Consider the following 114,412-nt stretch of genomic DNA (forward strand, 5'->3'; position numbering starts at 1 on the left):
GCCACCGGAGATGCTGCTCAAGGCCTTGCTGCTGCAGATCCTGTTCTCCATCCGCAGCGAGCGCCAGTTGGTCGAAGCGATCAACTACAACCTGCTGTACCGCTGGTTCGTGGGCCTGAACATCGAAGACAAGGTCTGGGACCACTCCACTTTCAGCGCCAACCGCGAACGTCTGTTCAACGAAGACCTCGCCCGCGCCTTCTTCGAGCGCGTCAAGCTCAGTGCCCAGTGGGGCAAGCTCGCCAGCGACGAGCACTTCAGCGTGGACGGCACGCTCATTGACGCCTGGGCCTCGCACAAGAGCTTCAAGCGCAAAGACGACGACAGCGGCACGCCGCCTGGGCGCAACCCCGAGGTGGACTTCAAGGGGCAGGAGCGCTGCAACGACACCCACGAGAGCACCACGGACGCCGATGCCCGGCTGTTCAAGAAGAGCCAGGGCGACAAATCCCGCCTGTGCCACATGGGGCACATCCTCATGGAGAACCGCAACGGGCTGATCGTGGATGTCGAGATCACCCACGCCAGCGGCACGGCCGAGCGCGAGGCGGCGCTGGCCATGTTGGAGCGTCGGGGCAACAGGAACAAACGGGCCACGGTCGGTGCCGACAAGGGCTACGACAGCAAGGCCTTCATCAAAGGCTGCAGAAAGCTCAAAGTCACGCCCCACGTGGCGGCCAAGGACAAACACTCGGCGGTGGATGCGCGAGTGACACGGCACGAGGGCTACAAGACCAGCCTGAAGGTGCGCAAGCGCATCGAAGAGGCCTTTGGCTGGATCAAGACCGTCGGTGGTCTGGCAAAGACCAAGCTGATCGGTCAGGCCAAGCTCACGGGCCAGGCGCTGCTGTGCTTTGCCACCTACAACCTTGTGCGAATGGGCAGCATCGGCGGCTGGTGGGACGCGCATCATGCGTGAGCCCAGGGATACGTGCGCCCGAAATGGGCGGGAGGGCCTGCAAACCGGCCAGATGGGCCGTTGCAATCGCTGCGCAGACGCGTCTGGGCAGCTCGTGTCTTCGCACTCAGCGTCCCTGATGCGTTCGAAAAGCACTTTTTCAACGGCCTGTTAAGCAAAAACAGGCGCTAGCGCTTATTTGACAAGCGCTAGCAGCTATCAATAAAGAAGCAGTCAGCCCTGCAGACTGCGCCGCATGGTGATGTGGGCAATGCCCGCCTCCTCATACGGTTGGCCTACGGCCTCAAAACCTGCGCGGCGGTAGAACGCCTCGGCGCTGCACTGGGCATGCAGCGTGACCTGCGCGTCGCCGCGCGCGCGCGCCGCCTGCACCAATGCGTCCAGCACCATGCGGCCCCAACGCTGGCCGCGCAACACGCGGTCCACTGCCATGCGGCCAATGCGCGCCTCGCCCGGCGCATCCTGCAGCAGTCGGCCCGTCGCCACGGGCAGACCCAGGCGGTTGTAGGCGACGGCGTGCACGGCGGTGGCGTCCAGCGCGTCCAGCTCGATCTCGGGCGCAATCCCCTGCTCCTGCACGAACACCGCCGTGCGCAGCGCCGTGGCGTCGCGCCCCAGCGTGGCCCAGTCGCCCATGCGCAGCTCCACCATCTCGCCGCCGGCCTCGAAGTGCTCGATCATCGCGCGCAGCGCGGGCGGCACCGCGCGCTTGGTCTGCGTAGCGGGGTCGGCAAACACATAGACCAGTTCCACGGTCACCAGCAGCCGATCGCCAGCGAACATGCTGGCCTCGAACACCAGCGACGTGGTGCCCACGCGCGCGCAGCGCATGCCCACGTCCAGCAGGTCGTCGAGCCGGGCCGAGGCGTGGTACTCGACGCTGGCTTTCTTGAGGTACACCTCGCCGCCCAGCGCCTGCATGCCGGTTTCGTACGGCAACGCCAGCGCGCGCCAGTATTCGGTCATGGCGCAATCAGCGTAGGTGAGGTAGTGGGCATTGAAGACGATCTTCTGGATGTCCACCTCTGACCAGCGCACGCGCAGGCGGTGAAAACAGCGAAAGTCAGAGCGTTGCATGGCGTGTTTCCGTCGAAGGGATCAGTCGAGTTGAAAGGCGCTGCGCAGCGCGGCGGCAGCATCGGCATGGGCCTGGCGCGCCTCGGGAAGGGCGCGGCCCATCTTGATGAATTCGTGCGTCACGCCGCGGTAGATCTCGAGCTGCACCGGCACGCCCGCGGCACGCAGCTTGTCCGCGTACTCCACGCCCTCGTCCACCAGCGGGTCGTACTCGGCCAGACCGATCCAGGCCGGCGCCACGCCCTCGGCGTCGGGCGCGAGCAAGGGGGCGAAGCGCCAGTCCTCGCGCTCGGCGCGGCTGGGGATGTACTGGTCGAAAAACCAGCCAATGGCCGCGCGTTCGAGCACCAGGCCGTGCGCGAACTCGGTGTGCGAGGGCGTGTCCTGGTGCGCCGTGGTGCCGGGGTAGATGAGCAACTGCAGCGCCAGGGGCAGCCCGGCATCGCGCGCCTGAAGAGCGCACACCGCGGCCAACGTGCCGCCTGCGCTGTCGCCGCCCACCGCCAGGCGCGACGGGTCGGCGCCCAGCGTGGTGGCGTGCTGCGCCAGCCAGGCCAGCGCGTCCCACGCATCGTCGCTGGCCGTGGGGAACGGATGCTCGGGCGCGAGCCGGTATTCCAGCGACACCACCATGCAGCCGGCCAGCCGCGCCAACTCGCGGCACAGCACGTCGTGGGTGGCAATGCTGCCGATGGTGAAGCCGCCACCGTGCAGGTACAGCAGCAACGGCAGCGCCTGCGCGTCAGAGGCCGTGGGTGCATACAGGCGCGCGGGCAGCGGGGTGCTGTCGCGTGCGGGGATGCGTAGGTCTTCCACGCGCGGCAAGGCCGCCTTGGGCAGCTCCAGCACCCCGGCACCCAGTTCATAGGCAGCGCGGGCCTGTGCAGGGCTCAGGGTGTGCAGTGGGGGGCGCCCGGCGCGCGCCATGCCGTCGATGACGTTGCGCATCTGCGGCGTGAGCCGCGCGTGGTGGGGGGAAGGCACATGGGAAGCGGAACCGGGCGTCGTCAACGGAAAAGTCCTTGGGTTATTGGAAGTGCACCTGCACCGGCTGCGCGCCGGGCAGGCCCAGATAGGTTGCCGTGACGCTCAGGCCGGCGCGCGGGGGCAGCAGCGGAGAAAACGACCCCAGGCTCACCAGGTCGCCGGGCTGCAGCGTGATCTCCTCCTGCTGCAGCGCCTGGGCCAGCCAGACCACGGCGTTGAGCGGATGCCCGAGGATATCGCTGCCCTTGCCGCTGGCGAGCAGCGCGCCGGAATGGTCCGTGAGCTGCACGGTCATGCGCTCCAGCGCGTCCAGCAGCGCATAGCGCTCGCCGCGCGTCGCCGGCACGGCGATAGGCTGCCCGGCGATGCCCAGGCGCGCGCCCACGTTGATCGCGCCCACGCCGGCGCCGTTGAGCTGGGGCGGCGCCTGCACCACCAGGTCGGGCAGCTCGATGAAGGGGATCACCTGGTCGATGTGCTGCAGCACCTCCTCGGGCGTACGCGCGTGGTTGATGGCCGCATCCTTCACGCGTACCAGCAGGTCGGCCTCGTACAGCGGGCGCGCCCCAAACGCGGCGGGCACGGTGCTGCCGCCGGGGCGCACCATACCCTCGTACAGCTTGCCCCACACCGGCTTGTCGGTGTTGAAGCGCTTTTGCACCGCGGGGTTGGTGAGGCCGGCCTTGTAGCCCACCACCTTGCCCAGGCGGGCGCCCAGCAGCGCATTGAACTTGGCGCGGGTGCAGGCGCCGTCGGCGTCTGACAGTGCCGGGAAGTTGGGCGCGGGGGTCTTGGCGGCGTAGTGCGAGGCCATCGCCCCCACCGCAGCGTCGCTGAGGCACTCGGCCTGGGCGCCCAGGCCGGTCGCCAAGGCGACCCCCGCGCCCAGGGCGATGAGGGTTTGCTTCATGGTCATGCGTGTCTCCTGGTTGTAGTGTGTCGGGCGATCCTACTGGCACTCCCTCTCTTTCGCACACCATGGCTTTCATCTACTACGTCACCCAGATCCAGTTCGAATTCGGCGCCGTGCGCCTGCTCAAAGCAGAATGCGAGCGCATCGGCATCACCCGCCCCCTGGTGGTCACCGACCCCGGCGTGAAGGCCGCCGGCGTGCTGCAGCAGGCGCTGGACGCCCTGCCCGGCCTGAACGTCGCCGTGTTCGACCAGACGCCCTCCAACCCCACCGAGGCGGCCGTGCGCGCGGCCGTGGAAATCTACAAGGCCCAGGGCTGCGACGGCCTGATCGCCGTGGGCGGTGGCAGCGCCATCGACTGCGCCAAGGGCATTGCCATCGCCGCCACGCACGACGGCCCGCTCACGCACTACGCCACCATCGAGGGGGGCTCGCCGCGCATCACCGAGCGCGCCGCGCCGCTGATCGCCGTGCCCACCACCAGCGGCACGGGCAGCGAGGTGGCGCGCGGCGCCATCATCATCGTGGATGACCACCGCAAGCTGGGCTTTCACTCCTGGCACCTGGTGCCCAAGGCCGCCATCTGCGACCCCGGCCTCACACTGGGCCTGCCGCCCCTGCTGACGGCCGCCACGGGCATGGACGCCATCGCGCACTGCATGGAGACCTTTATGTCTGCCGCGTTCAACCCGCCGGCGGACGGTATTGCGCTCGATGGTCTGGAGCGCGGCTGGCACCATATCGAGACCGCCACGCGCGACGGCCAGGACCGCGACGCGCGCCTGGCCATGATGAGCGCCAGCATGCAGGGCGCCATGGCTTTCCAGAAGGGCCTGGGCTGCGTGCACTCCCTGAGCCACAGCCTGGGCGGGCTGAACCCGCGCCTGCACCACGGCACGCTGAACGCCGTGTTCCTGCCCGCCGTGGTGCGTTTCAACGCGCAAGCCGAATCGGTGCGCAAGGAGCGCCGCCTGGAGCGCATGGCCCATGCCATGGGCCTGGCCTCTGCCAGCGACATCCCCGATGCCATCCGCGACATGAGCGCACGCCTGGGCCTGCCCACGGGCCTGGCGGCCATGGGCGTGACCGAGGCGGTGTTCGACGACGTGATCAAGGGCGCCCTGGCCGACCACTGCCACAAGACCAATCCCCGCCTGGCCACGCCGGACGACTACCGGGAGATGCTGGTCCAGTCGCTCTGACCCGCGGCAGCGTCCGCCGAGCAGGCGCCCGGCGGCCTCGCTACACTGGTGCGCTTAACATTTATTAACACGCATTCCGCCCGTTCGGCGGGGCCGCGTACCGCATGCGCACACACCCGCTTTCCAAATGGCTGACGCAAGGCACCTACCCGCGCCTGTACGTTCCCATTGTGCTGATCATGGTGGCGGTCACGCTGGTGCGCTACCACGCGCTGGTGGGCGCCGAGCGTGAGGAGGCGCAGCTGCGCATGCGCGCGGAGCTGCAGGCAGCCTCGTACGCCGTGCTACAGGTGCTGGACGAGCCTGCCGGCAATGCCGCAGCGCAGGAGCGCCTGCGCCAGGCCGCGCAGGTCGCGGACGCACCGGTCCAGTCCATCCGCTGGGAACTGCCCTCCCTCCCGGCCGTCGACCTGCGCAACGCCATGCCGCCCACCAAGGCGCCGCCGTGGTTCGTGCAGCTGCTGGACCTGCCCACCCCGCGCCACACGGTGGCGCACCGGCTGGCGGACGGCCGCACGGGGCAGCTGGCGCTGGCGCTGTGGCCCCAGCACTACGTGGACCGCGCCTGGAGCGCCATGGCCACGCAGTTGCGCATCACGGCGCTGAACATCTTCACCATCCTGCTCCTGCTGACCCTGATCCTGCGCGCGAACGACCGCATGCTGGACCGCATGCGGCACGCGGCGGAGCGCTTCAAGCAAGGCCACCTGGACGCGCGCATACGCCGCACGGGCACGCTGGAGGCGCGCGAGATCGCCGACACCTTCAACGACATGGCGGGCAAGGTCCAGTCCTTGGTGCTGTCCCTGCAGGAAACCCAGCGGCAGCAGAACGAGCAGCTGCACTTTCGCCGCCAGCTGGTGAACGCCCTGCCCCTGCCTTTGTTCGTGCTGGGCGCGGATGGCGCGCACCTGGAGACCAACAAAGCCTGGCGCGAACTGCTCAATGCCTCCCGCCCTTCCACCGTCGCGGGCACGCTGGACCAGCTCTGGGCCGACGGCGTGGACTCCTCCATCGTCCTGGCCCAGCGGCTGTCCGACCGGCCCTCGGGATGGCAGGCCACCGTCCGCCCCTTGCAGGGCGTGCCGCACGAGATGGCCTGCTACCACGCCACCTTCACCGCGCCCGACGGCGTACCCGCCGGCACCATCGGCGTGCTGGTGGACATGACGGAGCACACCCAGGCACTGCAGGCAGAGCGCGCCGACCGTGCGTGTGCGGAGGCCGCGCTGGACGCCGTGGCCGATGGCGTCATCACCATCGACGCGCAGGGCCTCGTGCGCACGATCAACGGCGCGGCCCAGCGGGTCATCGGGCTCGCGCAGGGGCAGACGGTCGGCCGCCACGTCGATGAGGTCTTTCGCCTGGAGCCACCGCACTCCGTGCTCGCCGCCTCGGGAACGCAGGGGCATGCTGCGCACGGCGCGGGCGCCGCGGCCACCGCGATCCTCGCCTGCCATTCGGGTGCGCCGCGCACGGTGGACTACTCCGTGGCGGCCGTGCACGCGCCCGACGGCACCGCCGCGGGCCACGTACTGGTCTTTCGCCCCCGGTGACGTTGCCGCGGCACGCCGCGGCGGACACGCTCACAGCGGCTGGACGCGAGCGGGATCGGGCCGCCGCAGCCACTGCGCCCACTCGTCCGCCAGCTGCTGCGCCGCCGCCGTCGCGGTGCTCCAGGCACGGGCGCGCGCGGCCGTATCGGTGCCGTAGCGGGTGAAATCGGTGCGGTCCGGCAGTTTGCCGCCGGGCAGGCTGCGCACCCAGTCGGGATGGGGCGACAGCAACACCATGCGGTCCAGCGCCGGCGTGGCGCGGTGGCGCCAGGGCAACCCCTTGTCCAGCCAGCCGGGTACCACGCGGTGCTGGAAGTGCGGGTACAGCACGATCCCCGGTGCACTTTCCAAGCCGTTTTGGCCTGCAACACCCGCGGGTAAAGCGGTATCAGCTATATTTTTAATAGCAATTGGCGCCTGATAACGCAGGTGCAGGTGGTAGTCGGTGATGCCCCCATCCCAGTAGGCGCCGCGCGGTGCGCCGGCGATGTCGTGCACGGCGCGCAGCACGAAGGGAATGGAGCAACTGGCCTGCAGCGCGGGCATGAAGTTCTGCGCGGTCAAGGCCACCTGGTGGGTGCGGAAGTCGCGCACGTCAAACGGCAGTGCGCCCGGCGCAGCGGTGGAGAACACCACGCGGTCCAGCCACAGCGCCAGCGCGCGGCGGTGCAGCGCATTACTGGCGAAAGCGCCCAGGTAGCCCAGCGGCGTGCCCCAGCGGTGCTCGCGCGCCAGCAGGTGGCGCCCGCGCGCGGCGACGATGTGCAACCGGTAGCGCGCATGGCCCAGCACCGTGTCCACACGGCCGCCAAAAAAGGCCTGCAGGTTCTGCCCGAACTGCGCGCTCACCGCGTCCGCCGTCGGGCGGCGCGCGCCGGGGGGCAGCTCGTACTCCTGGTGGATGTAGTCGTGCTCCAGGCGCACGAAGGCGGCCAGGCTGTGGTCCAGGCAAGCCGTGGCCATGCGCCACGCGCCGATCGACGCACCTATCAGGTCCACCGGCTGCGCCGACTGCGGCAGCCATTCACCAAAAACAAACCGGTCCAGCGGGCCGAGGATGAGTCCCTTCGGGCCGCCCGCGGCCGCGGGAATCACGGCCACGTCGCTCGGCGCCAGGCCATGGCGCCCGATGTGCTGCAGCGCCTGCGGACCGGCATGGATGCACAGCGCCTTCATCACGCCCCCGCCCCACGCATGCGCCGGCTCACACGTAATCGCCCGCGTCGGGGCGGACCTTCCAGTCAATCGGGTCCTGCTGCAGCACCATGTCGATGTCCAACCCCAGCGCGATACCGACTTCGCCGGGGAAAGACCCCGCCAGCTCGCGCGCATCCAGCCCTGCCTCGCGCGCGCGGGCGCGCCACGCAGCCAGGTGCAGCACGCCCGCCAGCGGCTCGTACACATCGTTGTCGAACGGCGCATGGTGGTGGCGCAGCGCGTCCACCACGGTCTCGGGCAACTGCCAGCGCCAGGCCAGCCCTGCGCTCACATGGGCGTAGCAGTAGCCGCACAGGTGCTGCTCCAGCCGGGCGCGGCGCAGGTCCAGCGGGCCCACCAGGCTGTTGAGGGTCTGCATGCGGCCCGCGTCGGCCAGGTGCATGGCCAGCTCGCCCACCCCGTGCAGCAGGCCGGCCGTGTAGGCGGCGATCTGGTTGTGGTGCACCAGCCCGGCGAGCGCGCGTGCCACTTTGGCCGTGTGCAGGCTGTAGCGCCAGAAGTGCTGCAGGTTCATACCCGGCACCGAGCGCGACGTGGTCCCCAGCGGCGCGGACGCCACCAGCGCGCGCAGTTGGGACACACCCAGGAGCGCCAGCGCCTCAGGAATACCGCCGATCTGGCGCTGCGCGGCGAATGGAGGCGTGTTCGCCTCTTCCAGCAGGCGTGCGGCCAGTGCAGGGTCGGTGCCGAAGAGCTGGTTCAGGCGCCGCAGGTTGGGCTCGACCGCGCTCAGCTCGTTCATCAGCAGCGCCACCGCGCGTGGCAGGCTGGGCAGCGTGATGGGCTGCTCCAGCAGTGCGTTCAACTCCATGGATCGGATCGCCCAGACAGGAAAGTCGGGCCATTATCCATGCAACTCTTACGGTTGTTTACGGGCAGCGCTTCAGCGCTTGCCCTGCTGCAGCTTGGCGAAGGCCGAGGCCATGGCCGAGGGCTGCGCCGGCTCGGCCGCGCGGCGCGGCGCGGCGTAGCCGCGGCCCGCGCCTTCGAAGCGGTTGTCGCGCGGGCCGTCGCGGCGCGCGGGTGCGGCGTCCAGCTTCATGCTGAGGCTGATGCGCTTGCGCGCCGCATCCACCTCCAGCACCTTCACTTTGACGATGTCGCCGGTCTTGACCACCTCGCGCGCATCCTGAACGAACTTGTGGCTGAGCTGGCTCACATGCACCAGCCCGTCCTGGTGCACGCCCAGGTCCACGAAGGCGCCGAACTGGGCCACGTTGCTCACCGTGCCCTCCAGCACCATGCCCTCGCGCAGGTCGGCAATGTCTTCCACGCCCTCGTTGAAGCGCGCCACCTTGAAGTCGGGGCGCGGGTCGCGGCCGGGCTTTTCCAGCTCGCCCAGGATGTCGCGTACGGTGATCACGCCGAACTTCTCGTTGGCGAACAGCTCGGGCTTGAGCGTCTTGAGCATCTCGGCGCGGCCCATGAGCTCGGCCACCGGCTTACCGGTCTTTTCCATGATCTGCTCGACCACGGGGTAGGTCTCGGGGTGCACGCCGGTCATGTCCAGCGGGTTGTCGCCATCGCGGATGCGCAAGAAGCCCGCCGCCTGCTCGAAGGTCTTGGCGCCCAGGCCGCTGACTTCCATGAGCTGCTTGCGGTTCCTGAAGGCGCCGTGCTGCTCGCGCCAGCGCACCACGGCCTTGGCCACGCTGCCCGACAGGCCCGACACGCGCGCCAGCAGCGGCGCGCTGGCGGTGTTCAGGTCGACGCCCACGGAGTTCACGCAGTCCTCGACCACCGCGTCCAGCGTGCGCGCCAGCTCGCTCTGGTTCACGTCGTGCTGGTACTGGCCCACGCCGATGCTCTTGGGCTCGATCTTCACCAGCTCGGCCAGCGGGTCCTGCAGGCGGCGCGCAATGCTGGCGGCGCCGCGCAGGCTCACGTCCACGTCGGGCATTTCCTGGCTGGCGTACTCGCTGGCGGAATACACCGAGGCGCCGGCCTCGCTCACCACTATCTTTTCAATAGCTGGCAGCGCTTGCCCCGCCTGGTCTACGGCCTGTTTTTGCATTAATTTGATCAGCTCGGCCGCCAGCTTGTCGGTTTCGCGGCTGGCGGTGCCGTTGCCGATGGCGATGAGCTGCACGCCGTGCTTCATGCACAGGCGGCCCAGCGTGGCCAGGCTGCCGTCCCAGTCGCGGCGCGGCTCGTGCGGGTAGACGGTGGCGGTCTCCACCAGCTTGCCGGTGCGGTCCACCACGGCCACCTTCACGCCGGTGCGGATGCCCGGGTCCAGCCCCATCACGGCGCGCGGGCCGGCGGGCGCGGCCAGCAGCAGGTCGCGCAGGTTGTCGGCAAACACCTTGATGGCGACCTTCTCGGCCTCCTCGCGCAGGCGCGAGAACAGGTCGCGCTCGGTGGAGAGGCTGAGCTTCACGCGCCAGGTCCAGGCCACGCACTTGCGCAGCAGGTCGTCGCTCTTGCGGCCCTGGTGGCTCCAGCCCAGGTGCAGGGCGATCTTGCCCTCGGCGAGGCTGGGCTGGCCCGGCTCGGGCTTGAACGTGGAATTCACCTGCGGCTCAGGCAGCACCAGCTTGGCCTCCAGAATCTCCAGCGCGCGGCCGCGGAACACCGCCAGCGCGCGGTGCGAGGGCACGCGGCCAATCGGTTCGTCGTAGTCGAAGTAGTCACGGAACTTGGCCACCTCGGGGTCGTTCTCGTTCTTGCCCTCCACCTTCTTGCTGCGCAAGAGCCCCTCGGCCCACAGCCATTCGCGCAGCGACTGCACCAGCACGGCGTCCTCAGCCCAGCGCTCGGACAGGATGTCGCGCACGCCGTCGAGCACGGCGAAGGTGGTCGAGAAGTCGGGCCCCGGCTTGCCGTCATCGAGCGTGGTGGCGGGCTGGCAGAAGGCCTGGGCCTCGGCGTGCGGGTCCAGCGTGGGGTCGGCCAGCAGCTTGTCGGCCAGGGGCTCGATGCCGAACTCGCGGGCAATCTGGCCCTTGGTGCGGCGCTTTTGCTTGAACGGCAGGTAGATGTCTTCCAACTCCTGCTTCGTTGGAGCAGCAGCAATGGCAGCGCGCAATGCGTCGGTCAGCTTGCCCTGCTCGTCGATGCTTTTCAACACGGCCACGCGGCGGTCTTCCAGTTCGCGCAGGTAGGCCAGGCGCGCTTCGAGCTCGCGCAGTTGCACATCGTCCAGGCCGCCGGTCACCTCCTTGCGGTAGCGTGCGATGAAGGGCACGGTGGCCCCGCCATCGAGCAGCTCCACCGCTGCGCGGACCTGGGATTCGGTGACTTTGATTTCTGCGGCCAACTGCCGAACGATCTGCTGCATGTGCCTTCTGAGACGGGTCAAAACACGAAGCGCGCAGTTTGCCACAGGGCCATGGGCCAAAATGGCCGCGTCCAACTCGTTGTCCCACGCATGAAAAGCGCCCTGTTCGTCGATTTCGACAATGTTTTCTCCGGCCTGCGCCGGCTGGATCCCATAGCGGCCGACCATTTCGCCTCCCAACCACAGTCATGGATGCACTGGATTGCCCAATCGCTAGAGCCTCCACCACACGCAACAGCAGGCGCGCGGCGCCTGCTGGTGCGCCGCTGCTACTTGAACCCGCAGGTGTACCAACGTTTTCGCCCCGCGTTCAACCGCGCCGGCTTTGAGATCATCGACTGCCCCGCAATGACCAGCGGCGGCAAGACCAGCACCGACATCCACATGGTGCTGGATATCGTGGATCTGCTGCAGCACCAGGTGCACTACGACGAGTTCATCGTGCTGTCAGCGGACGCCGACTTCACGCCCGTGCTGCGCAAGCTGCGCCGCTGGGACAGGCGCACGACTGTGCTGGCAATCGGATTTCCCTCGGCGGCATACCAGGCCAGTGCTGACCTGCTGATCGATCAAGATGCCTTTTTGCGCGAAGCGCTGCGCCGCGAGGAGACCGAAACACCCGCCGCCGTATCAGCGCCACCCATGTCACCCGCTCCATCGCAGGCCAGCCTCATCCAGGCTGCGGCCCGTTTCATCAGCCAGTCCGTGGCCCATTCGGACAGGCCTGTCGCCCTGCCATGGCTGGCCAGCAAGGCGCCAATCCAAGTGGTCGGGCTGGATGCTGTTACCTGGGCTGGGCTGGGCAGTTTTCGTAAGCTGGTGGATTCACTGCGCCTGGCCCCACTCGTTGTGGACTGGGAATCAGGCGTGGTGCTCGACCCCGCACGCCACACCCCTTCTGTACCCACGGGCGCCCTACCCGTCCCGGACCAAAACACCCTGGCCGCCATCGCCCAACTGGTGCGCGCCGAAGTGGTCAAGGCGAAGGCGCCCGTGCCCTGCGGGCGGCTGGCCCAGGCGATCATCGACCAGTATGGAGTGGCTGCATCCGACTGGTGCGGCAAGGGATCGTTTCGCAAGCTGCTGGAGGCGCTCTCGCTGGCACCATTGCGTGTCGACTGGACCAATGGCGGCGGCCACGTTCTGCACCCGCAACACCAGAACAATGGGCTGGTGGAGTGGGGCCGCGATGGCGATCTATTGCCACTGCTGAGGCAGGTCAACGCCGCCACCGGCATGCCGCTTCTGCCACCGCCCGCCTTCCAGGCCCTGCTGGCCCAGATTGCCGCCGACGCCACCCACCACCCCTTTTCCCTCACCGAAACCGGCAAGCGTGTGCGCGACCGCTGCCGAGATGCTGGACTGCCCATCAACCGCAGCACAGTGAGCTTCGTGCTCAAGGGCATCTTGCTCGGAGGCCACATGTTCGGAGAACACACTAATGATGCGCATGCGCTGGGCACACGGTTCGTGAACAGCATTCTCGATCTGTGCCAGACCGAGCAGCTGACCCTGGGCGACGCACAGAAAGAGCAATTGCGTGACTGGGCCACGCGTGGCGCACCACCGCAGTGACTCCCGCCCCGCCCTTCCCCCTCCGCACCGAATGCCCGCCCGGCGCCTGCGTGTGCGAGCGCGACACGCTGATGCGCACGCCCGGCGGTGATGTGCGCATCCTGCGCCTCACGCGCGAGGAGGAAAATCGCCTCGTGCAGCGCCTGGAGAGCCTCACCAGCCTGGCCGACCTGCGCCACATGGAGCAGCGCCTGTTCGAGCAGCTCGGCGTGCGCCTGACCATCGGCACCAGCCCCAACGAGGTGCGCAGCCTGCGTGGCATCACCGTGCTGGTCCAGGAGCAGCCGGGCCTGTGCCGCAAGACGCGCCAGGCCATCCCTGCGGCCATCAAGAAAAGCATGGACCGGCACCCCGAGATCGTCTACGCCCTGCTCAACGCGGGCGGCCTGTTCGAGGGCCTGTGATCCATGCAGGACGATCTGTTTGGCGGTGCGCCGCCATCGCCCTCAGCATCGCCCTCAGCACCGCCACGACCACCGGAAGACACCCCCGCCCGCCCACGGGAAAAGTCGCCCACCCGCCGCACCGGTGTGCATCCCGCCGCCTGGGGCGACGATCTGCGCGCACTCGCCAACCGGCTGCCGCCCACGCTGCGCCTGGGCACATCCTCCTGGAGCTACCCTGGCTGGCAGGGCCTGGTGTGGGAGGGGGCGCATTCCGAACAGCTGCTGGCCCGCAAAGGCCTGCCCGTGCTGGCCCAGCATCCGCTGATGCGCACCGTGAGCATCGACCGGAGCTTCTACCGCCCGCTCACGGCCAGCGACTATGCGCGCTACGCGGCCCAGGTGCCGGCGGACTTCCGCTTTGTGGTCAAGGCGCCCAGCCTGGTCACCGACGCGCTGGTGCGCAGCGAGGACGGCCGTGGACGCGAGCCCAACCCGGCCTTCCTGGATGCGCAGTTGGCCGCCCAGGAGTTCGTGGCGCCCGCACTGGAGGGGCTGGGCCAGCGCACCGGCGCGCTGGTGTTCCAGCTAAGCCCGCTGCCCTGGAACCTGCTGGACCGCCTGCGCGAGGTGTTGGAGCGACTGCGCACGCTCTTGCAGGCCCAACCGGCGCTATGCCCCACGGCGCCCGACGCCGTGCTGGCCGTCGAGGTGCGCGACCCCGAATGGCTGGCGCCCGCGCACCTGCACCACTTCGCCGACGTACTGCGCAGCAGCGGTGCCACCTACTGCCTGGGCCTGCACGCGCGCCTGCCGCCCCTGGCCGAGCAACTACCGCTGCTGCGCCTGCTCTGGCCCGGCCCACTGGTCTGCCGGTGGAACCTGAACCCCGTGCACGGCCCGCAGGGGTATGAAGCCGCTGAAAAGGGCTACGCGCCCTACGACCGCATTCACGACCCCGATCCCGACAACCTGGCGCTGCTGGCGCGCACGGTGGCGGGCATCTGCGGACGGGGCCAAAACGCCTTCGTGACCATCAGCAACCACGCGGAAGGCTGTGCGCCGCTGACAGTGCAGCGGCTGGCGGAACAGGTGGTTCTTTATGATCAAAAACAGCTCTAACGCTTGTCTGGCATGCGCTGGCAGCTATCTTTTCTGACGATCTGACGATCTGACGATCACGGACTGCCGCACCCGCACGACGTTCTTCTTGCGCCAAAAGGAGGCCAAGAACACCGCCCCCATGGGGCGCACAAGCGCCACGGCTCTGCCTCTGTTACCGCTGCCTCACCCGCAGCGAGCTGCACACCCCCGCCACGACCGCGCACGCCCCTGCCACCAGCAGTGCCAGCGACTCCGCGCTTCCATCGTGCCCCGGCCGCAGGGCGAAGATGGCCGCGAGCGACACGGCGCCCAGTGTCTGGCCCGTCAGGCGCGCGGTGCCCAGCATGCCGCTGGCCGCGCCGCTGCGGTGCAGCGGGGCCGAGGTGACGATGGTGTGGTTGTTGGGCGACTGGAACAGCGCAAAGCCGGCACCGCACAGCGCCATGCGCCAGGCCACGTTCCAGTCCGCGGGCTGCGCGGGCATCAGGCCCAGCGAGACCAGTCCGGCAGCAAACACCGCCATGCCAATGCCGCCGAGCAGGCCGTCCGGGTAGCGGCCAATCAACCGGCCCGCCAGCGGCGCCACCACGGCGGTGGCCAGGGGCCAGGCCGTGATGAGCAGCCCGGCCTCCAGGTGGGTGCGGCCCTGCGCCTCCAACAGCAGGAAGGGCAGCGACAGAAAGCCCAGCATCTGCGCGCAGAACGCCCCCACGGACGAGCCCATCGACAGGGCGAACACCGGAATGCGCAGCAGGTCCACCGGAAACAGCGGCGCCGCCAGGCCGCGCTGGCGCCACAGGAACACCGCCCCCACGGCCACACCCACGGCCAGCAGGATCGCACCCGTGGCCGCGCTGCCGCCCTGCGCCGCGCTGCGCACGCCCAGTTGCTCCCCGCCGAGGAACAGCAGCGTGAACATGGCGCCGTTGAGTAGCACGTCGATGGCGGAAAAGCGCGGCGCACGGTTGGCGGATGGAGGATTGACCGGCAGCGCGCGCCGCCCCAGCCACCAGACTCCGACGCCCAAGGGCAGGTTCATGGCAAACAGCCAGGGCCACGACGCCACCGACAGGATGGCCGCCGCCACCGACGGCCCCGCCATGGACGCGGTGGCCACCACCAGCGAATTGATGGCCATGCCGTGGCCTAGCTGCGCGCGCGGGTAGATCAGGCGCACCAGCGCCGCGTTCACGGCCATCACGCCCGCGGCGCCCAGGCCCTGCAACGCCCGCGCGGCAATCAAGGCGGGCATGCTGGCCGCCAGCATGGCGCCCACCGACGCCAGCGCGAACAGCGCCATGCCCACCAAGTACACGCGCCGGTAGCCCACGCGCTCGCCCAGGGCGGCCAGCGGCAGCAGCACGACCAGCGTGGCGAGCTGGTAGGCGTTGACCACCCACACGCTCTGCGCCGCGCCCGACTGCAACTGGCGTGCGATGTCGGGCAGCGCCAGGTTGACGATGCTGCTGTCGAGCACCGCCAGCGTGAGCCCGAGAACGATGACCAGCATCGCCTGGCGGCGTGCGGGCTGCGGCAGGCCGTCGGCCAGGGGCGGCGCACCCACGGGTAAGCCGCTCATGGCCGGCGCTCCGGGGCGATGTCTTTCGCGGCGCCGTGCGCGATGCGCTGCGCGCCCGCCGGCCCCAGCGTGATCCAGGTCAGCGCCACCCCCGTCAGCGCCCCCGTGGCCATGCCCACCACCATGGGCAGGGGCGCGTCGCTGGCAAACAGGCCCACCGCCGCCATGGCGAGGGTGCCGATCAGCATCTGCAGCGTGCCCATGAGGGCGGACGCCGTCCCCGCAATGGTGCCGTGCTCCTCCAGCGCCAGCACGGAGGTGGTGGGGATCACCAGCCCCATCAGCGCGCTGGCGACGAAGTACAGCACCAGCAGCACGGCCAGCCGGTCGCCGCCCAGCAGGTAATGCGCCAGCAGGGCCAGCATGACCGCGCCCGCGCCGCTGGCGGCCGCCTTCACCACCGGCGCCATGCCGTAGCGCCGCCCCAGCCGCGCCGTGAGCTGCGCGCTGGCGAAGAAGGCCGCCGCGTTGACCGAAAACGCCACGCTGTACTGCACGGGCGACAACCCGTAGTGGTTGATCAGCACGAAAGGCGAGCCCGCCAGGTAAACGAAGAAACCCGCCATGGAGCAGCCGCCGATGCCCACCAGCCCCAGGTAGTGCCAGTCGCGCAGCAGCGTCGTGTAGGCCGCGGCCGCGCTGCCCACGGAGCTGCGCACCCGCTGGCCGGCGGGCCGTGTCTCGTGCAGCGCCCGCTGGACCAACACCAGCCCGGCCAGCGCCGCCACCGCCACCACCCAGAACACGCCGCGCCAGCCGGCCAGCGCGATCACGCCGCTGCCCACCAATGGCGCCAACAAGGGCGACACGCTGAACACCAGCATCAGCAGCGACATGAGCCGGGCCGCCTCGGTGCCCGTGTGCAGGTCGCGCACCACCGCGCGCGGAATCACCATGCCCGCCGCCGCGCCCAGCCCCTGCACAAAGCGCAGCAGCACCAGCGTGTGCACGTCGGTCGCCAGCGCGCAGCCCACGCTGGCCAGCGTGAACAGGCCCAGCCCGAAGAACAGCGGCGGCCTGCGCCCGACCATGTCGGACACCGGGCCGTAGACCAACTGGCCCACGCCCAGTGCGAGGAAGAAGGCCGTCAGGCTCCACTGCACCGCCCCCACATCGGCCCGCAGCGCCGAGCCGATGGCCGGCAGCGCCGGCAGGTACATGTCGATGGCAAATGGGCCGATGGCGGAGAGCAGGCCCAGGATCAGGGCCATGCGGAAGAACGGGGAAAAGGGCATTCGGGCGATTGTCGCCACACTGGCCGGATCGTGCTGGCGCGCTGCGCGAAGGCCCACATCGCCTCCCATGCAGCGCCGCGGCCGGCACCCGCGTGCGTTCGATGGTCGCAAAAGCCGCCCTTCCTGCCCGCTGTTCACGGGTTGCCTGGCCTTGCCGCCGCCCGACAATCGCGTGCGCGGCTCGGCCGCACTGTTCCTGCCGTCCTGTACTGCCTCGCCCGGAGACACCGCATGCCCCTGCCCCCGATCGCCCCCGCCCTGCGCGGCTGGGCCGCCACCCTGGCCCTGTGCGCTGGCGCCCTGCTCCTGGCCGCGCCCGCCCTCGCCGCCGCGGACCGTGAGGACGAGGCCGACGACGCCCCGCCCGTTCCGGTCGCGCCCGCCCAGCCGGTGCTGGTGCCGTCGCCCGACGGCGCGCTGGTGATCGATACGCAGGCGCGGCTGGCCTGGCCGCGCTGCGCGCAGGGCATGCAATGGACAGGCGCCACCTGCACCGGCGTGGCCCTGCGCTACACCTACGGCGAGGCCCAGGCGCTGGTGCGCCAGCGCTGGAAGGACGAGGGCGTGCGCTGGCGCCTGCCGCGCGTGCCCGAGCTGCGCCGCCTGGTCAACCGCAACGCGCAGCCGCCCTCGGTCGACCCCCAACTCTTTCCCAATGCGCCCCTGGAATGGCACTGGACCGGCACCGCCAGCGTCAACACCCTCAGCGTGAACCCCTACGCCTACGGCAATGTGGCGCGCGGCGGCGCGGGCGAGAGCAGCCTGTCGGTGCAGCAGGGCTGGGCCGTGGACATGACCAGCGGCGAGGCCCGCGGCGACGTGGGCCGCAGCACGCGCCTGCCCATACGGCTGGTGCGCCCGGCGCCCTGAGCGGACGCTCTGCGCACCCTGCACCTGGGTGGACGCGCAAACGCTACATTTTCAATAGCTGCTAGCACTTATCCAGCAAGCGCCAGAAGCCATTTCAATTCAAAAGCCGGTCACTGCGCGCGCAACGCCGCCCGCAGTTGCGCCCCCAGCTCGGGTTTGTCCGCGAACGGGTCGGTGGGGTTGCGTGCCTGCACCACGTCTTCCATGCGCGTGCGCACGGCCCCCAGCGCCTGCGGGTGGCTGTAGATGTAGAACTGCCCCGCCGCCACGGCGTCGAAGACCTTCTGCGCCACCTCGGCGGCCGTCACCTTGCCGCTGGTGACGGCCTTGCCGATCATGGCCTGGCCGATGAGCTGGCTCTTGGTGGGCCGCTCGTCCGCCAGCACCTGCGGGCGGTTGCGCTCGCTCTGGCTGATGCCCGTGGGCACGAAATACGGACACAGCACGCTGGCGCCCACCTGGTCGGTGACCAGCGCCAGGTCCTGGTACAGCGTCTCGCTCAGTGCCACCACGGCGTGCTTGCTGACGTTGTAGATGCCCATGTTGGGCGGGGCCAGCAGGCCGGCCATGCTGGCGGTGTTGACGATGTGCCCGCGCCAGGCAGGGTCGTCCTTGGCGGCCTGCAGCATCAGCGGGGTGAACAGGCGCACGCCGTGCACCACGCCCATGAGGTTCACGCCCAGCACCCATTCCCAGTCGCGGGCCGAGTTCTCCCACACCAGCCCGCCCGATCCCACGCCCGCGTTGTTGAACACCAGGTGCGGCGCGCCGAAGTGCTGCACCACGTCCTGTGCCAGCTGCTCCATCTGCGCGGCGTTGGACACGTCCACCCGGCGCGCCAGCACGGGGGCGCCAGCGGCGGCCAGCTCCACGGCGGCGCGCTCCAGCGCGTCCTGCTGCACGTCCACCAGGACCAGGTTCATGCCCAGGCGCGCGCCGATGCGGGCGCACTCCAGGCCAAAGCCCGAGCCCGCCCCCGTGAGCACGGCGGTCTTGCCGGCGAAGTTGTCGATCATGCTGTGTGTCTCCTGCGGTCTATGAATGGAAATCTCATGCGGCGCGGCGCAGCACATAGCCCACGCGTGGGAAGTGCACATGCACGTCGCCCGCGCGCGGATCGGTGCGCGCCAGCGTGTAGCGCGTGCGCGTGGCAGCGATCAGCGTGCCTTCGGTGGGCTCGGGCCCAAAGCTCTCGGCGGTGATCGTCACGCGGCTGCCCAGGGGGATGCCATGCTCGTCCTGGAAGGCCTCGGCGGGCAGCGGCTGGGGTAGCGCGCCTGCGGCAACGGTGACGGCGTCCTGGGCGCTGAACTTCTCCGCACGGCCCTGGCCCTGCGCGGCCATGCGATCCATCCACTCCAGCACCGCCGGCGTGGCCGAGAGAATGTCGGCCATCACCGGCACGCATTCGCGCGTGAACCACAGCGGGTGGTACGCGGCAAAGTCGGCCACGCAGGGCTCGGCGCCGAAGAGAAAGTCGTGCTCTTCCACCATGTTGGCGATGCGCCGCAGGTACGAGCGGTAGGCCGCCGTGGCGTCCGCCGGGTGGGTGCGCGCCGTGCCCATGGCGCGGCGGTCGTTGCGAAAGGCCTCGGCCGCACCATCGGGCAGGCCGGCGAACAGCGCCTGTGCGCCGCGCGGCTGCAGGCAGTAAGCCATGGCGGCCCCGAACAGCACCATGTCCGCCCACTGCGCGAACACGCGCGAGACGCCTTTGAGGTGCGGCGGGTACAGCACGGGCTCGGGCTGCAGATGCTCCAGCACATCGCAGATCAGCGCCGTGTCGCAATAGATGTCAGCCCCGATCTGCAGGAAGGGCGTGCGCCGGTAGCCGCCGGTGAGTGCCACCACGTCGGGTTTGGGCATGACGCTGGGCACGATCACCGACTTCCACGCCAGTTGCTTGAAGCCGAGCACGCAGCGCACCTTGTGTGCGAACGGCGAGGCGGGATAGTGGTGCAGGATGAGTTCGGTCATGCGCTCTCCGGTGCGGTGCGAAAGACGGCCCCTGCCTTGCGCCCTTTCAGGCCTGTGGCGGCGGGCTCCACAGCATCTCGACATGCGGGATGTCGTCTTCCAGATAGGGATCGGACACCGTAGCAAAGCCCAGGCTGCCATACAAGCGCTGCAGGTGCGCCTGCGCGCTGATGCGCACCGGGCGCCCCGGCCATACCCGCTGGCACTGCGCCAGCCCTTCAGCCACCAGCGCGCGGCCCAGGCCGCTGCCGCGCGCCTCGGGCGCGCAGACCACGCGGCCGATCGAGGGCTCGGCGTAGTTCACGCCGGGGTCCACCACGCGCAGCGTGGCCAGCAGCGGCCCCTGCGGCTGCGCGCGGCCCAGCAGGTGCCAGGCGTGCTTGTCCGCACCGTCCGGGTCCTGGTAGGGGCCCTGCTCCAGGATGAACACCCGGCAGCGCAGGGCCAGCGCATCGTGCAGCGCGTGCACGCCCAGGTCGTCAAACCGCGCCCAGCTCCACTGCACCGTCAAACCAGCTTCACCAGTTGCTTGCCGAAGTTCTTGCCCTTGAGCAGGCCCAGGAACGCCTCGGGCGCCGCGGCCAGGCCCTGGGCGATGGTCTCGCGCGGGCGCAGCTTGCCTTGCGCGACGAGGCCTCCCAGTTCCTTGAGCGCCTCGGGCCACACCTCCATGTGTTCGCTGACGATGAAGCCCTCGACCCTCATGCGGTTGATGAGAATGAGCGCGGGGTTCTGCAGCGGCAGCGGCTGGCCGTCGTAGCCGGCGATCATGCCGCACATGGCCACGCGGGCGAACGCGTTGGCGCGCAGCAGCACGGCGTCCAGGATGTAGCCGCCCACGTTCTCGAAGTAGCCGTCGATGCCGTCCGGGCAGGCTTCCTTGAGCGCGCGGGCCATGCTCTTCAAATCGCCGTTCGCACGGTGGTCGATGCAGGCGTCAAAGCCCAGCTCGTCGGTCACATAACGGCACTTGTCAGGCCCGCCAGCGATACCCACCACGCGGCAGCCGCGCGCCTTGGCCAGCGCGCCGAAGGCGCTGCCCACCGCCCCCGAAGCGGCGCTGACCACCAGGGTCTGTCCCGGCTGGGGGTCGATGATCTTCACCAGCCCGTACCACGCTGTCACGCCCGGCATGCCTACGGCGCCCAGGTAGTAGGACAGCGGCACATGGGTGGTATCCACCTTGCGCAGCATGCCGGGCGCGTTGCCGTCGGCCACGCTGTACTCTTGCCAGCCGCCCATGCCGACCACCTTGTCGCCCACGGCATAGGCCGGGTGGCGGCTCTCGACGACCTCGCCCACCGTCCCGCCGATCATCACCTCGCCCAGCGGCTGGCTGGCGGCGTAGCTCTTGCTGTCGTTCATGCGCCCGCGCATGTAGGGGTCCAGGCTCAGGTAATGGTGGCGCACCAGCACCTGGCCGTCCTGCAGTGCAGGCGTATCGGTGGTGACCAGGCGGAAGTTGTCCACCGTGGCTTCACCCTGAGGGCGGTTGTCGAGGAGGATCTGTTGGTTGCGTGGCATGCGAAATCTCCAGGTTAAATTTTGCTATTATTTCAATAGCTTCTGGCGCTTTATACATAAGCGCTAGAGCCACTTTTCATTTAAAACTCAGTCGGTGGACACGCCGCCGGGCACGGCCTTGGGCACGTATTTGAAAGTGCCCGTGGCATGGCTGCAAACGCGCCCTTCGGCGTCGTACACCGCCCCTTCGACGAAGGCCAGCGAGCGCGTGCGGTGCAGCAGCCGCCCCTTGGCCACCAGCGGGCCGCGCGCCGGGTGCATGAAGCTGGTCTTCATCTCGATGGTGACCACGCCCATGTCCGGCGTATCGCTGCGCGCGGCCGTGGCCAGGGTCACGTCCAGCAGCGTCATGGTGGCGCCGCCATGGGTGACGGCGTAGGAATTCATGTGCTCGGGCCGCGCCTCAAAGTGCAGTTCGGACGTTCCGCCTTGCATGTGATGCAGGGTGAAGCCCAGCTCTTTGACGAAGGGAATGTCGGCACCAAAATCCAGCACGGGAAGCTCCTTGCTCAAGGTAAAAAAAGACCGAAAGGATAGTGCCCCTGGCGCGGTGGTTCGCCCTTGCCGTCAGCCGCCGATGACCGCGCTCACGCCCCCGTCCACGGCCAGCCACTGGCCGGTGATGTGCTTGCCCGCCTCGCTGGCGTACAGCAGCGTGATGCCCTTGAGGTCTTCGTCGTCGCCCAGGCGGCGCAGCGGCGCGTGCGCGGCCATCTTTTCCTCGCCCAGCGTCTCGATGAGCACGGTGGCCATCTTGGTCTTGAAGAAACCCGGGCAGATCGCGTTCACGCCGATGCCGTGCACGCCCCACTCGCAGGCCAGGGCGCGCGTGAAGTTGATCACCGCACCCTTGGAGGTGTTGTAGGCAATGGTCTTCATCTCGATCGGGTTGCCCGCCAGCCCCGCGATAGATGCCACGTTGATGATGCGGCCGCTCTTGCGCGGGATCATGCTGTGCTTGCCGATCGCCTGCGATAGCAGGAAGTAGCCGCGCACGTTCAGGTTCATGACCTTGTCCCATGCGGCCACGGGGTGGTCCTCGGCCGGCGCGCCCCAGCTCGCGCCGGCGTTGTTGATCAGGATGTCCACGTCGCCCATGCGCTGCAGCGTCTCGCTGGCCAGGCGGTGGATGTCTTCCTCGCGCGCGCAGTCGGCGGCGACCCAGCGCGCGTCGATGCCGGCGGCCTGCAACTCGGCGGCGGCCTGCTCCAGGTCTTCGGCCTTGCGCGAGCTGAGCATGATGCGCGCGCCCGCCTCGCCCAGTGCGTGCGCCATCTGCAGCCCCAAGCCGCGCGAGCCGCCGGTGACGAGGGCAGTCTTGCCCGAGAGGTCGAAGAGTTGTTGCGCGGTACGGGCCATGAAGGTGTCTCCCCAAGAGTCTGTGGTACGCCGTGCCATCGCCCACAGTGGGCAACGGAGGCGCGGCGGCAGGATTTTGAGCGGCTATTGTGGCGAGCGGCCCGCGCCGCACATGTCACATGCGTGATTCGCGGGCAAGGTTTTTGTGTCCAAAGGACAATCCGGGCGCGGAGCCCGCGGGGAAAGCGGGGGCCGCTCATTTTTCAGGAGTTCCCATGTCCACCGATACCGCCCTGCTGCGCCGGGCCGTGCACCTGGCCCATGACAACCGGGCCCGCGGGGGCCGGCCCTTCGGCGCGGTGATCGCGCGCGGCGGCGAGGTGATCGCCACCGGCGTGAACGACATCGTGCACAGCCACGACCCCAGTACCCACGCCGAGATGCAGGCCCTGCGCGCCGCAACACGCCAGCGGGCGAACCCCAGCCTGGCGGGCTGCACGGTCTACGCCAGCGGCCACCCCTGCCCCATGTGCCTGGCGGCGCTGGTCATGGCCGGCGCGGACAGGGTGTTCTACGCCTTCGACAACCGCGACGCCGCGCCCTACGGCCTGTCCAGCGAAGGCGCCTACCAGCGCCTGCGGCTGCCGCTGGACCCGCCGCCCCTGCCGCTGCAACGCCTGGCCACGGGCATTGGCGTGGAGCAGCTCTACGGCGACGCGCCCTGGCCCACGGACGGCCCCTGACACCCCCGACCACAGCGCCGCTGAAGCCGGTGCCGGCCCCTGCGTATTGGAATGCCTGGCGACGGTGGCGCTGGCCACGCTGAACCGGGGGCACTTCCTCACGGCCATGGGATCGCCGGGCCGGCATGGGGGTTCTCGGCGCCTGCATGCCCCACCCTGCGGCCCATGGCGCTGATGGGCGCGGGGCATGGTTGTGGCCCCCGCAGCGCTACGGCGCCTGGGCGCGCGCGCCACGGCCACGGCCACCGGCGCGCCGGCATGCGTCGCCGGGCTGCGCGCGCCGCCGTGCAGGCGCGCCCGTTGCCCCTGGCCACCGCCGCAGGTTATCGCGCCGTGCGGCTGGCAGCATCGGCGGCGCCGGGCTGGCTCGACAACGGTAGGTGCGTGATGCGGGGATGTGCGTTCCGGTATGTGACCTTTCTGGCGCGGCACGCGCACCACGTACGCCGGCCGTGCCACATCGCGGTCACAATATGCACCTTTTGAGGGACTGCAGCCACCCGCTGCCAGTGCGAAACCACAGCCCATGCACCCACTTGGTGCAACGCGGGCACAGGGAGGAACCATGAACCAGAAACCCCATGGGCGCCTGCGCGCCTGGCAAGCCGCCTGCCTGCTGGCGGGCGCCCTGAGCGGCGGCGCCGCCTCGGCCGACATCCCGATCGGGCAGACCACGGCCGTCAGCGGCCCAGTGGCGGCCAGCGTGGGCGAGACCCTCGCGGGCGTGCACCTGTATCTGGACCACGTCAATGCCAAGGGTGGCGTGCATGGCGAGCGCATCAAGCTGATCACGCTGGACGACAAGTTCGAGCCCAAGCTCGCCGGCGAGAACGCGCGCCGCCTGATCGAAGACGACAACGTGGCCGCGCTGTTCATGAGCCGCGCCACGCCGCACACCGAAGCCATCCTGCCGCACCTGGCCAAGCACGGCGTGGCGCTGGTGGCGCCCTCCACGGGTGCGATGACCTTCCACAAGCCCGCCAACCCGCTGGTGTTCAACGTGCGCTCCAGCTACCAGGCCGAGACCGAGAAGGCCGTGGAGCACCTGCACACCATCATGGTCCAGCGCATCGCCGTGGTGCACGTGGACGACAGCTTTGGCGAGGACTGCCTGGCCGGTGCCCAGAAGGGCTTTGCCAACGTGGGCAGCAAGCCCGTGGCCGTGATCAAGGCCGACCGCGCCAAGCCGGACTACGCCACCATCGTGCCGCAGCTCATCCAGGCGCAGGCCCAGGCGGTCATCTGGATCGGCTCCAGCGTGGCGGTGAGCGACGGCGTGAAAGCGCTGCGCAAGGCCGGCTCGTCCATGCAGGTGGTCACGGTGTCGAACAACGCATCCCGCGGCTTCGTCGCCCAGCTGGGCGACTCGGTGCGCGGCGTGATCGTCACGCAGGTGTTCCCCAACGTGCGCTCCATGGGCTACGCCATCAACCGCGAGGCCGCCGCCCTGGCCAAGGCCAAGGGCAACCTGACGCTGTCGCCCTCGGTGATGGAGGGCTTCACCTCCGCCAAGGTGCTGGTGGAAGGCCTGCGCCGCGCCGGCCCCAAGCCCACGCGCGAGAAGATCGTCACCGCGCTGGGCGGCATGAGCCACTACGACCTGGGCGGGCTGGAGCTGGGCTACGGCCCCGGCGACCGCACGGGCCTGAGCTACGTGGAGCTGTCCATCATCGACGCGGACGGACTGTTCCGCCGCTGACGCCGTCGCTGCCGCGCCGCGGGGCCACCGGGCCACCGGGCTACCGGGTCACCGCCCCTCGCGCGCCGCGGCAGCCCCCATCGCCAATCGCGATGCGCCGCCGGCCGCAGCCGGCGCACACGGCCCACGGCAGCCGTTACAACCAAGGGTCGCATTCAACCGGCCCCACGCCCGTCGCCCCCATGTCCTCTCAAGATTCCTCACCGGCCCGCTGGTACTTCGGCTGGAACATCGTGGCCGCGGCCACCGTGCTCACCGCCCTCACCGTGGGCCTGCGCCTGGGGCTGGGCCCGCTGTTCCTGCCCATGGCCGAGGATCTGGGCTTTTCGCGCAGCCTGCTGTCGTCCATCGTCGCCGTGGGCATGCTGTGCTACGGCGCGGCCATGCCGCTGGCGGGCTGGCTGGTGGCGCGCCGGGGCACGCGCTTCGTGCTGCTGGCGGGCACGGTCCTGCTGGTGGTGTCGACACTCTGGGCAGTGAACACGCGCACGCCGCTGGGGCTGCTGCTGAGCTTCGGCATCCTCATGTCCGTGGGCGCGGGATTCACCAGCCCGGTGGCGCTCACGCCGGTCATCAGCCGCTGGTTCAACCGCCGCCGGGGCATGGCGCTGTTCTTCTTGTCCACGGGCTCCATGGCCGGCATCGCCATCATGACGCCCGCGCTGGGCATGGCGCTGCAGCATCTGAGCTGGCAGGCCACGCTGCTGGGCTTTGCCGCGCTGTTCACCGCCGTCACCGTGCCCACGGCGTTGTGGGTGATCCGCGACGAGGCGCCTGCCGATGGCGATGCCCCGCTGCCCGGCAGCCCCATTCGTGCGGCGAACCCGGTGGCTCCCGCAGGGCAGCACTACACGGTGCTGCAGGCCATGCGCACCGGCACCTTCCTCAAGATCACGCTGGGCCTGTTCGCCTGCGGCTTCAGCATGAACCTGCTGGGCACGCACGGCATGCCCATGCTGATGGACCATGGCTTTGACGCCACCACCAGCGCCTTCGGCATCGGCCTGATCGGGCTGGTGGCCATTCCCAGCACCATGGTGCTGGGGCGCCTGGCCGACCGGCTGCCGCGGCGCAAGCTGCTGGCCGCCATCTATTGCGTGCGCGGCGTGGGGTTCTTCGCGCTGCTGCTGGCGGGCAATACCCTGGAGCTGTACGGCACCTCGGTGATCGGCGGCATTGCCTGGGCGGGCAGCATCGCGCTGTCGTCCGCCATCCTGGCCGACATGTTCGGCGTGCGGCTGGTGGGCGTGCTCTACGGCTGGGCCTACCTGGGGCATCAGGTGGGGGCCATGATCAGCGCCTGGCTGGGCGGCTGGGGCTATGAGCATTTCGGCACGCACTGGATCGCCTTCGGCCTGTCGGGCGCGCTGCTGATGGTGGCCGCGGGGGTGGCGCTGCTGCTGCCGGGGCGGCGCCCCCCGGCGCTGCCCACGCCCCAGGCGGCGGGCTGAGCGTTCACCGCCGGCCGCGCGCCCCCCGGGCAGCCGGCGCCACCTTGGGCGACAATGGCGGCCCTCGCGCACACCCCGCAGGCCCTTGGCTTGCAGCGCGCTCGATTCAACTTTCCCGCACCGCCATGACCTCTTCAACGACCGCACGCCGTGCGGCGCTGCGCCGCTTTGCCGCAGCCGCCGCCGCTGTCGCCAGCTTCTCTCCCTTCCTTTCCACCCAGGCCGCCGAGCCGCAGGTGCTGCGCGTATCCGCCATCCCCGACGAAGCGCCTACCGAACTGCAACGCAAGTTCAAGCCGCTGGGCGAATACCTGTCGCAGGCCACCGGCATGAAGGTGGTGTTCACCCCGGTAACCGACTACGCCGCCGTGGTCGAATCCCTGGCCACGCGCAAGCTGGACCTGGCCTGGCTGGGCGGCTTCACCTATGTGCAGGCGCGCATCCGCACGGGTGGTACGGCCATTCCGCTGGTGCAGCGGGAGGAGGACGCACGCTTTACCTCGCGCTTCATCACCGCCGACCCCACCATCCAGGGCCTGGCCGACCTCAAGGGCAAGACCTTTGCCTTTGGCGCTCCCTCGTCCACCTCGGGCAGCCTGATGCCGCGCTACTTCCTGCAGCAAGCCGGCGTCCAGCCCGAGCGGGACTTCAAGACCGTGGCCTATTCCGGCGCGCATGACGCCACCGTCGCCTTCGTGGCCGCCGGCAAGGCACAGGCCGGCGTGCTCAACGCCTCCGTCTGGGACAAGCTGGTCGAGACCAAGAAGGTGGACCCGTCCAAGGTACGGGTGTTCGCCACCACCCCACCCTACTTCGACTACAACTGGACCGTGCGCGGCGATCTCGATCCCGCCGTGGTGCAGAAGATCAAGGCCGCCTTCCTGGCGCTTGACCCGGCCAAGCCCGAGCACAAGGCCATCCTGGAACTGCAGCGCGCCTCACGCTTCATCGCCACCGAGCCGCGCAACTACGACGGCATCGAAGACGCCGCCAAGACGGCCGGCCTGCTGAAGTAAGCGCGCCGGCGCGCGCGGGCCTGGCCCAGGTAGCCCGCGCGTGCGCCATTGGCGTTTTTGATCAAATCAGCCCCTGGCGCTTGCTGGATAAGCGCTAGCAGCTATTGAAACAAGAGCAACCATGAGCTTCGAGCTGGACGGCGTGGATCTATGCCACCCCGGCGGCCATGTGGCGCTGCGCGGCATTACCCTGGCCGCGCGCCAGGGCGAGAGCCTGGCGCTGATCGGCCCCTCGGGGGCGGGTAAGACCACCCTGCTGAACCTGCTGGGCACAGCCCTGCCCGCCAGCGCCGGCCGCGTGCACGTGCTGGGCTCCGCCCTGGGCGCGTCGTCGCCCGACACGCCCCATGCTTCGTGGCCTCCGCCGCGTGCGCTGCGCGCGCGCATCGGCACCGTGCACCAGGCCCCGCCCCTGCCACCGCGCCAGCGCGTGGTGACCGCCGTGCTGGCCGGGCGCCTGGGCCAATGGCCCGCATGGAAGGCGCTGGCCTCGCTGCTGTACCCGGCCGACCTGCCCGGTGCGCACGCCGCGCTGCAGCGCGTGCAGTTGCAGGACAAGCTGTTCGCGCGCTGCGACCAGCTCTCGGGCGGGCAGCTGCAGCGCGTGGGCATTGCCCGCGTGCTGTACCAGCAGCCAGCGCTGCTGCTGGCCGACGAGCCCGTCTCTGCCCTTGACCCCACGCTGGCGCTGGCCACCGTGCAGCTGCTGGTGCAGGACGCGGCCGCACGTGGCGCCACGCTGGTCGCCAGCCTGCACGCGGTGGACCTGGCGCTGGCCTGCTTTGCGCGCGTGGTGGGCCTGCGCGAGGGGCGCATCGCCTTCGACCTGCCGGCCGGCGCGGTCACGCCCGATCTGCTGCAGGCGCTGTACGCCCCGCCCGGCGACGGCGCGCTCGCGCCGGATGAAACGCCCACGCCGCCCCCGACCACCAGCAGCTACGCCTCATGCCGCTGACGCACCCCGCCCCGCACCTGCGCGACCCGGCCGCACGCGGTCGGCTGGGCGGCGCGCTGCTGGCCGTGGTGCTGCTGTGGCCGCTGTTGCAGGCGTCGGGCTTTGACCTGGCCGCTCTGCTGGCGCCCGAGAACCTGCGCGTGCTGGGCGGGTTCCTGCGCCAGTTCCTGCCGCCTGAAACGGGGGCCGACTTCCTGGCCCTGCTGGCGCGCGCCACCCTGGAAACGCTGGCGATTGCCACTGCGGGGCTGGCATTGGCCTTCGTGCTGGCGGTGCCGTTGGCCTACTGGGCCAGCAACGCTGCACGCGAACGCCCCCGGCTGAACCCGGCAGCGCGCGGCGTGCTCACGGTGCTGCGCGGCATCCCCGAGCTGGTGTGGGCGCTGGTGTTCGTGCGCGTGTTCGGCCTGGGGCCGACGGCCGGCGTGCTGGCGCTGGGGCTGGCCTACGGCGGCATGCTGGGCAAGGTGTACGCCGAGATCCTTGAATCCGTGCCCGCCGCACCCGCCCAGGCGCTGGCGCGCAGTGGGGCGCGCCGGCCCATCGCTCTGCTCTACGGCCTGCTGCCGCAGGCGGCGCGCGAACTCACCTCCTACACCGTGTACCGCTGGGAATGCGCCGTGCGCGCCTCGGTGGTGATGGGCTTCGTGGGCGCGGGCGGGCTGGGCCAGCTCATGGACCAGGCCATGAAGATGCTCAACGGCGGCGAGGCGTGCACCATCCTTGTGACCTTCATGCTGCTGGTGCTGGCGGCCGATGCGCTGTCGGGCGGGCTGCGCCGCGCGCTGGATGCGCCCCCCGCGGCACGCGCCGCGCCGCTGGGCTGGCGCAGCGGCGCGTTGACCGCGACGGTGCTGGCCGCCCTGGCCGCCAGCCTGTGGCTGCTGGACATGGACCTGCCCGCGCTCTTCACCGCCGAGGCGGCGCGCAGCATGGCGGAGTTTGCCGGCGGCTTCTTCCCGCCCGAGCTGGGCGGCACCTGGCTGCGGCAGGTGGCGCGCGGCGTGTGGGAGACGCTGGCCATCTCCATCGTGGGCACGCTGCTGGCCGCCCTGCTGGCGCTGCTGCTGGCCCTGCCGCGCCGGCGCGTGGGCTGGAACCTGCTGCTGAACCTGCTGCGCTCGGTGCCCGAACTGGTATGGGCCACGCTCACCGCCCTGGCCGTGGGCCTGGGGCCGTTTGCCGGCGCACTGGCCCTGGCCCTGCACACCACGGGCGTGCTGGGTCGGCTGTATGCCGAGGCGCTGCAGAACACCCCGGCCACGGCCGCGCGTGCGCTGCGCCAGGCCGGCAGCGGCGGCGCCATGGCGTTCCTGTATGGCACGCTGCCCGGGGCGGCGCCGCAATTGGTGGCGTACACGCTGTACCGCTGGGAGATGAACATCCGCATGGCCGCCATCCTCGGCTTCGTGGGCGCGGGCGGCCTGGGGCAACTGCTGTACGTGGAGCTGTCGCTGTTCCACCATGCGCAGGCGGGCACGGTGATCCTGGCGATGCTGGTGCTGTCGGTTGCGGTGGACTGGGCCAGCGCGGCGCTGCGCCGCTGGATGGGCAGGGCCTAGGGCCTGTTCACACTATTTTTGCCAGATGCGTTGCGATCAAAAAGGGCCAGGCGCAAGGCGCCAAACGAAGCTGGGGTGCTACCCCAGCGAGGCTTGGCAACGCCGCGAATGGCCCTTTTTGATCGCAACCCGGAGGGAACGGAGTGAAAACCGCGCCATTNCGTCGTTGCCCTCCTAGCCAAGGCCCCGGCCTTGGCGTCGTCACGCGCCTAGATTGGCGCGGTTTTCACGCCATTCGCACTGGCAAAAATAGTGTGAACAGGCCCTAGTACCGCAACCGGGGAGTGGAGTAACAAAAGGCGATCGATGGCTTCGCCCCAAGGGCCAGGCGCGAACCGCAGCAGCGTCCGTGGCCATTGCGAGGATGGGCAACGCCGCCTCGCGGGCGAAGGCGCACTTTCATGTCCCAACACTTTCGGGTCGCAGCACTAGAACACCCCCAGCGCGAGCCCGGTGGCCAGCGCCTCGCCCAGCGCACGGCAGCGCTCCAGGTCCGCCGCGCCGATCTGCTTCGGGGCCAGGATCGCCTCGGGCGTCTGGGCGTGGGTGCAGACGATCAGCGGCTCGGCCACGGCCTTCAGCCGCCAGCCCGTGGCGATGCGGGCGATCTGGCGTGCGGCGTTCTGGCCGTCGCTGCCGGCGCAGACCAGGCTGGCGTAGGGCCGGCCATTGATGCGGTCCAGCACCGGGTAGTAGCAGCGATCGAAGAAGTCCTTGAGCTGGCCGCTGATGGCCGCCAGGTTTTCCGGCGTGGCGAACAGGTAGCCCTGCGCGGCCAGCACATCGTCCGGCCCCGCCTGCGCCGCGTGGAGCAGGCGCACCGATACGGCGGGCTCGGCCGCGGCGCCGGCGCGCGCGGCCTCGGCCATCTGGCGCGTGCCGCCGGTCAGCGAGTGGTAGACGATCAGCAGGGTCTGGAGCGCATCCATGCGGCAAGCATAGACCGTTGCCCATGCGGGCGACCACCACCCTGCGGAGAGCGCGTGGCGTCAGAACGCGTCTTCATCCAGTGCCGCGCAGGTCAGGTCCCGCTGGCGCACCACCTGCAGCCAGGCACCGATGCGCGGCAATTCATAGTGGTAAAAATAGCGTGCAGCGCCCATCCTTCCAGCGCTTACAGCTATTGAAAGAGTAGCATCCCGTGCGAGCACGCTGCACGCCACGTCCAGCCACACCCAGGCCAGCACCATATGGCCGAAGGCCTGCATATAGGGCACGGCGTTGGCCAACGCCTCGGTAGGGTTGCCGGTGGCCCAGGCGGCCTGCGTGGCTTCGCCCACGTCCTGCAGGGCCTGGGCCAGCTGGTCCGCCCAGGCGGCGAGTTCCGGATGCTTGCGCGCCTGGGCAATGGTGGCGCCAATGGTGCGCGCCAGCAGCTGCAGGCCTGCGCCGCCCTGCATCACCACCTTGCGGCCCAGCAGGTCGGCGGCCTGGATGCCGTGCGTGCCCTCGTGGATCATGTTCAGGCGGTTGTCGCGCCAGTACTGCTCCACGGGAAAGTCGCGCGTGTAGCCGTAGCCGCCGTGGATCTGGATCGCCAGGCTGTTGGCCTCCAGGCAGAACTCGCTGGGCCAGCTCTTGGCGATGGGGGTCAGCACCTCCAGCAGCAGCCTCGCGTCCTGCGCCGCCTGCGGCTCGCCCGTGCGGCCCTCGTCCACCAGCCGCGCGCAGTACAGGTTGAGCGCCAGCGCGCCCTCGCAGTAGCTCTTTTGCGCAAGCAGCATGCGCTTGATGTCCGCATGGCGGATCAGCGGCACGGGCGGCTGGCTGGCGTCCTTGCCGGCACTGCCGGCGGCGCTGGTGCTGCCCTGTACCGGGCGGCCCTGCAGCCGCGTTCTGGCGTAGTCCAGGCTGGCGTAGTAGCCTGCCAGGCCCAGCGTGGTTGCCGCCATGCCGATGGCGATGCGTGCCTCGTTCATCATGTGGAACATGCACTTCAGGCCCTCGCCCGGCCGCCCCACGAGGTAGCCGATGGCGCCGGCTCCGCCGCGCACGGGGTACCTGCCCTCGCCAAAATTCAGCAGCGTGTTGGTGGTGCCGCGCCAGCCCAGCTTGTGGTTCAGACCGGCCAGCGCCACGTCGTTGCGCTCGCCCGTCAGTTGGCCATCGGTATCCACCAGCTTCTTGGGCACGATGAAGAGCGAAATGCCCTTCACTCCCGGCACCAGCTTGCCGTCCGGCCCGGGGATCTTGGCGAGCACCAGGTGCACGATGTTCTCGGTCAGCTCGTGGTCGCCCGAGCTGATCCACATCTTGTTGCCGCGCAGGCGGTAGCGCGGGCCCAGCGGGTCGACCTCGAAGTCTGCGCCGTCGGCCTCGGCGCGCGTGGTGATGTCGCTCAAGGACGAGCCTGCCTGCGGCTCCGAAAGGCACATGGTGCCCGCCCAGCGGCCGTTGAATTCATTGGCGGCGAACACCTGCTGCTGCAGGGGCGTTCCGTGCACCAGGATGGCGTTGGCGTTGCCCGTAGTCAGCAGGTTGGAGCCAATGCTGATCGACGCGCAGCCAAAGAAACTGTTGGCCGCCGACTCCACGACATACGGCAGTTGCATGCCGCCCAGCGCGTAGTCCTGTGCCGCGCTGAGCATGCCGCTGTCGGCAAACGCCTGGCGTGCGTCGTGCGTGCATTGGGGCAGGATGACGCGCTCACCGTCGAACTGGGGCTCCTGCGTGTCCACCGTGCGGTTGAACGGCGCGTACTTCTCGCGCGCGATGCGCTCGCAGGTGTCCAGCACAGCGTCAAACGTCTCGCGCGAGTGGTCCGCAAAGCGCTCGCGCGCATTGAGCGATTCAGCCTGGAGCCATTCGTAGAGCAGGAAGTCGAGCGTGGAGCGCAGGGAGGTGGTCATGCGCGAAATTATGGAAGGGACGGGCCGATGAAGCCTGTCCGCTGGGTGACGCGCACCGCGGGGGTCCATTGGATCGCGCGCTGGAACACCGGGGCTTTGGCCAAATCACCGTCTCGGCGTCTCGGTATTGCCCGTCATTCAGGCGTACGAAGGGGTGGCCATTGACGGCCCGGCCGTTTCGACGCGGTTGCGTCCCGCGGCTTTGCCACGGTACAGAGCCGCGTCGGCTTGTTGCAGGGCCGCCTCCAAGGCGTGTGCATCTGCAAAGCCCTGTGAAACCCCGACCGTGACCGTGCACTGCAGCGGATGACCGCCCTCTGCAATGTCGATGGTTTGCGTCTCGATGGCTGCACGCAATCGCTCCGCCATGTGCATGGCCCCGGGAAAGTCGGTGTTCAGGCAGATCACCGCGAACTCTTCCCCGCCCAGACGGCTTACCAAATCGCCACGGCGCGCCGTGGCCTGGAGTATCTCCGCAACGCGGCACAGGACGGTGTCTCCGGCGTGGTGGCAGTAGGTGTCGTTGATCCGCTTGAAGTGGTCAACGTCGACAACGAGCAAGTGCGCATGCTCCGCCCGGCGCTGGTTGAAAGACAGTTGCAGCGCCTCGGTGAGACCTCGCCGATTGAGCAACTGCGTCATCGGGTCCCGCGCAGCGATATGGCGCAACTGATCGGTCAAGCGGCGCAGAACCAGCCAGACGATCGATGGCGGCAGCACCGTGGCCAGGAATGACATGTAGATGTAGAACACCAGCTGGAACTGGCGGTCCATCTGCAATGCATCCAGGCCGCCATCCAGAAGCTTCATGAACTTGAGCGCGTTAAGTACGCATAGGCCGCTGATCAGCGCGGCAAAAAAGACCATCTCGCCATACAGATCCTTGGCAAATGTGCGAGCGCCGTAGATCACCGTCAGGGCCATCACAAAAAACAGGAGTGCCGATCCCCCTGAAAGCATGGCGTAGCGTGCCACCGGCCCCAAGCTCCATTGCACCAGTACCTGCGCAAGGCTGTAGAGCGCCCCAAATACGAGAAGTGGAGACAGCAAGGGGACGGCGTGCCCAAAGAAACGCATGGCTCCGAGCCAGTAAACCACCAGGGAGGCCAGCGTCAGCGTGTGGTTCACCACACTCATCGGACTCCAGGCGGGGCCGCCCTCCAGCAGCTGCAGCACATAGGCGGAGCCCAGTAGAAAGTTGCCGAGCGCGAAAAGATCCATCCCCATTTTTTGCCCATGCAGCCGTTTGCTGATCAGCAAGAACATCACCGCAAAGCACAGCAGATGCGCGCAGAGCATGCCAACGAGAACGCTTGCGACCATGGGGATATTCAAAGGGGACTTGGCCGACCCTTAGGGCGAGTCGTCCAAGCCATGACGACGGGCAGGGATTGTTGTAACAACCAGTAATTCAGAGAAGTTTAATCGTCCGCACACGCAGCCGCCTGCTGGGCGGAACTTCAGGACGCTTGCAGCACCCTCCAGCGGCTGGCCCGCTGCGTCCGCTCCCTGTACAGGAACCCGTGTCACAAAAATATCGCTCGGTTCTCCTGCTACCGCCCATGCAGCAATCGCAGACAGCTATCAAAATAAAAGCAAACGCCCCGCGCAGACCACATCGTCTGCGCGGGGCGCTTGTTGTTTCAGTCCGAAAGCGGATCGGCGCTTACAGCACTTCAAACACGCCCGCCGCGCCCATGCCGCCACCGATGCACATGGTCACGCACACGCGCTTGGCACCGCGGCGCTTGCCTTCGATGAGGGCGTGGCCCGTGAGGCGTTGGCCCGAAACACCGTAGGGGTGGCCCAGAGCGATGGCGCCGCCGTTCACGTTCAGGCGGTCGGCGGGAATGCCCAGCTTGTCGCGGCAGTACAGTACCTGCACGGCGAAGGCTTCGTTCAGCTCCCACAGGTCGATGTCCTGCACCGTCAGGCCCAGTTTCTTGAGCACCTTGGGTACGGCGAACACGGGGCCGATGCCCATTTCGTCAGGCTCGCAACCGGCCACGGCAAAGCCCAGGAAGCGGCCCAGCGGCTGGAGGTTGTTGCGAGCAGCGTAGTCCTCGCCCACCACCACGCAGGCGCCCGCGCCGTCCGAGAACTGGCTGGCGTTGCCCGCCGAGATCAGCCCGCCAGGCATGGCCGGGCGGATACCGCTGATGCCTTCCTTGGTGGTGCCCTCGCGCGTACCCTCGTCGCGGCTCACGGTGACCTGCTTGGTGATCAGGCCCAGCGTCTTGTCGGCGATACCCGCGGTGACGGTGATGGGCGCGATCTCGGCGTCGAACAGGCCGGCTGCCTGGGCGGCGCAGGCCTTTTGCTGGCTGGCGGCGCCGTACTCGTCCATCGCGTCGCGGCCGATGTGGTAGCGCTTGGCCACCTGCTCGGCGGTCTGCAGCATGCTCCAGTAGATCTCGGGCTTTTGCTTGGCCAGGGCCAGGTCCTGGATCATGTGCAGGTTCATTTCCTGCTGCACGCACGAGATGCTTTCCACGCCACCAGCCACATACACCTCGCCCTCGCCCGCGATGATGCGCTGCGCGGCGGTGGCGATGGTCTGCAGGCCCGAGGAGCAGAAACGGTTGATGGTCATGCCCGATGTGGTGACGGGCAGGCCAGCCTTGAGCGCGATCTGGCGCGCGATGTTCATGCCGGTGGCGCCTTCGGGATTGGCGCAGCCCATGATGACATCATCGACGGCGGCGGGGTCAATGCCCGCGCGCTGCACGGCGTGCTGCACGGCGTGGCCGCCCAGCGTGGCGCCGTGGGTCATGTTGAACGAGCCCTTCCAGCTCTTGGCGAGCGGCGTGCGGGCGGTGGAAACGATCACTGCGGAGGTCATTGCAATATTCCTTGTTCTGCGTGCTTCAGGCGGACGAACGGGCGCTCAGGCAAAGGCCTTGCCTTCGGCGGCCAGCCGGGCCAGCAGCGGCGCGGGCTCCCAGGCGCGTGCGTCATCCAGCGGGTTGCGGGCAAAGCGCTTCATGGACTGCACCACGTTGAACAGGCCCACTTCGCTGGCGTAGTGCATGGGACCGCCGCGGTGGATGGGGAAACCGTAGCCGGTCAGGTACACCATGTCGATGTCGCCCGACTTGCTGGCGATGCCCTCTTCCAGGATCTTGGCGCCCTCGTTGACCAGCGCATAGACCAGGCGCTGCACGATCTCCTCGTCGCTCACCTTGCGCGGCGTGATGCCCAGGGCCTTGCGGTGCTCCTCGATCATCTGGTTCACCACGTCGCTGGGAATCGCGTCACGCTTGCCAGCCTGGTAGTCGTACCAGCCCGCCCCGGTCTTCTGGCCGAAGCGTCCCATCTCGCACAGCAGGTCGGCCGTCTTGCTGTACTTCATGTCGGGCTGCTCGACGGCGCGGCGCTTGCGGATGGCCCAGCCGATGTCGTTGCCGGCCAGGTCGCCCATGCGGAACGGGCCCATGGCGAAGCCGAACTTCTCGATGGCCTTGTCCACCTGCTCGGGCGTGCAGCCTTCGTCCAGCAGGAAGCCGGCCTGCTGGCTGTAGCGCTCGATCATGCGGTTGCCGATGAAACCGTCGCACACGCCGGAGACCACGGCCGTCTTCTTGATCTTCTTGGCCAGGGCCATCACGGTGGCCAGCACGTCCTTGGCCGTGGCCTTGCCGCGCACCACTTCCAGCAGCTTCATCACGTTGGCGGGACTGAAGAAGTGCATGCCCACCACGTCCTGCGGACGCTGGGTGAAGGCGGCGATCTTGTCCACGTCCAGCGTGGAGGTGTTGGACGCCAGGATGGCGCCGGGCTTGGCCACGGCGTCGAGCTGCTTGAACACGGCTTCCTTCACGCCCAGTTCCTCGAACACGGCCTCGATGATCAGGTCGCAGTCCTTCAGGTCGGCATAGTTCAGCGTAGTGGACAGCAGGGCCATGCGCTGCTGGTACTTGTCTTCCTTGAGCTTGCCCTTCTTGACCTGGGCTTCGTAATTCTTCTGGATCGTGCCGATGCCGCGGTCCAGCGCCTCCTGCTTCATCTCCAGGATGGTCACGGGGATGCCCGCGTTCAGGAAGTTCATGCTGATGCCGCCACCCATGGTGCCCGCACCGATCACGCCGACCTTCTTGATGTCCCGCTTGGGAGTCTCGGACGGGACGTCGGGGATCTTGCTCGCGGCACGCTCCGCAAAGAACAGGTGGCGCAGCGCGCGCGACTCGGGCGTCCACATCAGGTTGATGAACAGCTCGCGCTCGTACGCCAGGCCGTCGGCAAACTTGCGCTTGGTGGCCGCCTCCACGGCGTCCACGCACTTGGCGGGCGCGGGGAAGTTCTTGGCCATGCCCTTGACCATGTTGCGCGCGAACTGGAAGTACGCATCGCCCTCGGGGTGCTTGCACGGCAGGTTGCGTACCAGCGGCAGCGGGCGCACGTCCGCCACGCTTCGGGCGAAGGCCAGCGCTTCCTCGGCCAGCGATTCGGGCGACGCGGCCATCTTGTCGAACAGCTTCTGGCCGGGCACGGCGCCGATCATCTCGCTCTTGACCGGCTCGCCGCTGACGATCATGTTCAGCGCTGCCTCCACACCCACCACGCGCGGCAGGCGCTGCGTGCCACCCGCGCCGGGCAGGATGCCCAGCTTCACCTCGGGCAGCGCCACGTTGCAGCCGGGCGCGGCCACACGGTAGTGGCAGCCCAGGGCCAGCTCCAGCCCGCCGCCCATGCAGACGGTGTGGATGGCAGCCACCACGGGCTTGGTGCAGTTCTCGACAGCGTTGATGACGGAGTGCAGATTGGGCTCCTGCAGCGACTTGTCGGTGCCGAACTCCTTGATGTCGGCGCCGCCCGAGAAGGCGCCGCCCGCGCCGGTGATGACGATGGCCTTGACGGCCGCGTCGGCCTGGGCGCGATCGAGGCCATCGACGATGCCCTGGCGCGTGGCCAGGCCAAGCCCGTTGACGGGCGGGTTGTTGAGGGTGATCACGGCCACGTCGCCGTGGACTTGGTATTCAGCCGTCATGCTGTCGTTCCTCTTGAATCTCGGGTGGATGAAAGAAAAGTACGCTCGTGCGTTTTTAGTACGCAAGTCTAGAGGCAGGGGTCGCAGTTTTTTGTCTCAGCCGGGACAAGCACGCCGCGCACACCGACATCTAACTATCCTTTTGATAGCTAACAGCGCTCATCCACAAAGGGCTAGAGGCCAATGAGGCCCTCAAACCTCCAGCCACTCCTTGCGTACATAGCTGTTGGCACGCAGCTCGTCGGGCGTGCCCTGAAAGACGATGCTGCCGTGCCCCATGACCAGCGCGCGGTCGGAGATGGTCATGGCGATGGTGAGCTTCTGCTCGATGAGCAGCACGGAGATGCCTCGCTGCTTGAGCCGCGTGAGGTACTCGCCCACCAGTTCGACGATTTTGGGCGCCAGCCCCTCGGTGGGCTCGTCGATGATGATGAGGTCGGGGTCACCCATGAGCGTGCGGCACAGGGTCAGCATCTGCTGCTCGCCGCCGGACATGACGCCCGCCTCGATGTTGCGGCGCTCCTTCAGGCGCGGGAACATCTCGTACATGTCGTCAAAGCTCCAGCGGCTATCCCTGCCACTGCCCTTCTGGCCCAGCAGCAGGTTCTGGTGCACGGTGAGGTTGGGAAACACGTCGCGGCTTTCGGGCACGTAGCCGATGCCCAGATGGGCGATCTCGTAGGCCTTCCTGCCATTGAGGTCCTGGCCCTTCCACTGCAGCGTGCCTTGCCAGTCCACCAGGCCCATCACGGCCTTGGCCGCGGTGGAGCGGCCGGAGCCGTTGCGGCCCAGCAGCGCGACGATCTCGCCCGGCTGCACGTCAAATCCCACGCCGTGCAGCACATGGCTCTTGCCGTAGTAGGCGTGCAGGTTCTCGACTTTCAGCATGTCTCAATGTCCCCCGGCCTGCTGCGCGGCAATGACGGAGCCCAGGTAGGCTTCCTGCACGCGCGGGTTGGCGCGCACGTTCTCGGGTGTGTCGAAGGCGATCACCTCGCCATACACCACCACGGCGATCTTGTCGGCCAGGCCGAAGACCACGCCCATGTCGTGCTCCACGGTCAGCAGGGTGCGGCCCTGCGTGACCTCCTTGATGAGGTGGATGAAGCGCGTGGTCTCGCTCTTGCTCATGCCCGCAGTGGGCTCATCCAGCAGGATCACGCTGGCGCCGCCGGCAATGGTGATGCCGATCTCCAGAGCGCGCTGCTCGGCATAGGTCAGGTTCATGGCCAGGGTGTCACGCTTCTTGTCCAGCTTGATCATCTCCATGAGCTGCGTGGCCCGGTCGTTGGCATCCTGCAACCTGGACAGGAAGCGCCAGAAAGCATAGCGGTACCCCAGGCTCCACAGCACGCCGCAGCGCAGGTTCTCGAACACGCTGAGCTTGGGAAAGATGTTGGTGATCTGGAAGCTGCGCGACAGCCCCATGCGGTTGATCTCGAACGGCTGCTTGCCGTCGATGCGCGCGCCGTGCAGCAGCACCTCGCCGCTGGTGGGCGCGAACCGCCCGCTGACGAGGTTGAACAGCGTGGACTTGCCCGCGCCGTTGGGTCCGATGACAGCCACGCGTTCGCCGGGCCGTACCGCCAGGTTGGCGCCGCGGATGATCTCGGTCTTGCCGAAGCTCTTGCGCAGGTCGCGCAGCTCCAGCGCATAGGTTGCCTGGTCCGCCATCAGCCTGCCTCCCCACGCTTGATCTCGTGCTCGATCTCTTCCTGGATCGCACCCCACTGCCGCATGAACTGCCTGCGACAGAGTTCGAACAGACCCACGCCGGTCACCAACACGAAGCCGGCGCCGAACCAGCTCGCCACGCTCTTGGCGTTCAGCGTCGCACCCAGAAACTCCAGCTGCGGCCCCAGCGCCTCGTTCAGCTGCAGGTGATAAGTCATTTCGATCATCGCTGCAGCCCCCAGCACCGCCACCAGTGCCGTTCCACCCAGCGCCAGGTAGGCGCTGATGATGCCGCGCAGCTTGCCGTACTTGGCCAGGCGCAGATTCATCATGATCAGGCTGGCTATGCCGCCGGGCGCATACATGACCATGAAAAGGAACACCAGGCCCAGGTACAGCAGCCAGGCCTTGGACAGCTCGGACAGCAGCACCGACGCCAGCACCAGCAGCACGGCGCCGATGATGGGGCCGAAGAAGAACGTGGCCCCGCCCAGGAAGGTGAACAGCAGGTAGCTGCCCGAGCGCACCACGCTCACGCTGTCGGCGGCCGTGACGATCTCGAAGTTGATGGCCGCCAGCGCCCCGCCGATGCCCGCGAAGAACCCGGCGATGATGAAGGCGAAGTAGCGTACGCGCTGCGTGTTGTAGCCGATGAACTCCACACGCTCGGGGTTGTCGCGCACGGCGTTGAGGATGCGCCCCAGCGGCGTGCCCGTGAAGGCGAACATGGCGGCCGTGCACACGAAACAGTACGCGGCGATCAAGTAGTACACCTGGATCGCCGGACCGAACGTGATGCCCAGTACCGGCTGGCCGTACACGCGGTCCGTGGTGATGCCGCCTTCGCCCCCGAAGAACTCGGGGAACATCAGCGCCATGGAGGCCACGAGTTCGCCGATGCCCAGTGTGATCATCGCGAAGGTGGTGCCGGACTTCTTGGTGGTGACATAGCCCAGCAGCACGGCGAAGAACATGCCCGCCAGCCCTCCCACCAGCGGCATCAGCACCAGCGGGATGGGCAGTCGCCCGTCGCTGGCCATGTTGATGGCGTGCACCGCCAGGAACGAGCCCAGGCCGGTGTACACGGCGTGGCCGAAGCTCAGCATGCCGCCCTGCCCCAGCAGGATGTTGTACGACAGGCAGATGATGATCGCGTAGCCGATCTGCGACAGCATCGTCAGCGCCAGGCTGCTGGTGAACAGTTGGGGCGCCACGATGAGCGCCAGGGCAAACAGGCTCCAGATGACGATGCGCCCCACATTCAAGGGCTTGAAGCGGTAGTACCGCACGGCGCCCCCGGCGGCCGCGGTCGAAGGTGCAGAGGAAGTGGTGTGCATGGCCTTTCAATCCTCCCGCGTGCCCAGCAGGCCCTTGGGCCGGAAGATCAGGATCAGAACGAGGAACAGGTACGGCAGGATCGGCGCCACCTGCGAGATAGTGAGCTTGAATAGCGGGTAGCCAAAGGTCTGTTCGGTGACCTGGACGCCCAGGCGGGCGAAGGCATGCACCAGCGAATAGTCCAGCGCCACCGCAAAGGTCTGCACCAGTCCAATGATGAGTGACGCCAGGAACGCCCCCGCCAGCGACCCCATGCCCCCTACCACCACCACCACGAAGATGATGGAGCCCACCGAGGCCGCCATGGCCGGCTCGGTCACGTAGGTATTGCCGCCGATCACGCCGGCCAGCCCCGCCAGCGCGCAGCCGCCGCCAAACACCAGCATGAACACGCGCGGCACGTTGTGGCCCAGGGCCTCCACCATGTGCGGATGCTTGAGCGCCGCCTGGATCACCAAACCGATGCGGGTGCGCGTGAGCAGCAGCCACACCGACAGCAGCATCAGCACCGCCACCAGCATGACGAAGGAGCGCGACTTGGGAAACTGCGTGCCGTACAGGGTGAAGAGCGGCCCCTGCAGTTGCGCAGGCAGGCCATAGGGCACGGTGGAGCGCCCCCACACCAGCTGCACCACCTCCAGGATCAGGTACGACAGGCCAAAGGTGACCAGCAGCTCGGGCACATGGCCGAACTTGTGCACGCGGCGCAGCGCATAGCGCTCGAAGACCGCGCCCAGCGCCCCCACCAGCAGCGGTGCCACCACCAGCGCGGGCCAGAAGCCGATGGCACCCGACAAGGTGTACGCAAAGTACGCGCCCAGCATGTAGAAACTGGTGTGCGCGAAGTTGAGCACGCCCATCATGCTGAAGATCAGCGTCAGCCCCGAACTCAGCATGAACAGCAGCAGACCGTAGCTGACGCCGTTGAGCAGGGAGATCACGAAAAACTCAAGATTCATCGCAAGACCGCGCAGCAGGTGAAAATAAGGCCCGAGGAGACTCGGGCCCCAAAGGTCGTCCCACCAGGAACTACATCAGGAAGGCCGCTTCATCTGGCACGACGTGGGCGTGCTGGCCACATAGGGCTCGTAGTACTTCACCGGCACGAAGGTGTAGCCGGTGTTCTCGGCATCGCGGGGATACTTGTCGCCCGCCTTTTCCCAGCGGGTCACGAACAGGCCCTGCTGCAACTGGTGGTCGGACTTGCGCATCTCCACTTCGCCGTTGAAGCTGTTGAACTTCATGCCTTCCATCGCAGCAGCCACCTTCACGGGGTCGGTGGACTTGGCCTTCACGAAGGCGGAATCCAGCATGGAGAAGGCGTGGTACACGGCGCCGGTGTACATGTCGTCGTTGAACTTCTTCTTGTAGTCGCCCACGATGCGACCGATCTCGCCCGGCAGGTTCAAGTGGTTGTACGACACCATGTACACCCGGCCCGCGGCGCCTGCGCCCATGGCCGTGGGGCTGCCCGTCACGCCACCGTAATAGGTGTAGAAGTTCACGTTGTTCAGGCCCGCATCATTGGCGGCCTTGATGAGCAGCGCGAGGTCGGAGCCCCAGTTGCCCGTGATCACCGTGTCCGCACCCGACTGCTTGATCTTGGCGATGTAGGGCGCGAAGTCGCGCACCTGCGCCAGCGGGTGCAGGTCGTCGCCCACGATCTGCACGTCGGGGCGCTTGCGCTTGAGGTTCTCCTTGGCGTACTTGGAGACCTGATGTCCGTGCGAATAGTTCTGGTTGATCAGGTACACCTTCTGGACCTCAGGATGGTCCTTGATGAAGGTGGTCATGGCCTCCATCTTCATGGAGGTGTCGGCATCCAGGCGGAAGTGCCAGTAGCTGCACTTGCTGTTGGTGAGGTCAGGGTCCACCGCCGCGTAGTTCAGGTAGACGACTTCCTTGCCCGGGTTGCGCGCGTTGTGCTTTTCCAGTGCGTCGATGATGGCCAGCGCAGGGCCCGAACCATTGCCCTGCACCACGTAGCGCGCGCCCTGGTCCATAGCGGAGCGCAGTGCGCTGGTAGTCTCCTGCGGGCTGAGCTTGTTGTCGATGCCGATGATCTCGAACTTCACGCCCGACGCATTCTTCTTGTTGAACTCCTCGGAGATGAACTGGAAGCTCTTGAGCTGGTTGGTGCCCACCGCGGCCATGAGGCCCGACAGCGGATCGAGCCAGGCGATCTTGACGGTTTCTCCTTTTTGGGCGAATGCGCCACCAGCACATGCAAATACTGCGCTAGCAGCTACCATTTTGATAGCGAACTTCATGCCTCGTCTCCTTGTGAGAATGAATACGCCGCAGCGTACAAGGGATGCAACGAGGCGCCGTTCAGGGATTGCCCCTAGCAGCTATCACCCATGTGACCGGCGCGCAGGAACAGTCCCTTGCGCACCGGCCGGCGCGCTCACAGGCCGGGCAATTGGTAGCCCGCCAGTTGCTCGCGCAGGCGGGTCTTGAGCATCTTGCCGGTGGCGCCCAGCGGGATCGCATCGACGAACACCACGTCATCGGGGATCTGCCACTTGGCGGTCTTGCCCTCGTAGAACTTGAGCAGTTCCTCGCGCGTGACCTGGGCGCCCGGACGCAGGGCCACCACGACGATCGGGCGTTCATCCCACTTGGGGTGCGGCATGCCGACACAGGCCGCCATCGCCACGGCGGGGTGCGCCATGGCGATGTTCTCGATGTCGATGGAGCTGATCCACTCGCCGCCGGACTTGATCACATCCTTGCTGCGGTCGGTGATCTGCATGAAGCCATCCGGGTCGATGGTGGCCACGTCGCCCGTGGGGAACCAGCCCCGGCCCTGCTCGTCCTTGACGAGCGGGCTCTCGCCCTTGTAGTAGCTGTCCAGGATCCAGGGGCCGCGTACCAGCAGGTCGCCATAGCTCTTGCCGTCCCAGGGCTGCTCCTGGCCATCGGCGCCGACGATCTTCATGTCCACGCCATAGATGGCACGGCCCTGCTTTTGCAGGATGTGCATCTGCTCGTCCTTGCCCATCTGCAGGTGCTTGTTCTTGAGCGTGCACAGCGTGCCCAGCGGGCTCATCTCGGTCATGCCCCAGGCGTGCAGCACGGACACGCCGTACTCGTCCTGGAAGGCCGTGATCATGGCGGGCGGGCAGGCCGACCCGCCGATGACCGTGCGGCGCAGGGTGCTGAACTTCAGGCCCGCGGACTTCACATGGTTGAGCAGCATCTGCCACACGGTGGGCACGCCCGCGGCAAAGGTCACGCCCTCGGCCTCGATGAGGTCATGGACCGACTTGCCGTCCAGCGCCGGGCCGGGGAAGACCACCTTGCAGCCCGTGAGGGCCGCCGAGTACGGGATACCCCAGGCGTTGACGTGGAACATCGGCACCACGGGCAGCACCGCGTCGCGCGCCGAGAGGTTCATCACATCGGGCAGCGCAGCGGCATAGGCATGCAGCGTGGTGGAGCGGTGGCTGTACAGCGCCGCCTTGGGGTTGCCCGTGGTGCCGCTGGTGTAGCACATGCTGGACGCGGAGTTCTCGTCGAACGTGGGCCACTGGTATTCGGCCGACGCGCCGCCGATCCAGTCTTCATAGCTGGTAAGGCCGGGGATGCCCGAGTCCGCAGGCAGCTTGTCGCTGTCGCATAGCGCCACCCATTTCTTGACCGTGGGGCACTTGGCATGCACCGCCTGCACCAGCGGCAGGAAGGTCATGTCGAAGCACAGCACCTGGTCCTCGGCATGGTTCACGATCCAGGCGATCTGGTCAGGGTGCAGGCGCGGGTTGATGGTGTGCAGCACGCGGCCCGAGCCGCTCACGCCGAAGTACATCTCCATGTGGCGGTAGCCATTCCAGGCGAGCGAGGCCACGCGGTCGCTGAACTGCAGGCCCAGCGCATCCAGGGCATTGGCCAGTTGGCGCGAACGCCGGGCCAGGTCGCGATAGGTGTAGCGATGGATGTCCCCCTCCACGCGGCGCGAGACGATTTCCCCGTCGCCATGGTGACGCTCGGCGAACGAGATCAACGAGGAAATCAAGAGAGGTTGGCTCTGCATCAGGCCCAGCATGGATGCTCCTTTGGTAATGAATTGTGGGTGTACGAAGACTGCGCCATCGTAGCGGGGAACATGGGGCTTTCCAGCCACGGAGCCATCCGGAGAAATCCCACGTTCGCGCCGGCCCCCGCGCACAAGGCCTTGGCCCAGGGCGGGGCATAGGGGCCCGGGGGACAATCCCCGCATGACGTTTGCCCCCACCCCTGACGCTACCCCGGTCGCGCCACTGGTGCCCGCCTGGCAGCCGGGCTTCGCCGCGCTGGGCTCGGCCTTCTTCACGCCGCTGCGCCCCACTCCCCTGCCCCAGCCTCACTGGGTGGGCACCAGCGCCGAGGTAGGCGCCTTGCTGGGCCTGCCCGAAGCCTGGCAGCAGCGCGACGACGCACTGCAGGCCTTCACAGGCAACGCCCTGCTGCCCGGCAGCCAGCCGCTGGCCAGCGTGTACAGCGGCCACCAGTTCGGCGTGTGGGCCGGCCAGTTGGGCGATGGCCGTGCCATCCTGCTGGGCGAAACCGCCACGGGCCAAGAGGTGCAGCTCAAGGGCAGCGGGCGCACGCCCTATTCGCGCATGGGCGACGGCCGCGCCGTGCTGCGATCGTCGATCCGCGAATTCCTGTGCAGCGAAGCCATGCACGCGCTGGGCATACCGACCACGCGCGCGCTGTGCGTGACCGGTTCGCCCGCGCCCGTGCAGCGCGAGGAGGTGGAAACCGCCGCCGTGGTCACGCGCGTAGCGCCCAGCTTCATCCGTTTCGGCCACTTCGAGCACTTCGCGGCGCGCGGCCACGAAGCCGAGCTGCGCGCCCTGGCCGACTACGTGATCGACCGCTACTACCCCGACTGCCGCCGCTCGCAGGAATGGGAAGGCAACGCCTACGCCGCACTGCTGCATGCCGTGAGCGAGCGCACCGCTGCACTGCTGGCGCAATGGCAGGCCGTGGGTTTTTGCCATGGCGTCATGAACACCGACAACATGAGCATCCTGGGCCTCACGATGGACTACGGGCCTTTCCAGTTTCTGGATGCTTTCGACCCCGGACACATCTGCAATCACAGCGACGTACGCGGCCGCTACGCCTTCGACCGCCAGCCCAGCGTGGCGTACTGGAACCTGTTGTGTCTGGCCCAGGCGCTGCTGCCGCTGATCGGCGAGGTGGACACGGCGCGCGCCGCGCTGCAGTCGTACGAAGGCAGCTTTGGCCGGCAGTTCCTGGCGCGCATACGCGCCAAGCTCGGCCTGCAGCAGGCGCGCGAAGGCGACGCCGCATGGGTCGATGGTCTGTTGCGCCTGCTGGCCGCCGACCGCGTGGACTACCCCATCTTCTGGCGTCGGCTGTCCGGTGCAGTAGCCACGGAGGATTTCGAACCCGTGCGCGATCTGTTCCTGGACCGTGCAGCTCTGGACGCCTGGTTGCTACAATATAAGGAGCTATTAGCGCTTGATGGATGGGCGCTAGCAGCCGATTTGATGCATAAAACCAACCCGCGCGTCGTGCTGCGCAACCACCTGGGCGAACAGGCGATTCGCGCCGCGAAACTCGGGGACTTCTCCGAACTCCAAACATTGCAAAGGTTGCTGGCGCGCCCCTTCGACGACCACCCGGGGCACGAGGCCTACGCCGGCTTTCCGCCCGACTGGGCGTCCTCCATCTCCATCAGCTGTTCCTCATGACCTACCCCATCCAGAAAACCGAAGACGAATGGCAGGCGCTGCTGCAGGCCAAGGGCGCCGAGCCCGCGGCTTACCAGGTCACGCGTCACGCGGCCACCGAGCGGCCCTTCAGCGGCAAGTACGAAGGCCACTGGGCCGACGGCAGCTACCACTGCGTCTGCTGCGGCGCCAAGCTGTTCGACTCCGACACCAAGTTCGACGCGGGCTGCGGCTGGCCCAGCTTCTCGCTTGCCGTGCCCGGTGCCATTCGGGAGATCGAGGACCGCAGCCACGGCATGGTGCGCACCGAGACCGTGTGTGCACAATGCGGGGCCCACCTGGGCCATGTATTCCCCGACGGCCCGGCTCCTTCGGGTCTGCGCTATTGCATGAACTCCGCCTCGCTCGATTTCGAACCCCCGGCGCCATGAAACTGCTCATCGACTTCTTTCCGATCATCCTGTTCTTCGCCGCATTCAAGGTCTGGGGCATCTACGTGGCCACGGCCGTGGCGATTGCCGCCACCGTCGTGCAGATCGGTTACATCCGCCTCAAGCACGGCAAGGTCGAACCCCTGCAATGGCTGAGCCTGGGCGTCATCGTGCTGTTCGGCGGCGCCACCCTGCTGGCACACAGCGAAACCTTCATCAAATGGAAGCCCACCGTGCTCTACTGGCTCATGGGCGGCACCTTGCTCGTCGGCCAGTTGATGTTCCGCAAAAACTTCATCCAGTCACTCATGGGCGCTCAGATCGATCTGCCCGCGCCCGTGTGGCGCAACCTGAACTGGGGCTGGACGGGCTTTTTCGCCACCATGGGTGTACTCAATCTGTGGGTGGCCTACAACTTCGACACCGACACCTGGGTGAACTTCAAACTGTTCGGAGGCATCGGCCTGATGTTCGCCTTCGTCATTGCCCAGGCGCTGTACCTGAGCCGCCACGTCAAGGATGAGGGCGATGCCGCGCCCAAGGACCTGCAACCATGAACACCACGCCCTCCATCGCTATCACGGCAGAGGCCATGGCCGAACGCCTGCGCGCCGCACTATCGCCCACCCATCTGGAAGTGGTGGACGAAAGCTGGCAGCACGAAGGCCATGCCGGCGCCAATGGAACCGGGTTTGGCACCCATTTCCGCGTGCGCATCGCGTCACCGTTATTTACAGGCAAGCGCAAGGTTGCACAGCATCGCCTTGTGTATGATGCGCTGCAGATTTTCATTGACCAAGGCGCCCACGCCATTGCCATTGAAACTCTCTGAAACAACCCCGATCCAAGGGCGTTGCAGCCAGTCGTCTGCAGCCTATTTCCCAATCAGTGGATTCTCAATGAAGAAAAAGCTCTTGTCCGGCCTCGTGGCCGCAGCCGTGCTGGGCACGATGGCATTGCCCGTTGCCGCGCAAAACCTCGCCATCGTCAATGGCAAGGCGGTTCCCAAGGAACGTGCCGAAGTCCTGAAGCAGCAGGTGGAGCGTTCGGGCCGCCCGGTCACGCCCGAACTGGAAAACCAGATCAAGGAAGAAGTAATCGCCCGCGAGATCTTCATGCAGGAAGCGCAAAAGCGCGGCCTGGAAGGCTCTGCCGATTACAAGGCCCAGATGGAGTTGGCACGCCAGACCATTCTGATCCGTGAACTGTTCGCGGATTTCCAGAAGAACAACCCCGTGACCGATGCCGAGATCCAGGCCGAGTACGACAAGTTCGTGGCCGCCAACGCTGGCAAGGAATACAAGGCCAGCCACATCCTGGTCGAAAAGGAAGACGAGGCCAAGGCCATCATTGCTTCCATCAAGAAGGGTGGCAAGTTCGAGGACATTGCGAAGAAGCAATCCAAGGACCCCGGATCCGGCGCCCGCGGTGGCGCCCTGGACTGGGCCAGCCCGAGCAGCTACGTGGCTGAGTTCACGGAAGCGCTGGTGAAGCTGGAGAAGGGCAAGATGACCCAGACTCCCGTGAAGAGCCAGTTCGGCTGGCACGTCATCCGCCTGGACGATGTGCGCGAAGCCCAGCTGCCGAAGCTGGAAGAGGTCAAGCCCCAGATCGCCCAGCAACTGCAGCAGCAGAAACTGGCGAAGTTCCAGGAAGACCTGCGCGCCAAGGCCAAGGTGGAGTAACCACTACAGGCGCCTCGCGCACGACAACGCGGCCTTCGGGCCGCGTTTTTTTATGCCCGTCCCGCCAGCCAGCCAGCCAGCAACAGTCCTCCGATCAAGACGGGCTGGTGCAGCATGTAATAGCTGAGGCTATAGCGTCCCAAACCAGCCAGGGGCGCTACCACACGCGGCAACGGGCGGGACAGCCAGCCGTCCGAACGCACAACGAGCCACTGCCCCGCCGCCATCCCCCACCACATGACGCCCAGCCACGGAAAGAGCGGCACATAGTCTTCGGTAAAGGGCTTTCGCGAAATCCAGCCCAACCAGTTAAGGCCCCGTCCATTGAATAGGGGCGCCCATTCTGAAAGAGGCCCCTGCAGCGCCCAGCCTGCGACCCAAGGCGACACCAGTGCCAGCAGCCCGGCCAACCACAGCCACCCGCCCCATCCCGCCGTCAGCCGCGTGATGACGAGCATCACTGCCATGCCGTGCAGCACCCCAAAGTAAATGAAGCTGCGCGGGAACATCAGAAAAGAACCAACCGTTACCAGCAATGCACAGGCCGTGATCTGGCTCCAGCGACGGGCGAAACGCGCCCACCCAACCTGACGTTGCCAAGCCACCGCTTGTGCCAGCCCCGCACATCCCAGGAACAGACTGACGATGAGGGTTCGCTGCACAGTCCACAAGGGATCTGCCCGGAAGTCCTGGGGCCAGTAGCCAAAATGGCTGAGGTCGAAGCAGAAATGGAAGGCCGTCATCCACACCATGGCGAACCCGCGCAATGCGTCCAGTCGGTCATGGCGTGTCTCGGCAGTTTTTTGAGCGGTCGTCAGCAAAACGCATCCCACAAGTCCAGGAAAAAGGCTGGCGCTTCAAGCCAGCCTTCAATGATCACCCTCCCCAGTACTCGCCCGATCAGGACAACCCAGCAAGCAGGGGGAGGTGTCAAATTATGGGGTGCGTATCACGGCGACGCCGCCGCATTAAGGTTTCTTTGCAGACGTTGACTCGTTCACCAAATTCATAGCAGGCTCCCCGGCGCTGGACTGCTCTGCCTCCTGGAGTCGGCCGGCCCGGTTTGCATAGGTGGACTCATCGCCACCCGCTCCAAAGCGTCGCGCCTGGCCGCCATCCGCCGCATTTTCACCATCCACAATAGGCTCGTCCGTGGAGTCGTCCCGCATACCGTAGTTGTTGAAATGTCCACGGTCGCGTGCGCGTTGTTTCTGGTCTGCCGCCAGCCTTTCGGAAAGAGGCGCCGTACCAAATACTGCTTCTTCAGACATGCTTCTGCTCCTGCAATGAAAAAATCATCCTAGGAAGACAGGAACGGCACTGATGTAAGACGGTGCCGGGGAAGCCCAGCGGGAATTGTCTGTCACCTAGCCAGCGAACATGACAGTCCGCAAAATCAAAAACAAAAGGGGTTAGGTCAATAGACCTAACCCCTTGATTCAATTGGTCGGAGCGGCGGGATTCGAACTCGCGACCCTCTGCTCCCAAAGCAGATGCGCTACCAGGCTGCGCTACGCTCCGACAGCTGGCATTCTAACCTGCCAGATTCTGTTCACCGCCAAAAATCGGCGGTATTTGTCACACTCAGCGATTGCCAGATGACGAGCCGGTGCCCGGCCCAGGGCCGCGCCCTGCAAGGTGGCGGAAAGTGATACGGCCCTTGGTCAGGTCGTAGGGCGACATTTCCAGCGACACCTTGTCGCCTGCCAGGATGCGGATATGGTGCTTGCGCATCTTGCCGCCGGTATAGGCGATGAGTTGGTGGCCGTTGTCCAGCGTCACGCGAAAGCGCGAATCCGGCAGGACTTCGGTCACGCTACCCTGCATTTCAATCAGTTCTTCTTTGGCCATGTGTGTGGTCAGTCTCTTGATAACAATTATCTATGGCGGCGCCTGGAAAAAGCCGATGCGTCCACTAACCCAAGGGCCGCATCGGCCCTTGAGGGGCTCGAAGCAAGGTGCAATGCAGGCAGGTGAGTTGCTGCACCAAAGGCGCAGGAGGCCGTAAGGCCGGGGAAACGGCTTCAATGGACAGGCGAAGCGCTGTGCATAAGCGGCGGAATTGTACTGCGATGTCGAAGCCGGGCCTATGGCCGGGCAACCGCGGCAGCCAAGGTCTTCACGAGGTCCGTCTGCGTGATGATGCCAACCAGTTCCTGCGCATCGTTCACCACCGGAATGTGGTGGTGCCCCGCCTCGGAGAACAGAAGCACCAGATCCATCACATGCTGTTCAGACAGCACCTGCTGCACGGGAGACGACATCAGGCCTTGTACTTGCTCGGGACGTTTGGGCCGCCCCATGATGAGCGAGCGTAGACGCTGGCCCATGCCTTCATGCATGTCCAGATTGGCCAGGCGCATGAAGTCTGCCACCGTGACGATGCCGACCACCCTGCGCGCCCCGTCCACTACCGGCAACGCCTTGACGGCATGCTTGCGCATGAGCGCCCAGGCATCCTTGAGGGGCGTCTCGGCAACCACCGCATGCACCGGTGATGACATGATCTCGCCGCATCGCAGCTCGCCAAGCGTGCGCTGGAAGGCGGCCTTGCCAGCCAAGTGCAAAAGCCCCTCCAGGTCGGCGCGACTGACATCCAGCACTTGGTTGTAGTGCGATAAGGCGGCATCCAAATCGGCCGAGATGAAAGCGCCAGATCCCTTATGCGCGGCCCCCCGCGCTCTTTGTGCATGCGGATAGCTGCGCCCGGTCAAGTGATTGAAGGCCATCCCCATCAACACCAGCGCCAGCATATTGAGCAGCACCGGAAATACCGCAAAAGCCGCGCCGTCCTGCGGATTGAGCACAGCGAACAAGGCCATCGCCCCGCCTGGGGGGTGCAGGCAGCGCAATGCCAGCATGACCGCCACGGCAAGTCCCACGGCTGCGCCGCAGGCCAGAGCGACGTGGGGAACCAGCGTGGCGCAGGCAACGCCTACCATGTACGACAGCACGCTGCCCGCCAGCACTGGCCACGGCTGGGCGAGGGGACTGGACGGCATCGCAATGATGAGCACCGCGCTGGAGCCCAGGGAGGCCACCATCCACGGGACCGGCAGGCCAGCCCCGAACCAATGCGCAAACAGCGCCACCACGGCCACGCAAAGCGTGATACCCGACACCATGCGCAAGCGTTCGCGCTGATTGACGCCAGCGGGTGCCGGCCAGAAAAGGCGCAGCCAGCCAGCGACGCGCCGCAAGACTGACGTCGGCGGCTCTACCGCAGCGTCTGTGCGAGGGAATGGGGGTGCAGACATGAATGGGAGAAGGCGCCAAGCTGCGCAGAGAATCGGCGCGGCGGCCGTGGCTCGAGGAAGCCGGGCATTATCCGGGCAAGCCCTGAACTTGCAGGGCATGTGGTTTTTTGTACCATTACGGGCATCCACAACCGCACGGGACGCACGGCTGGGGCGCAATCCACCCTCCCCCTTAGAATCATGCGGCTCCATCACCAGGATTACCGCCACGTGTCTGATCGTATCGCCGTACTGCCTCAGTACTTGTTACCCAAACAAGCCCTGACCTCCTTTGCCGGACGTATGGCGTCTGCGCGCGCGGGCCAATTGACCACCGCGGTCATCCGCCGGTTTGTGGCGCACTACGGCGTAGACATGAGCGAGGCGGCCAATCCGGACATTGCAAGCTACGCAACCTTCAACGACTTCTTCACACGTGCGTTGCGCCCTGGACTGCGCCCGCTTGCCGATGCTGCGGTGGTATGCCCTGTGGATGGAACGGTCAGCCAGATCGGCTCCATCGAGCAGGACCAGATCTTCCAAGCCAAGGGCCACCTCTACTCCACCGCGGCTCTGCTTGGCGGCGACGCCGAAATGGCCGCGCAGTTCCAGGATGGCAGCTTCGCCACCATCTATCTCAGTCCACGCGACTACCACCGCATTCACATGCCGTGCGATGGACGACTGGTGCGTATGGACCATGTGCCTGGGGCATTGTTTTCAGTGAACCCGGCCACCGCACGCGGTGTGCCCGGACTGTTTGCGCGCAACGAACGTGTGATCTGCCTGTTCGAAACGCCCCTGGGCCCCATGGCGCTCGTGCTGGTAGGCGCCACCATTGTCGGCAGCATGGCCACGGTATGGCACGGCCAGGTCAATCCACCACGTACCGGCCAACCGCGCCGCTGGGATTATGGGGACCGAGAAGTCGTGCTTCGTCAGGGTGATGAAATGGGGCGTTTTCTGCTGGGCTCCACGGTCGTGCTGCTGTTTCCCCGCGGCGCAGTGCAGTTCATGCCGGGATGGGAAGCAGCGCGGCCCGTGCGGCTGGGTGAAGCCATGGCGCACCGCTGCGGCATCTAGTTCACCTATTGGTGCGTTGATTCCCGCTGTTCAGTGCCTCTCCGGCACCCGAGCAGTGGTAAACAAGGTGGGTTCGAGCTCCAGATCCAGGGGGTCCACGGGTTCAGCGTGCCCCACCAGGTACACGGCCAGATCCTGGCGCCGCAGTGCTACATGGCTGACGGTTTCCCAACTTCCGGCTCGCCTCACCCGGGTGCCCGGCTTGAAGACCGGCATGCGGAATTGTCTGGACCATCCCCACGGAGCCTCGGCCGGATCTTGCGCTACGAGAGAGGGGCTGGAAACCTGCATGCGCGCATCTTAGCGCGTCAGCGCAATGACCGTTGCTGCGCGAACCGGAGTGCTGCCTCCACCATGCGTTGCAGCGTGGGCTGAATGCGCCCGGCGCGCTCTGGCAGGTAGTTGAACGGCGGTGCCTCCTGCATATAGCTGCACTGTGTCATCTCCAGTTGGACCGCGTGGATGTTGCGCGCAGGCTCGCCGTAACGGCGCGTGATGTAGCCTCCCTTGAACCGTCCGTTGAGCACGGCCGTGTGGTCGGGTGCCGTTTTGGCAATGGCAAACAGCTCCTGCGCCAGCGCTGCATCGCAGCTCGTGCCTCCGGCGGTACCCAGGTTCAGGTCTGGCAATGTGCCGTCGAAGAAGCGCGGAAGGACCGACCGAATCGAGTGCGCATCCCACAACACCGCCACGCCATGGGTGGCGCGCATACGGTTCAACTCTTCCCGCAACTGGGCATGGTAGGGCTCCCACAATGCCTCGCGCCGCGCGGCAACCTCGGCTGCGTCCGGCACGGGCCTGCCGCTATACAACGGCGTGCTGTCAAAGGCGTCCACAGGGCACAGCGCAGTGACGCTCTGGCCTGGGTAGAGGCTGGAGTCATCAGGAGGGCGATTGAGGTCAATCACATAGCGCGAGTGCGTGGCGACCAGTACTGAAGCTCCCATCGACTTCGCAAAACCGTAGAGCCGTTCCAGATGCCAATCGGTGTCCGGAACGCTCCGCGCCTCGGGATTGAGGCGCCTTGCGATGGCGTCTGGCACATGGGTGCCCACGTGGGGCATGGAAACCAGCAGTGGCGCGGTGCCTCTGTGGAAGGTGAAAGGGGGGCAATCGGAAGGCACGACATTCATGGCAATGGACAAGCGGGCGAACCAACAGTTGGCGTTAGTGCGCAACCTGGGCCGCAGTATGGCGCATCATCTTGAGGCTCAAGGGATCCCGTCCCCCCTGCTGCACCGGCAACGACACACGCGCGTGTAGCCAAAGGCCAATGAGTCAGACCACTGTCCTCATGTATTGCCGAAGGGCTTTGAGGACCCGCCCGTATAATTTGTCCACCATGCCGAGATGGTTGATTGCGGTTTTCACCCTCCACTTCCTGCTGAGCGTGGGTGTCTCCGCATTTGGCAAGGTGCCACCCGTGGAACACCTGCGGCCAGCGGTCGCCTCCGTGCAGCTGGCACCAGCAGGCGAGGCCGCAATGGCAATAGCCGCTGACCCTTCCGTGGCAAACGACGCCTTATCCGAAGGCGAGCACGGCCTGATGGACGCGCAGCAGGATCTCCCGGACGATCAGAACATACGCGCCTTTCGCGGCAAGCCCCTCCATGGCTTGTTCAGTTGCCCCGCGCAATGGGAGAGAGCCGCCCTCTCCCCTGTGCTGAAAAAGCAGCCTAAACCTCCCAGGTCTCTGGCTCTGCGCGTCTAAAAGGTTGCGCCCGCCTGGACGCGTCGTTCTGCGAACGCGAAAGACAGGTGCGCCGCGCAACTCCGGCGTGCAACCCCTCCTCTTTTCCCTCCTGACCATCGGACCGATGGCTTCAGGCCCTTTTCCTACCCTCAGGAACAGCACCATGCGTTTGACCACCCGAGGCAAACTCGCCGTCACTGCGGTCACCGATCTGGCCTTGCGCTCCCACGGCCGGCCGATCGCGCTTCCCTCCATCAGCGCCCGCCAAGGCATCTCCCTGTCGTATCTCGAAGACATCTTCAGCGCACTGCGCCGCGCCGGCCTGGTCCACAGCATTCGCGGGCCCGGCGGGGGGTACACACTGACACGGCCGCCACAGGAACTCTCCGTGGCCGATATCGTCATCGCCTCCGAAAAATACATGGGCGGCGCCGATGACAAGGGCACGGACACTGGCACCGCATCGGCACCAGGCGAGATGACGGCCGAGCTGTGGGCCAGCTTTCACTCGCGTGTCATGGAATACCTGCAGTCCATTACGGTGGCGGACCTGCTGACCCAACGGGAAGCCAGCGCCTGCCATGCCGACCATTCTGCAGCCGTGGTAGTGGCCCCGCCCGCCAGCACCACAGGCCGACGGGCAGCGAAAACCCAGCTACCGTCAGGGGATGTGCCGAACTCCGTATTTGCCTTGGGGCTTGCCGTTCCGCGCACCCGGACGAGTTGATGCGCCGGCATCCGTAGCGTCCTTCTCCGGAACGACACGGATGCCCGCCCTGGGCGACGACACTGCCGACTATTTGCCGAGCAGGACCTTCAATGCGCTCTGCAGACGGCGCGCGCCTACCTCGTCGCTGGCGCCTTCCAGCACGCGCGCCACATCCTGCGTCCAGGTTTGCGCCGGCGACGGATCGTTGCGACGCGTGAGCAACTGCAGCTGCAGAGCGCGCCGTGCGGCCAGTTGGTCTGCGGGCGTCGGGACCTCCGCCGCGATCTCCAGCCGCAGCAATGCTTCCGGGGCCCCCCCGGCCGCAGGTGCCGCAATCGCCTGCGACCAGGCTGTACGCGCCGTGGGGGGCACCTTGCCGCCCAGTTCCTGGACGCTGGGCAATTGCGCAGCGTCGCGGCTTTTCCAGGCCGACAACAGCTGCGTGAGCGCTTCGCCATGGGCCTGTGCCGCCAGCTTGCGCAGCGCGCCCTGCGCATGCTCCATGGCGTCGCGTTGCGCGCGGAAAGCCGCATCACCCAGACGCGGACCTCGCGCAGCAGCAGCACCATCGCGCTCCCGCCCCCGCCCCTGCATACCGCTGTCCCGTGGGCCGCGGCCGTCACGCCGGTCGCCACCACGGCCGGTGACCGTGGGCTGCGCGGGCACCGCCTTGCGCGCCCCCGGCCGGTCATCGCCACGCACGGCCACCACCGGGCGCGCCGCAGGCACGGGTTTGGAAGTCGGCGCATCGTTTTGATCTGCTACCGAATCAGTAGCTGCTTGCGCTTGACCATCAAGGGTTTGATCGGCTTTTTTATCTAAATTCTCGGACCCCCCCGATTCGCCGGCTGGCTCCTTCAGCGCGCGCTCCAGCGCGGCCATGGCACCGCGGATCTTCTGCGCATCGCCCGACGCATTGGCGGCCTCCAGCGCCTTGGATGCCTCCAGCACGGCCCGGTCGCGCGCGCTCAACTCGGAGGCACTGCGCTCACGTTCGGCCGACTTGCGGTTGAACGCCTCGTCGATGGGCTTGCGGAACGCGTCCCAGAGCTTCTGCTCATGCTTGCGATCCAGCGGCACCGCCTGCGCCTCGGCCTGCCAACGCTGCTGCAAGGCCTTGATGGCATCGATGCGCAGACCCGGGGCCGCACCCAGGGCGCCTGCCTCGTCGATCATGGCGTGGCGGCGCTCCAGGCTGGCCTTCTGCGCAGCCTCCAGCGGAGCGCTGGCAGCCGCCAGTGCCTGCTTCCACAGTGGCTGCAGTTCAGCGAACATCTTTTCGCTCACATGGCCACCGGTGCGCCAACGCTCGGCAAACTGGTGCAATGCACGACTAAAGGACTTCCAGTCCTGCACAGCGGCAGCGGCCTGCGATTGGGCCCAGGCATTCACCTCTTCGATCAGCGCCAACCGCTGCGCACGGTGTTCGGCACCTTCGGCACGCACCTTCTCCAGCCAGCCCTCGACCACCTTGTGCGCGGCATTGCACGCATCGTCGAATTTCTTCCACAGGGCGTGGTTGGCCAGCGCCCCCTGGTCGGCCTGCTTCCACTGCTCGCGCAGCTGGCGCAGCGTTTCCTGCATCTTGCGCCCACCGAGGGACTGTCCTTCCGGCCTGCGCAGCAGTGCCTCGGCCCGTGCCACGAGATCCTCGCGCACCTGGTCGGCGCTCCAGCGCTGCCAGCCCTCCAACTCGCCCGCGGCCACGAGGGCGGCGTGCACTTTCTGCTCCAGTTCGGCATCGATCAACTTGCCGTGCACCTTAAGCACGGCGCGCAGCGCAGTCGCTGCGCCAGCGCTGGCCTTGCCATGGCCCTGTGCGGTTTCCTGCTCCAGCTTGGCCAGGGCCTCCTGGACGGCCTGCAAGGCCTTCTCGCGCATTTCAGGAGTCGCCTGCGGCTTGGATGGGCGGGGGGCAGGCGTCTTGGCGGCGGCTCCCGCTTCTGGGGGTAGCCCGCGCGCCTGGCGCAGTTCGTCGGACCACACGGGCACGGGCGGCAGGGGAGCCGAGGGGTCTTCTGCCGCAAGCACAGCCTGCGCCAATGCCGACTGAAACGCTTCCCACACCACCAGCAGCTGGGTGCGCGAAGCATCGAGCAACGCGGGAAAGCGCGCCTCTACGCTAGGCCAGGCACTGTCGTCGGCAAGTGCCTGGGCCTGCTCCTGCCAGCGGCCGACATCGGCGTTCAGCAGTTCCAGCGCAGACTGCGCATCCTTCCACGGTTTGGTGGAGAGCACTTCGATGCGCTGCGCGAGCAGAACGGCGGCTTCGCGCTGCACCTGAACACGATGCTGCAGATCTTCGATGGTTTTCACGCGCTCGTTCAGATGCTGTTTGAGCACCGACAGAGGTTCGCGGGACAGCGGCGCGCCGGCCTTGGCCGCATCGCGCTGCCAGGCGAGCGCGTCGGCAATGTTGAGCTTGGCGGCTGCGAGCAGCGCTTCGGCCTTGGCTGCCCATTCGGCGGCGATCGCCTCCTGGCCCTCCGCGCGCCGAATCTCGTCCAGTCGCTCACGCACTGCGCGCGCGGCGCCTTTGTCCCGCGCACTCAATTCCTTGAATACTTCCTGGAGCTTTTCCACGCCAGGCTGGGTGGACAACCATTCACGGATGCGTGCCGAGCGTTCACCCGACGTGGCCGCAGAGAAAGCGCCGCCCGTCAACGCATCAAGGGGATGCGGCTCGCTGGTTTTGGCAGGGACCGGGGTCGCGTCAGATGCGTCGGACATTTTGCTACGTGAAGAAAAAGGGAACATGGATTCATCAAGGTGCAAGCGAGCCACCTTGCGCCAACAGCGCAAGCAGTAGGTGGGCATCGCTCACGGACAAGCGGCTATTTTCGCCCGGTTTTACACCGCCTTCCCGCTGCGCCAGATCAGGAATCTGAGGGATAGACGGGATGGCGCGGGAACCGCGCTCGCATTCGAACGGTACTGTACCGGTAGCCACACCCTGTGAGGTTACAAAATCCCGCGCACCCCTCACTGAGCATTCAAAGAAAGCTCTGCCTTCGGCTGCCATCGCGCATCGCCCTCCCCGCCCGGCTGCAGCTTGCTTGCGCCTACGAACAAACGTTCAAGCGGGACTTGCTGTTGCGCCAGGTAGTCCCGCACGGCCACCCCTCGCGCCAGGGCCAGATCCGCCATGGCGTTGTCCGGAATTGTCAGGTTGTGCATCAGCAGGGCCTCCATCTCTGCAACGGGTACGTCCTTCGCCAAGCCGACGAAGTTGCGCGGTTTGCGGATGTCGGACCGGCGATACAACTCCTTCAGCAGCGCGGGGTATTCCTCGTCAGTGAGCGGTGCGATGCTGTCCGCAGGTTCACCCGCACGGATGGCTGCCCTGCGCTTTTGTGCCTCGGCCATGTCTCGCAAGCGCTGGCGTTTCCATGCCAGCTGCTCGGCGTCGGGCTGTGCCCAACCCACGACCGTGACCTTCAGTGCGGGGCGGTTGTTCAGTTCGTTGGCGATTTTCTCCAGTTGCTGTCGGGCCTTCTCATCCAGTTCTGCACTGCCCAGCGCGAAGAGAACCGCGCCCTGCTCGCCCGCGTCGCTGAAAGCGCCAGCCAACAGGGAAAAGGGGGCGGTGATCGCTTTCATGATGAGGTTGCCGATGACCTTCAGGATGACCGCTCCGAGACGGAATTCGGGGTCGTTGAGGGAGCCGCTGATGGGCAGATCCACGTCGATGATCCCATTGCGGTCCGCCAGCAGGGCCGTCGCCAGCCGCACGGGCAGACTGGCGGACGCGCCCTCCACGGGCTCCCCAAACGCCAGTTGGTTCAATACCAGCTTGTTGGTAGCGATGAGCTGCCCATCGGGCAAGATCTTGTACGCCACGTCCATGCTGAGCTTGCCCTTCTCTATCCCATGACCCGCGTACTTGATGCTGTAAGGCGACAACGGGGGCAGCTCAAGGTCACGCATGCGCCCCTGAATATCCAGCGCCAGGGGCTTGACCAGCGGGTTGATGCGGCCGGTGACTTCCAGTGACGCCGTCCCCTGGGCGCGACCGCGCAATTCCAGGTCGGCCATCTGCGGCGCTGCCCCCGCCTCCGGCGACACCGAGGAAAATGCGCTCAACCGGCCCGTGAGTGCACTCAGGTCGGCAGAGTAGTTGGGTTTGATGAAGTAATCCGTGAAACGCACCGACCCATTGGTCAGCGCCACGGGACCAAAGCGGATCTGCGGAGCCGAAGGGGCCGCTGCCGGAGCGGCGGCCGCAGCGTTCGATGCCGCAACCGCGTCTTCCGCTGCCGACGCCTTGCGAATATCCTGCAAATTGATGCGGCCGTCTTCCTGCACGATGATCCGTGCGAAGAAATCGCTGAGCGCCGTTTCCTTCACATCCAGAGACACAGGCTGGTCTGGCTGCAAATTCATCGCCACCCCGCGCAACGCCAGGGATTTCCAGCGCAGCAGATCCTCGCCCCGCGCGCCTACGCCCCGGGCACCTACGGTCCGCTCGCCGGCCTTCGTCTCCTCAGGCATGTCCAAGCCAGCCTTGGCGCGCACGCGCACCTCGTCCAGCGACACATCCCCCTTGACTGAAACAGTGGCGCCGGCATTCCCCTGGACATAGCGCACGTCTCCGTCGAAGCCACCATCGGCGCGGAGGACGTCGACATTAAGCTCCTGCCCTACATAGGGCTCCAGCGCGTGCAACGGCAGGTGTTGGGCGTGTACCTTGCCCTGCGCCGTCAGAACGGGCGCCATCGCCACCGAGCCCTCGTAGCGCAATCGCCCGGGTTCAGTCCTCCCTGCACCCACCCGGCCTTCCAGGCGCAATGACGTGGGAGTGACCCGCCCGTCCGCATAAGCGAGATCCCGCGCGTGCAGCTGCAGATCGAACACATTCAGCGCTACGGCGCTCTGCGCTGCCGCGTCGCGCAAAGCCACTGCTGCGCCATCGATCTCCAGGGAAGCCAGCCCCATGGACCAGGGAAGACCCGCAGCCTTTGGAGCGTCCGCGTTGGGCCCCGTCACCCCCGGGGGCGACACGCCCCACTGTTCAAACATCCACTCCCCCGTGCGAGTGCGCGACAGCAGCAGGCGCGGCCTCTGCAACGAAATCCGCTCTACCGATACGGCGCGCTGGGGCCAGCGTATCCAGGCATTGCCCGCTTCCAGCCGGCTCCACGCGGCCAGTGAATCCGCAGGCGCGTCCTTGATTCCTGCGCTCTGCAGTGGAACGCATTGTTCCTTGGAGGCGCAACGCAGCGCCAACTTATCCACGGACAACGCAGCCACCTTCGCCAGCACGACATCGCCATGCCGTGCTATTCCCAGGTCCGCATCCACGGAACCTTCCACGCGGGGTTGCAGCACGCCCGCCAGATAGGGCGCAGCGATGGACAGCGGCAGGCCCTTGATGGAAAGGGCGGCCTGCGCCTGCGAGGCGCTCACCTGGCCCAGTACAGCCAATCGCGCGGATTCGCTGCTGCCGGCGGCCGCAGACTGCCTGAGGGAAGCACTCGCACGCAGTTGCATGGGCTGTTCCAGCGGCAAGGCAATGGACGACGCTTCTACCTGCAAGTCTTCCACCTCCCACGCGGCGGTCCCCCGCGGCAGGCTGGCATCGGTCCATTGGATGAAGCCATCCCGCAAACCCACCCTGGCGATATGGACACGCCAGGGCTCCGCAGACTCCTTTGTCTGTGGCGCTGGGTGCTCATCCCTGTCGGCCCGTGGCAATCCCGCAAGCTTTACTTCACCCGCCTCGTTTCGCCGTACATGTGCACGCGCGCCGCGCCATTCCAGCAGATCAATGTTGATCCTGCGCCGCAGGGGCTCCGCCTCCTTGAATACGGCACGCATTTCCTCGAATTGCAGCAAAGGCTGCTCCTGCGCATCGGTGGCATGTACCCCGCTCAGTTGCACATCCCCGGAAATCAGCAGTCGAGGGGTCTCCCGCTGCTCAAACCCTAGTTGAACATCCGCGCCCAATCGCCCCGCCTTGAGCCGCACCGGCACGCTGGGCGGCAGGTAGCGACCGAAGGGGGCCAGGTCGAAATTCTCAATATGCAGGCGAACCTCGGCTTGCCTGGCGTCCATGAAGGGAGTGGCCATCGCCGAGGTATCAAAGGTGCTGCCGTTGAGCTCAAACGCCAGGCGCGGCGTCACCTTGACCTCGCGGTCCGCAGAAAAACTGCTCAGGAAAGGAACGTCCAGTTCCACGCGGCGCAACGTGTGCACCACCTTCACCGTACGGTCATCGAATTCGACGACACCACCCTTCAATGCGATATTGAAGAGCGCGAAATGTGCCGGCTCCGTGGCTGATTTCTCGCCCTGCGGCTTCGCCGCCATGAGCGCGAGCAGGTCATCCACGTCATAAACCCCTGGGGCCAATTGCGTGACACGAACTACCGGGTCGTCTACCTGCAGCGCATCGATCACTGGAGCGCCCCGCCAAAGGGATTGCAATTCAGCGTCTATATAGATGCGGCCCACCCGTACCTGCTCTGAACTGCCATCCTTTGACGCCAGGGCTACGCCGTGCAAAGTGGCCTCCAAAGTCCAGGGCAAAAACTCCACCCGTTCGACCGTCAGCTTGCGCCCCAGCGCTTCACTCGCATGCCTTTCAATCTGCGACTGCGCCAGCGGAGGGACCACCAGCCAACCGAGCAGCCACGCGCCGCCCCAGCACAGCACCAACCATGCAAATCGACGAATCCAGGGGTTGTTCTTGATGGCTTGCAGCACGCGGCACCTATTCTGTTGAGCTACCAACGCAATGGGACCGTTCCCGCGCCGACGCAGGCAGGTAAAAAAACGCAAAAAAAGAAAGCCCGGTGTCGAACTTCTTCGCACACCGGGCTTGACGGCTGACACAACGGTCTTTCGCCATCTTTTTGCGCTTGGGAGAGGATCGTCTCAAGCGCAGGAGGCAAGGGATTGCCTCCAGGGGTTGCCTTGGAGGAGATCTCATGTGATGCGGCACTGTCTGCCATTCATCGCGCTGATCGCCCCGTTTGGCGGATGCCTGAGTCGTTCAGGCGCCTCAAAGATAGCAAATTCGAGCGCGCCTTCCAACAGCTTTTAGCAATGAAAAATTTCATGCAATTGACTGTTTCGTTAATCAGTCGAATTGCTTGCGCACAGACCCTTCTTAAAAGGACATGCGTGAAAAATCTGTGCTTTCCCACAGATTTAACAGAACTTTTTGTTCTAAAAAATTCAAATGTTAGTATTGACCTTGAATTTGGAGACCTCCTAGAATCCGCCAGCCCTCAACCAAGGCCTAGTAAAAACCCTAGCCGCTACAGATTTCGGCTACGACAGTCAACAGATTCCCCTGGGCCTAACGCGCCTAAACGGACTGAACGGCATACCCACCCAGACCCCACCGTCTGGCAGGACCGGACTCCTGAGCAACCACGGCAGTGCTCTTCGCTCAGGAGCCGACTTAGAAAGGAAAGCTATGACAGCGTCAGGAAATGTGATTGCCGGCGTCCGCACGTTTGCGGGCGATGTGATCAACGGTTTTCTGGAAGTGACACACAGCGGCTTCGCCCTGCTCGGGCTGGGCGTCGTCTTTGGCGTGATCACACTTACGGCACGCCCGGACCTGCGCCAGGCAGGAGAAGAAGAACTCATGGGCTGGCTGCAGGCCCGCCAGGAAGCCGTAGTGGGCTTCCCTATGGAGCCTGCCGCAAGCGAGCGGGCAGTAGCGCTCAACCCCAAGGAGTTGCCGCGGGAACAGGCTGCCGTGGCCTACTGGCTCAGCAAGAAGTACCGCGTGGCGCCCGAACCGCTGGCGGCACTGGTCACCGAGGCGTATGAAATCGGCGCGCGGACCAAGCTGGATCCCACCTTGATCCTGGCCGTCATGGCCGTGGAATCGAGCTTCAACCCGTTTGCACAAAGCCCGGTAGGTGCGCAAGGATTGATGCAGGTGATGACGCGCGTGCATACCGACAAGTACGAAGGCTTTGGTGGGCACCTGGCGGCATTCGATCCCGTGGCCAACCTGCGCGTGGGCGTGAAGGTGCTGCAGGAGTGCATCGCGCGCGCCGGCTCGCTGGAAGGCGGACTGCGTTACTACGTCGGCGCAGCCAACCTGCCCGACGACGGGGGCTACGCCGCCAAGGTACTGGCGGAGCATTTCCGGCTGCGCCAGGTCGCCAATGGTCGCACGGGCGTTTCTCCCGCCGGCCCCGTGAATCCACCTCTCCTGTCCACCAAGGCTCCTGCCACACCGGAAGCCGCACCTGCAACCCCTGCCACTGGCGAGAAGGTGGCCCTGCTGAGCGGCCTCTGAAGAGCCTACTCTGGCATTGATGAAGGGCGTGCTCAGCTACACTAGCAGGGCACGCAACTGGCGATAGGCGCGGACGTCCCCCGGGGCACCGCCGCTGACGTGGACACCGGCAGGAAACAGCGTTTTTCTGCAAACCACTGGGGAGCGTGCCGCGCGGCAGGCACCAGCCCCGCAGCGATCCGTCGTTCGCCTGGGCAGCCCTTGATTGCCAAGGGACACTTAGTTCATCGGACTGCCATGTACCAACGCAATATTCTTGTCGAACAAACCGATCCCGAGGTGTGGGCCGCCATCCAGGCCGAAGACCGCCGCCAGGAAGAACACATTGAGCTGATCGCCAGCGAGAACTACGCCTCGCCCGCCGTGATGGCCGCTCAGGGCTCGCAGCTCACCAACAAGTACGCCGAAGGCTACCCTGGCAAGCGCTACTACGGCGGCTGCGAGAACGTGGACGTGATCGAGCAGTTGGCCATCGACCGCATCAAGCAACTCTTCGGCGCCGAAGCGGCCAATGTGCAGCCCAACTCGGGTTCGCAGGCCAACCAGGCTGTGCTGATGGCCTTCCTGAAGCCCGGCGACACCATTCTGGGCATGAGCCTGGCCGAGGGCGGCCACCTCACGCACGGCATGCCGCTGAACATGAGCGGCAAGTGGTTCAACGTAGTCTCCTACGGACTGAACGACAAGGAAGAGATCGACTACGACGCGCTGGAAGCCAAGGCCCGCGAGCACAAGCCCAAGCTGATCATCGCCGGCGCCTCCGCCTACGCCCTGCGCATCGACTTCGAGCGCTTCGCGAAGATCGCCAAGGAAGTCGGCGCCATCTTCTGGGTGGACATTGCCCACTATGCCGGTCTGGTCGTCGCGGGCGAGTACCCCAACCCGGTGCCGTTTGCGGACGTGGTGACCTCCACCACGCACAAGAGCCTGCGCGGCCCACGCGGCGGCATCATTCTGATGAAGGCCGAGCACGAGAAGGCCATCAACAGCGCCATCTTCCCCGGCCTGCAGGGCGGCCCGCTGGAGCACGTCATCGCCGCCAAGGCCGTGGCCTTCAAGGAAGCCCTGTCGCCCGAGTTCAAGCAGTATCAGCAGCAGGTGACCAAGAACGCCAAGGTGTTCGCGGAAACGCTGATCCAGCGCGGACTGCGCATCGTGAGCGGTCGCACCGAAAGCCACGTGATGCTGGTGGACCTTCGCGCCAAGGGCATCACCGGCAAGGAGGCCGAGGCAGCCCTGGGCAAGGCCCATATCACGATCAACAAGAACGCGATCCCCAACGATCCCGAAAAGCCGATGGTCACCAGCGGCATTCGCGTGGGCACGCCCGCCATCACGACACGGGGTTTCAAGGAAGAGGAAACGCGCCTCACGGCCAACCTGGTGGCCGACGTGCTGGACAATCCGCATGACGAGGCGAACCTGGAAGCCGTGCGCGCCAAGGTGCACGCGCTGACCAGCCGCTTCCCGGTCTATCGCTGATCGACCGCCGCGATGAAGTGCCCCTTTTGCAGCCATCAGGAGACCCAGGTCGTCGAGACCCGCGTCTCCGAGGACGGGGACTTCATCCGCCGCAGGCGCCAGTGCGGCGCCTGCGACAAGCGCTTCACAACCTACGAACGACCGGAAGTCAACTTCCCCACGGTCGTCAAGAAGGACGGCCGCCGCGTCGAATACGACCGCGAGAAACTGCTGGGATCGTTCAAGCTGGCGCTGCGCAAGCGACCGGTGAGCACAGTGCAGATCGACTCGGCCATCGAGCGCATCGAGGAAAAGCTGCTCAACCTGGGGCAGCGCGAGATTCTGTCCAGCCGCATCGGCGAGCTGGTCATGCGCGAGCTGAAGAAGCTCGACAAGGTGGCCTATGTGCGCTACGCCAGCGTTTACCGCAGCTTCGAGGACATCGACGAGTTCCGCGCGCTGGTGGACGAAGTCCGCAAGTAAGCCGCAGCTCTCCCATTGCTCTTCTATTGATAGCTGGCAGCGCCCACTGGGCGGGCGCTACAGCCGTTTTTGACCATCACCCCAGGCGGACTGCCGGAATCGGAGCCACGGCCTGCACCACGTCGCCGCATTGCGCACGGTGGCGCAGCGCATGGTCCATGATGACCAATGCAAGCAACGCCTCGGCGATCGGCGCGGCGCGGATGCCCACGCAGGGGTCGTGGCGCCCCTTCGTGATCACCTCGGTACTCTGGCCGTGGATGTCGATGGACTCGCGCGGGCTGATGATGGAACTGGTGGGCTTGATGGCCAGCGACACCTCGAGGTCCTGCCCGGTGCTGATGCCGCCCAGCACGCCACCCGCGTTGTTGCTGGCGAAGCCCGTGGGCGTGAGCGAATCGCCGTGCGTGGTGCCACGCTGGGCCACGCTGGCAAAGCCGGCGCCAATCTCCACACCCTTCACGGCGTTCAGGCCCATCATCACATGGGCGATGTCGGCGTCCAGCTTGTCGTACAGCGGCTCGCCCAGCCCCACGGGCACACCGGTAGCTTGCACACGAATGCGCGCGCCGCAGGAGTCGCCGGACTTGCGCAGCGCGTCCATGTAGTCCTCGTAGGCCTGCACGTCGGCCACCGGCGCGAAGAAGGGGTTGTGCGGCACATGCTCCCAGCTCTCGAACGGGATGGGCAGCTCGCCCAGTTGGGTCATGCAGGCACGAAAGCGGGTGCCGTATTTCTCGGCCAGCCATTTCTTGGCCACCGCGCCGGCGGCCACGGTGGGTGCCGTGAGGCGCGCAGACGAGCGGCCGCCACCGCGCGGGTCGCGCAGGCCGTACTTGTGCCAGTAGGCATAGTCGGCATGCCCCGGGCGGAAGCTCTGCGCGATGTTGCCGTAGTCCTTGCTGCGCTGGTCGGTGTTGCGGATCAGCAGCGCGATGGGCGTGCCGGTGGTCTTGCCCTCATATACGCCCGAGAGGATTTCCACCGCATCCGGCTCGTTGCGCTGCGTCACATGGCGGCTGGTGCCGGGGCGGCGGCGGTCCAGGTCGGCCTGAATGTCGGCCTCGGACAGTTCCATGCCGGGCGGGCAGCCGTCGATCACGCAGCCGATGGCGGGGCCATGGGATTCACCAAAGTTGGTGACGCAAAAAAGGGTACCGAGTGTGTTGCCGCTCATAGGAGTGCGATTATCCCCGAGCCACTGTTACTACCAAAAAAATAGCTGCCAGCGCTTGATTGACAAGCGCTGGCAGCTATTTTGATCACCAAATCAGTTGGCCGGCCGCGATTCTTCCTGCGGCCAGTCGCGGATGTAGGCCTTGAGCAGCTTGTTCTCGAAATTCTGGCTGTCCACCACGGCCTTGGCCACGTCGTAGAAGCTGACCACGCCCATCAGCATGCGCTTGTCCATCACGGGCATGTAGCGCGCGTGGCGGCCCAGCATCATGCGGCGCACCTCGTCCATGTCGGTCTCCAGCGTGCAGGTCAGCGGCGCGTCGTCCATGGCGGTACGCACCAGCATGGTGCCCACGCCGCCACCATTTTTCGTCAGCGCCTGGATCACCTCGCGGAAGGTGAGCATGCCCACCAGGTCGCCATGCTCCATCACGACCAGCGAGCCGATGTCCTTCTCGGCCATGGCATCCACGGCGCGGGCCAGCGGCTCGTCGGGATGCACGGTGTAGAGGGTGTTGCCTTTGAGGCGCAGGATGTCGCTGACTTTCATGGGGAGTCTCCGAAGGGTTCTGCAGGCGCTGCATGCAGCCCGATAGCGAATAAATATAGCCCACAATGGCGCACAAATTCACCACTTTGGAGACATGAATGCCCGGATATTCCGACCCCGGCTTCGACACGCTGGCCCTGCACGCCGGCGCGCAGCCGGACCCCGCCACAGGTGCGCGCGCCGTGCCGATCCACCTGAGCACCTCGTTCGTCTTCGAGTCGAGCGACCATGCGGCGGCCCTGTTCAACCTGGAGCGCCCGGGCCATGTGTACAGCCGCCTGAGCAACCCCACCAACGCGGTGCTGGAGCAGCGCGTGGCAGCGCTGGAGGGCGGCGTGGGGGCGATTGCCGTGGCCAGCGGGCAGGCCGCGCTGCACCTGGCGATTGCCACATTGATGGGCGCAGGCAGCCACATCGTGGCCAGCACGGCGCTGTATGGCGGCAGCCAGAACCTGCTGCACTACACGCTGCGCCGCTTCGGCATTGACACCACCTTCGTGAAGCCCGGCGACATCGACGGCTGGCGCGCCGCCATCCGCCCCAACACCAAGCTGTTCTTTGGCGAAACCGTAGGCAACCCCGGGCTGGAGGTGTTGGACATCCCCACGGTCGCGGACATTGCGCATGAAGCTGGCGTGCCCCTGCTGGTGGACTCCACCCTCACCTCGCCGTGGCTCATCAAGCCCTTCGAGCATGGCGCGGACCTGGTGTACCACTCGGCCACCAAGTTCCTCTCAGGCCATGGCACGGTGATCGGCGGCATCGTGGTCGATGGCGGTAGCTTCGACTGGGAAGGCTCCGGCCGCTTCCCCGAGCTGACCCAGCCCTACGACGGCTTTCACAACATGGTGTTCACCGAGGAGAGCACCGTGGGCGCCTTCCTGCTGCGCGCTCGCCGCGAGGGCCTGCGCGACTTCGGCGCCTGCATGAGCCCGCACACCGCCTGGCTGATCCTGCAGGGCATCGAAACCCTACCGCTGCGCATGGAACGCCATATGCGCAATACCGAGAAGGTGGTGCAGTTCCTGGCCAGCCACCCGTTCGTCGAGCGCGTGGGCCACCCGCTGCTCGAGTCCCACCCCAGCCACCAGCTCGCGCAGCGCCTGCTGCCGCGCGGCGCGGGCTCGGTGTTCAGCTTCGACCTCAAGGGCAACCGCGAGCAGGGCAAGACGTTCATCGAGACGCTCAAGCTCTTCAGCCACCTGGCCAATGTGGGTGACTGCCGCAGCCTGGTGATCCACCCCGCCTCCACCACGCACTTCCGCATGAGCGACGAAGCGCTCGCCGCGGGTGGCATCAGCCAGGGCACGATCCGCCTGTCGATCGGGCTGGAAGATGCCGACGACCTGATCGACGACCTCAAGCGGGCACTCAAGGCTGCGGAGAAGCAAGCGGGAAAGGCGGGTGCGTGATGTACGTGCAAGTCAACGGCGCACAGACCTACTGCTACACCGGCGGCAAGCCCTTCGATGCCGCTAAGCCCACCGTGGTGTTCATCCACGGCGTGCTCAACGACCACAGCGTCTGGGCGCTGCAAAGCCGCTACATGGCCAACCATGGCTGGAACGTGCTGGCCGTCGACCTGCCCGGCCACAGCAAAAGCGCGGGCGATGCCCCTGCGAGCGTGGAGCAGGCGGCCGACTTCGTGGGCGCCCTGCTCGACGCACTGTCCATCCAGCGCGCCGCGCTGGTGGGCCATAGCTGGGGCTCGTTGATCGCGCTGGAGGCCGCCGCACGCCTGGGCGGGCGCGTGAGCCATCTGGTGCTGGTCGGTACGGCCTACCCGATGAAGGTGTCGCCCGCGCTCATCGAGGCATCCCAGACCGACCCCGAGCAGGCGCTGCGCATGGTCAACGTGTTCTCGCGCAGCACCCTCGCGCCCCCCTCAGGCGCGGGCTTCTGGGTGTACGGCGCGGGCATGGCGCTAGGCCGCAAGGTGATGCGCAGCAACCCGCAGGTCAATGTGTTCCACCGCGGCTTCGTGGCCTGCGACAGCTACGCCCACGGCGAACAGGCCATCGCAGCAGTGCAGTGCCCCGTGCTGTTCGTCTTGGGCACGCAAGACCAAATGACCACGCCCAAGGCCGCGCAGGGGTTGATCCAGGCCGCGCGATCCGCGGGCAAGGACGTGCAGATCGTCCATCTGCCGGTGGGCCACCACCAGATGACCGAAGCACCGGACGCAACGCTGTTCGCCATCCGCGACTTCCTGGCAAGACGCATCTCCGCCTGAGATCGTTGCACGGCAGGGCCGGCGGTGCAGGGCATCCCCTGCAGCGCTCCCCTGCCCGATGGATGATGGGCGCCGCCGCCTCGGCAGAGGGGGATGTGACTTCCCCTGCCACATGCAAAGCACTGGCCCCTGCTTGCCTGCGGCGACCATTTACCCGCCGCGTGATGCATATCAAAAACAGCATCAAACGACCAAGCGGCAAGCGCAGTCAGCTATTATTTAAATAGCAATCGAAGGCCAATAGTGGCCACTTTCCCCGGCCTGGCACTGGGACATTGGCACGGTCTGCGTCTGCGGACCTAGACTGAGTCCACTCGACCAGTCGCGTCGCCCGGCGCCCGCCCTGCATGCACCTGCCCCCATCCACCGATGCCCGCGACACCCCGTGGCATGCGCTTTCCGGTAGCGAAGCGCTGCAACGGCTGCAATCCGACGCCCGCCACGGCCTGGCGCATGCCGAGGTGGCGCGGCGCCTGGCACGCTTCGGCCCTAACCGCCTACCCGCTCCGCCGCGTCGCCCGGCCTGGCTGCGCCTGCTGCAGCAGTTCCACAATGTGCTGATCTACGTGATGCTCGCTGCCGCAGCGGTCACCGCGGCACTGGCGCACTGGATCGACACCGGGGTGCTATTGGGGGCCGTGATCGTCAACGCGATCATCGGTTTCTTGCAGGAGGGCAAGGCCGAGTCGGCGCTGGACGCGATACGCCACATGCTCTCGCACCAGGCCACGGTGCTGCGCGGGGGGGAGCGCCAACTGGTGGCCGCCGACCAGCTCGTGCCGGGCGACATCGTCATCCTCGCGTCCGGCGACAAGGTGCCCGCGGACCTGCGCATCCTCACGGCCCGCAGCCTGCGCGCCGACGAGGCCGTGCTGACGGGCGAGTCCGTGCCCTGCGACAAGCACGAAGCCACCGTGGCAGCCGACGCCGCTTTGGGCGACCGCCGCAGCATGCTCTACTCCGGCACGCTGGTGGCCGCGGGCACCGCTTTGGGCACCGTGGTGGCCACGGGCACGAACAGTGAATTGGGGCGCATCAGCACGCTATTGGCCCAGGTGCAGGCGAGCACCACGCCGCTGCTGCGGCAGATCGCGCAGTTCAGCCGCTGGCTGGCGCTGGCCATCGGGCTGTTCGTGCTCGCCACGTTCGCCATCGGCGTGCTCTGGCGCGCTCAGGCACCCGCGGACATGTTCATGATGGCCGTGGCGCTGGCGGCCTCGGCCATCCCCGAGGGGCTGCCCGCCATCATGACCATCACCCTGGCCATGGGCGTGCGGCGCATGGCGCAGCACAACGCCATCATCCGCCACCTGCCGGCGGTGGAAACGCTGGGGGCTGTCACGGTGATTTGCTCCGACAAGACCGGCACCCTCACTTGCAACGAGATGACCGTGCAGCGCGTGGTGACCGCCGACCATGTCATAGAGGTGACCGGCAGCGGCTATGCGCCGCAGGGGGGCTTCCTCATCGGTGGCGTGCCCATCACTGCGCAAGAACACCCTGCCCTGCAGTCCGTGGCCCAGGTGGCGCTGCTGTGCAACGACGCCACGCTGCACGACGGTCCCCAGGGCTGGAGCCTGACGGGCGACCCGACGGAGGGCGCGCTCGTCACCCTGGCGCTCAAGGCGGGCCTGGACGCCACGGCGCTGCATGCGCGCCAGCCGCGCATCGACGCCATACCGTTCGAGTCCGAGCACCGCTTCATGGCCACACTGCACCACGACCACGCGGGGCATGCGGTGATCCTGGTGAAAGGAGCGCCCGAGCGTGTGCTGGACATGTGCAACGCACAGCGCCAGTGGCCCGCCGATGGCGCGGGCACCGATGCCCCGCTGCAGCACGACTACTGGCGCCGCGCAGCCAACGACTGCGCGGCACGGGCGCTGCGCGTGCTGGCGATCGCCATCAAGCGCGTGCCGGCGCAGCAGCACGCGCTGCAGTTCGCCGACATGGAGGGCGGCTTCACGCTGCTCGGGCTGCTGGGCAGCATGGACCCGCCGCGCCCAGAGGCCGTGGCCGCGGTGGCCGAATGCCAGGCCGCGGGCGTACGCGTGAAGATGATCACCGGCGACCACGGCGAAACCGCACGTGCGATTGGCGCGCAGCTGGGCATCGGCCTGGGCCGCCCCGCACTCACGGGCGCCGAGATCGAGCTCCTGGACGACGCCGCCTTGCGCGACGTGGTGGCCAGCGTGGACGTGTTCGCCCGTGCCAGTCCCGAACACAAGCTGCGCCTGGTGCAAGCCCTGCAGTCCCGCGGAGAAGTCGTGGCCATGACGGGCGACGGCGTGAACGACGCGCCCGCACTCAAGCGCGCCGACGTGGGAGTCGCCATGGGCAGGAACGGTACCGAGGCCGCCAAGGACGCGGCCGCCATGGTGCTGACCGACGACAACTTCGCCACGCTGGGCCACGCGGTGCGCGAGGGCCGGGGCATCTACGACAACGTGCGCAAATTCATCTTGTTCATGCTGCCCACCAATGGGGGCGAGGCGCTGATCGTGTTTGCCGCCATCGCATTCGGCCTGCTGCTGCCGCTCACCGCGGCGCAGGTGCTGTGGATCAATCTGGTCACGTCCAGCACGCTGGGCGTGGCGCTGGCATTCGAGCCTGCGGAGGACGACGTCATGCGCCGCCCTCCCCGGCCACCGCAGGAAAAGCTGCTGTCCGGCCTGTTCACGTGGCGTGTGCTCATGGTGGCGGTTTGCATGGCGGCGGCTTCGCTCGGGCTGTTCCTGTGGGAGCTGTCCAACGGCGCTGCGATCGAAACCGCGCGCACCATGGCTGTCAGCGCGGTGGTAGTGATGGAGATGTTCTACCTGCTCAACAGCCGGCACATCGAGCGCAGCGTGCTGTCGCGCGAGGGCCTGCTGGGCAATCCCAAGGTGCCGCTGACCATCGCCCTCTGTGCGCTGCTGCAACTGGGCTTCGTGCACCTGCCCTGGATGCAGGCCGTGTTCGGCTCCACGGACCTGTCTGTGCAGGAATGGTCGCGCGTCCTGCTGGCCGGGCTGGCCGTCTTCACGCTGGCCGAACTGGAGAAGGCGGCTCTGCGGCGCTGGCGCGCACGCCGCGCCCATCGCTGACACGGACCACGCCTACCCCAGCAGACGGCACAGCGCGGCCAGGTCGCGCACGGTGGCAGGGGGCGCCACCGCGTGCGGCCACGCCGCATCGCCCCGATTGAGCCAGGCCGCCTGCATGCCGGCGCCCAGCGCGCCATGCGCATCCAGCGTGGCATCGTCGCCTATGTGCAGCACGGCCGCCGGCGGCAGGTCCAGCACCCGCGCCGCCTCATGGAAGATGCGGGGGTCGGGCTTGGCAATACCGAACTCGCGGGCGCTGATGCTGGCGCGAAAGTACTGTCCGATGCCGATGGCCTGCAGGTCCGCATTGCCATTGGACAGCGCCACCACTGGGTGGCGCGCCGAGAGGAATTCCAGCGCCGCTATCGCATCGTCGAACAGCTCCACCCGCTGGCGCTCGGCGAAGAACACGTCGAACCCCTGGTCCGTGAGCGACTCGTCCTCGCCCGCCTGGCGCAGCGCTGCGCGGATGGTCTCGCGGCGCAGCACCGTCAGGTCGTGCGACAGGTGCGCATGGGCGGACGCCACCTGCGCACGGAGCATGCGGGACGTATCGGGCGACGCCAGCAGCGCCGAGGCGCCGGGCGCTACCGTGAGCAGCCACTCGATCAGCACCTTCTCAGCCCGCGCAATGGTGGGCCAGATAGGCCATAGGGTGTCATCCAGGTCAAGAGTGATGGCGCGGATGCGGGAAATATCGAGCATGGCCCGAGCATACCGCCCGGCATTTGCCACAATCACCGCATGCCCGCCTCGCCTTCTCACCATGCCGCCCAGACGGCCTCAGCCTCTTCGATCCAGACCGCCGCAGCACGCGAAAGCACCGCCATTCTGCTGTGCAACCTGGGCACGCCAGACGCCCCCACCGCACCGGCGCTGCGCCGCTATCTGGCGCAGTTCCTGGGCGACCCGCGGGTGGTGGAAATTCCGCGGGCGCTGTGGCTGCCTCTGCTGTACGGGATCATCCTGCGCACGCGGCCGGCCAAGTCGGCCGCCAAGTACGCCAGCATCTGGACGGAAGAAGGCTCCCCGCTCGCCGTATGGACGGCCAAGCAGGCGGTGATGCTGCGCGGCTGGCTGGGCGAGGCCGGCCAGCCGGTGCGGGTACTGCCCGCCATGCGCTACGGTCAGCCGGCCGTTGGTGCGCAACTGCAGGTGCTGCAGGACGCCGGCGTGCGCCGCGCGCTGGTGCTGCCGCTGTACCCGCAGTACTCGGCCACGACCACCGCCAGCGTGTTCGACGACGTGGCCGCGTGGGTGCGCCGCTCGCGTTGCTTTCCCGAGCTGCGCTTCGTGAACGACTACCACGACCACCCGGACTACATTGCCGCGCTGGCCCAGTCGGTGCGCGCGCACTGGCAGCGCGAGGGCGGCCCGGCGGACAAGCTGGTGATGAGCTTTCACGGCATTCCCGAACGCAATGTGCGATTGGGCGACCCCTACGCGGAGCAATGCCGCACCACGGCCCGGCTGCTCGCGCAGGCGCTGGGGCTGGGCGAAGACCGGTACCTGCTGACCTTCCAGTCGCGCTTTGGCAAGGCCCGCTGGCTGGAGCCCTACACCGAACCCTCGCTGGTGGCGCTGGCACAGGGCGGCACGCGCCGCGTGGACGTGATGTGCCCAGGCTTCACCAGTGACTGCCTGGAAACGCTGGAGGAGATCAACCAGGAGGCACGCGAGGCCTTCCTGCACGCAGGCGGCCAGGACTTCCGCTACATCCCCTGCCTGAACGACAACCCCGCCTGGATCACCGCCTTGAGCCGCATCGCACAACAGCACCTGGCGGGCTGGAGCCAGCCATGAGCGCGCCCTGCACGGCACTCGCACCCGGCCAGCTGCGCCTGAGCATCCGCCCCGAGAGCCTGGGCTTTGACGACACGCGCGCGCTGCTGGCCGAGCCCCTGCCGTGGATCGGCCAGCAGCGCGCGTTCGATGCGGCCCGGTTCGGGCTGACCATGCAGCAGCCCGACTACCACCTGTTCGTGCTGGGCGAGGTCGGCAGCGGCCGTGCCTCCCTGATGCGCCAGGCCATGGACGAAGCGGCCGCCAGCCGGCCCGTGCCGCCGGACCTGTGCTTTCTGCACGACTTTGACGCACCCGAACGTCCACGCGCCCTGCGCCTGCCCGCGGGCCAGGGGCGCCAGCTGCGCGACCAGATGGCGAGCTGGAGCCGCCAGCTGGAGGCGGAGATCCCCAAGCGCCTGGCTGCGCCGGACGTGAAGAACGAGCGCGAGCGCATCCACAAGCGCTACCAGAGCGACGAGGCGCGCGCCTTCAGCCAGTTGGCCGACTTCGCGCGTGCACGGCGGTTTCGCCTGTCGCGTGAACAGGGGCAGATGGTGTTCACCCTGCTGGGCCCGGGCGGCGAGCCGCTGACGGAGGCCGATGGCGCAGCGCTGGGCGCACCCGAGCGCGCCGCCATCGAGTTGGCCGAGCAGGAGCTGCGTGCGGAGATCGTGCGCTTCCTGGAACAGACCCGCCCGCTGGAGCGCGCGCGCGACGATGCGCTGGCGCAGCTTCTGCGCCAGAGCGCCGGCCCGCTGGTGACGCACGGTCTGGACGACATCCGCCAGGGCCTGCGCAAGCAGATCAAGGACGCGGTCAAGCTGGGACGCTGGCTCGACCAGGTGCAGCGCGAGGTGCTCGACGACCTTGAGCTCTTCGTGCCTCACGAAGGCGAGCAGCCCGACGATCCGCAGGAAGAGGAACGCCGCGACCAACTGGCCAACCTGCTGGCGCTGTGCCAGGTGAACCTGGCGGTGGACAACGCGTCCCTAAAGGGCGCGCCAGTGGTGGTCGAAGACAACCCGCAGCTGCGCAACCTGTTCGGCCACATCCAGTACGAATCCGGGGAAGACGCGCCGTATGCCGATTTCTCCAGCATCCACGCCGGCGGCCTGCTGCGTGCGCACGGCGGCTACCTGATGCTGTTCCTGCGCGACCTGCTGGGCGATACGCCGCTGTGGGAGCGGCTGCGCCGCTTCCTGCGCTGCAGCCGCCTGGCGGTCGAGGACACCGCCGCCAGCCATGGCGGTGGTGGGCCGACAGTGGCGCTGCAGCCCGAGGGCGTGGATGTGGACGTCAAGCTCGTGCTGATCGGCACCGCCGTCGAGTATTACGTGCTGCAGGAGGGCGACGAAGACCTGGCGCAGCGCTTTCGCGTGAAGGTGGACTTTGCCGAGCGCTTCACCGCCAGCGCCCAGACGCATTACGCCAGCGCCGTGTTCATCGCACGCGCGTGCGCCCGCCGCGGCCTGCCGCACTGCAGCGCCGCGGCCGTGGCCCGCCTGCTGGAATTCACCCACCGCGAGGCCGACGACCAGTCGCGCCAGAGCGCGCGCTTTTCCCTGCTGGAAGCCCTGCTGCTCGAAAGCGCGGCCCAGGCGCGGGCACGCGGCGCGGCGCTGACCGATGCGGCCGACGTGGAAGCCGCGCTGATCGCCAAGCGCCAGCGCCACAACGCCCCCGAGGAGGCATTGCACGAATCGATTGCCGAGGGCGAGTTGCTCATCACGCTGGACGGCACGCGCGTCGGCCAGTTGAATGCGCTCACGCAGATCGACCTGGGCGACTACCGCTTCGGCTTTCCGGTGCGCATCACCGCGCGCACGCATGCGGGCCAAGAAGGCCTGGTCAACATCGAGCGCGAGGTCGAGCTGTCCGGCCCGATCCACGACAAGGGCGTGCTCATCCTGCACAGTTATTTCAGCGCGCTGTTCGGACACCTGGCGCCGCTGGCGCTCAACGCGTCCATCGTGCTGGAGCAGGAGTACAGCGGCATTGAGGGCGACTCGGCCTCCTGCGCCGAGTTGTATGCCCTGCTGTCGTCGCTGTCGGGCCTGCCGCTGCGCCAGGACATCGCGGTCACCGGCGCGCTCAACCAGCACGGTGAGGTGCTGCCCGTGGGCGGGCTGAACGAGAAGATCGAGGGCTGGTTCCGCGTGTGCGCGCACGCGGGCCTGACCGGCACGCAGGGCGTGCTGATTCCGGCACGCAACCAGCGCCACCTGATGCTCTCGCCGGCCGTGGTGGATGCGGTAGCGGCGGGGCGCTTTCACGTCTATACGGCGCAGCACGTCAGCGAGGGCATTGCGCTGCTCACTGGCACGCACGCGGGCCTCACCCCCGGCGAGCCGTGGGAAGGCAGCGTGCGGGCGCGCGCCGAAAGTACGCTGCTGGCCTACCGCCGCGCATGGCAGGCCATGGCGCTGGGGCGGCGGCGCGTCCCGCGCAGGCTCGGCGGCAGCCTTTGAAAACCGCCCGGCGCCGCGGTGGGCCGGGCCTGGCTTATCCATATTGGCTATAAGAACAATCCGATTCTGTCGTTGATGAGGCTCAAGGGCGCGGGACAATTACGCCCTTCCCTGAACGACTGTTTTCGAGATCGCCATGAAAAAACTGCTCGCCCTCGCGGTATTCGCCACGGCCGCCCATGTGGCCCCTGCGGCGTGGGCAGCCCAGCCACTGCTGACGCCCGCCGAACTGAAGGCCCAGACAACGCAGGCCACGCCGCCGCGCGTGATCGACATCCGCGACCCCGCCAGCTACGGCGCCCAGCACATTCCGGGTGCGGTGAATGCCCCCTACGGCAAGTGGCGCGGCCCCGCCAGCAACCCGGGTGAACTGCCCGACCTGCCCCGGCTCACCGCGCTGGTGCAGTCGCTGGGGCTCACGCCCACCACGCATGCCGTGGTGGTCTCCACGGGCGCGGACCCGACGGATTTCGGCGCTGCGGCGCGCGTGTACTGGACGCTGAAACTGCTGGGCCTCCAGGAACTCTCCATCCTCAATGGCGGCATGAAGGCCTGGGGCCAAGCCCAGCTTCCGTTGACGGCCGAGGTGCCACAGGTCGCGGCCAGCCAGTACACGCCCACGCTGGACACCCGCCTGCTGGCCACGCGCGAGGACGTGGGCCAGCACATTCGCCTGAGCAACGCCGCACTGGTGGATTCGCGCCCCGATGCCTTCTACCAGGGCAAGGTGCGTGCGCCCGCGGCCAAGGTGTCTGGCACCCTGCCGGGCGCACAGCAGCTGGACTTCAACCAGTGGTTCGTTCCCGGCACCTCCACCTTCGTGGATGCGGCGACGGCCCGGCAGATCGCCGCCAAGGTCAAGCGCGAACAGGGCCAGGACATGGTCGCGTTCTGCAATACCGGCCACTGGGCGGCCACCGACTGGTTCGGCCTGTCCGAAGTGGCGGGCCTGCCCGGCGTGAAGCTGTATGCCGGCTCCATGGTGGACTGGACCCAGTCCCAGGAGCCGCCGCTGATGGCGAACCAGCCCACCCGCGCCGAGGCCCTGGCCTACGACGCCAAGCAGTGGTGGGAACGCAAGCTCAAGTAAGCCAGCCCACTGCGCTGGGCAGCTGACAGCTTCATAGTCAAATCGGCCTCTAGCGCTTGCCAGGCAAGCGCTAGCAGCTCACTTTTTTGAATCTCTGGCCCTCTTCCATGAAACGACTCCCTCTTGCGGCCCTGCTGGCCATTTTCTTGGGCTGGCTGCTGTGGACCGTGTCCGTGCGGCAAGCGGCCCTGTTCGCCGTAGGTCTGGGCCTGGGCGCGGTGCTGGCCGGCCAGCGCTTTGGCTTCACCACGGGCTGGCGCATGCTCATCGAGGACAAGGACGCCAGCGGCGTCATGGGCCAGCTGCTGCTGCTGGCACTGGCCGCCGCACTGGCCATGCCGCTGCTGGGCCACTTCCCTGAACTGACGGCCGCCCTGGGCCCACCCAGCGTGAGCCTGCTGGTCGGCGCCTTCGTGTTCGGGCTGTGCATGCAGATTGCCGACGGCTGCGGCAGCGGCACGCTGTACAAGGCGGGCCTGGGCATTCCGATGAACGCGGCGATCCTGCCGCTGTTCGCGCTCGGCAGCTTCCTGGGCTCAATGCACCTGGGCTTCTGGCTGGACCTCGGCCGCGCGCAGCCCGTCGGTTTGGTCAATCGCTTCGGTTGGCAACAGGCACTGTTGATCACGCTGGCGGTGCTGGCCGTGGTCGCGGTGGGGGTGCGCTGGTATGCGCGCCGCGCCCAGGGGCCGCAAGGCACGCAGCCCCAGCCGCTGCTGGTGCGCAGGTGGATCGTGGGCGCCGTGCTGCTGGCGCTGCTGGCCACGCTGAACCTGGTGATCGCCGGCCAGCCCTGGGGTGTGGTGTACGGCTTTGGCCTGTGGGCGGCAAAACTCGCCCAGGCCAGCGGTGCCGCGGACCTGGCCGGCAACTGGTTCTGGAGCCAGCCCGGCAATGCCGCCCGCCTGCAGGAGACCGTGCTGCTGGACGTGACCAGCATCACCAACATCGGCATCCTCGGGGGCGCTCTGTGGGTGTCGGCCGGCAAGCCGGTCACGGCCAAGGCGCTGACGGGCACGCAATGGGCCGTGGCCCTGGTCGCGGGCCTGCTGCTGGGGTACAGCTCGCGCCTGGCCTTCGGCTGCAACGTCGGCGCCATGCTGTCGGGCATCTCCACGGGCAGCATCCACGGCTGGATCTGGGTGCCGCTGGCCTTCGCAGGAACGATCTTCGGCCTGCGCATCCGCCGCCATTTCGGCTTCTGAACCGGAGGAGCACAACGCCATGACACGACACACCACACTGCGCCTGACCTTCTGGGCCGTGCTCGCCGCCTTCCTGGCCTGGGACTACAGCAACTCCGCCCCGGTGGACCTGCGCTTCGAGGCGCCGCTGATCGCGGCCGGCTCGGGCAAGGCCGCCTCGGGCGGGCACTGCTCCATGCCGGACTGACGTCCTTCTCCGCGCACAACGCAACAAGGCCTCCACACGGAGGCCTTGTTGCTTGGCGCGGCGAGCGGTATCAGGGCGTATCGGCAGACGGCTTGGCCACCTCGAACCCTGCGTCCTGCCAGGCCTGCAGCCCGCCCAGCAGCGGGCGCACGTTGGAAAAGCCTGCGCGCTGTAGCTGGCGCGCCAACCGGGCGGCCGATATCTCTGCCGGGCAGTCGCAATAAATGACCACGCCGTGCGGATGCGCGTCGTGCGGCAATAGATGGGCGTGGGGTGCTGCCGCGTCCCGGGGGCGCAGCTCCCACGCCTGGGCGCCGGGAATATGGCCCGCGCTGTAGGCCTGACCCGTGCGCACATCGATCACCGTGGGCATGGCCCCCTGGGCCTGCATGCCGCGCAACTCCTGCACCGACACGCGAGGCATCTTCAGCGAGCGCACCGTGCGCTGGCGCTGCCACCACTTGCGCAGAATGAACACGCCCAGGCCCACCGCCAGCAATACCAATCCCCCCTGGCCCAGCGCTGTGAGCACGGCCAGCAGATCCTCGACCGTGGTGCTGAACAGCGATCCCAGCAACACTGCCGAGCCCACCCAGATCAACGCACCCAGCGTGTCGTACAGCACGAAGACCGACCGCGGCGTGCCCACCACACCCGCAAGCGCACTGGCGATCGACGCAAAGCCTGGAACGAACTTGGCAATCAGCAGCGACTTGGGGCCCCAGCGGCCGTAGAGCGATTCCGTCTGGCGGATGCAGGCATCGGGCGACAGCGAAATGCGGCAGATGCGCCCCAGCACACGATGGCCGTAGGACTTGCCGGCCTGGTACCACAGCAGGTCGGCAATGAGCGCGGCCGCCACAGCCAACAGCACGATGCGTGCGCCATGCTGCCAGTCGCCGCCCGCCACCGCCCCCGTGACCACCAGCACCGGGTAGGCGGGAATGGGCGCGCCCAGCTGCTCGATCAGCACGTTCAGGAACACGACGCCCAGGCCGTATTCGCGAATCAGATCCACCAGAAAACCCATGTCGCGGTTCCCTTCATGCCGTGCCGGCGTCGCCGCTGACGCCCATGCAATGCAAGTCTCACATGCTAGCTGCAACGGCTGCGCCGAGTGAGACCTGAAATAAGGAAACTGCGTTGCGTGGATGGCAACAATGCAGGCACACCGCGCAAGCCGTGCGCCGCTTCACCCCTGCGCGGGCTGGCCCTGCAAAAAGCGCTGCACCCAGGCCAGTTGCTGCGGCACGTTGAGCGCGGGCGCGTGGCCGCAGCCCGGCACCTCGACCACCTCCAGCAGGCCGCGTGCGCCCGGGCCCCGGCGCTGCATCTCCTGCACCACCGCGGGCAGCACCAGATCGGACTCGGCCCCGCGCAGGCACAGCACGGGAATGTCGAGCCGGTCGTAGTGCGGCCAGACGAGATAGTCGTTCTCATGCCGCGTGAACTGCTGCACCATGGCCGGGTCGTAGTGCGGGGTCACGCGCCCATCGGGCAGGCGGCGCAGCGAGGTCTCGGTAAGGCGCAGCCACTGCGCATCGCTGAGCCAGCCGAACGGCGCGTAGGTGCGGCGAAAGAAGGCCTCCAGCTCCATCACGGTATCGAACTGGGGCGGCTGGCCCGCATAGGCTTTGATGCGCTCCAGCGCGGGGCCGGCCAGCTGCGGGGCATTGTCGTTGAGCACCAGGTGCGTGATGCGCCCGTGCAGGCGCGGCGCCAGCAGGCCGGCGGCGCACACGGTGCCGATGGCGCCGCCCATCGACGTACCCACCCACTGCACCCGCTGCACACCCAGCTGGTCCAGCAGCTCCTCCACAACGCGTGCATAGAAAGCCAGCGTGTATTCGCGCTGCGGATCACGGCTCCACTGGCTCAGGCCGCGACCCAGGGTGTCGGGGCACAACACGCGCCAGCCATGGGCCGCCAGGTGCGCGGCCAGCTCGTCCATGTCGCGTCCGGTGCGTGCCAAGCCATGCCAGGCTACAACCACCGGCGCGCCGGGCGCGCCCCAGTCGGTCAGGTGGATTTCATAGCCGGCGCAGCGCACGTAGCGCGAGACGAAGGACATGGTGCAGCCTTTGTGCAGGGAGAGTGTGATCGCCGCGGGCGGCGAGACCCTGGCGCATCTGGGTGTTGGGAATCACCTCCTCCACCATGCGGCCCACGAAGTCATGGACCGAATGCACGCCCAGGTCGGGCAGGAAGCGGCGGTAGCCCTCGTTGACCCACACGATGCGCCCGCTCAGGTCCACGAGGAACATGCCCTGGCTCATGGTGGAAAAGAGCTGGAACATGGAGCGCGCAGCCAGTTCCAGGATGCCCTGTGCATCCAGCGGCAAGGGCGAGGCGTCGGTATTCAGGGGCATGGTCGGATGGTAACGCCGGCGTTCGACGCGCATTGAAAATAAGAACCATTCTCAACATAGAGCTATACTCCGCGCCTGTGCAAGCGTGCTCTCTGGTGGGGAGGTCCCGGGGGCGGCCGTCCCCCGGGCGCTGGCCGCGCTGCGCTTGCGCGGCGGTACCCGGCGCACTCTTTCTAGGGCCGCGCGCGCGCCGGCGTGGGTAGCGCCGACGCGCAGCGCTCCATCAACTCACATCGTCCACGCTCTGGCGCGCATGGGCCAGGTTGCGCTCGGCCCAGCGGCGCAGCACGCGCGGCACGATGAGCACGGCCAGCACGATCACCAGCAGCGTCACGGCCATGGGGCGCTGCAGGAAGATCATCCAGCTGCCCTCGCCGATGGAAATCGCGTTGCGCAGCTGCGCCTCGGCCAGCGGCCCGAGGATCATGCCCACCACCACGGGCGCCGTAGGGAAGTCGAAGCGCCGCATCAGCACGCCCAGCAAGCCGATGCCGTACAGCAGGAACAGGTCGAACGTGCTCTGGCGCATGCCGTAGGCGCCCACCGTGGCAAAGATCAGGATGCCGGCGTAGAGCTGCGGGCGCGGAATCTTCAGCAGCTTCACCCACAGCCCCACCATGGGCAGGTTCAGCACCAGCAGCATGATGTTGCCGATGTACAGCGACGCGATCAGCGCCCACACCAGCGTGGCCGATGTGGTGAACAGCTGCGGGCCGGGGTTCAGCCCATAGTTCTGGAAGGCCCCCAGCAGCACGGCCGTGGTGTTGCTGGTCGGGATGCCCAGTGTCAGCAGCGGGATGAGCGCCGCGGTCACCGTGGCGTTGTTGGCCGCCTCGGGGCCCGCAACCCCCTCGATGGCGCCACGGGTGCCGAACTCGGCCTTGTCCTCGCCCTTGGCCAGACGCTTTTCGGTCGCGTAGCTCAAGAAGGTGGGAATCTCCGTCCCCCCCGCCGGGATGCAGCCGAAGGGCGTGCCGATCACGGTGCCGCGCAGCCATGCGGGAATGGACCGGCGCCAGTCGCGCCGCGTCATGTGCACACGGCCCATCTGGTTCTGCGACTCTTCCACCCGGCCCTCGTACAGCGCCGCATACAGCACCTCGGCCACGGCGAACAGGCCCACGGCCACCAGCACGATGTCGATGCCGTCCAGCAGTTCCATCTTGCCCACGGTGTAGCGGGCGGCCCCCGAGATCTGGTCCATGCCCACGCAGCCCAGCGCCAGGCCGAGGAACAGCGCCGTCATGCCGCGCAGACTGCTCTGGCCCAGCACCGCGCTCACCGTGGTGAAGGCCAGCACCATCAGCATGAAGTACTCGGGCGGGCCGAGCTTGACCGCGAACTCGGCCACGCCCGGCGCGAACAGCGTCACCACCACCGTGGCGATGGTGCCGGCGACGAACGAGCCGATGGCCGACGTGGCCAGCGCCGCGCCCGCGCGCCCGCTCTTGGCCATCTTGTTGCCCTCCATGGCCGTGACCATGCTGGCGGTCTCGCCCGGCGTGTTCAGCAGGATGGACGCCGTGGAGCCGCCATACATGGCGCCGTAATAGATGCCCGCGAAGAAGATCATCGAGGCGGTCATGTCCACCTTGGCCGTGATGGGCAGCAGCATGGCCACCGCCACCGCCGGCCCGATGCCCGGCAGCACACCCACGGCCGTTCCCAGCGCGCAGCCCACCAGGGCCCACAGCAGGTTCGCCGGCGTGATCGCCGTGGCAAAGCCTGCGAGCAATGCGTCAAAGATTTCCATAGCACTCAATCCCCGGTTTGAACGCGGCCTGCGCCGGCGCCATCGAAGCAGCCAAAGTCAGCATGCATGTGCACTCTCCTGCACCCTGGCCTACAGCCACCCGGTGGCGGTCAGCCCCGGCAGGTTGATCGCCAGGAACTGCGTGAACAGCCAGAACACCGGCGCGGCGATGGCCAGCCCGGTCGCTACATCCACGGCCAGCACGCGCGGCGACAGCAGGCCCGTCTGCCCGCCCGCGCGGCGCAGCCCCTGCACGGCCAGCGCATAGCACAGCGTGCAGCCCACGATGAAGCCCAGCTCCACGATCAGCGCCGCATTCAGCAGAAGCCCCGCCGACACCCAGGCAAAGGGCCCCCACGCCGCGCGCGGCGCGCCGCCCGGGTCGGCCGCTTGGCGGTAGCCGCCCGTGGCAGCCTCCCAGATCAGCCAGCCGCCACACACGGCCAACACCAGGGCGCAGGCCCACGGCAGAAAGTTGGGCCCCACGCCGCCATAACCGGCGTTGCCGGGGATCTCCAGCGCGCCCCAGGCCATGGCCGCGGCCACCAGGATGACGCCGGCGCCCACGGCGGCCTGCCAGCCGGGTGAAGGCACGGCGCTTGTGGGTGGAATGGAGGGAGGGGAAGAGGAAAGCTCAGACATGGCTGCGGCCTCCGGGGAGGCGCCGCACCGCGGCGGCGCAGGTTTCAAACAAAAAACGGCCCTAGCGCTTATCCATCAAGCGCTGACAGCTCTCAAAAGAGGAGCACCGCAGCACACTGCGGCGCCGCCGGGCTTAGACCATGCCCGACTTCACCATGGTGGCGCGCAGGCTGGCGAACTCGCTGTCCACGAAGTTGGCGAAGTCGTCGCCGGCCAGCCACGCGGGCGTCCAGCCGTTCTTCTCCAGCGCCTCGGCCCACGCCTTGCTCTTGACGGCCTTCTCCACCATTGCCACCAGCGCCTTGCGCTGCTCGGCCGTGATGCCGGGCGCGCCGTACACACCGCGCCAGTTGCCGATCTCGACGTTGATGCCCTGCTCCTTGAGCGTGGGCACGTTCACGCCCTTCAGGCGCTGGCCCGAGGTCACGCCGATGGGCTTCATCTTGCCCGCGGCGATGTACTCGGAGAACTCGCTGTAGCCGCTGCCGCCCACGGTGACGTTGCCGCCCAGGATGGCCGCCGTCGCCTCCCCGCCCCCACGGAAAGCCACGTAGTTGATGCGCGCCGGGTCCACGCCCACCTCGCGCGCGATCATCGCCGCCGCGATGTGCTCGGTGGAGCCGCGCGAGCCGCCGCCCCATTTCACGCTGCCGGGGTCCTTCTTGAGCTGCGCCACCACCTCGGCCATGCTCTTGAAGGGCGAGTTGGCGGGCAGCACGAAGACGTTGTATTCGCTGGTCAGCCGCGCGATCGGCGTGGCCTGGCTCAGGTTGACCGGCGGCTTGCCGGTGATGATGCCGCCCAGCATCACGGCGCCCATCACCATCAGCGCGTTCGGGTCGCCCTTGGAGCCGTTCACGAACTGCGCCAGGCCGATGGCGCCGGCCGCGCCGCCCTTGTTGTCATAGGTCACGCTGGAGGCCACGCCCGCATCCTGCAGGGCCTTGCCCAGGGCGCGGCCCGTGGTGTCCCAACCGCCGCCGGGGTTGGCGGGCAGCATCATCTTGACGGCCACGGCGGCCTGGGCCGACAGCGGCAGGCTGCCCGCGGCGGCCAGTGCCGCCAGCGACTTCAGAAAGGTATCGCGACGCATGTTGTCTCCTTGCTTGTTAGAAAAAGGGAACGCTGACCGGCGCGATGATGCGCGCGCAAGCTGTCAAACGGCTGTCCACGGCACCAGGGTTAACACCGAGATCTGCGCGCCAACCGCCACCCGCCGCAAACGCGTTCTAATCCGCGGATGCAACTGCTTCTCGTCGAAGACGACGCCACCATGCAGGCCACGCTGCAGCGCTCGCTGGCACGCCGCGGCATGGCCGTCACCGCCCTTGCGGACGGGCGCGCCGCGCTGGCCGAATGGCGCGCGCACCCGCCCGACGCCGTGGTGCTGGACCTCACCCTGCCCGGCCTGGACGGCCTGCAGGTACTGCAACAGGCACGCGCCGGCGGCCTGCGCACCCCTGTGCTGCTGCTGACCGCGCGCGGCACCGTGGGCGACCGCGTGCTGGGCCTGAACGCGGGGGCCGACGACTACCTGCCCAAACCTTTTGACCTGGACGAGCTGGAGGCCCGGCTGCGCGCCCTGCTGCGCCGCAGCGGCGGCGATGCGGCAGATGACAAACAGGCCTCCAACGCCCTGGTGATGGGCGCCCTGCGCTATGAAAAAGAAAGCGGCGCCATCTATCTGCACGATGCGCCCATGGACCTCACCCCGCGCGAGTTGGCGCTGCTGCGCACCCTGCTGGCCCAGCCGGGGCGCGCAGTCGCCAAGGAGCGGCTGTATGAACTGGTCTTCCCCGGCCAGAGCGAGGTGCAGTACGAGGCCATCGAAGTGGTGGTGTACCGCGTGCGCAAAAAACTCGCAGGCACCGGCGTGGCCCTGATGACGCTGCGCGGCCTGGGCTATCTGCTCAAGTCAGAGACATGAAACAGCCCGTGAGTCGCTGCGCGCCTTCCCCCTCCAGGCAGGCGATGCCGCAGGCCCGGCCGGGCCCGCTGCACGGAGCGCGCTGGCATGGTTTGCGCCACCGCCACCGTACAGGAGCGGGCGCGCCTGTGCGCCAGGCTCCCCACCACGCGCAACGCAGCCGGGTGGCGGCATGACGCGCCCGCAGTCGCTGCGCCGCCAATTGCTCGTGGGCATCCTGCTGCCCACGCTGCTCTTCGTGGGCGTGAACACCTACAGCCTGCACCGCCAGGCACTGGCCGCGCTGCACACTGCCTATGACCGCACGCTGCTGGCTTCGGCCAAGACCATCAGCGAGCAGCTGGACGTGCGCGGCTGGGACGACATGGCCGAGCTGCGCGCCATCGTGCCCTACGCGGCGCTGGAGGCCTTCGAGGCCGACAACCAGAGCCGCATGTTCTACCGCGTGTCCAACCTGCGCGGCGACTTGATTTCCGGCTTTGCCGAACTACCCGCCTGGCACGGCACCATCCCGCAGCGCCCGCCTTATGCGGCGCTCGTGGACTTCTATGACGACCGTTTTCGCGATCAGCCCGTGCGCGTGGCCGTGCTGCTGCAGCCCGTGGCCAGCAGCGAGGGCCGCGGCATGGCCGTGATCCAGGTGGCGGAAACACTGGAGCTGCGCGAAGCGGCGGCCCTGCAGATCCTGCACACCACGCTGGCACGCCAGGCGCTGCTGCTGGCGCTCATCGCGGGCATCGTGGTGCTGGTGGTGCAGCGCGCCACGCAACCGGTGCGCCAGCTGAGCAGCGACCTGCAGGCACGTACCGAAGGCGACCTGGCCCCCCTTGCCGCCCCCACCGCGCCGCGCGAGTTGCAGCCGCTGATCGACGCCACCAACGCGGTCATGCAGCGCCTGTCGCGCCTGCTCGCCCACCAGCAGCGCTTCGTGCGCGACGCGTCACACCAGCTGCGCACACCGCTGGCCGTGCTCAAGACGCAGGTGCAGTCCGCCCTGCGCGGCGACCTGCCGCCCACGCAGGCGCTGCGGGAGATTGGAGACACCGTGGACCGCGCCACGCAATTGGCCAACCAGATGCTGGCGTTGGCCAAAGTGGAGCAGCTGCGCCAGCAGGGCGAGGTGCCCGTGACGCGGCTGGACACAGTGCTGCGCGAGATGGCGCTCGAGCTTTCTCCGCTGATCGCACAGGGCGACCTGGACTTCGGCATCACTACCGACGCCGCGCCCATCCACGCGCACGAGTGGATGCTGCGCGAGCTGTGCCGCAACCTGCTGCACAACGCCATACGCCATGCGCCGCCCGGCACCGAGCTCGCCGTCACGCTGCACCGCGAGGACGGTGAGGCCGTCCTTACCCTGGCCGACGCCGGCCCCGGCATCGACGAAGAACTCGCGGCGCGGCTGTTCCAACCGTTTTCGGCCGGCGACGTGCGCACGGGTTCGGGCCTGGGCCTGGCGATTTGCCAGGAGATCGTGCACGCGCTGGGCGGCAGCATCACCCTCGCCAATCGCCAGGCGGACGGCCGCGTGCTGGGCCTGGACGCCGTGGTGCGGCTGCCACTGGCCGACGCCTGAACCGTTTTTCACGCACGCCGCCCCAGGCAAAATCACGCCGATGACGACACCACCCGATGCAATGCGCCTGGACAAATGGCTGTGGTGCGCGCGCTTTTACAAGACCCGCAGCCTCGCCGTGGAAGAGATCGGCAAAGGCCGCGTAACCGTCAACGGCCAGGCGGCCAAAGCCGCGCGTGAACTGCGCGCGGGCGACACCGTCGCGCTGCGCCAGGGCGCGGTAGCCCGCACGGTCGTGGTGCGCGCCTTGAGCAACTTCCGCAGCCCGGCGCCCGTGGCGCAGCAGCTCTATGAGGAAACGCCCGAGAGCCTCGCCGCGCGCGCGCAGGCCGCCGAAGCGCGCCGCCTGGCGCCCGAGCCGGCCGCCGCGCTGCGCGAGGGCCGCCCCACCAAGCGCGACCGCCGCTCCATGGACCACCTGCGCCATGACTGGGACGACCGCTGGAGCGCCTCCATCGACGACTGAGATGGGCAGGGCTTGGGCACAGCACCGCAGCCTGTGGCAGCCAGCCGCCAAAGCCCCACGACGCGAAAGCACAGCGCTCACACGGGCCGTGTGCGCTATGCCCGAAGCTATGCCCAAAGCGCTATGCCCAAAGATCAGGCCGCCAGGCGTTCATCCTGCGCCGCGTCATGCCATGCGTCACCCTCTCCCGCCAGCAGCACCAGGTCCTGCGCGGGCCGGTCACACGGCGATGCGCGAAAGCGCACGGCAATGTCCGCGGCCGCGGGCGAGAAGAACAGCACCACGCGGTCCTCGGCCGCATCGAAGTGCGAGAACAGCGCCCGCCCCGTGCCGGGCTGCGCCATGAGGAACCTCGCCATGAAAACCTGTTGAATCTGCCGCAGGGGCTCGAAGGCCTGTTGTTCGTTGCCCAGTTGCAGCGTGTACCAATGGCTCACATCCCACCTCGTTTGCCGAAAAAAGATGCACGCATGGTAGACACGCCCGCTGCGGCGGGGCGGTTCGCCAGGGGCGCATCACGGTGTAGGACACAGCCGGCCTGACGGCGTTGCGCCGGCGCCTGCTTCCGCGCTGTCAGGCGCCCTTGGCCGCCCCGCTGACCCGGTACGGCGTAAAGCCCGCCATATCCTCGTTCACCTCCAGCGGCCGGCCCACCGGCGGAAACGCGCGCTGCGGGCATGCGGTGCGCTCGCACACCTTGCAGCCCATGCCGATGGGCACCGGCGCCTCGGGGTCGGCCAGGTCCAGCCCGCGCGCATAGACCAGTTGGCCCGCGTGCTGCACGTCGCAGCCCAGCGCCACCGAGAAGGTCTTGCCCGGCGCGCCCCAACCGCCGGTGCTGCGCGTGACGGTGCGCGCGATCCACAGGTACACGCGCCCGTCGGGCATGCGCGCCAGCTGCCGCACGATGCGCCCGGGCTGGGCAAAGGCCTCGTACACGTTCCACAGCGGGCAGGTGCCGCCGATCTTGCTGAAGTGAAAGTGCGTGGCCGACTGGCGCTTGCTGATGTTGCCCGCCCGGTCCACGCGGATGAAGAAGAACGGCACGCCACGCGCGCCGGGGCGCTGCAGGGTGGACAGGCGGTGGCACACCGTCTCGAAGCCCACGCCCCAGTGCTGGCCCAGGCGCTCGATGTCGTAGTGCAGCGCCTCGGCCGTCCGCAAGAAAGCGCCGTAGGGCAGCAGCAGCGCGCCCGCGAAGTAGTTGGCCAGGCCGATGCGCGCCAGCGTGCGCGCCGCCTCGCCCGACAGCGCCGCGCCCTGCACGCTGTGCTGCAGCAGGTGCGGCACTTCCAGAAAGGCCAGTTGCGTCGCCATCTGGAAAGCGCGCTGCGCGCCCTGCAGCGTGGACGACAGGTACAGCACGCGTGCGGCGGCATCGAAGCGCCGCTGCACGGCCGCGCCCTCACCTGCCTCGTCGCCGTCGCCGCCCTGCAGCAGCGCCACACGCACACCGTGGGCCTGCTCCAGCCGCGCCTGCAGCGCGGCGCCGGCCGCGCCAGGCGCCAGGCGCCACTGGGCGGCCAGGTGCTCGGCCGCGTCATCCAGCTCGGCGATGTGGTTGTGGCGCGCGAAGAAGAAGTCGCGCACCTCCTCATACGCCATGGGCGGGGTCTGCGCCGTGCTGACCGCGCCGCCGCGCTCGTCGCCATAGTGCGCGGCCAGCGCCTCCAGGCGCTCGCGCGCCTCGGCGCGGCCGCGGTGCAGCGCCAGCAGCACGCGCGCCACGGCGGGCATGTTGGCGGCCAGCTCGCGCACCTCGGCCAGCGAGACGGCATCGGCCGGCGCGCCGGGCGGCAGGTCGGCCAGCACGTCGCGCAGGCCGGCGATCAGGCGCGCCTCGTCGCCCTCAGAAAAGTGCTGCACGTCCACGCCGAACACGGCGTTGATCTTGAGCAGCACCGGCACCGTCAGCGGGCGCTGGTTCTGCTCGATCTGGTTCAGGTAGCTGGCGGAAATCTCCAGCGCCCGCGCCAGCGCCACCTGGGTCAGGCCCCTCTCCTCGCGCAGGCGGCGCAAGCGCACACCCATGAAGGTTTTTTTCATTCCAATCTTTCGCAAACTTTGCAAAACACCCCGCAAGCCTTCGCAATCGTTCGCCAATTCAGGGCTTACGGGGGGCATCCATTGTGCGTAGATTGCGAAGCATGACAAGCCCCGCAGGCACCCTCGAAACCCGCGACATGGTCTTCCCCGCCCATGCCAACCACCACGGCACGCTGTTCGCCGGCCAGGGGCTGGAGCGCATGGCGCGCGCCGCCTTCCTGGCCGCGCGCGCCGCCGCCGGCTGCGACGTGGTGATGGCCGCCGTCACCGGCGTGCAGTTCTGCGCCCCCGTGCCCGTGGGGCGGGCGCTGGCGCTGCGCGCCTGGGTCAGCCGCGTGGGGCGCAGCTCGCTCACCGTGTGCGTGCACGGCCTGGCCCAGGCCCCGGGCTGCCCGGACGAGCTGGCCCTGCAGGGCGTCTTCGAGATGGTGGCCGTGAACGCCCACGGGCGGCCCACGGCCATCGCGCATACCTACCTGAACACCCCGCCACACCCCTTCCGACAGGAGACTCCATGAGCACCACCGACACCGCAACCGCCCTCCCGCGGGCCAAGAAATCCGTCGCCCTCTCGGGCGTGGCCGCCGGCAACACCGCGCTGTGCACCGTGGGCAGGAGCGGCAACGATCTGCACTATCGCGGTTACGACATCCTGGACATCGCCGAGGTCTGCGAGTTCGAGGAGATCGCCCACCTGCTGGTGCACGGCAAGCTGCCCACGCGCGCCGAACTGCGCGCCTACAAGGCCCGGCTGCGCGCGCTGCGCGGCCTGCCCGGCAGCGTGAAGGCCGCTCTGGAGCAACTGCCCGCGGCCAGCCACCCCATGGACGTGATGCGCACCGGCGTATCCGCCCTGGGCTGCGCCCTGCCCGAGAAAGACGACCACAGCCTGGCCGGCAGCCGCGACATCGCGGACCGGCTGCTGGCATCGCTGGGCAGCATGCTGCTGTACTGGTACCACTTCAGCAACTCGGGCCGGCGCATCGCGGTGGAGACACAGGACGACTCCATCGGCGGGCATTTCCTGCACCTGCTGCACGGCGACAAGCCCTCGGACGGCTGGGTGCGCGCCATGCACACGTCGCTGAACCTGTATGCCGAGCACGAGTTCAACGCCAGCACCTTCGCCGCGCGCGTGATCGCCGGCACGGGCAGCGACCTGTATTCCTGCATCGCCGGCGCCATCGGGGCGTTGCGCGGGCCCAAGCACGGCGGCGCGAACGAAGTGGCCTTCGAGATCCAGAAGCGCTACGACACGCCCGACGCGGCCGAGGCCGACATCCGCCGCCGCGTGCAGGCCAAGGAGGTGGTGATCGGCTTCGGCCACCCGGTCTACACCGTGAGCGACCCGCGCAACGGGGTCATCAAGGCCGTGGCCAAGCGCCTGTCGGATGCCGCCGGCTCGACCAAGATGTACGACATCGCCGAGCGGCTGGAGCGCGTGATGTGGCAGGAAAAGCAGATGTTCCCCAACCTGGACTGGTTCAGCGCCGTGAGCTACCACATGATGCAGGTGCCCACCGCCATGTTCACGCCGCTGTTCGTCATCGCCCGCACCAGCGGCTGGGCGGCGCACGTGATCGAGCAGCGCGCGGACAACAAGATCATCCGCCCCAGCGCCCACTACACCGGCCCCGACGACCAGAAGTTCGTGCCCATCGAGGAACGCGTTTGACAAAAACCATAGCTGGCAGCGCTTGTCGTTAGTGGATTTCCAGCACTTTTTGCATGAAATCTGTTGACAGGCAAGCGCCAGCAGCTATCACAACAATAGCACCACGATGACCACGAACACCGCCCACCGCAAACCCCTGCCCGGCACGGCGCTGCAGTTCTACGACGCGCGCGAGGCCGTCGAGCGGCTTACCCCCGGCGCCTGGGCCACGCTGCCCTACACCGCCCGCGTGCACGCCGAGAACCTGGTGCGCCGCGCCGACCCGGCGCAGTTGCCGGACTACCTGCGCCAGCTGATCGAACGCCGGCGCGACCTGGACTTTCCCTGGTACCCCGTGCGCGTGGTGTGCCACGACATCCTGGGCCAGACCGCGCTGGTCGATCTGGCGGGCCTGCGCGACGCCATCGCCCAGCAGGGCGGCGACCCCGCCGCCGTGAACCCGGTGGTGCCGGTACAGCTCATCGTGGACCACTCGCTGGCCGTGGAGTGCGGCGGCCATGACCCCGAGGCGTTCACCAAGAACCGCGCCATCGAGGACCGCCGCAACGAGGACCGCTTTCACTTCATCGAGTGGACGAAGAAGGCCTTCGCCAACGTGCAGGTCATCCCGGCGGGCAACGGGATCATGCACCAGATCAATCTGGAAAAAATGTCGCCCGTCGTGCACGTGCAGGACGATGGACAGGGCAAGGTCGCCTTTCCCGACACCTGCGTGGGCACCGACAGCCACACCCCCCATGTGGACGCGCTGGGCGTGATCGCCGTGGGCGTGGGCGGGCTGGAGGCCGAGGCCGTGATGCTGGGCCGCGCCAGCTGGATGCGCCTGCCCGACATCGTGGGCGTGCAACTGCGCGGCAAACGCCAGCCGGGGATTACCGCGACCGACATCGCGCTGGCGCTGACCGAGTTCCTGCGCCAGCAAAAGGTGGTGGGCGCCTATGTGGAATTCTTCGGCGAGGGCGCGGACAGCCTCTCGATCGGCGACCGCGCCACCATCAGCAACATGTGCCCCGAATACGGCGCCACCGCCGCGCTGTTCTACATCGACGCGCAGACCACCGATTACCTGCGCCTGACCGACCGCGCGCAAGACCAGGTGCGGCTGGTGGAGACCTACGCCCGCGCCGCCGGTCTGTGGGCCGATACCCTGCGCGAGGTGCGGTACGAGCGCACGCTGCACTTCGACCTGTCCAGCGTGGTGCGCAACATGGCCGGCCCCAGCAACCCGCACCGGCGCCTGCCGACCAACGCGCTGGTGGAGCGCGGCATTGCCGATGCCAGCATGCTGGAGAGGGCCCGCGCCGAGGAAGCCAGGGGCCTGCTGCCCGACGGTGCCGTCGTCATCGCCGCCATCACCAGTTGCACCAACACCAGCAACCCGCGCAACGTGATCGCCGCCGGCCTGCTGGCGCGCAACGCCCGCCGCCTGGGCCTGCGGCGCAAGCCCTGGGTCAAGACCTCGCTCGCGCCCGGCTCCAAGGCGGTGGAGCTGTACCTGCAGGAGGCCGGCCTGCTCTCTGATCTGCAGGCGCTGGGCTTTGGCATCGTGGGCTTTGCCTGCACCACCTGCAACGGCATGAGCGGCGCGCTGGACCCGCGCATCCAGCAGGAGATCCTTGACCGCAAGCTCTACGCCACCGCCGTGCTCTCGGGCAACCGCAACTTCGACGGGCGCATCCACCCCTATGCGAGCCAAGCCTTCCTGGCGTCGCCGCCGTTGGTGGTGGCCTACGCGATCGCGGGCACGGTGCGCTTTGACATCGAGCGCGACGTGCTGGCCGTGGTGGAGGGCCGCGAAATCCGCCTGAACGACCTGTGGCCCAGCGACGAGGAGATCGACGCCATCGTCGCCAGCGCCGTGAAGCCCGCACAGTTCCGCGCCGTGTACCAACCCATGTTCGCCCTGCGCAAGGGCGATGGCGAGCGCGCCGCGCCGCAGTACGACTGGCGCCCGCAGTCCACCTACATCCGCCGCCCGCCCTACTGGGACGCCGAAGGCGTGGGCGCGCTGGCCGCCTACCCGCGCACCCTCCAGGGCATGCGCCCGCTGGCGCTGCTGGGCGACAACATCACCACCGATCACCTCTCGCCGTCCAACGCCATCCTGCCCGCCAGCGCGGCGGGCGAATACCTGGCCCGCATGGGCGTGCCCGAGGAGGACTTCAACTCCTACGCCACGCACCGGGGCGACCACCTCACGGCGATGCGCGCCACGTTCGCCAACCCGCAACTCGTCAACGAGATGGCGGTGGTGAACGGCCAGGTGCAAAAGGGCTCGCTCGCCCGCATCGAGCCCGAGGGCCGCGTGACGCGCATGTGGGAGGCCATCGAGACCTACCTGCACCGCCGCCAGCCGCTGGTCATCATTGCCGGGGCCGACTACGGCCAGGGGTCGAGCCGCGACTGGGCCGCCAAGGGCGTGCGGCTGGCGGGGGTGGAGGCGGTGGTGGCCGAGGGCTTCGAGCGCATCCACCGCACCAACCTCATCGGCATGGGGGTGCTGCCGCTGGAGTTCCTGCCCGGCACCAACCGCCACACGCTGCAGTTGGACGGCACCGAAACCTACGACGTGGCCGGTGCCCTCACGCCGCGCGCCACCGTCATCCTTGTCATCCGCCGCGCGCAGGGCGAGACGCAGCAGGTGCCCGTCACCTGCCGGCTGGACACGGCCGAGGAAGTCTCGGTCTACGAAGCGGGGGGCGTGCTGCAGCGCTTCGCCCAGGACTTTCTGGCCCAATCAGCCTCCAGCGCCCGTCTGACAAGCGCAACCAGCTATTGAAACAAGAGCAAACATGGCACCACAGATCAGGATCCCTGCCACCTACCTGCGCGGCGGCACCAGCAAGGGCGTGTTCTTTCGCCTGCAGGATTTGCCCGCGGCGGCGCAGCAGCCCGGCGCAGCGCGCGACGCGCTGCTACTGCGCGTGACCGGCAGCCCCGACCCCTACGGCAAACAGATCGACGGCATGGGCGGCGCCACCTCGTCCACGTCCAAGGCGGTGATCGTCTCGCCCTCCACCCGGCCCGGGCATGACGTGGACTATCTGTTCGGCCAGGTCGCCATCGACAGCCCCTTCGTGGACTGGAGCGGCAACTGCGGCAACCTGTCGGCCGCCGTGGGGCCGTTCGCCATCGCCAGCGGCCTGGTCGCGTCCGGGCGCATTCCGCACGACGGCGTGTGCACCGTGCGCATCTGGCAGGCCAACATCGGCAAGACCATCGTGGCCCACGTACCCGTCGCAGGTGGCCAGGTGCAGGAGACGGGCGACTTTGCGCTGGACGGCGTGGCCTTCCCCGCCGCCGAGGTGTTGCTCGAATTCCTCGACCCGGCCGATGGCGGTGAAGGAGGCGAAGGCGGCGGCAGTGCCCTGTTCCCCACCGGCCAGCTGGTCGATACGCTGGACGTGCCAGGCGTGGGCCGCTTGCAGGCCACGCTCATCAACGCGGGCATCCCGACCATCTTCCTGAACGCCAGGGACGTCGGCTGCACCGGCACCGAGCTGCAGGACGCGATCAATGGCGATGCCGCGGCCCTGGCCCGCTTCGAGGCCATTCGCGCCTGGGGCGCAGTCAAGATGGGCCTGGTCCACGACGTGGCAGAGGCCGCCACGCGCCAGCACACGCCCAAACTCGCCTTCGTCGCGCCGCCGGCGGACTACGTCGCCTCCAGCGGCAAGGCGGTGCGCGCGGCCGACATCGACCTGCTGGTGCGCGCACTGTCCATGGGCAAGCTGCACCACGCCATGATGGGCACGGCGGCCGTGGCCATCGGCGCCGCTGCCGCCGTCCCCGGCACGCTGGTCCACCAGGCGGCCGGCGGGGGCCCGCGCACCGCCGTGCCGGGATCGGTGCGGTTCGGCCACCCCTCGGGCACGCTGCGCGTGGGGGCCGAGGCCGCGCTGGTGAACGGCCAGTGGCGCGTCACCAAGGCCCTCATGAGCCGCAGCGCCCGCACCCTGATGGAAGGCTGGGTGAGAGTGCCGCCAACCCCGTGAGCAACTTCGTCATGTCCCCCTTCTCCCCCGCTTCGCGCGGCAAGGGGGACGCCGCCAGCGCGGCAGCGCGGCGCGGCCGGCTCAGGCCCCCGCACCGCGGCCGCTAGGGCCTGTTCACACTATTTTTGCCAGTGCGAATGGCGTGAAAACCGCGCCAATCTAGGCGCGTGACGACGCCAAGGCCGGGGCCTTGGCTAGGAGGGCAACGACGAATGGCGCGGTTTTCACTCCGTTCCCTCCGGGTTGCGATCAAAAAGGGCCATTCGCGGCGTTGCCAAGCCTCGCTGGGGTAGCACCCCAGCTTCGTTTGGCGCCTTGCGCCTGGCCCTTTTTGATCGCAACGCATCTGGCAAAAATAGTGTGAACAGGCCCTAGCCCCGGCCGGGGGCGCACCCGATTTCAGCAATGCGTTCCATGCGCGCGCAGAGCACCCTCCCTGAAGGAAACAGCCATGCAGTCCACCAAGCAACAACTCAAGGCCCTGGCCGAAGCCCGGCGCGGCGTCATCGTGCCGGGCGCGTTCAACGCACTGTCGGCCAAGGTCATCGAAGATCTGGGCTACGAGGCCCTCTACGTCACCGGCGCGGGCGTCACCAACATGGGGTTCGGCCTGCCCGACCAGGGCTTCATGGGACTGACCGATATCGCCGACCACACGGCCCGCATCCGCGACGCGGTGGAGCTGCCGCTGATCGTGGACGCGGACACGGGCTTCGGCAACGCCCTCAACACCTACCACGCCGTGCGCACGCTGGAGCGCGCTGGCGCCGACTGCATCCAGCTCGAAGACCAGGTGAGCCCCAAGCGCTGCGGCCACTTCAGCGGCAAGGCCGTGATCGAGACCAGCGAGATGGTGGGCAAGATCCGCGCCGCTGTGGATGCGCGGCGCGACGGCCTGCTGGTCATGGCGCGCACCGACGCCGCCGCCGTGCACGGCTTCGACGCCGCCGTGGAGCGCGCGCAGGCGTACGCCGAGGCGGGCGCCGACATCCTCTTCGTCGAGGCCGTCACCACGGCCGAGCATGTGCGCGCCCTGCCCCAGCGCCTGCAAGTGCCCCAGCTCATGAACATGGTCATCGGCGGCAAGACGCCCATCATGGGCGCCGACGAACTGGGCCGGCTCGGCTACGGCTTCGTGCTGTACGCCAACGCCGCGCTGCAAGGCGCCGTGGCCGGCATGCAAAAAGTGCTGGCCCAGTTGCGCGACGCGCGCGAGGTGCGCGAAGACCCCACGCTGGTCGCCCCGTTCGCCGAGCGCCAGCGGCTGGTGGGCAGACCGTTCTGGGATGCGCTCGAAAAGAAATACGCATGAAATCAGGCGCTAGCGCTTACCTGACAAGCGCAATCAGCTATCAAAACTACAGCAACTCCACCCCCTTGAGCGTGACGAAACTCGTCTCGCGCGTCACGCGCACGAAGTCCTGCAGGAAGGGCCTGGGCGAGAGCTGCGGCAGGCAGGCCGCGTGCAGTTCGCCGCGCAGGCCCCGGGCGCCGATGGGGCGCGCGGCCACGTAGCCCCGGTCTAGGTAGCCTTGCACCGCCCACAGTGGGAGTGCGGCCACGCCCCGGCCGCTGGCCACGAGCTGCAGCATGGCCACCGTCAGCTCGGTGGTGCGCCGGGGCGGGCGCACGCCGGCGGGCTCCAGCACCTGGCGCACGAGGTCCAGCATCTCGTCGGGTACCGGATAGGTGATGAGGGTCTGGTCCGCGAAGTCCTGGGCCTGCAGAAAGGGCTTGTCCAGCAACGGGTGGCCGTGGGCCAGCAACGCGCGGATCTCGAAGCCGAACAGGGGGTGGTAGTCCACGGCGCCCGCCTCCCCGGCGTCCAGCTCGGAGACGATGGCCAGGTCCGCCCGGCCCTGGTGCAGCAGGCCCACGGGGTCGGCGTGGAAGCCGCTCACGATGTCCAGTTCCACCTCGGGCCAGCGTGCGCGGAAGGCGTCCATGGCGGGCATCAGCCAGTCGAAACAGGTATGGCATTCCACGGCGATGCGCATCTGCCCGCCCTGCCCTTGGGACAGGCGCGCCACGTCACGCTCAGCCGTTTCCACCTGCGGCAGCACGGCATCGGCCAGTTGCAGCAGCCGCGCGCCGGTGGCGCTGAACTGCGGCGGCACGGACTTGCGCTCAAACAGCGGCGTGCCGTAGCGGTCCTCCAGCAGCTTGATCTGGTGCGACAGCGCCGATTGCGTGAGGTTGAGCAGCTGCGCCGCCCGCACCAGGCTGCCGCTATCACGCAGGGCCTGCAGCGTGCGCAGATGGCGGATCTCCAGGATGGATTGCATTATTAAAACTATTCAAGTTGAAAATACAAAACTTTCGTTTGAATCATAAACACGCTTAACCGACCATCGCGGTTTTCTCTTGCACAAGGACTTCCGCACCATGGCCGCTTCCCCCATCCTCACCCATACGCTGGGCTTTCCCCGCATGGGCGCGCAGCGCGAACTGAAACTGGCGCTGGAGCGCCATTGGCGCGGCGAGATCGACGCCGCCGCGCTCGAAGCCGTGGGCGCCCAACTGCGCGCACGCCACTGGCAGGCCCAGCGCGACGCAGGCCTGGCCTTCGCGACCGTGGGCGACTTCGCCTACTACGACCACATGGCCCACCACATCCAACTGCTGGGTTGCGAAAGCCCGCGGTTTGGCTTCACCCCCGGCACGCCGGAGCTGGCACGCTACTTCGCCATGGCGCGGGGCGTGCAGACGCTGTCGGGCCATGGCGACCACGCCCCCGGTGGCACCTGCGGCGCAGGCTGTGCGCACGCGCCGCATCCCGGCGAAGGCCAGCCCGCGCTGGAGATGACGAAGTGGTTCGACACCAACTACCACTACCTCGTGCCCGAACTGCACGCCGACACTGCGTTCCGCCTGGGTAGCGAGCGCCTGTTCGCCGAAGTGGCCGAAGCCCAGGCGCTGGGCCACCGCGTAAAGGCGCAGCTTGTGGGGCCGCTCACTTTCCTCTGGCTGTCCAAGGAGAAAGGCGAAGCCCCATTCGACCGGTTGGACCTGCTGGACCGCCTGCTGCCCGTGTACGCGCAGATACTCGCGCGCCTGAAGGCCGAGGGCGTGGAGTGGGTGCAGATCGACGAGCCCATCCTGGGCCTGGACCTGCCTGCCAGCTGGACGCAGGCCTTCGAGCCCGCGTACTGGCAGCTCGGCAAGGCCGGCCCACAGGTGCTGCTGGCCACCTACTTCTCGCCCCTGGAGAACCATCTGCGCCTGGCCTGCCAGTTGCCCGTGGCCGGCCTGCACGTGGACGCCGTGCGCGCCCCGCAGGAGCTGACGGGCGTGGCCGACTGGTTGCCGGCCTACAAGGTGCTGTCGGTGGGCGTGGTGGACGGTCGCAACATCTGGCGTACCGACCCCGACGCGGCCCTGGCCCTGCTGCGCCCCGTGGCCGCCAAACACACCGGACCGCTGTGGGTGGCGCCCTCGTGTTCGCTGCTGCATGTGCCCGTCAGCCTGGCGGGCGAGGATGCGCTGGACCCCGAGCTGCGCGGCTGGCTCGCCTTCGCCACCGAGAAGCTGGACGAGGTGGCCCTGATCGCCGGCCTGCTGGACGGCCGCGTGGCCGGCAGCGACCCGCGCCTGGCCGCCGCGCGCGCCGCCATCGCCAGCCGCCGTGCCAGCCCGCGCGTGCACCGCCCCGCCGTGGCCGCCCGCCTGGAGGCGGCACCCGAGGGCTGCGACCGGCGCCGCTCGCCCTTCCCCACTCGCCAGCAGGCGCAGCGCGCGCGCCTGCGTCTGCCGCCGCTGCCCACCACCACCATCGGATCCTTCCCGCAGACCCCGGCCATCCGCGCCGCACGTGCAGCCCACCGCCGTGGTGTACTGGGTGAGGCCGAATACCAGGCACAGATGCGCGCCGAGATCGAACACGCCGTGCGCAAGCAGGAGGAACTGGGCCTGGACGTGCTGGTGCACGGCGAGGCCGAGCGTAACGACATGGTGGAGTACTTCGGCGAGCAGCTGGACGGCTTCGCCTTCACGGCCAATGGCTGGGTGCAGAGCTACGGCTCGCGCTGCGTCAAGCCCCCTGTGCTTTACGGCGACGTGGCCCGCCCGCATGCCATGACGGTCGACTGGACCGTCTACGCCCAAAGCCTCACGGACAAACCCCTGAAAGGCATGCTCACGGGGCCGGTGACCATCCTGCAATGGTCCTTCGTGCGGGACGACCAGCCGCGCAGCCGCACCTGCGAGCAGATTGCCTGGGCCATTCGGGACGAGGTGGTGGATCTGGAGGCCGCCGGGATCGCCATCGTGCAGATTGACGAGCCCGCCATCCGCGAAGGCCTGCCGTTGCGCCGCACAGGCTGGAAACCGTACCTGGACTGGGCCACGCGGGCCTTCCGCATCAGCGCCTGCGGCGTGCAGGACACGACGCAGATCCACACCCACATGTGCTACAGCGAGTTCAACGACATCCTGCCCGAGATCGCCGCCATGGACGCCGACGTCATCACCATCGAGACCAGCCGCTCCGATATGGAACTGCTGCGTGGCTTCGGCAGTTTCAAATACCCCAACGAGATCGGCCCCGGTGTCTACGACATCCATTCACCACGCATACCCGGCTCGCAGGAGATGGCGCGCCTGCTGCGCAAGGCGGCCGAGGTGGTGCCCGCACACAACCTCTGGGTCAATCCTGACTGCGGCCTCAAGACCCGCAATTGGCCCGAGACCGAGGCCGCGCTGCGCCACATGGTGCAGGCCGCGCGGGCACTGCGCTCCGCCATGGCCTCCGCTTGACGGCGGGCAACCATCAACCCTGCGCCGCGTCAGTGCATGGCCCGCATCGACCGGCATGGCGGCACAATGCGCCGCCATGCTCTATAACGCCCTCAAGCTCACCCACGTGCTGTCGATCATCGTCTGGATCGGCGGCATGGTCTTCGCCCATTTCTTCCTGCGCCCCGCCGTACAGATGCTGGAGCCGCCGCAGCGCGTGGCGCTGATGCACGGCGTGCTGCAGCGCTTCCTGGGCGCGGTCGCCATCGCCATCGTGGCCGTGCTGACGAGCGGGCTGGGCATGATCGGCGCGGTGAGCATCGGTGCGGGCGGCGCGTTCTCGATGCCGCTGGACTGGACCATCATGGCGACCCTCGGCATCGTGATGATGGGCATCTTCGCCTACATCTACTTCGCGCTGCTCAGCCGCCTGGAGCAGGCCGTCGCCGCCTCCGACTGGCCGGCAGGCGGCCTGGCGCTGGCAAGCATCCGCGCCTGGGTTGGCGTGAACCTGCTCATCGGCGTAGTGATTGTGGTGCTGACGCTGCTGATGTGAGACGCGCGGCGGCACCACATCGCCGCCGGCATAAAAAAACGCGCCATGAAGGCGCGTTTTTTGTTTGGCGGAAACGGAGGGATTCGAACCCTCGATGAGGCTCTACACCCCATACTCCCTTAGCAGGGGAGCACCTTCGGCCACTCGGTCACGTTTCCAATCCCGCTATTGTAGCCTCATTTCAAGGCCATTTCGGCGAAACTTCAGGCGGCAGCCTGGTCCAGCTCGAACGCCTTGTGCAGCGTACGCACGGCCAGTTCCACGTACTTCTCGTCGATCACCACGGAGGTCTTGATTTCCGACGTGGAGATCATCTTGATGTTGATGCCCTCTTCGCTCAGCGCGCGGAACATCTTGCTGGCCACGCCCACATGGCTGCGCATGCCGATGCCGACGATGCTGACCTTCGCGATCTTGGCATCGCCCACGATTTCCTCGGCGCCCAGTTGGGGCAGCACCTTGTCTTTCAACAGATCGATGGTGCGTTGGTAGTCATTCCGATTCACCGTGAAGCTGAAGTCGGTCTTCCCTTCCTTGCCCATGTTCTGGATGATGACATCCACATCGATGTTGGCATCAGCCACCGCGCCCAGGATCTGGTAGGCGATACCGGGGGTGTCGGGCACGCCGATCACGGAGATCTTGGCTTCGTCGCGGGTGAAAGCGATGCCGGATACGACGGCTTTTTCCATTTGTTCGTCTTCCTCAAAGGTGATCAGGGTGCCGGACTTGGCTTCCTCGTTGATGTCGATGTCCCAGGACGTGAAGCTGGAGAGCACGCGCAGCGGCACCTTGTACTTGCCGGCAAATTCCACCGAACGGATCTGCAGCACCTTGCTGCCCAGGCTGGCCATCTCCAGCATTTCCTCGAAGCTCAGCGTCGTCAGGCGCCGCGCTTCGGGCACCACGCGCGGGTCGGTGGTGTACACGCCATCCACGTCGGTGTAGATCAGGCATTCGTGCGCCTTCATCGCGGCGGCAATGGCGACGGCCGAGGTGTCGGAGCCGCCGCGGCCCAGCGTGGTGATGTTGCCGCCCTCGTCGATGCCCTGGAAGCCCGTGACGATGACGACCTTGCCCGCGTCCAGGTCGGCGCGCACGCGCTTGTCGTCGATGGACTCGATGCGCGCCTTGGTGTAGCTGCTGTCGGTGCGCACGGGCACCTGCCAGCCGGCGTAGCTCACCGACTCCATGCCTTCGGCCTGCAGCGCGATGGCCAGCAGGGCCGACGAGGCCTGCTCACCCGTGGCGGCCAGCATGTCGAGCTCGCGGTGGTAGGCGGAGGTAATGCGCGAGGGCGTGAGCTCCTTGGCCAGGCCCAGCAGGCGGTTGGTCTCGCCACTCATGGCGCTGGGTACCACCACCATCTGGTGGCCGGCCCGCGCCCACTTGGCCACGCGCTTGGCGACATTGCGGATGCGCTCGGTGGAGCCCATCGAGGTGCCGCCGTATTTATGAACGATCAGTGCCATGGAATTTCTGGAATGGCAGGGACGCAGATGCGCGGCGCTATTGCAAAAGCTGTTCTGGCGCGCCGCCGTCCCGTGCGGAAATGGGGACCAAAACCTGTTGATTGTACCAACCGAGCACCTCCGCCTCGCGGACCACATAGCCCCCGCCCACCTTCAGGTGAATGCGGTGCCCGCGCGTGGCACATGCGGCCAACTGGTCCAGCAATTCGTTCAGCTGTGCGGCCGTAGGCGTGGTGGCGTGGTGCACACGCAGCCAGTGGCGCAGCACGTTCGCCTGGCGCGCCCTTCCCAATGCACGCAGCGCCGCGATGCGGGGCGGCTGGCCGATGGCCGCTGCATCGGCGGCGGCCAGTTCCTGCAGCAGTTCGCTGGCCTGCGCCGCGTGTTCGCAACTGCGTGCAAAGGTGTCACGAAACTGCGGGAACGCCTGCTGCAGCGCCGGCAGCAACTGGCGGCGGATGCGGTTGCGCGTGAAGCGCTCGTCGGCGTTGGTCGGGTCTTCCACCCAGCGTTCGCCACGCGCGACCAGCCAGGCGCGCACGTCGGCGCCTGCCACGCGCAGCAGCGGCCTGCACCAGTCCATGCCCGCGCGCTGCCACTGCGCCGGCATGGCGGCAAGCCCGGCTACGCCCGCGCCCCGCGATAGGGCGAGCAGCAATGTCTCGACCTGGTCGTCCGCATGCTGCGCCATCGCTATTGTTTTTATAGCTATTTGCGCTTGACAGTCAAGCGCCAACGCCTCAAAAGCCTTGTAACGCACCTGGCGTGCCGCATCCTCGGGGCTTTGTCCGGCAGCATGGCGCGCATCCACGCGGCGCACCCACAGCGGTATGCCCAGCCGCTCACACAAGGCCACGCAATGCTGCTCAAACCCGTCGGCCGCCGCCTGCAGCCCATGGTGCACGTGGAAAGCCACCACCTGCCCCGGCCAGCGCGGTGCGCAGGCCAACAGCAGTGCCGTCGAATCTGCGCCGCCGCTGAGGGCCACGGCCAGGGGCAGACGGGGCCGGAAGGCCGCGACTGCGGCGTCGAACGACTGGGTCAAGCGTCCCTCCTGCGGCGGCAGTGCGGGCGCGGTGGCGTATGGGCAGGCATGACGGCCCGATTATCGGCGCGCGCCAGCGCCCCCCCGCCACGCTAGCGCTGCAGTGCCAGCGGCGCCGACCGACCGGCGCTTGCGGCCTCGTCGTGCAGCCGGAAGGTACCCACCACGTCGGACAGGCGTACGGACTGGTCTTTGAGGCTGGCCGCCGCTGCGGCGCTTTCTTCCACCAGTGCGGCGTTCTGCTGGGTCATCTGATCCAACTGCGCCACGGCCTGGCCTACCTCGCCAATGCTGGTGCTTTGCTCGTTTGTGGAAGCGGTGATCTCGGCCATGATGTCCGTGACGCGCTGCACCGACTGCACGATGTCCGCCATGGTGGTGCCCGCATCGTGAGAGACTTCCACAGAGACATACGTAACCCTTCTTCCTGCAGCGATGCGCGTCCGCACGAGGAAAGATAATACGTTTTGATACAAGTAAGTCACAAAAAAAGGCGGGGATTCCCCCACCTTTTTTCAAGGATCGGCGCGACGCTGAGCGCGCGTGCGCCTCCCTCCTTAGCGGCTGTCCGCCTTGGTGTCCGTGAAACGGCCGTAGCTCTGCAGGCGCTCGTAGCGGCGGTCCTGCAGTTCCTTGGGCTTGAGGTCCGACAGCTGGCGGTAGGCATCGCCCAGGGCACGCTTGAGGAAGGCGGCCATCTGCTTGTGGTCGCGATGCGCGCCCCCCACGGGCTCGTTCACGATCTTGTCCACCAGACCCAGGGCCTTCAGGCGGTGCGCCGTGATGCCCATGGCCTCGGCGGCGTCCTGCGCGCGGTCGCTGGTCTTCCAGAGGATGGACGCGCAGCCCTCGGGGCTGATGACCGAGTAAATCGAGTACTGCAGCATGATGACCTGGTCGGCCACGCTGATGGCCAGCGCGCCGCCGGATCCGCCTTCGCCGATCACCGTGGTGATGATCGGCACTTCCAGCTGGGCCATCTCGTAGATGTTGCGGCCGATGGCTTCGGACTGGCCGCGCTCCTCGGCGTCGATGCCGGGGTATGCACCGGGCGTATCGACAAAAGTGAACACGGGCAGCTTGAACTTCTCGGCCGTCTTCATCAGGCGCAGGGCCTTGCGGTAGCCCTCGGGCCGGCTCATGCCGAAGTTGCGCGCGGTGCGCTCCTTGGTGTCGCGGCCCTTCTGGTGGCCCAGCACCATGCAGGCGTGGCCGTTGAAGCGCGCGAGGCCCCCCACGATGGACTGGTCGTCCGCGAAGTGCCGGTCGCCGTGCATTTCCACGAAATCCGTGAAGATCTCGCGCACGTAGTCCATGGTGTACGGGCGCTCCGGATGGCGTGCGATCTTCGTGATCTGCCAGGGGGTCAGGTCACTGTAGATGTCCTTGGTGAGCTGCAGGCTCTTCTTGCTGAGCTGGTCAATCTCCTCGGAGATGTCCACCGCGCTCTCGTTCTGCACATAGCGCAGTTCTTCGATTTTGGATTCCAGCTCGCCAATGGGCTGCTCGAAGTCCAGAAAGGTCTTTTTCGCCAACTTGTTTTCTCCTCGGGGCGGTGCCCGGTACCGGCCGCCCTGCGTTGTTCAGTAGTCCACCGGCAGGGGGGCGAGCGACCGCCAAATATACCAACTCGCCACGCTGCACCAGGGTTTCCACGCATCAGCCACTTCGCGCGCATCGCTGCGGCTGACCGGGTCGCCCGAAAAATAATGCTGGCTGATGCCCTGGATCAGCGTGGCATCGTCCAGCGGCAGCACGTTCGGCCGCGCCAGATGGAAGATGAGGAACATATCCGCCGTCCAGCGGCTGATGCCGCGGATCGCCACCAGCTCGGCAACGATGGCCTGGTCGTCCATCTGGTCCCACTGCTTCACGTGCAGCCGGCCGCTGTCGAAGTGCAGCGCCAGGTCCACCAGGTACTCCACCTTGCGGGCCGACAGGCCGGCCGCACGCATGTCGTCCACCTTGAGCTTGAGCACGCTGCGCGGCGTCATGCTGCGCGACAGCGCGGCGAACTGGTCCCACACGCGCTGCGCCGACGCCACCGACACCTGCTGGCCCACGATGGAGCGCGCCAGCGTGGTGAAGGCGTCGCCGCGCTGGCTCAGGGCCACGTTGCCCACCTGGGGAATCAGGCGACGCATCACGCGGTCCTTCTTGGTCAGATGCCGGCAGGCCTCTTCCCAATAGCTGGGGCGCGTGAGGGACGGAGGTGCATCCGCTATTTTTTTAGTAGCTGCCACCGCTTACCCCACAAGCCCTACATGCCAATTTGAATCGAAACCCATTTACTGAGCCGCCTCCCAGGTCGTGCCCGAGGCGGAGTCCTTGAGCACGATACCCTGCGCCAGCAGATCATTGCGGATGCGGTCGGCCTCGGCGAAGTTTTTGGCCGCCTTGGCGGTGGCGCGCGCGGCGATCTGCGCCTGGATGGCCGCCTCGTCCAGCCCGGCGCCTGCTTTCAGAAAGTCCTGCGGATCCGCCTGCAGCAGCCCTAGGTGGCCGCCCAGCGCCTTCAGCAAGCCCGCCGCGGCGGGCGACTTGCTGCGGTTCACCTCACCGGCCAGGTCGAACAGCACGGCCACCGCTTCAGGGGTGCCGAAGTCCTCGTCCATGGCGGCCTTGAAGCGGGCCGCGTAGCCTTCGGCCCAGTCCACCTCGACCGGGGCCGGTGCCACCAGGCTCAGCGCGGTGTACAGGCGCTTGAGCGCGGCACGCGCATCGTCCAGGTGCACGTTGCTGTAGTTCAGCGGGCTGCGGTAGTGGCTGCGGACCACGAAGAAGCGCACAGTCTCCGCGTCGTATTCCTTGAGCACGTCACGGATGGTGAAGAAGTTGCCCAGGCTCTTGGACATCTTCTCGTTGTCCACGTTGATGAAGCCGTTGTGCATCCACAGCCGCGCGAACGGTTTGCCCGTGGCGCCCTCGCTCTGGGCGATCTCGTTCTCGTGGTGCGGAAACTGCAGATCGGCGCCGCCACCGTGGATGTCGAAGCTCTCGCCCAGCAGCGCGCAGCCCATGGCGGAGCATTCGATATGCCAGCCCGGGCGCCCCTCGCCGAAGGGGCTGCGCCACTTCACATCGGCCGGCTCCTCGGGCTTGGCGGACTTCCACAGCACGAAGTCCAGCGGGTCGTGCTTGCCGTCCTGCACGGCCACACGCTCGCCGGCATTCAGCTCGTCCAGCGACTTGCCCGACAGCTTGCCGTAGCCGGGGAACTTGCGCACCGCATAGTTCACGTCGCCGTTGCCCGCCTGGTAGGCCAGGCCCTTGCCCTGCAGCGTGCCGATCATGTCCAGCATCTGCGGCACATAGGCGGTGGCGCGGGGCTCGTGCGTGGGACGCTCGATGCCCAGCGCGTCGGCGTCCTGGTGCAGCGCGTCGATCATGCGGTCGGTCAGGCTGCGAATGGTCTCGCCGTTCTCCACCGCGCGCTTGATGATCTTGTCGTCGATGTCGGTGATGTTGCGCACGTAGGTCACCGCCAGGCCGGATGCGCGCAGCCAGCGCTGCACTACGTCAAAGGCGATCATGGAGCGCGCATGGCCCAGGTGGCACAGGTCGTATACGGTCATGCCGCACACGTACATGCGCACATGGCCGGGTTCGAGCGGGGAAAACTCCTCCAATGCACGCGACAGCGTGTTGTAGATACGCAAGCTCATGGATGACGGGTCCAGGGAATCGGTGGGGGCGGATGGGTACGGTGCGCGCCCGGTGCGGCGCGCGACTCAGGGCGGGTGCGCGCGATGGGCGGTGCCGCGGGGCGTGCAGGCGGTCTGCCGCAAGGGCGGCGGGCCCGCCATCAGGAGCGGCAACAGCGTACCGGCATGACAAAACCCCTCCGCTACAATCGGCCGCAGTATAAGCCCGCACCGCGGCCCGACCGCGCTGCTCCGTCTCTCCAGCCCCTCCTCCATGACTCCTGCACGCCGACCCGCCCTCCGCTGCCTGCATCTGCTTGCCGCCACTGTGGCCCTGCTCGCAGCTTCATGGGCCCAGGCGGACGAGTACGCCGACATTTCCCGCCTGCTCCAGCTGGGCAAGCCAGCCGAAGCCATCGTGAAGCTGGACCAGCGCCTGGCCGCCACCCCGCGCGATCCGCAGTTGCGCTTCCTGCGCGCCGTGGCGCTGGCCGATTCCGGCAAGCTGGCCGAAGCCATCGATGCCTTCGTGCAGCTGACCGAGGACTACCCCGAGCTGCCCGAGCCCTACAACAACCTGGCCGTGCTCTACGCCAGCCAGAACCAGCTGGAAAAAGCCCGCGCAGCGCTGGAGACGGCGATCCGCACCAAGCCCGACTACGCCACCGCCCACGAGAACCTGGGCGACATCCACGCCAAGCTGGCCAGCCAGTCGTATCTGCGGGCGCAACAGCTGGACCGTGCCACGGCCGCCTCGGTGGCGCCCAAGCTCAAGCTGCTGCGCGAGCTGTTCGCCACCGAATCGAAGCCCGCCGCACCCCAGGCCGCCACCCCGGCCAGCCGCTGAGGTGCGCCGTCTTGCGCGCCGGCCCCGACCCCGCATAGCCGGGCGCCGCGGGCCCCCTAACCCTTTCGATCAAGGAGCAACCATGATTTCCAGAAGAAATATCACGCAAACGCTTGCTGGATGTGCGCTAGCAGCTATTGTTACAGTAGCAAATGCCCAGACCGCCGGTGCCGCAGCACCCCAGGTCAAGCTCGCCACCAGCCTGGGTGACATCGTGGTGCAACTGGATCCGGCCAAGGCGCCCAAGACGGTGGAGAACTTCCTGGCCTACGTGGCCGACAAACACTATGACGGCACGGTCTTTCACCGCGTGATCGATGGCTTCATGATCCAGGGTGGCGGCTTCACGGCCGACATGCAGCAAAAGCCCACCAAGGCCCCGATCCCGCTGGAAGCCACCACCGGGCTGAAGAACGACAAGTACACGATCGCCATGGCCCGCACGGCCAACCCCAATTCGGCGACCAGCCAGTTCTTCATCAACGTGGCGAACAACGCCATGCTCAACGCGCCCCAACCCGACGGCCACGGCTACGCCGTGTTCGGCAAGGTGGTGAGCGGTACCGAGGTGGTGGACAAGATCAAGGCCGTGGCCACCGGCAACCGCGGCATGCACCAGAACGTGCCCACGACCCCCGTGGTCATCCAATCCGCAACCCTGGTCAAGTAACCTGAAAGGACACCCGCCATGAGCAACCCACAAGTCGAACTGCACGTCACCATCAACGGTGCCGAAACGGCCACCCAAGGCGTCATCACGCTGGAACTGGACGCCGTGAACGCCCCCAAGTCCACCGCCAACTTCCTAAACTACGTGAACAAGGGCTTCTACGACGGCACGATCTTTCACCGCGTGATCAAGAACTTCATGGCCCAGGGCGGCGGCTTCACGGCCGATATGAAGCAAAAGCCGACCGATGCGCCCATCGAGAACGAGGCCGCCAACGGCCTGAAGAACGACAAGTACACCATCGCCATGGCCCGCACCGGCGACCCGCACAGCGCCACGGCACAGTTCTTCATCAACGTGGTGGATAACGCCTTCCTGAACCACACCTCCCCCACACCACAGGGCTGGGGCTACGCCGTGTTCGGCAAGGTGGTCAAGGGCGAGGACGTGGTCGACGCCATCAAGAAGGTGCGCACCACGCGCAAGGGCTTCCACGACGACGTGCCCTTCGACGCCGTGGTGATCGACAAGGCTGTGGCGCTGTAAGCCCTGCGATGACACCATCCGTGCCGCCGATGGACGAGCTGGCCGCGCCAGCCGCGTGGCGCACGGTGGACTTCATCTCCGACCTGCACCTGGAGCCAGCCCAGCCCTCCACGGTGCAGACCTTGCGGCAGTACCTGCACAGCACGCCCGCCGACGCGGTGTTCCTGCTGGGCGACCTGTTCGAGGTCTGGGTGGGCGACGACGCCATCGACGAGCCGGGCAGCTTCGAAGGCGCCTGCTGCGCCCTGCTCGCCCAGGCCACGCACGCGAGGCCGCTATATTTCATGCACGGCAACCGCGACTTCCTCGTGGGTAAGGGCTTCACGCGCCACACGGGTATACCCGTGCTGGCCGATCCCACGGTGCTCACGTTCGCTGGCCGACGCTGGCTGCTGTCGCATGGCGATGCGCTGTGCCTGAACGATGTGGAATACCAGCGCTTTCGCATCCTGGCACGCAACCCGCAATGGCAGGCCCAGTTGCTGGCGCGCCCGCTGCACGAGCGCCGCGCACAGGGCCGCAGCGCCCGCAGCGAGAGCGAGGCGCGCAAGCAGGCCGGCGCCGCGGTCTATGCCGATGTGGACAGCCCGGCCGCCATCGAGTGGCTGCGCGCCGCGGGGGCCCAGGCGCTGATCCACGGCCACACCCATCTGCCGGCAGACCATGTACTGGCCCCCGGCCTGGCGCGCCACGTGCTCACGGACTGGGACCTGGACGCCCACCCGCCGCGCGCCGGCGTGCTGCGCCTGACGGCCGAGGGCTTGCAGCGCCTGCCGCTCGTCCCCACGTAGCGGCATGGCACGTAACCGCGCACCTCTGCACTTCCTTCGCCAACTGGCCCTGCGCGTACGCGCCACCGTGGCCCCCCTCCCCGACATCTCCGCGCAACTGTGGTTGCAGACCCTGCGGCGCTACCCATTCCTGCAAGCGCTGCCACTGCATGACCAAGGCAAGCTGCGCGCCCTGAGTGCGCTGTTCCTGGACCGCAAGGAGTTCACCGGCGCCCATGGGCTGGTGGTGACCGATGCCATGGCGGTCTCGATTGCGGCCCAGGCCTGCCTGCCGCTGCTGCACTGGGGCGCTCCCGAGCGTGCGCTGGCCTGGTACGACGACTTCGTGGGTATCGTGGTGCATCCGGCCGAGGCCGTGGCGCGCCGCCAGGCCGTGGATGCCGCCGGCGTGGTGCACCACTACGACGAGGTGCTGTTGGGCGAAGCCATGGAGCGCGGCCCCGTCATGCTGAGCTGGCCCGCCGTGGACGGGGCCGGCCAGGGCGGACCGGACGGGCAGCCGGTCGCCACCAGCGTGGTGATCCACGAGTTTGTGCACAAGATCGACATGCGCAACGGCCCGGCCGACGGCTGCCCGCCTTTGCCTCCGGGATTCATGGGCACGCGGGGCGCGCGCGCCGCGCACGCGGCCTGGCGCGACGCCTGGGAGCCCGCGTACGAGCAGTTCCGCGAGCAGGTCATCATCGCCGAGCGTTTCGGCGGCGCATGGCCGTGGCTGGATGCGTACGGCGCCACCGCGCCCGCGGAGTTCTTCGCCGTGGCCTGCGAGGCGTACTTCGTGCACCGTGAACGTTTCGGGCAGGAATTCCCCACCCTGCTGCCCGTGCTGGATGCGTTCTTCGGCCGGCCCCTGTCCGGCTGAGGCGGCTTCGTCCCGCCCCTCAACCGCCCCTTAACCGCCCGTCAGCACGGCCCGCGCCGCCTGCGCAATGCTGGCGGCATCGACCCCAAAGTACGCACGCAGCGCCGCCCGCGTGTCGCTGCGGCCAAAGCCATCCGTGCCCAGCGTGCGGTAGCGGCGCCCCTCGGGCACATAGGCGCGCACCGATTCGGGCACGGCCCGCACATAGTCCGTGGCGGCAATGATCGGGCCACTCGTTCCCTCCAGTACCTGCGTAAGCCAGGGCTTGGCATCGCCTGCATCCCCCCTGTCACGCCCGGCCTCACAGGCCATGCCGTCGCGCGCCAGCTCGCTCCAGCTCGTCACGCTGACCACGGTGGCCGCGATGCCCTCCTCGGCCAACAGCTGCGCCGCCTTTATGACCTCGGTGAGGATGGCGCCGGAGCCCAGCAGGGTCACGTTTTTTTGAGATGAATTTGAGCCATCGCGCCCGTCCAGCAAGCGCTGATAGCTATTGAATACATAGCATCCACGCAGCACCCCTGCATGCGCCTCGGCCGGCAGGTCCGGCTGGGCATAGTTTTCGTTCATGAGCGTGACGTAATAGAAAACGTCGCGCTGCTCGGCGACCATCTCGCGCATGCCGGCGTCCACGATCACGGCCAACTCGCCCGCGAAGGCCGGGTCGTAGGCCTTGCAGTTGGGGATGGTGGCCGCCGCGAGGTGGCTGGAGCCGTCCTGGTGCTGCAGGCCCTCGCCGCCCAGCGTGGTACGACCCGAGGTAGCGCCGAGCAGGAAGCCGCGCGCGCGCTGGTCGGCGGCGGCCCAGATGGCGTCGCCCACGCGCTGAAAGCCGAACATCGAGTAGTAGATGTAGAACGGCAGCATGGCCAGGCCGTGTACGCTGTAGCTGGTGGCGGCGGCCGTCCAGCTGGCGATGGCACCGGCCTCGCTGATGCCTTCCTCCAGGATCTGCCCATCCAGCGCCTCGCGGTAGCTCAGCACCGAGCCGATGTCCTCGGGCGCGTAGCGCTGGCCCACGCTGCTGTAGATGCCGACCTGCTTGAACAGGTTGGCCATGCCGAAAGTGCGCGCCTCGTCGGCCACGATGGGCACGATGCGCGGGCCGAGTGTCGCGTCCTTCAGCAGGGTACCGAGCATGCGCACGAAGGCCATGGTGGTGCTCATCTCCTTGCCGTCCGCTTGCAATGCGAACTGCGCGTAGCTTGCCACCGGTGGCACCGGCAGCACGTCGCACACCGTTTCGCGCCGGGGCAGGTAGCCGCCCAGGGCCTGGCGTTGGCGGCGCAGGTACTGCATCTCGGGGCTGTCGTCCCCCGGCTTGTAGAACGCCAGTCCGGTGGCCTGCGCGTCGCTCAAAGGCAGGTTGAAGCGGTTGCGGAATTCGATGAGGTCGGCGTCGTCGAGCTTCTTCTGGCTGTGCGTGGTCATCTTGCCCTGGCCGGCCTGGCCCATGCCGTAGCCCTTCTTGGTGTGCGCGAGGATCACCGTGGGTTGGCCGCGGTGGCGCGCGGCGGCAGCATAGGCCGCGTGGATCTTCACCAGGTCATGCCCGCCGCGCTTCAAGCGGTCGATCTGCTCGTCGGTCATGCCTTGCGCCAGCGCGGCCAGTTCAGGGTTCTGGCCGAAGAAGTGGTCGCGGTTGTAGCGCCCATCCTTGGCGGCAAAGGTCTGCATCTGGCCGTCCACCGTGCCTTCGAGCGTGCGCACCAGCGCGCCGGTCAGGTCGCGGGCGAGCAGGCCGTCCCAGTCGCTGCCCCAGACGAGCTTGACCACGTTCCAGCCCGCGCCGGCAAACAGGCGCTCCAGCTCGTCGATGATGCGGCCGTTGCCGCGCACCGGGCCGTCCAGGCGCTGCAGGTTGCAGTTGACCACCCAAACGAGGTTGTCCAGACCCTCGCGTGCCGCGAGCGTGAGCGCGCTCATGCTCTCGGGCTCGTCCATCTCGCCGTCGCCGAACACGCCCCACACCTTGCGTGCGGAGCAATCCAGCAGGTTGCGGTGCGTGAGGTAGCGCATGAAGCGCGCGTGGTAGATGCTGCTGATGGGGCCGATGCCCATGGAGCCGGTGGGGGACTGCCAGAAATCGGGCATGAGCCAGGGATGCGGGTAGCTGGAGAGGCCACGCGCGCCCTGCGCCGGGGCGGTGATCTCCTGGCGGTAGTGCATGAGGTCCTGCTCGCTCAAACGCCCTTCGAGGAAGGCGCGCGCGTACACGCCGGGCGCGCTGTGCGGCTGGAAAAACACCAGGTCGCCCCGGTGCTGGCCTTCGCCCAGACCCTCGCGGGCGCGGAAGAAGTGGTTGAAGCCGCTCTCGAACAGGTCGGCCGCACTGGCGTAGCTGGCAATGTGGCCGCCGAGTTCGCCGTACGCCTGGTTGGCGCGCACCACCATGGCCAGCGCGTTCCAGCGCATGATGGACGCCAGACGCTCCTCGATCGCCAGGTCGCCGGGGAACACCCCCTGCTCCTGCACGGACACGGTGTTCACGTAGGGCGTGTTCAGGCCGGGGCGCCAGTCCACGCGCAGTTGGCCGGCCAGCCGGTTCAGCTCGTCCAGCAGAAAGCGCGCGCGCTCAGGCCCTCCCGTGGCCACCAGGGCCTGCAGGGCGTCACGCCATTCGGCGGTTTCCTGGGGGTCGGTATCGGGGCTGGCCGCGGCAGCGAGGGTAGCCAGTGTTGCGAGGGGCGTGGGGGCGTTCATCGCGCCACTGTAGGCCCCGCATACCGAAATAGGATGCCGATTCACACGATGTTTCACCCTTCATCGGCACAATATGCCGCTCATGGAATGATTTTCAGCATATGAAGCTTGACGCTACCGATTTGCGCATCCTGGCCGAATTGCAGGCCGATGGCGCGCTGTCCAATGTGGAGCTGGCGCGGCGCGTGCACCTGTCGCCCTCACCCTGCCTGGCCCGGGTCAAGGCGCTGGAGGCCGCTGGCGTCATCAGCCGGTATGTGGCGCTGGCCAATGCCACGGCGCTGGGGCTGGGACTCAATGTGTTCATCAACATCAGCCTGAAAAGCCAGAGCAAGGAAGCGCTCTCGGCCTTCGAACAGCGCATCGCCGAGCATGATCAGGTGATGGAGTGCTACCTGATGACGGGCGACAGCGACTACCTGATCCGCGTGGCGCTGCCCGACATCGCGGCGCTGGAACGTTTCATTCTCGAGCAGCTCACGCCCATCCCGGGCATCGAGAAGATCCGCACCAGCTTCACGCTCAAGCAGGTGCGCTACAAGACGGCGTTGCCTCTGCCCACGCCGTAGCGGTCAGCGGCTGGCAGGCGGCGTCGCCTGCGCCGGTATGCGCG

The 114,412-nt window shown here is 67.5% G+C and carries 99 protein-coding genes, 2 tRNA genes, 2 pseudogenes and 1 riboswitch (1 of these 104 cut by a window edge); of the genes and pseudogenes, 48 read left to right on the top strand and 55 right to left on the bottom strand.

Annotation, left to right across the window (positions count from 1 at the left end; genetic code table 11):
* The coding region (locus BV908_RS09130) for an IS5-like element ISDisp1 family transposase (protein WP_103737516.1) at window positions 1-919 on the top strand (919 nt) is incomplete at its 5' end.
* Between the two features lie 213 nt (window positions 920-1,132).
* Here the strand turns inward: BV908_RS09130 and BV908_RS09140 are convergent.
* The 3 genes from BV908_RS09140 to BV908_RS09150 all read right to left on the bottom strand — a co-directional run bounded on the left by BV908_RS09140 (window position 1,133) and on the right by BV908_RS09150 (window position 3,899).
* Window positions 1,133-1,996, bottom strand: a complete 864-nt coding sequence (locus tag BV908_RS09140) for a YbgC/FadM family acyl-CoA thioesterase (protein ID WP_103737937.1) — start codon at window positions 1,994-1,996, stop codon at window positions 1,133-1,135.
* Between the two features lie 21 nt (window positions 1,997-2,017).
* Window positions 2,018-2,944 (bottom strand): alpha/beta hydrolase, encoded by a 927-nt coding sequence (locus tag BV908_RS09145; RefSeq protein ID WP_210434008.1) that lies wholly within the window; start codon window positions 2,942-2,944, stop codon window positions 2,018-2,020.
* A gap of 79 nt (window positions 2,945-3,023) precedes the next feature.
* Window positions 3,024-3,899 carry a fumarylacetoacetate hydrolase gene (locus BV908_RS09150; RefSeq protein ID WP_103737939.1) on the bottom strand — a complete coding sequence of 292 codons (876 nt, stop codon included), beginning with the start codon at window positions 3,897-3,899 and terminating at the stop codon, window positions 3,024-3,026.
* A gap of 62 nt (window positions 3,900-3,961) precedes the next feature.
* On the opposite strand from BV908_RS09150, the gene BV908_RS09155 reads away from it, so the two are divergent.
* Entirely contained in the window at window positions 3,962-5,098 is a 1,137-nt protein-coding gene (locus tag BV908_RS09155) for an iron-containing alcohol dehydrogenase (protein ID WP_103737940.1), read from the top strand.
* A gap of 104 nt (window positions 5,099-5,202) precedes the next feature.
* A complete protein-coding gene (locus tag BV908_RS09160) occupies window positions 5,203-6,654 on the top strand; it encodes a PAS domain-containing protein (protein WP_103737941.1) in 1,452 nt (483 codons plus the stop codon).
* Window positions 6,655-6,684: 30 nt separating this feature from the next.
* On the opposite strand, the gene BV908_RS09165 is transcribed toward BV908_RS09160, so the two are convergent.
* From BV908_RS09165 to BV908_RS09175, 3 genes are all read right to left on the bottom strand, one after another.
* Window positions 6,685-7,830, bottom strand: coding sequence for a phospholipase (locus BV908_RS09165; protein WP_103737942.1), 1,146 nt, complete (start codon window positions 7,828-7,830; stop codon window positions 6,685-6,687).
* 28 nt (window positions 7,831-7,858) lie between these two features.
* The gene (locus tag BV908_RS09170) at window positions 7,859-8,683 is read right to left on the bottom strand and encodes an HDOD domain-containing protein (RefSeq protein WP_047351366.1); all 825 of its coding nucleotides are present in this window, start codon (window positions 8,681-8,683) and stop codon (window positions 7,859-7,861) included.
* A gap of 72 nt (window positions 8,684-8,755) precedes the next feature.
* Window positions 8,756-11,152 (bottom strand): Tex family protein, encoded by a 2,397-nt coding sequence (locus tag BV908_RS09175; protein ID WP_103737943.1) that lies wholly within the window; start codon window positions 11,150-11,152, stop codon window positions 8,756-8,758.
* A 90-nt stretch (window positions 11,153-11,242) separates the two neighbouring features.
* Here BV908_RS09175 and BV908_RS09180 point away from each other — a divergent pair, with 90 nt between their 5' ends.
* Genes BV908_RS09180 through BV908_RS09190 form a run of 3 tightly spaced genes read left to right on the top strand, consistent with a single transcriptional unit; the run spans window position 11,243 to window position 14,232 of the window.
* Window positions 11,243-12,727 carry an NYN domain-containing protein gene (locus BV908_RS09180; protein ID WP_103737944.1) on the top strand — a complete coding sequence of 495 codons (1,485 nt, stop codon included), beginning with the start codon at window positions 11,243-11,245 and terminating at the stop codon, window positions 12,725-12,727.
* Entirely contained in the window at window positions 12,724-13,131 is a 408-nt protein-coding gene (locus BV908_RS09185) for a hypothetical protein (RefSeq protein ID WP_103737945.1), read from the top strand. Before BV908_RS09180 ends, BV908_RS09185 begins: the two co-directional genes overlap by 4 nt.
* A gap of 3 nt (window positions 13,132-13,134) precedes the next feature.
* Window positions 13,135-14,232, top strand: a complete 1,098-nt coding sequence (locus tag BV908_RS09190) for a DUF72 domain-containing protein (protein ID WP_103737946.1) — start codon at window positions 13,135-13,137, stop codon at window positions 14,230-14,232.
* A gap of 154 nt (window positions 14,233-14,386) precedes the next feature.
* Here BV908_RS09190 and BV908_RS09195 read toward each other — a convergent pair whose 3' ends face one another.
* Both BV908_RS09195 and BV908_RS09200 read right to left on the bottom strand, forming a co-directional pair.
* Complete coding sequence (locus BV908_RS09195) at window positions 14,387-15,793, bottom strand: MFS transporter (RefSeq protein ID WP_103737947.1); 1,407 nt, start codon at window positions 15,791-15,793, stop codon at window positions 14,387-14,389.
* Window positions 15,790-17,028 carry a multidrug effflux MFS transporter gene (locus BV908_RS09200; RefSeq protein ID WP_103737948.1) on the bottom strand — a complete coding sequence of 413 codons (1,239 nt, stop codon included), beginning with the start codon at window positions 17,026-17,028 and terminating at the stop codon, window positions 15,790-15,792. Before BV908_RS09200 ends, BV908_RS09195 begins: the two co-directional genes overlap by 4 nt.
* A 231-nt stretch (window positions 17,029-17,259) precedes the next feature.
* Between BV908_RS09200 and BV908_RS09205 the strand changes: the two genes are divergently transcribed.
* The gene (locus tag BV908_RS09205; protein ID WP_088886549.1) at window positions 17,260-17,898 is read left to right on the top strand and encodes a DUF1566 domain-containing protein; all 639 of its coding nucleotides are present in this window, start codon (window positions 17,260-17,262) and stop codon (window positions 17,896-17,898) included.
* Window positions 17,899-18,008: 110 nt separating this feature from the next.
* Here BV908_RS09205 and BV908_RS09210 read toward each other — a convergent pair whose 3' ends face one another.
* The 6 genes from BV908_RS09210 to BV908_RS09235 all read right to left on the bottom strand — a co-directional run bounded on the left by BV908_RS09210 (window position 18,009) and on the right by BV908_RS09235 (window position 22,758).
* The gene (locus BV908_RS09210; RefSeq protein ID WP_011804970.1) at window positions 18,009-18,914 is read right to left on the bottom strand and encodes an SDR family oxidoreductase; all 906 of its coding nucleotides are present in this window, start codon (window positions 18,912-18,914) and stop codon (window positions 18,009-18,011) included.
* Between the two features lie 34 nt (window positions 18,915-18,948).
* The gene (locus tag BV908_RS09215; RefSeq protein WP_011804969.1) at window positions 18,949-19,875 is read right to left on the bottom strand and encodes a glutathione S-transferase family protein; all 927 of its coding nucleotides are present in this window, start codon (window positions 19,873-19,875) and stop codon (window positions 18,949-18,951) included.
* 46 nt (window positions 19,876-19,921) lie between these two features.
* Window positions 19,922-20,386 carry a GNAT family N-acetyltransferase gene (locus BV908_RS09220; RefSeq protein ID WP_015913501.1) on the bottom strand — a complete coding sequence of 155 codons (465 nt, stop codon included), beginning with the start codon at window positions 20,384-20,386 and terminating at the stop codon, window positions 19,922-19,924.
* The gene (locus BV908_RS09225) at window positions 20,383-21,399 is read right to left on the bottom strand and encodes an NADP-dependent oxidoreductase (protein WP_103737949.1); all 1,017 of its coding nucleotides are present in this window, start codon (window positions 21,397-21,399) and stop codon (window positions 20,383-20,385) included. Before BV908_RS09225 ends, BV908_RS09220 begins: the two co-directional genes overlap by 4 nt.
* Before the next feature lie 87 nt (window positions 21,400-21,486).
* Window positions 21,487-21,894 (bottom strand): PaaI family thioesterase, encoded by a 408-nt coding sequence (locus BV908_RS09230; RefSeq protein WP_015913503.1) that lies wholly within the window; start codon window positions 21,892-21,894, stop codon window positions 21,487-21,489.
* Window positions 21,895-21,966: 72 nt separating this feature from the next.
* Window positions 21,967-22,758: an SDR family oxidoreductase gene (locus BV908_RS09235; RefSeq protein ID WP_011804965.1), complete on the bottom strand. Its 792-nt coding sequence runs from the start codon at window positions 22,756-22,758 to the stop codon at window positions 21,967-21,969.
* A 215-nt stretch (window positions 22,759-22,973) separates the two neighbouring features.
* Here BV908_RS09235 and BV908_RS09240 point away from each other — a divergent pair, with 215 nt between their 5' ends.
* The 6 genes from BV908_RS09240 (at window position 22,974) to BV908_RS09265 (ending at window position 30,124) form a co-directional block, all read left to right on the top strand.
* Entirely contained in the window at window positions 22,974-23,441 is a 468-nt protein-coding gene (locus tag BV908_RS09240; protein WP_015913504.1) for a nucleoside deaminase, read from the top strand.
* Window positions 23,442-24,006: 565 nt separating this feature from the next.
* Entirely contained in the window at window positions 24,007-25,140 is a 1,134-nt protein-coding gene (locus BV908_RS09245) for an ABC transporter substrate-binding protein (RefSeq protein ID WP_103737950.1), read from the top strand.
* A 182-nt stretch (window positions 25,141-25,322) separates the two neighbouring features.
* The gene (locus BV908_RS09250; protein ID WP_172751379.1) at window positions 25,323-26,591 is read left to right on the top strand and encodes an MFS transporter; all 1,269 of its coding nucleotides are present in this window, start codon (window positions 25,323-25,325) and stop codon (window positions 26,589-26,591) included.
* 125 nt (window positions 26,592-26,716) lie between these two features.
* Entirely contained in the window at window positions 26,717-27,607 is an 891-nt protein-coding gene (locus BV908_RS09255; protein ID WP_103737952.1) for a putative selenate ABC transporter substrate-binding protein, read from the top strand.
* Window positions 27,608-27,728: 121 nt separating this feature from the next.
* Window positions 27,729-28,562, top strand: a complete 834-nt coding sequence (locus BV908_RS09260; protein ID WP_011804961.1) for an ATP-binding cassette domain-containing protein — start codon at window positions 27,729-27,731, stop codon at window positions 28,560-28,562.
* The gene (locus BV908_RS09265; RefSeq protein WP_103737953.1) at window positions 28,553-30,124 is read left to right on the top strand and encodes an ABC transporter permease subunit; all 1,572 of its coding nucleotides are present in this window, start codon (window positions 28,553-28,555) and stop codon (window positions 30,122-30,124) included. The genes BV908_RS09260 and BV908_RS09265 overlap by 10 nt, the downstream gene beginning before the upstream one ends.
* A gap of 428 nt (window positions 30,125-30,552) precedes the next feature.
* Here BV908_RS09265 and BV908_RS09270 read toward each other — a convergent pair whose 3' ends face one another.
* The 11 genes from BV908_RS09270 to BV908_RS09320 form a co-directional block, all read right to left on the bottom strand.
* Complete coding sequence (locus BV908_RS09270) at window positions 30,553-31,053, bottom strand: NAD(P)H-dependent oxidoreductase (protein ID WP_103737954.1); 501 nt, start codon at window positions 31,051-31,053, stop codon at window positions 30,553-30,555.
* Between the two features lie 60 nt (window positions 31,054-31,113).
* On the bottom strand, window positions 31,114-32,973 hold the full coding sequence (locus tag BV908_RS09275) for an acyl-CoA dehydrogenase (RefSeq protein WP_103737955.1): 1,860 nt from the start codon (window positions 32,971-32,973) through the stop codon (window positions 31,114-31,116).
* Window positions 32,974-33,111: 138 nt separating this feature from the next.
* Entirely contained in the window at window positions 33,112-34,296 is a 1,185-nt protein-coding gene (locus tag BV908_RS09280) for a GGDEF domain-containing protein (protein WP_103737956.1), read from the bottom strand.
* 343 nt (window positions 34,297-34,639) lie between these two features.
* Window positions 34,640-35,815, bottom strand: a complete 1,176-nt coding sequence (locus BV908_RS09285) for an acetyl-CoA C-acyltransferase (RefSeq protein ID WP_011804956.1) — start codon at window positions 35,813-35,815, stop codon at window positions 34,640-34,642.
* Between the two features lie 45 nt (window positions 35,816-35,860).
* A complete protein-coding gene (locus BV908_RS09290) occupies window positions 35,861-37,960 on the bottom strand; it encodes a 3-hydroxyacyl-CoA dehydrogenase NAD-binding domain-containing protein (protein WP_103737957.1) in 2,100 nt (699 codons plus the stop codon).
* 192 nt (window positions 37,961-38,152) lie between these two features.
* Complete coding sequence (locus BV908_RS09295; RefSeq protein ID WP_015913514.1) at window positions 38,153-38,848, bottom strand: ABC transporter ATP-binding protein; 696 nt, start codon at window positions 38,846-38,848, stop codon at window positions 38,153-38,155.
* A 3-nt stretch (window positions 38,849-38,851) separates the two neighbouring features.
* The gene (locus BV908_RS09300) at window positions 38,852-39,634 is read right to left on the bottom strand and encodes an ABC transporter ATP-binding protein (protein ID WP_011804953.1); all 783 of its coding nucleotides are present in this window, start codon (window positions 39,632-39,634) and stop codon (window positions 38,852-38,854) included.
* The gene (locus BV908_RS09305; RefSeq protein ID WP_103737958.1) at window positions 39,634-40,971 is read right to left on the bottom strand and encodes a branched-chain amino acid ABC transporter permease; all 1,338 of its coding nucleotides are present in this window, start codon (window positions 40,969-40,971) and stop codon (window positions 39,634-39,636) included. The genes BV908_RS09300 and BV908_RS09305 overlap by 1 nt, the downstream gene beginning before the upstream one ends.
* 6 nt (window positions 40,972-40,977) lie before the next feature.
* Window positions 40,978-41,931 carry a branched-chain amino acid ABC transporter permease gene (locus tag BV908_RS09310; RefSeq protein ID WP_011804951.1) on the bottom strand — a complete coding sequence of 318 codons (954 nt, stop codon included), beginning with the start codon at window positions 41,929-41,931 and terminating at the stop codon, window positions 40,978-40,980.
* Window positions 41,932-42,006: 75 nt separating this feature from the next.
* On the bottom strand, window positions 42,007-43,242 hold the full coding sequence (locus BV908_RS09315; protein ID WP_103737959.1) for a branched-chain amino acid ABC transporter substrate-binding protein: 1,236 nt from the start codon (window positions 43,240-43,242) through the stop codon (window positions 42,007-42,009).
* Window positions 43,243-43,379: 137 nt separating this feature from the next.
* A complete protein-coding gene (locus BV908_RS09320) occupies window positions 43,380-45,017 on the bottom strand; it encodes a 3-(methylthio)propionyl-CoA ligase (RefSeq protein WP_011804949.1) in 1,638 nt (545 codons plus the stop codon).
* 172 nt (window positions 45,018-45,189) lie between these two features.
* Here BV908_RS09320 and BV908_RS09325 point away from each other — a divergent pair, with 172 nt between their 5' ends.
* From BV908_RS09325 to BV908_RS09345, 5 genes are all read left to right on the top strand, one after another.
* Complete coding sequence (locus BV908_RS09325; protein ID WP_103737960.1) at window positions 45,190-46,677, top strand: protein adenylyltransferase SelO; 1,488 nt, start codon at window positions 45,190-45,192, stop codon at window positions 46,675-46,677.
* Window positions 46,674-47,087, top strand: a complete 414-nt coding sequence (gene msrB / locus BV908_RS09330; RefSeq protein ID WP_011804947.1) for a peptide-methionine (R)-S-oxide reductase MsrB — start codon at window positions 46,674-46,676, stop codon at window positions 47,085-47,087. The genes BV908_RS09325 and msrB overlap by 4 nt, the downstream gene beginning before the upstream one ends.
* Window positions 47,084-47,644: a septation protein A gene (locus tag BV908_RS09335; protein WP_103737961.1), complete on the top strand. Its 561-nt coding sequence runs from the start codon at window positions 47,084-47,086 to the stop codon at window positions 47,642-47,644. The genes msrB and BV908_RS09335 overlap by 4 nt, the downstream gene beginning before the upstream one ends.
* On the top strand, window positions 47,641-47,919 hold the full coding sequence (locus BV908_RS09340; protein ID WP_011804945.1) for a BolA family protein: 279 nt from the start codon (window positions 47,641-47,643) through the stop codon (window positions 47,917-47,919). Before BV908_RS09335 ends, BV908_RS09340 begins: the two co-directional genes overlap by 4 nt.
* 67 nt (window positions 47,920-47,986) lie before the next feature.
* On the top strand, window positions 47,987-48,772 hold the full coding sequence (locus BV908_RS09345; RefSeq protein WP_103737962.1) for a peptidylprolyl isomerase: 786 nt from the start codon (window positions 47,987-47,989) through the stop codon (window positions 48,770-48,772).
* A 50-nt stretch (window positions 48,773-48,822) separates the two neighbouring features.
* On the opposite strand, the gene BV908_RS09350 is transcribed toward BV908_RS09345, so the two are convergent.
* From BV908_RS09350 to BV908_RS09370, 5 genes are all read right to left on the bottom strand, one after another.
* Complete coding sequence (locus tag BV908_RS09350; RefSeq protein ID WP_047351391.1) at window positions 48,823-49,593, bottom strand: heparan-alpha-glucosaminide N-acetyltransferase; 771 nt, start codon at window positions 49,591-49,593, stop codon at window positions 48,823-48,825.
* Window positions 49,594-49,740: 147 nt separating this feature from the next.
* Window positions 49,741-50,043 carry a hypothetical protein gene (locus BV908_RS09355; protein WP_047351392.1) on the bottom strand — a complete coding sequence of 101 codons (303 nt, stop codon included), beginning with the start codon at window positions 50,041-50,043 and terminating at the stop codon, window positions 49,741-49,743.
* A gap of 173 nt (window positions 50,044-50,216) precedes the next feature.
* Window positions 50,217-50,293 (bottom strand) — tRNA-Pro (locus BV908_RS09360).
* Between the two features lie 63 nt (window positions 50,294-50,356).
* Window positions 50,357-50,623 carry a translation initiation factor IF-1 gene (infA, locus tag BV908_RS09365; protein WP_011804941.1) on the bottom strand — a complete coding sequence of 89 codons (267 nt, stop codon included), beginning with the start codon at window positions 50,621-50,623 and terminating at the stop codon, window positions 50,357-50,359.
* Between the two features lie 236 nt (window positions 50,624-50,859).
* Window positions 50,860-52,029: an HPP family protein gene (locus tag BV908_RS09370; protein ID WP_103737963.1), complete on the bottom strand. Its 1,170-nt coding sequence runs from the start codon at window positions 52,027-52,029 to the stop codon at window positions 50,860-50,862.
* A 210-nt stretch (window positions 52,030-52,239) separates the two neighbouring features.
* On the opposite strand from BV908_RS09370, the gene asd reads away from it, so the two are divergent.
* Complete coding sequence (gene asd / locus BV908_RS09375; protein ID WP_041836249.1) at window positions 52,240-53,091, top strand: archaetidylserine decarboxylase; 852 nt, start codon at window positions 52,240-52,242, stop codon at window positions 53,089-53,091.
* Window positions 53,092-53,121: 30 nt separating this feature from the next.
* Here the strand turns inward: asd and BV908_RS22730 are convergent, their stop codons facing one another.
* A complete protein-coding gene (locus BV908_RS22730) occupies window positions 53,122-53,382 on the bottom strand; it encodes a hypothetical protein (RefSeq protein WP_103737964.1) in 261 nt (86 codons plus the stop codon).
* A gap of 17 nt (window positions 53,383-53,399) precedes the next feature.
* Entirely contained in the window at window positions 53,400-54,224 is an 825-nt protein-coding gene (gene hutG / locus BV908_RS09385; protein ID WP_011804937.1) for an N-formylglutamate deformylase, read from the bottom strand.
* Window positions 54,225-54,433: 209 nt separating this feature from the next.
* On the opposite strand from hutG, the gene BV908_RS09390 reads away from it, so the two are divergent.
* Both BV908_RS09390 and BV908_RS09395 read left to right on the top strand, forming a co-directional pair.
* Window positions 54,434-54,802: a hypothetical protein gene (locus tag BV908_RS09390; protein WP_041836248.1), complete on the top strand. Its 369-nt coding sequence runs from the start codon at window positions 54,434-54,436 to the stop codon at window positions 54,800-54,802.
* Window positions 54,803-54,947: 145 nt separating this feature from the next.
* Window positions 54,948-55,511 carry an Rrf2 family transcriptional regulator gene (locus tag BV908_RS09395; RefSeq protein WP_011804935.1) on the top strand — a complete coding sequence of 188 codons (564 nt, stop codon included), beginning with the start codon at window positions 54,948-54,950 and terminating at the stop codon, window positions 55,509-55,511.
* A 69-nt stretch (window positions 55,512-55,580) separates the two neighbouring features.
* On the opposite strand, the gene BV908_RS09400 is transcribed toward BV908_RS09395, so the two are convergent.
* Together BV908_RS09400 and BV908_RS09405 are read right to left on the bottom strand one after the other, a co-directional pair.
* Window positions 55,581-58,223, bottom strand: a complete 2,643-nt coding sequence (locus BV908_RS09400; RefSeq protein ID WP_103737965.1) for a DUF349 domain-containing protein — start codon at window positions 58,221-58,223, stop codon at window positions 55,581-55,583.
* A 252-nt stretch (window positions 58,224-58,475) separates the two neighbouring features.
* Window positions 58,476-62,198 (bottom strand): DUF748 domain-containing protein, encoded by a 3,723-nt coding sequence (locus BV908_RS09405; RefSeq protein ID WP_103737966.1) that lies wholly within the window; start codon window positions 62,196-62,198, stop codon window positions 58,476-58,478.
* Between the two features lie 718 nt (window positions 62,199-62,916).
* Here BV908_RS09405 and BV908_RS09410 point away from each other — a divergent pair.
* The 3 genes from BV908_RS09410 (at window position 62,917) to nrdR (ending at window position 65,700) form a co-directional block, all read left to right on the top strand.
* On the top strand, window positions 62,917-63,756 hold the full coding sequence (locus BV908_RS09410; RefSeq protein WP_011804932.1) for a lytic transglycosylase domain-containing protein: 840 nt from the start codon (window positions 62,917-62,919) through the stop codon (window positions 63,754-63,756).
* Window positions 63,757-63,799: 43 nt separating this feature from the next.
* Window positions 63,800-63,959, top strand: a riboswitch (ZMP/ZTP riboswitch).
* 34 nt (window positions 63,960-63,993) lie between these two features.
* The gene (gene glyA / locus BV908_RS09415) at window positions 63,994-65,238 is read left to right on the top strand and encodes a serine hydroxymethyltransferase (RefSeq protein ID WP_011804931.1); all 1,245 of its coding nucleotides are present in this window, start codon (window positions 63,994-63,996) and stop codon (window positions 65,236-65,238) included.
* A gap of 12 nt (window positions 65,239-65,250) precedes the next feature.
* A complete protein-coding gene (gene nrdR, locus BV908_RS09420) occupies window positions 65,251-65,700 on the top strand; it encodes a transcriptional regulator NrdR (RefSeq protein ID WP_011804930.1) in 450 nt (149 codons plus the stop codon).
* A gap of 76 nt (window positions 65,701-65,776) precedes the next feature.
* On the opposite strand, the gene aroC is transcribed toward nrdR, so the two are convergent.
* Window positions 65,777-66,877 (bottom strand): chorismate synthase, encoded by a 1,101-nt coding sequence (gene aroC, locus BV908_RS09425; protein ID WP_103737967.1) that lies wholly within the window; start codon window positions 66,875-66,877, stop codon window positions 65,777-65,779.
* A gap of 93 nt (window positions 66,878-66,970) precedes the next feature.
* Entirely contained in the window at window positions 66,971-67,426 is a 456-nt protein-coding gene (locus BV908_RS09430) for a CBS domain-containing protein (RefSeq protein ID WP_047351400.1), read from the bottom strand.
* A 98-nt stretch (window positions 67,427-67,524) separates the two neighbouring features.
* On the opposite strand from BV908_RS09430, the gene BV908_RS09435 reads away from it, so the two are divergent.
* The 3 genes from BV908_RS09435 to BV908_RS09445 all read left to right on the top strand — a co-directional run bounded on the left by BV908_RS09435 (window position 67,525) and on the right by BV908_RS09445 (window position 72,745).
* Window positions 67,525-68,838 carry an O-acetylhomoserine aminocarboxypropyltransferase gene (locus tag BV908_RS09435; protein ID WP_103737968.1) on the top strand — a complete coding sequence of 438 codons (1,314 nt, stop codon included), beginning with the start codon at window positions 67,525-67,527 and terminating at the stop codon, window positions 68,836-68,838.
* Window positions 68,838-69,659, top strand: coding sequence for an alpha/beta hydrolase (locus BV908_RS09440; RefSeq protein ID WP_103737969.1), 822 nt, complete (start codon window positions 68,838-68,840; stop codon window positions 69,657-69,659). Before BV908_RS09435 ends, BV908_RS09440 begins: the two co-directional genes overlap by 1 nt.
* A 347-nt stretch (window positions 69,660-70,006) precedes the next feature.
* Window positions 70,007-72,745 (top strand): cation-transporting P-type ATPase, encoded by a 2,739-nt coding sequence (locus tag BV908_RS09445; RefSeq protein ID WP_103737970.1) that lies wholly within the window; start codon window positions 70,007-70,009, stop codon window positions 72,743-72,745.
* A 12-nt stretch (window positions 72,746-72,757) separates the two neighbouring features.
* Here BV908_RS09445 and BV908_RS09450 read toward each other — a convergent pair whose 3' ends face one another.
* Complete coding sequence (locus tag BV908_RS09450; RefSeq protein WP_047351404.1) at window positions 72,758-73,450, bottom strand: HAD-IA family hydrolase; 693 nt, start codon at window positions 73,448-73,450, stop codon at window positions 72,758-72,760.
* 39 nt (window positions 73,451-73,489) lie between these two features.
* Here BV908_RS09450 and hemH point away from each other — a divergent pair, with 39 nt between their 5' ends.
* From hemH to BV908_RS22435, 5 genes are all read left to right on the top strand, one after another.
* Entirely contained in the window at window positions 73,490-74,548 is a 1,059-nt protein-coding gene (hemH, locus tag BV908_RS09455) for a ferrochelatase (RefSeq protein ID WP_103737971.1), read from the top strand.
* Window positions 74,545-76,998 (top strand): ATP-binding protein, encoded by a 2,454-nt coding sequence (locus BV908_RS09460; RefSeq protein WP_103737972.1) that lies wholly within the window; start codon window positions 74,545-74,547, stop codon window positions 76,996-76,998. Before hemH ends, BV908_RS09460 begins: the two co-directional genes overlap by 4 nt.
* 136 nt (window positions 76,999-77,134) lie before the next feature.
* A complete protein-coding gene (locus BV908_RS09465) occupies window positions 77,135-78,088 on the top strand; it encodes a rhodanese-like domain-containing protein (protein WP_103737973.1) in 954 nt (317 codons plus the stop codon).
* A gap of 107 nt (window positions 78,089-78,195) precedes the next feature.
* The gene (locus BV908_RS09470) at window positions 78,196-79,293 is read left to right on the top strand and encodes a YeeE/YedE thiosulfate transporter family protein (protein ID WP_103737974.1); all 1,098 of its coding nucleotides are present in this window, start codon (window positions 78,196-78,198) and stop codon (window positions 79,291-79,293) included.
* A gap of 19 nt (window positions 79,294-79,312) precedes the next feature.
* On the top strand, window positions 79,313-79,480 hold the full coding sequence (locus tag BV908_RS22435; RefSeq protein ID WP_172751380.1) for a hypothetical protein: 168 nt from the start codon (window positions 79,313-79,315) through the stop codon (window positions 79,478-79,480).
* Window positions 79,481-79,550: 70 nt separating this feature from the next.
* On the opposite strand, the gene BV908_RS09475 is transcribed toward BV908_RS22435, so the two are convergent.
* From BV908_RS09475 to BV908_RS09500, 6 genes and pseudogenes are all read right to left on the bottom strand, one after another.
* Entirely contained in the window at window positions 79,551-80,510 is a 960-nt protein-coding gene (locus BV908_RS09475) for a rhodanese-like domain-containing protein (RefSeq protein ID WP_103737975.1), read from the bottom strand.
* A gap of 162 nt (window positions 80,511-80,672) precedes the next feature.
* Window positions 80,673-81,551: an alpha/beta hydrolase gene (locus BV908_RS09480; protein WP_103737976.1), complete on the bottom strand. Its 879-nt coding sequence runs from the start codon at window positions 81,549-81,551 to the stop codon at window positions 80,673-80,675.
* Window positions 81,552-81,600: 49 nt separating this feature from the next.
* Window positions 81,601-81,849 (bottom strand): annotated as a pseudogene (locus BV908_RS09485) (PAS domain-containing protein); the annotation flags it as partial.
* Window positions 81,850-82,072: 223 nt separating this feature from the next.
* Window positions 82,073-83,602 (bottom strand): tripartite tricarboxylate transporter permease, encoded by a 1,530-nt coding sequence (locus tag BV908_RS09490; protein WP_011804916.1) that lies wholly within the window; start codon window positions 83,600-83,602, stop codon window positions 82,073-82,075.
* 90 nt (window positions 83,603-83,692) lie between these two features.
* Window positions 83,693-84,244, bottom strand: a complete 552-nt coding sequence (locus BV908_RS09495; protein ID WP_103738000.1) for a tripartite tricarboxylate transporter TctB family protein — start codon at window positions 84,242-84,244, stop codon at window positions 83,693-83,695.
* Between the two features lie 133 nt (window positions 84,245-84,377).
* A complete protein-coding gene (locus tag BV908_RS09500; RefSeq protein WP_011804914.1) occupies window positions 84,378-85,337 on the bottom strand; it encodes a tripartite tricarboxylate transporter substrate-binding protein in 960 nt (319 codons plus the stop codon).
* 147 nt (window positions 85,338-85,484) lie between these two features.
* Here BV908_RS09500 and BV908_RS09505 point away from each other — a divergent pair, with 147 nt between their 5' ends.
* The 3 genes from BV908_RS09505 to BV908_RS09515 all read left to right on the top strand — a co-directional run bounded on the left by BV908_RS09505 (window position 85,485) and on the right by BV908_RS09515 (window position 88,213).
* Window positions 85,485-86,171 carry a response regulator gene (locus BV908_RS09505; protein WP_047351410.1) on the top strand — a complete coding sequence of 229 codons (687 nt, stop codon included), beginning with the start codon at window positions 85,485-85,487 and terminating at the stop codon, window positions 86,169-86,171.
* Between the two features lie 172 nt (window positions 86,172-86,343).
* Window positions 86,344-87,747 carry a sensor histidine kinase gene (locus BV908_RS09510; RefSeq protein ID WP_011804912.1) on the top strand — a complete coding sequence of 468 codons (1,404 nt, stop codon included), beginning with the start codon at window positions 86,344-86,346 and terminating at the stop codon, window positions 87,745-87,747.
* A gap of 40 nt (window positions 87,748-87,787) precedes the next feature.
* A complete protein-coding gene (locus tag BV908_RS09515) occupies window positions 87,788-88,213 on the top strand; it encodes an RNA-binding S4 domain-containing protein (protein WP_011804911.1) in 426 nt (141 codons plus the stop codon).
* Window positions 88,214-88,347: 134 nt separating this feature from the next.
* Here the strand turns inward: BV908_RS09515 and BV908_RS09520 are convergent, their stop codons facing one another.
* Entirely contained in the window at window positions 88,348-88,650 is a 303-nt protein-coding gene (locus BV908_RS09520; protein WP_011804910.1) for a hypothetical protein, read from the bottom strand.
* Between the two features lie 136 nt (window positions 88,651-88,786).
* The gene (locus tag BV908_RS09525; RefSeq protein WP_103737977.1) at window positions 88,787-90,259 is read right to left on the bottom strand and encodes a short-chain fatty acyl-CoA regulator family protein; all 1,473 of its coding nucleotides are present in this window, start codon (window positions 90,257-90,259) and stop codon (window positions 88,787-88,789) included.
* Between the two features lie 101 nt (window positions 90,260-90,360).
* On the opposite strand from BV908_RS09525, the gene BV908_RS09530 reads away from it, so the two are divergent.
* From BV908_RS09530 to BV908_RS09550, 5 genes are all read left to right on the top strand, one after another.
* The gene (locus tag BV908_RS09530; protein ID WP_103737978.1) at window positions 90,361-90,777 is read left to right on the top strand and encodes a hotdog domain-containing protein; all 417 of its coding nucleotides are present in this window, start codon (window positions 90,361-90,363) and stop codon (window positions 90,775-90,777) included.
* Window positions 90,774-91,934, top strand: coding sequence for a 2-methylcitrate synthase (gene prpC / locus BV908_RS09535; RefSeq protein WP_103737979.1), 1,161 nt, complete (start codon window positions 90,774-90,776; stop codon window positions 91,932-91,934). The genes BV908_RS09530 and prpC overlap by 4 nt, the downstream gene beginning before the upstream one ends.
* A 106-nt stretch (window positions 91,935-92,040) precedes the next feature.
* Complete coding sequence (acnD, locus tag BV908_RS09540; protein ID WP_103737980.1) at window positions 92,041-94,713, top strand: Fe/S-dependent 2-methylisocitrate dehydratase AcnD; 2,673 nt, start codon at window positions 92,041-92,043, stop codon at window positions 94,711-94,713.
* Between the two features lie 13 nt (window positions 94,714-94,726).
* Window positions 94,727-95,929, top strand: a complete 1,203-nt coding sequence (gene prpF / locus BV908_RS09545) for a 2-methylaconitate cis-trans isomerase PrpF (protein ID WP_103737981.1) — start codon at window positions 94,727-94,729, stop codon at window positions 95,927-95,929.
* A 451-nt stretch (window positions 95,930-96,380) separates the two neighbouring features.
* Window positions 96,381-97,241 (top strand): isocitrate lyase/PEP mutase family protein, encoded by an 861-nt coding sequence (locus BV908_RS09550; RefSeq protein ID WP_103737982.1) that lies wholly within the window; start codon window positions 96,381-96,383, stop codon window positions 97,239-97,241.
* A 46-nt stretch (window positions 97,242-97,287) separates the two neighbouring features.
* Here the strand turns inward: BV908_RS09550 and BV908_RS09555 are convergent, their stop codons facing one another.
* Window positions 97,288-98,217, bottom strand: a complete 930-nt coding sequence (locus BV908_RS09555; RefSeq protein ID WP_011804903.1) for a LysR family transcriptional regulator — start codon at window positions 98,215-98,217, stop codon at window positions 97,288-97,290.
* Window positions 98,218-98,314: 97 nt separating this feature from the next.
* Between BV908_RS09555 and metE the strand changes: the two genes are divergently transcribed.
* Together metE and BV908_RS09565 are read left to right on the top strand one after the other, a co-directional pair.
* Window positions 98,315-100,684 (top strand): 5-methyltetrahydropteroyltriglutamate--homocysteine S-methyltransferase, encoded by a 2,370-nt coding sequence (gene metE, locus BV908_RS09560; protein ID WP_103738001.1) that lies wholly within the window; start codon window positions 98,315-98,317, stop codon window positions 100,682-100,684.
* Window positions 100,685-100,760: 76 nt separating this feature from the next.
* Window positions 100,761-101,219: a CopD family protein gene (locus BV908_RS09565; protein WP_199856270.1), complete on the top strand. Its 459-nt coding sequence runs from the start codon at window positions 100,761-100,763 to the stop codon at window positions 101,217-101,219.
* A 65-nt stretch (window positions 101,220-101,284) separates the two neighbouring features.
* Here the strand turns inward: BV908_RS09565 and BV908_RS09570 are convergent.
* The 7 genes and pseudogenes from BV908_RS09570 to cysS form a co-directional block, all read right to left on the bottom strand.
* Window positions 101,285-101,377, bottom strand: a tRNA-Ser gene (locus BV908_RS09570).
* A 45-nt stretch (window positions 101,378-101,422) separates the two neighbouring features.
* Complete coding sequence (locus BV908_RS09575) at window positions 101,423-102,691, bottom strand: aspartate kinase (protein ID WP_011804900.1); 1,269 nt, start codon at window positions 102,689-102,691, stop codon at window positions 101,423-101,425.
* A gap of 37 nt (window positions 102,692-102,728) precedes the next feature.
* Window positions 102,729-103,736 carry a tRNA lysidine(34) synthetase TilS gene (tilS, locus tag BV908_RS09580; protein WP_103737983.1) on the bottom strand — a complete coding sequence of 336 codons (1,008 nt, stop codon included), beginning with the start codon at window positions 103,734-103,736 and terminating at the stop codon, window positions 102,729-102,731.
* A gap of 92 nt (window positions 103,737-103,828) precedes the next feature.
* Window positions 103,829-104,140: pseudogene (locus BV908_RS09585) on the bottom strand (chemotaxis protein); the annotation flags it as partial.
* A gap of 153 nt (window positions 104,141-104,293) precedes the next feature.
* Window positions 104,294-105,271: an acetyl-CoA carboxylase carboxyltransferase subunit alpha gene (locus BV908_RS09590; RefSeq protein WP_011804898.1), complete on the bottom strand. Its 978-nt coding sequence runs from the start codon at window positions 105,269-105,271 to the stop codon at window positions 104,294-104,296.
* Between the two features lie 48 nt (window positions 105,272-105,319).
* Complete coding sequence (locus BV908_RS09595) at window positions 105,320-105,979, bottom strand: DNA-3-methyladenine glycosylase (protein WP_103737984.1); 660 nt, start codon at window positions 105,977-105,979, stop codon at window positions 105,320-105,322.
* Between the two features lie 45 nt (window positions 105,980-106,024).
* On the bottom strand, window positions 106,025-107,401 hold the full coding sequence (cysS, locus tag BV908_RS09600; RefSeq protein ID WP_011804896.1) for a cysteine--tRNA ligase: 1,377 nt from the start codon (window positions 107,399-107,401) through the stop codon (window positions 106,025-106,027).
* A gap of 253 nt (window positions 107,402-107,654) precedes the next feature.
* Between cysS and BV908_RS09605 the strand changes: the two genes are divergently transcribed.
* The 5 genes from BV908_RS09605 to BV908_RS09625 all read left to right on the top strand — a co-directional run bounded on the left by BV908_RS09605 (window position 107,655) and on the right by BV908_RS09625 (window position 111,096).
* Window positions 107,655-108,227, top strand: coding sequence for a tetratricopeptide repeat protein (locus BV908_RS09605; protein ID WP_103737985.1), 573 nt, complete (start codon window positions 107,655-107,657; stop codon window positions 108,225-108,227).
* Window positions 108,228-108,309: 82 nt separating this feature from the next.
* A complete protein-coding gene (locus BV908_RS09610; RefSeq protein ID WP_103737986.1) occupies window positions 108,310-108,897 on the top strand; it encodes a peptidylprolyl isomerase in 588 nt (195 codons plus the stop codon).
* A gap of 18 nt (window positions 108,898-108,915) precedes the next feature.
* Window positions 108,916-109,443 carry a peptidylprolyl isomerase gene (locus tag BV908_RS09615; protein ID WP_047351425.1) on the top strand — a complete coding sequence of 176 codons (528 nt, stop codon included), beginning with the start codon at window positions 108,916-108,918 and terminating at the stop codon, window positions 109,441-109,443.
* A gap of 8 nt (window positions 109,444-109,451) precedes the next feature.
* Window positions 109,452-110,234, top strand: coding sequence for a UDP-2,3-diacylglucosamine diphosphatase (locus BV908_RS09620; RefSeq protein WP_011804892.1), 783 nt, complete (start codon window positions 109,452-109,454; stop codon window positions 110,232-110,234).
* A gap of 4 nt (window positions 110,235-110,238) precedes the next feature.
* Window positions 110,239-111,096, top strand: a complete 858-nt coding sequence (locus tag BV908_RS09625) for a M90 family metallopeptidase (RefSeq protein ID WP_015913575.1) — start codon at window positions 110,239-110,241, stop codon at window positions 111,094-111,096.
* 30 nt (window positions 111,097-111,126) lie between these two features.
* Here the strand turns inward: BV908_RS09625 and mdeB are convergent, their stop codons facing one another.
* The gene (mdeB, locus tag BV908_RS09630) at window positions 111,127-113,799 is read right to left on the bottom strand and encodes an alpha-ketoglutarate dehydrogenase (RefSeq protein ID WP_103737987.1); all 2,673 of its coding nucleotides are present in this window, start codon (window positions 113,797-113,799) and stop codon (window positions 111,127-111,129) included.
* A gap of 101 nt (window positions 113,800-113,900) precedes the next feature.
* Between mdeB and BV908_RS09635 the strand changes: the two genes are divergently transcribed.
* Complete coding sequence (locus BV908_RS09635; protein ID WP_011804889.1) at window positions 113,901-114,368, top strand: Lrp/AsnC family transcriptional regulator; 468 nt, start codon at window positions 113,901-113,903, stop codon at window positions 114,366-114,368.
* A gap of 3 nt (window positions 114,369-114,371) precedes the next feature.
* Here BV908_RS09635 and BV908_RS09640 read toward each other — a convergent pair whose 3' ends face one another.
* A protein-coding gene (locus BV908_RS09640) for a DUF3014 domain-containing protein (RefSeq protein ID WP_103737988.1) crosses the window boundary here: on the bottom strand, window positions 114,372-114,412 show its 3' end. The gene runs 889 nt beyond the window's last position; only the last 41 of its 930 coding nucleotides appear in the window; its start codon lies off the right edge, out of view; its stop codon occupies window positions 114,372-114,374.

Origin of the sequence: Diaphorobacter sp. LR2014-1 (genome assembly GCF_002916785.1) — a bacterium.
GTDB classification, from domain to species: Bacteria; Pseudomonadota; Gammaproteobacteria; order Burkholderiales; family Burkholderiaceae_C; genus Diaphorobacter; species Diaphorobacter nitroreducens.

Coding starts and splice junctions, on each gene's coding strand:
- BV908_RS09250 (WP_172751379.1), top strand. CDS start 25,323: ATGTCCTCTCAAGATTCCTCACCGGCCCGCTGGTACTTCGGCTGGAAC.
- BV908_RS09310 (WP_011804951.1), bottom strand. CDS start 41,931: ATGAATCTTGAGTTTTTCGTGATCTCCCTGCTCAACGGCGTCAGCTAC.
- BV908_RS09340 (WP_011804945.1), top strand. CDS start 47,641: ATGAACACCACGCCCTCCATCGCTATCACGGCAGAGGCCATGGCCGAA.
- BV908_RS09295 (WP_015913514.1), bottom strand. CDS start 38,848: ATGCTGAAAGTCGAGAACCTGCACGCCTACTACGGCAAGAGCCATGTG.
- aroC (WP_103737967.1), bottom strand. CDS start 66,877: ATGAGCGGCAACACACTCGGTACCCTTTTTTGCGTCACCAACTTTGGT.
- BV908_RS09335 (WP_103737961.1), top strand. CDS start 47,084: ATGAAACTGCTCATCGACTTCTTTCCGATCATCCTGTTCTTCGCCGCA.
- prpC (WP_103737979.1), top strand. CDS start 90,774: ATGAGCACCACCGACACCGCAACCGCCCTCCCGCGGGCCAAGAAATCC.
- BV908_RS09265 (WP_103737953.1), top strand. CDS start 28,553: ATGCCGCTGACGCACCCCGCCCCGCACCTGCGCGACCCGGCCGCACGC.
- BV908_RS09325 (WP_103737960.1), top strand. CDS start 45,190: ATGACGTTTGCCCCCACCCCTGACGCTACCCCGGTCGCGCCACTGGTG.
- BV908_RS09255 (WP_103737952.1), top strand. CDS start 26,717: ATGACCTCTTCAACGACCGCACGCCGTGCGGCGCTGCGCCGCTTTGCC.
- BV908_RS09215 (WP_011804969.1), bottom strand. CDS start 19,875: ATGACCGAACTCATCCTGCACCACTATCCCGCCTCGCCGTTCGCACAC.
- BV908_RS09565 (WP_199856270.1), top strand. CDS start 100,761: ATGCTCTATAACGCCCTCAAGCTCACCCACGTGCTGTCGATCATCGTC.
- BV908_RS09440 (WP_103737969.1), top strand. CDS start 68,838: ATGTACGTGCAAGTCAACGGCGCACAGACCTACTGCTACACCGGCGGC.
- nrdR (WP_011804930.1), top strand. CDS start 65,251: ATGAAGTGCCCCTTTTGCAGCCATCAGGAGACCCAGGTCGTCGAGACC.
- BV908_RS09315 (WP_103737959.1), bottom strand. CDS start 43,242: ATGAAGTTCGCTATCAAAATGGTAGCTGCTAGCGCAGTATTTGCATGT.
- BV908_RS09475 (WP_103737975.1), bottom strand. CDS start 80,510: ATGGGTTTTCTGGTGGATCTGATTCGCGAATACGGCCTGGGCGTCGTG.
- metE (WP_103738001.1), top strand. CDS start 98,315: ATGGCCGCTTCCCCCATCCTCACCCATACGCTGGGCTTTCCCCGCATG.
- BV908_RS09435 (WP_103737968.1), top strand. CDS start 67,525: ATGCCCGGATATTCCGACCCCGGCTTCGACACGCTGGCCCTGCACGCC.
- BV908_RS09530 (WP_103737978.1), top strand. CDS start 90,361: ATGACAAGCCCCGCAGGCACCCTCGAAACCCGCGACATGGTCTTCCCC.
- BV908_RS09285 (WP_011804956.1), bottom strand. CDS start 35,815: ATGACCTCCGCAGTGATCGTTTCCACCGCCCGCACGCCGCTCGCCAAG.
- BV908_RS09170 (WP_047351366.1), bottom strand. CDS start 8,683: ATGGAGTTGAACGCACTGCTGGAGCAGCCCATCACGCTGCCCAGCCTG.
- BV908_RS09205 (WP_088886549.1), top strand. CDS start 17,260: ATGCCCCTGCCCCCGATCGCCCCCGCCCTGCGCGGCTGGGCCGCCACC.
- BV908_RS09610 (WP_103737986.1), top strand. CDS start 108,310: ATGATTTCCAGAAGAAATATCACGCAAACGCTTGCTGGATGTGCGCTA.
- BV908_RS09505 (WP_047351410.1), top strand. CDS start 85,485: ATGCAACTGCTTCTCGTCGAAGACGACGCCACCATGCAGGCCACGCTG.
- acnD (WP_103737980.1), top strand. CDS start 92,041: ATGACCACGAACACCGCCCACCGCAAACCCCTGCCCGGCACGGCGCTG.
- BV908_RS09625 (WP_015913575.1), top strand. CDS start 110,239: ATGGCACGTAACCGCGCACCTCTGCACTTCCTTCGCCAACTGGCCCTG.
- BV908_RS09445 (WP_103737970.1), top strand. CDS start 70,007: ATGCACCTGCCCCCATCCACCGATGCCCGCGACACCCCGTGGCATGCG.
- BV908_RS09280 (WP_103737956.1), bottom strand. CDS start 34,296: ATGGTCGCAAGCGTTCTCGTTGGCATGCTCTGCGCGCATCTGCTGTGC.
- BV908_RS09165 (WP_103737942.1), bottom strand. CDS start 7,830: ATGAAGGCGCTGTGCATCCATGCCGGTCCGCAGGCGCTGCAGCACATC.
- BV908_RS09430 (WP_047351400.1), bottom strand. CDS start 67,426: ATGAAAGTCAGCGACATCCTGCGCCTCAAAGGCAACACCCTCTACACC.
- BV908_RS09155 (WP_103737940.1), top strand. CDS start 3,962: ATGGCTTTCATCTACTACGTCACCCAGATCCAGTTCGAATTCGGCGCC.
- BV908_RS09465 (WP_103737973.1), top strand. CDS start 77,135: ATGAAAAAACTGCTCGCCCTCGCGGTATTCGCCACGGCCGCCCATGTG.
- BV908_RS09270 (WP_103737954.1), bottom strand. CDS start 31,053: ATGGATGCGCTCCAGACCCTGCTGATCGTCTACCACTCGCTGACCGGC.
- BV908_RS09525 (WP_103737977.1), bottom strand. CDS start 90,259: ATGAAAAAAACCTTCATGGGTGTGCGCTTGCGCCGCCTGCGCGAGGAG.
- BV908_RS09300 (WP_011804953.1), bottom strand. CDS start 39,634: ATGGCGGACCAGGCAACCTATGCGCTGGAGCTGCGCGACCTGCGCAAG.
- BV908_RS09235 (WP_011804965.1), bottom strand. CDS start 22,758: ATGGCCCGTACCGCGCAACAACTCTTCGACCTCTCGGGCAAGACTGCC.
- BV908_RS09510 (WP_011804912.1), top strand. CDS start 86,344: ATGACGCGCCCGCAGTCGCTGCGCCGCCAATTGCTCGTGGGCATCCTG.
- mdeB (WP_103737987.1), bottom strand. CDS start 113,799: ATGAACGCCCCCACGCCCCTCGCAACACTGGCTACCCTCGCTGCCGCG.
- BV908_RS09470 (WP_103737974.1), top strand. CDS start 78,196: ATGAAACGACTCCCTCTTGCGGCCCTGCTGGCCATTTTCTTGGGCTGG.
- BV908_RS09395 (WP_011804935.1), top strand. CDS start 54,948: ATGCGTTTGACCACCCGAGGCAAACTCGCCGTCACTGCGGTCACCGAT.
- BV908_RS09490 (WP_011804916.1), bottom strand. CDS start 83,602: ATGGAAATCTTTGACGCATTGCTCGCAGGCTTTGCCACGGCGATCACG.
- BV908_RS09225 (WP_103737949.1), bottom strand. CDS start 21,399: ATGCCACGCAACCAACAGATCCTCCTCGACAACCGCCCTCAGGGTGAA.
- BV908_RS09180 (WP_103737944.1), top strand. CDS start 11,243: ATGAAAAGCGCCCTGTTCGTCGATTTCGACAATGTTTTCTCCGGCCTG.
- BV908_RS09480 (WP_103737976.1), bottom strand. CDS start 81,551: ATGTCCTTCGTCTCGCGCTACGTGCGCTGCGCCGGCTATGAAATCCAC.
- BV908_RS09245 (WP_103737950.1), top strand. CDS start 24,007: ATGAACCAGAAACCCCATGGGCGCCTGCGCGCCTGGCAAGCCGCCTGC.
- BV908_RS22730 (WP_103737964.1), bottom strand. CDS start 53,382: ATGCAGGTTTCCAGCCCCTCTCTCGTAGCGCAAGATCCGGCCGAGGCT.
- BV908_RS09260 (WP_011804961.1), top strand. CDS start 27,729: ATGAGCTTCGAGCTGGACGGCGTGGATCTATGCCACCCCGGCGGCCAT.
- BV908_RS09275 (WP_103737955.1), bottom strand. CDS start 32,973: ATGACCACCTCCCTGCGCTCCACGCTCGACTTCCTGCTCTACGAATGG.
- BV908_RS09150 (WP_103737939.1), bottom strand. CDS start 3,899: ATGACCATGAAGCAAACCCTCATCGCCCTGGGCGCGGGGGTCGCCTTG.
- BV908_RS09615 (WP_047351425.1), top strand. CDS start 108,916: ATGAGCAACCCACAAGTCGAACTGCACGTCACCATCAACGGTGCCGAA.
- cysS (WP_011804896.1), bottom strand. CDS start 107,401: ATGAGCTTGCGTATCTACAACACGCTGTCGCGTGCATTGGAGGAGTTT.
- BV908_RS09175 (WP_103737943.1), bottom strand. CDS start 11,152: ATGCAGCAGATCGTTCGGCAGTTGGCCGCAGAAATCAAAGTCACCGAA.
- BV908_RS09195 (WP_103737947.1), bottom strand. CDS start 15,793: ATGAGCGGCTTACCCGTGGGTGCGCCGCCCCTGGCCGACGGCCTGCCG.
- BV908_RS09605 (WP_103737985.1), top strand. CDS start 107,655: ATGACTCCTGCACGCCGACCCGCCCTCCGCTGCCTGCATCTGCTTGCC.
- BV908_RS09190 (WP_103737946.1), top strand. CDS start 13,135: ATGCAGGACGATCTGTTTGGCGGTGCGCCGCCATCGCCCTCAGCATCG.
- infA (WP_011804941.1), bottom strand. CDS start 50,623: ATGGCCAAAGAAGAACTGATTGAAATGCAGGGTAGCGTGACCGAAGTC.
- BV908_RS09355 (WP_047351392.1), bottom strand. CDS start 50,043: ATGTCTGAAGAAGCAGTATTTGGTACGGCGCCTCTTTCCGAAAGGCTG.
- BV908_RS09370 (WP_103737963.1), bottom strand. CDS start 52,029: ATGTCTGCACCCCCATTCCCTCGCACAGACGCTGCGGTAGAGCCGCCG.
- BV908_RS09635 (WP_011804889.1), top strand. CDS start 113,901: ATGAAGCTTGACGCTACCGATTTGCGCATCCTGGCCGAATTGCAGGCC.
- BV908_RS09515 (WP_011804911.1), top strand. CDS start 87,788: ATGACGACACCACCCGATGCAATGCGCCTGGACAAATGGCTGTGGTGC.
- glyA (WP_011804931.1), top strand. CDS start 63,994: ATGTACCAACGCAATATTCTTGTCGAACAAACCGATCCCGAGGTGTGG.
- BV908_RS09500 (WP_011804914.1), bottom strand. CDS start 85,337: ATGCGTCGCGATACCTTTCTGAAGTCGCTGGCGGCACTGGCCGCCGCG.
- BV908_RS09290 (WP_103737957.1), bottom strand. CDS start 37,960: ATGACGGCTGAATACCAAGTCCACGGCGACGTGGCCGTGATCACCCTC.
- BV908_RS09620 (WP_011804892.1), top strand. CDS start 109,452: ATGACACCATCCGTGCCGCCGATGGACGAGCTGGCCGCGCCAGCCGCG.
- hutG (WP_011804937.1), bottom strand. CDS start 54,224: ATGAATGTCGTGCCTTCCGATTGCCCCCCTTTCACCTTCCACAGAGGC.
- BV908_RS09320 (WP_011804949.1), bottom strand. CDS start 45,017: ATGCTGGGCCTGATGCAGAGCCAACCTCTCTTGATTTCCTCGTTGATC.
- BV908_RS09495 (WP_103738000.1), bottom strand. CDS start 84,244: ATGTCTGAGCTTTCCTCTTCCCCTCCCTCCATTCCACCCACAAGCGCC.
- BV908_RS09145 (WP_210434008.1), bottom strand. CDS start 2,944: ATGCGCAACGTCATCGACGGCATGGCGCGCGCCGGGCGCCCCCCACTG.
- BV908_RS09575 (WP_011804900.1), bottom strand. CDS start 102,691: ATGGCACTGATCGTTCATAAATACGGCGGCACCTCGATGGGCTCCACC.
- BV908_RS09400 (WP_103737965.1), bottom strand. CDS start 58,223: ATGTCCGACGCATCTGACGCGACCCCGGTCCCTGCCAAAACCAGCGAG.
- BV908_RS09390 (WP_041836248.1), top strand. CDS start 54,434: ATGCCGAGATGGTTGATTGCGGTTTTCACCCTCCACTTCCTGCTGAGC.
- hemH (WP_103737971.1), top strand. CDS start 73,490: ATGCCCGCCTCGCCTTCTCACCATGCCGCCCAGACGGCCTCAGCCTCT.
- BV908_RS09160 (WP_103737941.1), top strand. CDS start 5,203: ATGCGCACACACCCGCTTTCCAAATGGCTGACGCAAGGCACCTACCCG.
- BV908_RS09210 (WP_011804970.1), bottom strand. CDS start 18,914: ATGATCGACAACTTCGCCGGCAAGACCGCCGTGCTCACGGGGGCGGGC.
- BV908_RS09140 (WP_103737937.1), bottom strand. CDS start 1,996: ATGCAACGCTCTGACTTTCGCTGTTTTCACCGCCTGCGCGTGCGCTGG.
- BV908_RS09305 (WP_103737958.1), bottom strand. CDS start 40,971: ATGCACACCACTTCCTCTGCACCTTCGACCGCGGCCGCCGGGGGCGCC.
- BV908_RS09460 (WP_103737972.1), top strand. CDS start 74,545: ATGAGCGCGCCCTGCACGGCACTCGCACCCGGCCAGCTGCGCCTGAGC.
- BV908_RS09240 (WP_015913504.1), top strand. CDS start 22,974: ATGTCCACCGATACCGCCCTGCTGCGCCGGGCCGTGCACCTGGCCCAT.
- msrB (WP_011804947.1), top strand. CDS start 46,674: ATGACCTACCCCATCCAGAAAACCGAAGACGAATGGCAGGCGCTGCTG.
- BV908_RS09410 (WP_011804932.1), top strand. CDS start 62,917: ATGACAGCGTCAGGAAATGTGATTGCCGGCGTCCGCACGTTTGCGGGC.
- BV908_RS09345 (WP_103737962.1), top strand. CDS start 47,987: ATGAAGAAAAAGCTCTTGTCCGGCCTCGTGGCCGCAGCCGTGCTGGGC.
- BV908_RS09200 (WP_103737948.1), bottom strand. CDS start 17,028: ATGCCCTTTTCCCCGTTCTTCCGCATGGCCCTGATCCTGGGCCTGCTC.
- BV908_RS09450 (WP_047351404.1), bottom strand. CDS start 73,450: ATGCTCGATATTTCCCGCATCCGCGCCATCACTCTTGACCTGGATGAC.
- BV908_RS22435 (WP_172751380.1), top strand. CDS start 79,313: ATGACACGACACACCACACTGCGCCTGACCTTCTGGGCCGTGCTCGCC.
- BV908_RS09550 (WP_103737982.1), top strand. CDS start 96,381: ATGCAGTCCACCAAGCAACAACTCAAGGCCCTGGCCGAAGCCCGGCGC.
- prpF (WP_103737981.1), top strand. CDS start 94,727: ATGGCACCACAGATCAGGATCCCTGCCACCTACCTGCGCGGCGGCACC.